The sequence below is a fragment of the Egbenema bharatensis FJBBOT/2019 genome, assembly GCF_048077055.1.
GTDB lineage: Bacteria > Cyanobacteriota > Cyanobacteriia > Elainellales > Elainellaceae > Egbenema > Egbenema bharatensis.
Genome location: NZ_CP182236.1, coordinates 5,270,284 through 5,384,704 on the forward strand (window position 1 = coordinate 5,270,284; position 114,421 = coordinate 5,384,704).

At 50.8% G+C, this 114,421-nt stretch carries 105 protein-coding genes, 1 tRNA gene and 5 pseudogenes (1 of these 111 cut by a window edge); 63 read left to right on the top strand and 48 right to left on the bottom strand.

From position 1 onward, the window contains the following. The first annotated feature begins 152 nt into the window (after positions 1-152). From ACM1PF_RS24440 to ACM1PF_RS24460, 5 genes and pseudogenes are all read left to right on the top strand, one after another. A complete protein-coding gene (locus ACM1PF_RS24440) occupies positions 153-971 on the top strand; it encodes an inositol monophosphatase family protein (protein ID WP_416668019.1) in 819 nt (272 codons plus the stop codon). A 92-nt stretch (positions 972-1,063) separates the two neighbouring features. Beyond that, positions 1,064-1,519: a DUF4168 domain-containing protein gene (locus ACM1PF_RS24445; RefSeq protein ID WP_416668022.1), complete on the top strand. Its 456-nt coding sequence runs from the start codon at positions 1,064-1,066 to the stop codon at positions 1,517-1,519. Between the two features lie 70 nt (positions 1,520-1,589). Next, complete coding sequence (locus ACM1PF_RS24450; protein WP_416668025.1) at positions 1,590-2,561, top strand: carbohydrate kinase family protein; 972 nt, start codon at positions 1,590-1,592, stop codon at positions 2,559-2,561. Positions 2,562-2,651: 90 nt separating this feature from the next. Then, positions 2,652-3,335: a Uma2 family endonuclease gene (locus ACM1PF_RS24455; protein WP_416668029.1), complete on the top strand. Its 684-nt coding sequence runs from the start codon at positions 2,652-2,654 to the stop codon at positions 3,333-3,335. Between the two features lie 160 nt (positions 3,336-3,495). Further along, positions 3,496-4,910: pseudogene (locus tag ACM1PF_RS24460) on the top strand (aldehyde dehydrogenase family protein). Between the two features lie 80 nt (positions 4,911-4,990). Here ACM1PF_RS24460 and ACM1PF_RS24465 read toward each other — a convergent pair. Together ACM1PF_RS24465 and ACM1PF_RS24470 are read right to left on the bottom strand one after the other, a co-directional pair. After that, positions 4,991-7,164, bottom strand: a pseudogene (locus ACM1PF_RS24465) (glutamine synthetase III). 197 nt (positions 7,165-7,361) lie between these two features. Further along, positions 7,362-7,610 (bottom strand): hypothetical protein, encoded by a 249-nt coding sequence (locus ACM1PF_RS24470; protein ID WP_416668032.1) that lies wholly within the window; start codon positions 7,608-7,610, stop codon positions 7,362-7,364. A 287-nt stretch (positions 7,611-7,897) separates the two neighbouring features. On the opposite strand from ACM1PF_RS24470, the gene ACM1PF_RS24475 reads away from it, so the two are divergent. Both ACM1PF_RS24475 and ACM1PF_RS24480 read left to right on the top strand, forming a co-directional pair. Next, entirely contained in the window at positions 7,898-8,059 is a 162-nt protein-coding gene (locus ACM1PF_RS24475; protein WP_416668035.1) for a hypothetical protein, read from the top strand. Between the two features lie 225 nt (positions 8,060-8,284). Beyond that, positions 8,285-8,731, top strand: a complete 447-nt coding sequence (locus tag ACM1PF_RS24480) for a DUF3598 family protein (protein WP_416668037.1) — start codon at positions 8,285-8,287, stop codon at positions 8,729-8,731. 14 nt (positions 8,732-8,745) lie between these two features. Here ACM1PF_RS24480 and ACM1PF_RS24485 read toward each other — a convergent pair whose 3' ends face one another. Together ACM1PF_RS24485 and ACM1PF_RS24490 are read right to left on the bottom strand one after the other, a co-directional pair. Then, on the bottom strand, positions 8,746-9,198 hold the full coding sequence (locus ACM1PF_RS24485; protein WP_416668039.1) for a DUF4437 domain-containing protein: 453 nt from the start codon (positions 9,196-9,198) through the stop codon (positions 8,746-8,748). Beyond that, positions 9,195-9,635: a DUF4437 domain-containing protein gene (locus ACM1PF_RS24490; protein WP_416668043.1), complete on the bottom strand. Its 441-nt coding sequence runs from the start codon at positions 9,633-9,635 to the stop codon at positions 9,195-9,197. Before ACM1PF_RS24490 ends, ACM1PF_RS24485 begins: the two co-directional genes overlap by 4 nt. 134 nt (positions 9,636-9,769) lie before the next feature. Between ACM1PF_RS24490 and ACM1PF_RS24495 the strand changes: the two genes are divergently transcribed. The 4 genes from ACM1PF_RS24495 (at position 9,770) to ACM1PF_RS24510 (ending at position 16,975) form a co-directional block, all read left to right on the top strand. Further along, positions 9,770-10,780, top strand: coding sequence for a zinc-binding dehydrogenase (locus tag ACM1PF_RS24495; RefSeq protein ID WP_416668045.1), 1,011 nt, complete (start codon positions 9,770-9,772; stop codon positions 10,778-10,780). 104 nt (positions 10,781-10,884) lie between these two features. After that, positions 10,885-13,299: a response regulator gene (locus ACM1PF_RS24500; RefSeq protein WP_416668048.1), complete on the top strand. Its 2,415-nt coding sequence runs from the start codon at positions 10,885-10,887 to the stop codon at positions 13,297-13,299. A gap of 39 nt (positions 13,300-13,338) precedes the next feature. After that, positions 13,339-16,626, top strand: coding sequence for a PAS domain S-box protein (locus tag ACM1PF_RS24505; RefSeq protein ID WP_416668050.1), 3,288 nt, complete (start codon positions 13,339-13,341; stop codon positions 16,624-16,626). Continuing rightward, on the top strand, positions 16,598-16,975 hold the full coding sequence (locus ACM1PF_RS24510; RefSeq protein ID WP_416668053.1) for a response regulator: 378 nt from the start codon (positions 16,598-16,600) through the stop codon (positions 16,973-16,975). The genes ACM1PF_RS24505 and ACM1PF_RS24510 overlap by 29 nt, the downstream gene beginning before the upstream one ends. On the opposite strand, the gene ACM1PF_RS24515 is transcribed toward ACM1PF_RS24510, so the two are convergent. Next, entirely contained in the window at positions 16,972-17,118 is a 147-nt protein-coding gene (locus ACM1PF_RS24515; protein ID WP_416668057.1) for a hypothetical protein, read from the bottom strand. The genes ACM1PF_RS24510 and ACM1PF_RS24515 overlap by 4 nt on opposite strands. Before the next feature lie 114 nt (positions 17,119-17,232). On the opposite strand from ACM1PF_RS24515, the gene ACM1PF_RS24520 reads away from it, so the two are divergent. Together ACM1PF_RS24520 and ACM1PF_RS24525 are read left to right on the top strand one after the other, a co-directional pair. Then, positions 17,233-17,550, top strand: coding sequence for a Mo-dependent nitrogenase C-terminal domain-containing protein (locus ACM1PF_RS24520; RefSeq protein WP_416668059.1), 318 nt, complete (start codon positions 17,233-17,235; stop codon positions 17,548-17,550). A gap of 151 nt (positions 17,551-17,701) precedes the next feature. After that, entirely contained in the window at positions 17,702-18,256 is a 555-nt protein-coding gene (locus tag ACM1PF_RS24525) for a LabA-like NYN domain-containing protein (RefSeq protein ID WP_416676785.1), read from the top strand. Positions 18,257-18,454: 198 nt separating this feature from the next. On the opposite strand, the gene ACM1PF_RS24530 is transcribed toward ACM1PF_RS24525, so the two are convergent. Then, positions 18,455-18,826, bottom strand: coding sequence for a hypothetical protein (locus ACM1PF_RS24530; RefSeq protein ID WP_416668061.1), 372 nt, complete (start codon positions 18,824-18,826; stop codon positions 18,455-18,457). A 49-nt stretch (positions 18,827-18,875) separates the two neighbouring features. Between ACM1PF_RS24530 and ACM1PF_RS24535 the strand changes: the two genes are divergently transcribed. Further along, a complete protein-coding gene (locus ACM1PF_RS24535) occupies positions 18,876-19,721 on the top strand; it encodes a class I SAM-dependent methyltransferase (RefSeq protein ID WP_416668062.1) in 846 nt (281 codons plus the stop codon). Between the two features lie 95 nt (positions 19,722-19,816). Here ACM1PF_RS24535 and infC (ACM1PF_RS24540) read toward each other — a convergent pair whose 3' ends face one another. Together infC (ACM1PF_RS24540) and infC (ACM1PF_RS24545) are read right to left on the bottom strand one after the other, a co-directional pair. Beyond that, a complete protein-coding gene (infC, locus tag ACM1PF_RS24540) occupies positions 19,817-20,338 on the bottom strand; it encodes a translation initiation factor IF-3 (protein ID WP_416668064.1) in 522 nt (173 codons plus the stop codon). Between the two features lie 71 nt (positions 20,339-20,409). Beyond that, on the bottom strand, positions 20,410-20,940 hold the full coding sequence (gene infC / locus ACM1PF_RS24545; protein WP_416668067.1) for a translation initiation factor IF-3: 531 nt from the start codon (positions 20,938-20,940) through the stop codon (positions 20,410-20,412). Positions 20,941-21,200: 260 nt separating this feature from the next. On the opposite strand from infC (ACM1PF_RS24545), the gene ACM1PF_RS24550 reads away from it, so the two are divergent. Continuing rightward, complete coding sequence (locus tag ACM1PF_RS24550) at positions 21,201-21,956, top strand: ComF family protein (protein ID WP_416668069.1); 756 nt, start codon at positions 21,201-21,203, stop codon at positions 21,954-21,956. On the opposite strand, the gene ribE is transcribed toward ACM1PF_RS24550, so the two are convergent. Beyond that, complete coding sequence (gene ribE / locus ACM1PF_RS24555) at positions 21,947-22,621, bottom strand: riboflavin synthase (RefSeq protein ID WP_416668071.1); 675 nt, start codon at positions 22,619-22,621, stop codon at positions 21,947-21,949. The genes ACM1PF_RS24550 and ribE overlap by 10 nt on opposite strands. Before the next feature lie 314 nt (positions 22,622-22,935). Here ribE and ACM1PF_RS24560 point away from each other — a divergent pair, with 314 nt between their 5' ends. Further along, positions 22,936-23,385, top strand: a complete 450-nt coding sequence (locus ACM1PF_RS24560) for a Fur family transcriptional regulator (protein WP_416668074.1) — start codon at positions 22,936-22,938, stop codon at positions 23,383-23,385. Positions 23,386-23,735: 350 nt separating this feature from the next. Here ACM1PF_RS24560 and ACM1PF_RS24565 read toward each other — a convergent pair whose 3' ends face one another. The 3 genes from ACM1PF_RS24565 to ACM1PF_RS24575 all read right to left on the bottom strand — a co-directional run bounded on the left by ACM1PF_RS24565 (position 23,736) and on the right by ACM1PF_RS24575 (position 26,575). Further along, the gene (locus tag ACM1PF_RS24565) at positions 23,736-24,542 is read right to left on the bottom strand and encodes a circadian clock KaiB family protein (protein WP_416668077.1); all 807 of its coding nucleotides are present in this window, start codon (positions 24,540-24,542) and stop codon (positions 23,736-23,738) included. Between the two features lie 105 nt (positions 24,543-24,647). Continuing rightward, the gene (locus ACM1PF_RS24570) at positions 24,648-26,006 is read right to left on the bottom strand and encodes a type IV pilus twitching motility protein PilT (RefSeq protein ID WP_416668079.1); all 1,359 of its coding nucleotides are present in this window, start codon (positions 26,004-26,006) and stop codon (positions 24,648-24,650) included. Between the two features lie 320 nt (positions 26,007-26,326). Beyond that, positions 26,327-26,575: a hypothetical protein gene (locus ACM1PF_RS24575; RefSeq protein WP_416668082.1), complete on the bottom strand. Its 249-nt coding sequence runs from the start codon at positions 26,573-26,575 to the stop codon at positions 26,327-26,329. Between the two features lie 384 nt (positions 26,576-26,959). On the opposite strand from ACM1PF_RS24575, the gene ACM1PF_RS24580 reads away from it, so the two are divergent. Then, on the top strand, positions 26,960-27,682 hold the full coding sequence (locus ACM1PF_RS24580; RefSeq protein ID WP_416668085.1) for a Uma2 family endonuclease: 723 nt from the start codon (positions 26,960-26,962) through the stop codon (positions 27,680-27,682). Between the two features lie 95 nt (positions 27,683-27,777). Here the strand turns inward: ACM1PF_RS24580 and ACM1PF_RS24585 are convergent, their stop codons facing one another. Next, a complete protein-coding gene (locus tag ACM1PF_RS24585; protein ID WP_416668088.1) occupies positions 27,778-29,700 on the bottom strand; it encodes an ABC transporter ATP-binding protein in 1,923 nt (640 codons plus the stop codon). Positions 29,701-29,753: 53 nt separating this feature from the next. Further along, complete coding sequence (locus ACM1PF_RS24590; RefSeq protein WP_416668091.1) at positions 29,754-30,134, bottom strand: hypothetical protein; 381 nt, start codon at positions 30,132-30,134, stop codon at positions 29,754-29,756. Positions 30,135-30,495: 361 nt separating this feature from the next. Here ACM1PF_RS24590 and ACM1PF_RS24595 point away from each other — a divergent pair, with 361 nt between their 5' ends. From ACM1PF_RS24595 to ACM1PF_RS24620, 6 genes are all read left to right on the top strand, one after another. Next, positions 30,496-30,633, top strand: a complete 138-nt coding sequence (locus ACM1PF_RS24595; protein WP_416668094.1) for a hypothetical protein — start codon at positions 30,496-30,498, stop codon at positions 30,631-30,633. 69 nt (positions 30,634-30,702) lie between these two features. After that, positions 30,703-31,686, top strand: a complete 984-nt coding sequence (locus tag ACM1PF_RS24600) for an acetyl-CoA carboxylase carboxyltransferase subunit alpha (protein ID WP_416668097.1) — start codon at positions 30,703-30,705, stop codon at positions 31,684-31,686. A gap of 605 nt (positions 31,687-32,291) precedes the next feature. Further along, the gene (locus tag ACM1PF_RS24605; protein ID WP_416668100.1) at positions 32,292-33,011 is read left to right on the top strand and encodes an SDR family oxidoreductase; all 720 of its coding nucleotides are present in this window, start codon (positions 32,292-32,294) and stop codon (positions 33,009-33,011) included. Between the two features lie 74 nt (positions 33,012-33,085). Then, positions 33,086-33,847 (top strand): GTP cyclohydrolase I FolE, encoded by a 762-nt coding sequence (gene folE, locus ACM1PF_RS24610; RefSeq protein ID WP_416668102.1) that lies wholly within the window; start codon positions 33,086-33,088, stop codon positions 33,845-33,847. A 400-nt stretch (positions 33,848-34,247) separates the two neighbouring features. Further along, the gene (locus ACM1PF_RS24615; protein WP_416668105.1) at positions 34,248-34,781 is read left to right on the top strand and encodes a hypothetical protein; all 534 of its coding nucleotides are present in this window, start codon (positions 34,248-34,250) and stop codon (positions 34,779-34,781) included. Between the two features lie 110 nt (positions 34,782-34,891). Next, the gene (locus ACM1PF_RS24620) at positions 34,892-36,703 is read left to right on the top strand and encodes a proline--tRNA ligase (protein WP_416668108.1); all 1,812 of its coding nucleotides are present in this window, start codon (positions 34,892-34,894) and stop codon (positions 36,701-36,703) included. Between the two features lie 252 nt (positions 36,704-36,955). Here ACM1PF_RS24620 and ACM1PF_RS24625 read toward each other — a convergent pair whose 3' ends face one another. Continuing rightward, positions 36,956-38,008, bottom strand: coding sequence for an iron ABC transporter substrate-binding protein (locus ACM1PF_RS24625; RefSeq protein ID WP_416668110.1), 1,053 nt, complete (start codon positions 38,006-38,008; stop codon positions 36,956-36,958). Between the two features lie 334 nt (positions 38,009-38,342). Further along, the gene (locus ACM1PF_RS24630) at positions 38,343-39,734 is read right to left on the bottom strand and encodes a malic enzyme-like NAD(P)-binding protein (protein ID WP_416668112.1); all 1,392 of its coding nucleotides are present in this window, start codon (positions 39,732-39,734) and stop codon (positions 38,343-38,345) included. Between the two features lie 317 nt (positions 39,735-40,051). Here ACM1PF_RS24630 and ACM1PF_RS24635 point away from each other — a divergent pair, with 317 nt between their 5' ends. Beyond that, positions 40,052-40,540, top strand: coding sequence for an SRPBCC domain-containing protein (locus ACM1PF_RS24635; protein ID WP_416668115.1), 489 nt, complete (start codon positions 40,052-40,054; stop codon positions 40,538-40,540). On the opposite strand, the gene ACM1PF_RS24640 is transcribed toward ACM1PF_RS24635, so the two are convergent. Beyond that, positions 40,541-40,792: a gas vesicle protein GvpG gene (locus ACM1PF_RS24640; RefSeq protein WP_416668117.1), complete on the bottom strand. Its 252-nt coding sequence runs from the start codon at positions 40,790-40,792 to the stop codon at positions 40,541-40,543. A gap of 17 nt (positions 40,793-40,809) precedes the next feature. Then, positions 40,810-41,484 carry a gas vesicle protein GvpF gene (locus ACM1PF_RS24645; RefSeq protein WP_416668120.1) on the bottom strand — a complete coding sequence of 225 codons (675 nt, stop codon included), beginning with the start codon at positions 41,482-41,484 and terminating at the stop codon, positions 40,810-40,812. Positions 41,485-41,768: 284 nt separating this feature from the next. Here ACM1PF_RS24645 and ACM1PF_RS24650 point away from each other — a divergent pair, with 284 nt between their 5' ends. After that, on the top strand, positions 41,769-42,722 hold the full coding sequence (locus ACM1PF_RS24650) for a YihY/virulence factor BrkB family protein (RefSeq protein ID WP_416668122.1): 954 nt from the start codon (positions 41,769-41,771) through the stop codon (positions 42,720-42,722). Between the two features lie 395 nt (positions 42,723-43,117). On the opposite strand, the gene ACM1PF_RS24655 is transcribed toward ACM1PF_RS24650, so the two are convergent. Continuing rightward, positions 43,118-43,909: an SDR family NAD(P)-dependent oxidoreductase gene (locus ACM1PF_RS24655; protein WP_416668125.1), complete on the bottom strand. Its 792-nt coding sequence runs from the start codon at positions 43,907-43,909 to the stop codon at positions 43,118-43,120. Positions 43,910-44,111: 202 nt separating this feature from the next. Between ACM1PF_RS24655 and ACM1PF_RS24660 the strand changes: the two genes are divergently transcribed. Then, the gene (locus ACM1PF_RS24660) at positions 44,112-46,502 is read left to right on the top strand and encodes a potassium channel family protein (RefSeq protein WP_416668127.1); all 2,391 of its coding nucleotides are present in this window, start codon (positions 44,112-44,114) and stop codon (positions 46,500-46,502) included. A 274-nt stretch (positions 46,503-46,776) separates the two neighbouring features. Continuing rightward, a pseudogene (locus tag ACM1PF_RS24665) lies at positions 46,777-47,166 on the top strand (DUF2996 domain-containing protein); the annotation flags it as partial. Here the strand turns inward: ACM1PF_RS24665 and ACM1PF_RS24670 are convergent. Next, entirely contained in the window at positions 47,163-47,303 is a 141-nt protein-coding gene (locus ACM1PF_RS24670; RefSeq protein WP_416668130.1) for a hypothetical protein, read from the bottom strand. The pseudogene ACM1PF_RS24665 and the gene ACM1PF_RS24670 overlap by 4 nt on opposite strands. A 182-nt stretch (positions 47,304-47,485) precedes the next feature. Then, on the bottom strand, positions 47,486-47,668 hold the full coding sequence (locus ACM1PF_RS24675; protein WP_416668132.1) for a hypothetical protein: 183 nt from the start codon (positions 47,666-47,668) through the stop codon (positions 47,486-47,488). A 435-nt stretch (positions 47,669-48,103) separates the two neighbouring features. Here ACM1PF_RS24675 and groES point away from each other — a divergent pair, with 435 nt between their 5' ends. The 4 genes from groES (at position 48,104) to ACM1PF_RS24695 (ending at position 55,028) form a co-directional block, all read left to right on the top strand. Further along, positions 48,104-48,415: a co-chaperone GroES gene (gene groES / locus ACM1PF_RS24680; RefSeq protein ID WP_416668135.1), complete on the top strand. Its 312-nt coding sequence runs from the start codon at positions 48,104-48,106 to the stop codon at positions 48,413-48,415. 139 nt (positions 48,416-48,554) lie between these two features. After that, positions 48,555-50,192: a chaperonin GroEL gene (gene groL / locus ACM1PF_RS24685; RefSeq protein WP_416668138.1), complete on the top strand. Its 1,638-nt coding sequence runs from the start codon at positions 48,555-48,557 to the stop codon at positions 50,190-50,192. A gap of 474 nt (positions 50,193-50,666) precedes the next feature. Further along, positions 50,667-54,374 (top strand): methionine synthase, encoded by a 3,708-nt coding sequence (gene metH, locus ACM1PF_RS24690; protein ID WP_416668140.1) that lies wholly within the window; start codon positions 50,667-50,669, stop codon positions 54,372-54,374. A 36-nt stretch (positions 54,375-54,410) separates the two neighbouring features. Next, on the top strand, positions 54,411-55,028 hold the full coding sequence (locus ACM1PF_RS24695) for a Uma2 family endonuclease (RefSeq protein ID WP_416668143.1): 618 nt from the start codon (positions 54,411-54,413) through the stop codon (positions 55,026-55,028). On the opposite strand, the gene ACM1PF_RS24700 is transcribed toward ACM1PF_RS24695, so the two are convergent. After that, positions 55,007-55,822, bottom strand: a complete 816-nt coding sequence (locus ACM1PF_RS24700; protein WP_416668146.1) for an MGMT family protein — start codon at positions 55,820-55,822, stop codon at positions 55,007-55,009. The two genes, ACM1PF_RS24695 and ACM1PF_RS24700, sit on opposite strands and share 22 nt — an antisense overlap. A 392-nt stretch (positions 55,823-56,214) precedes the next feature. Here ACM1PF_RS24700 and ACM1PF_RS24705 point away from each other — a divergent pair, with 392 nt between their 5' ends. Continuing rightward, positions 56,215-56,463 (top strand): hypothetical protein, encoded by a 249-nt coding sequence (locus tag ACM1PF_RS24705; RefSeq protein WP_416668148.1) that lies wholly within the window; start codon positions 56,215-56,217, stop codon positions 56,461-56,463. On the opposite strand, the gene ACM1PF_RS24710 is transcribed toward ACM1PF_RS24705, so the two are convergent. From ACM1PF_RS24710 to ACM1PF_RS24735, 6 genes are all read right to left on the bottom strand, one after another. After that, entirely contained in the window at positions 56,460-56,606 is a 147-nt protein-coding gene (locus ACM1PF_RS24710) for a hypothetical protein (RefSeq protein ID WP_416668149.1), read from the bottom strand. The two genes, ACM1PF_RS24705 and ACM1PF_RS24710, sit on opposite strands and share 4 nt — an antisense overlap. A gap of 117 nt (positions 56,607-56,723) precedes the next feature. Further along, on the bottom strand, positions 56,724-57,032 hold the full coding sequence (locus ACM1PF_RS24715) for a hypothetical protein (RefSeq protein WP_416668151.1): 309 nt from the start codon (positions 57,030-57,032) through the stop codon (positions 56,724-56,726). Position 57,033: 1 nt separating this feature from the next. Then, a complete protein-coding gene (locus ACM1PF_RS24720) occupies positions 57,034-58,848 on the bottom strand; it encodes a hypothetical protein (RefSeq protein WP_416668154.1) in 1,815 nt (604 codons plus the stop codon). Positions 58,849-58,850: 2 nt separating this feature from the next. Next, the gene (locus tag ACM1PF_RS24725; RefSeq protein ID WP_416668157.1) at positions 58,851-59,228 is read right to left on the bottom strand and encodes a calcium-binding protein; all 378 of its coding nucleotides are present in this window, start codon (positions 59,226-59,228) and stop codon (positions 58,851-58,853) included. A gap of 114 nt (positions 59,229-59,342) precedes the next feature. Further along, complete coding sequence (locus tag ACM1PF_RS24730) at positions 59,343-59,744, bottom strand: hypothetical protein (protein ID WP_416668159.1); 402 nt, start codon at positions 59,742-59,744, stop codon at positions 59,343-59,345. Beyond that, positions 59,704-59,787: transfer RNA gene (locus ACM1PF_RS24735), tRNA-Ser, on the bottom strand. Before ACM1PF_RS24735 ends, ACM1PF_RS24730 begins: the two co-directional genes overlap by 41 nt. A gap of 187 nt (positions 59,788-59,974) precedes the next feature. Here ACM1PF_RS24735 and ACM1PF_RS24740 point away from each other — a divergent pair. Then, a complete protein-coding gene (locus ACM1PF_RS24740; RefSeq protein WP_416668162.1) occupies positions 59,975-60,334 on the top strand; it encodes a hypothetical protein in 360 nt (119 codons plus the stop codon). A gap of 130 nt (positions 60,335-60,464) precedes the next feature. Here the strand turns inward: ACM1PF_RS24740 and coaE are convergent, their stop codons facing one another. The 3 genes and pseudogenes from coaE to ACM1PF_RS24755 form a co-directional block, all read right to left on the bottom strand. After that, complete coding sequence (gene coaE, locus ACM1PF_RS24745) at positions 60,465-61,145, bottom strand: dephospho-CoA kinase (protein WP_416668164.1); 681 nt, start codon at positions 61,143-61,145, stop codon at positions 60,465-60,467. A gap of 70 nt (positions 61,146-61,215) precedes the next feature. After that, positions 61,216-62,913: pseudogene (cobA, locus tag ACM1PF_RS24750) on the bottom strand (uroporphyrinogen-III C-methyltransferase). A 506-nt stretch (positions 62,914-63,419) separates the two neighbouring features. Continuing rightward, on the bottom strand, positions 63,420-64,004 hold the full coding sequence (locus ACM1PF_RS24755) for a pseudouridine synthase (protein ID WP_416676787.1): 585 nt from the start codon (positions 64,002-64,004) through the stop codon (positions 63,420-63,422). 191 nt (positions 64,005-64,195) lie between these two features. On the opposite strand from ACM1PF_RS24755, the gene ACM1PF_RS24760 reads away from it, so the two are divergent. After that, positions 64,196-64,504 carry a hypothetical protein gene (locus ACM1PF_RS24760; protein ID WP_416668167.1) on the top strand — a complete coding sequence of 103 codons (309 nt, stop codon included), beginning with the start codon at positions 64,196-64,198 and terminating at the stop codon, positions 64,502-64,504. 315 nt (positions 64,505-64,819) lie between these two features. Further along, complete coding sequence (locus ACM1PF_RS24765) at positions 64,820-65,461, top strand: DUF4126 domain-containing protein (protein ID WP_416668169.1); 642 nt, start codon at positions 64,820-64,822, stop codon at positions 65,459-65,461. Positions 65,462-65,541: 80 nt separating this feature from the next. Here ACM1PF_RS24765 and ACM1PF_RS24770 read toward each other — a convergent pair whose 3' ends face one another. From ACM1PF_RS24770 to ACM1PF_RS24785, 4 genes are all read right to left on the bottom strand, one after another. Further along, positions 65,542-65,901: a type II toxin-antitoxin system RelE/ParE family toxin gene (locus ACM1PF_RS24770; protein WP_416668170.1), complete on the bottom strand. Its 360-nt coding sequence runs from the start codon at positions 65,899-65,901 to the stop codon at positions 65,542-65,544. Beyond that, positions 65,891-66,154: a type II toxin-antitoxin system RelN family antitoxin gene (locus tag ACM1PF_RS24775; protein WP_416668172.1), complete on the bottom strand. Its 264-nt coding sequence runs from the start codon at positions 66,152-66,154 to the stop codon at positions 65,891-65,893. Before ACM1PF_RS24775 ends, ACM1PF_RS24770 begins: the two co-directional genes overlap by 11 nt. 95 nt (positions 66,155-66,249) lie before the next feature. Beyond that, positions 66,250-67,317 carry a WD40 repeat domain-containing protein gene (locus tag ACM1PF_RS24780; RefSeq protein WP_416668174.1) on the bottom strand — a complete coding sequence of 356 codons (1,068 nt, stop codon included), beginning with the start codon at positions 67,315-67,317 and terminating at the stop codon, positions 66,250-66,252. A 35-nt stretch (positions 67,318-67,352) separates the two neighbouring features. Continuing rightward, positions 67,353-68,324 (bottom strand): CobW family GTP-binding protein, encoded by a 972-nt coding sequence (locus ACM1PF_RS24785; RefSeq protein WP_416668177.1) that lies wholly within the window; start codon positions 68,322-68,324, stop codon positions 67,353-67,355. A 231-nt stretch (positions 68,325-68,555) separates the two neighbouring features. On the opposite strand from ACM1PF_RS24785, the gene ACM1PF_RS24790 reads away from it, so the two are divergent. From ACM1PF_RS24790 to trxB, 3 genes and pseudogenes are all read left to right on the top strand, one after another. After that, positions 68,556-69,419: a methylated-DNA--[protein]-cysteine S-methyltransferase gene (locus tag ACM1PF_RS24790; protein ID WP_416668180.1), complete on the top strand. Its 864-nt coding sequence runs from the start codon at positions 68,556-68,558 to the stop codon at positions 69,417-69,419. Between the two features lie 157 nt (positions 69,420-69,576). Next, on the top strand, positions 69,577-69,840 hold the full coding sequence (locus ACM1PF_RS24795; protein ID WP_416668182.1) for a hypothetical protein: 264 nt from the start codon (positions 69,577-69,579) through the stop codon (positions 69,838-69,840). After that, positions 69,822-71,200, top strand: a pseudogene (gene trxB, locus ACM1PF_RS24800) (thioredoxin-disulfide reductase). The gene ACM1PF_RS24795 and the pseudogene trxB overlap by 19 nt, the downstream one beginning before the upstream one ends. A 61-nt stretch (positions 71,201-71,261) precedes the next feature. On the opposite strand, the gene ACM1PF_RS24805 reads toward trxB, so the two are convergent. Next, positions 71,262-72,098 (bottom strand): 16S rRNA (uracil(1498)-N(3))-methyltransferase, encoded by an 837-nt coding sequence (locus ACM1PF_RS24805; RefSeq protein WP_416668185.1) that lies wholly within the window; start codon positions 72,096-72,098, stop codon positions 71,262-71,264. A gap of 312 nt (positions 72,099-72,410) precedes the next feature. Here ACM1PF_RS24805 and ACM1PF_RS24810 point away from each other — a divergent pair, with 312 nt between their 5' ends. Both ACM1PF_RS24810 and ACM1PF_RS24815 read left to right on the top strand, forming a co-directional pair. Further along, positions 72,411-72,644 (top strand): photosystem II protein, Psb35-related, encoded by a 234-nt coding sequence (locus tag ACM1PF_RS24810; RefSeq protein ID WP_416668187.1) that lies wholly within the window; start codon positions 72,411-72,413, stop codon positions 72,642-72,644. Positions 72,645-73,257: 613 nt separating this feature from the next. Next, positions 73,258-73,743, top strand: a complete 486-nt coding sequence (locus tag ACM1PF_RS24815) for an allophycocyanin (RefSeq protein ID WP_416668189.1) — start codon at positions 73,258-73,260, stop codon at positions 73,741-73,743. A gap of 119 nt (positions 73,744-73,862) precedes the next feature. On the opposite strand, the gene ACM1PF_RS24820 is transcribed toward ACM1PF_RS24815, so the two are convergent. Continuing rightward, positions 73,863-74,462 carry a methyltransferase domain-containing protein gene (locus ACM1PF_RS24820; protein WP_416668192.1) on the bottom strand — a complete coding sequence of 200 codons (600 nt, stop codon included), beginning with the start codon at positions 74,460-74,462 and terminating at the stop codon, positions 73,863-73,865. A gap of 671 nt (positions 74,463-75,133) precedes the next feature. Here ACM1PF_RS24820 and ACM1PF_RS24825 point away from each other — a divergent pair. Further along, positions 75,134-76,066, top strand: coding sequence for a pentapeptide repeat-containing protein (locus tag ACM1PF_RS24825; protein ID WP_416668195.1), 933 nt, complete (start codon positions 75,134-75,136; stop codon positions 76,064-76,066). A 388-nt stretch (positions 76,067-76,454) separates the two neighbouring features. On the opposite strand, the gene ACM1PF_RS24830 is transcribed toward ACM1PF_RS24825, so the two are convergent. Beyond that, entirely contained in the window at positions 76,455-77,258 is an 804-nt protein-coding gene (locus ACM1PF_RS24830) for a YebC/PmpR family DNA-binding transcriptional regulator (RefSeq protein WP_416668196.1), read from the bottom strand. Positions 77,259-77,570: 312 nt separating this feature from the next. Here ACM1PF_RS24830 and ACM1PF_RS24835 point away from each other — a divergent pair, with 312 nt between their 5' ends. Next, entirely contained in the window at positions 77,571-77,867 is a 297-nt protein-coding gene (locus ACM1PF_RS24835; RefSeq protein WP_416668198.1) for a WGxxGxxG family protein, read from the top strand. Positions 77,868-77,964: 97 nt separating this feature from the next. After that, a complete protein-coding gene (locus ACM1PF_RS24840) occupies positions 77,965-78,822 on the top strand; it encodes a PRC-barrel domain-containing protein (protein ID WP_416668200.1) in 858 nt (285 codons plus the stop codon). A 234-nt stretch (positions 78,823-79,056) separates the two neighbouring features. On the opposite strand, the gene ACM1PF_RS24845 is transcribed toward ACM1PF_RS24840, so the two are convergent. Next, entirely contained in the window at positions 79,057-79,308 is a 252-nt protein-coding gene (locus tag ACM1PF_RS24845) for a glutaredoxin family protein (RefSeq protein WP_416668202.1), read from the bottom strand. A gap of 107 nt (positions 79,309-79,415) precedes the next feature. Between ACM1PF_RS24845 and ruvC the strand changes: the two genes are divergently transcribed. The 8 genes from ruvC (at position 79,416) to ACM1PF_RS24885 (ending at position 90,567) form a co-directional block, all read left to right on the top strand. Continuing rightward, on the top strand, positions 79,416-79,898 hold the full coding sequence (ruvC, locus tag ACM1PF_RS24850; protein ID WP_416668205.1) for a crossover junction endodeoxyribonuclease RuvC: 483 nt from the start codon (positions 79,416-79,418) through the stop codon (positions 79,896-79,898). A 514-nt stretch (positions 79,899-80,412) separates the two neighbouring features. Then, entirely contained in the window at positions 80,413-81,606 is a 1,194-nt protein-coding gene (locus ACM1PF_RS24855; protein ID WP_416668208.1) for a response regulator, read from the top strand. 36 nt (positions 81,607-81,642) lie between these two features. Beyond that, the gene (locus ACM1PF_RS24860; RefSeq protein WP_416668210.1) at positions 81,643-82,008 is read left to right on the top strand and encodes a response regulator transcription factor; all 366 of its coding nucleotides are present in this window, start codon (positions 81,643-81,645) and stop codon (positions 82,006-82,008) included. 39 nt (positions 82,009-82,047) lie between these two features. Next, complete coding sequence (locus ACM1PF_RS24865; protein WP_416668213.1) at positions 82,048-82,605, top strand: chemotaxis protein CheW; 558 nt, start codon at positions 82,048-82,050, stop codon at positions 82,603-82,605. 49 nt (positions 82,606-82,654) lie between these two features. After that, positions 82,655-82,930, top strand: coding sequence for a hypothetical protein (locus ACM1PF_RS24870; RefSeq protein WP_416668216.1), 276 nt, complete (start codon positions 82,655-82,657; stop codon positions 82,928-82,930). A gap of 166 nt (positions 82,931-83,096) precedes the next feature. After that, positions 83,097-84,149 carry an ABC transporter substrate-binding protein gene (locus ACM1PF_RS24875; RefSeq protein ID WP_416668219.1) on the top strand — a complete coding sequence of 351 codons (1,053 nt, stop codon included), beginning with the start codon at positions 83,097-83,099 and terminating at the stop codon, positions 84,147-84,149. A 106-nt stretch (positions 84,150-84,255) separates the two neighbouring features. Next, positions 84,256-87,243 (top strand): methyl-accepting chemotaxis protein, encoded by a 2,988-nt coding sequence (locus tag ACM1PF_RS24880; RefSeq protein ID WP_416668221.1) that lies wholly within the window; start codon positions 84,256-84,258, stop codon positions 87,241-87,243. A gap of 51 nt (positions 87,244-87,294) precedes the next feature. Then, positions 87,295-90,567: a response regulator gene (locus ACM1PF_RS24885; protein WP_416668224.1), complete on the top strand. Its 3,273-nt coding sequence runs from the start codon at positions 87,295-87,297 to the stop codon at positions 90,565-90,567. A gap of 28 nt (positions 90,568-90,595) precedes the next feature. Here ACM1PF_RS24885 and ACM1PF_RS24890 read toward each other — a convergent pair whose 3' ends face one another. Both ACM1PF_RS24890 and ACM1PF_RS24895 read right to left on the bottom strand, forming a co-directional pair. Next, complete coding sequence (locus ACM1PF_RS24890; protein WP_416668226.1) at positions 90,596-90,781, bottom strand: hypothetical protein; 186 nt, start codon at positions 90,779-90,781, stop codon at positions 90,596-90,598. A 31-nt stretch (positions 90,782-90,812) separates the two neighbouring features. Further along, positions 90,813-91,895 carry a PIN/TRAM domain-containing protein gene (locus ACM1PF_RS24895; RefSeq protein ID WP_416668229.1) on the bottom strand — a complete coding sequence of 361 codons (1,083 nt, stop codon included), beginning with the start codon at positions 91,893-91,895 and terminating at the stop codon, positions 90,813-90,815. Positions 91,896-92,311: 416 nt separating this feature from the next. Between ACM1PF_RS24895 and hemW the strand changes: the two genes are divergently transcribed. After that, on the top strand, positions 92,312-93,574 hold the full coding sequence (gene hemW / locus ACM1PF_RS24900) for a radical SAM family heme chaperone HemW (RefSeq protein WP_416668232.1): 1,263 nt from the start codon (positions 92,312-92,314) through the stop codon (positions 93,572-93,574). A gap of 151 nt (positions 93,575-93,725) precedes the next feature. Here the strand turns inward: hemW and cutA are convergent, their stop codons facing one another. From cutA to ndhL, 4 genes are all read right to left on the bottom strand, one after another. After that, entirely contained in the window at positions 93,726-94,052 is a 327-nt protein-coding gene (cutA, locus tag ACM1PF_RS24905) for a divalent-cation tolerance protein CutA (RefSeq protein WP_416668235.1), read from the bottom strand. A 154-nt stretch (positions 94,053-94,206) separates the two neighbouring features. Then, entirely contained in the window at positions 94,207-95,019 is an 813-nt protein-coding gene (gene trpA / locus ACM1PF_RS24910) for a tryptophan synthase subunit alpha (RefSeq protein ID WP_416668236.1), read from the bottom strand. 37 nt (positions 95,020-95,056) lie between these two features. After that, entirely contained in the window at positions 95,057-95,383 is a 327-nt protein-coding gene (locus ACM1PF_RS24915) for a DUF3007 family protein (RefSeq protein ID WP_416668239.1), read from the bottom strand. Positions 95,384-95,413: 30 nt separating this feature from the next. Next, on the bottom strand, positions 95,414-95,644 hold the full coding sequence (ndhL, locus tag ACM1PF_RS24920; RefSeq protein ID WP_416668241.1) for an NAD(P)H-quinone oxidoreductase subunit L: 231 nt from the start codon (positions 95,642-95,644) through the stop codon (positions 95,414-95,416). Between the two features lie 729 nt (positions 95,645-96,373). On the opposite strand from ndhL, the gene psaA reads away from it, so the two are divergent. From psaA to ACM1PF_RS24950, 6 genes are all read left to right on the top strand, one after another. Continuing rightward, positions 96,374-98,641 carry a photosystem I core protein PsaA gene (gene psaA / locus ACM1PF_RS24925; protein ID WP_416668244.1) on the top strand — a complete coding sequence of 756 codons (2,268 nt, stop codon included), beginning with the start codon at positions 96,374-96,376 and terminating at the stop codon, positions 98,639-98,641. A 211-nt stretch (positions 98,642-98,852) separates the two neighbouring features. Beyond that, a complete protein-coding gene (psaB, locus tag ACM1PF_RS24930) occupies positions 98,853-101,081 on the top strand; it encodes a photosystem I core protein PsaB (RefSeq protein WP_416668246.1) in 2,229 nt (742 codons plus the stop codon). 142 nt (positions 101,082-101,223) lie between these two features. Beyond that, positions 101,224-101,499, top strand: coding sequence for a hypothetical protein (locus tag ACM1PF_RS24935; RefSeq protein ID WP_416668249.1), 276 nt, complete (start codon positions 101,224-101,226; stop codon positions 101,497-101,499). Next, positions 101,496-101,870, top strand: coding sequence for a clan AA aspartic protease (locus ACM1PF_RS24940; RefSeq protein ID WP_416668252.1), 375 nt, complete (start codon positions 101,496-101,498; stop codon positions 101,868-101,870). The genes ACM1PF_RS24935 and ACM1PF_RS24940 overlap by 4 nt, the downstream gene beginning before the upstream one ends. 57 nt (positions 101,871-101,927) lie before the next feature. Then, the gene (locus tag ACM1PF_RS24945) at positions 101,928-103,835 is read left to right on the top strand and encodes an ABC-ATPase domain-containing protein (RefSeq protein ID WP_416668253.1); all 1,908 of its coding nucleotides are present in this window, start codon (positions 101,928-101,930) and stop codon (positions 103,833-103,835) included. A gap of 164 nt (positions 103,836-103,999) precedes the next feature. After that, a complete protein-coding gene (locus tag ACM1PF_RS24950) occupies positions 104,000-106,150 on the top strand; it encodes an NACHT domain-containing protein (protein WP_416668256.1) in 2,151 nt (716 codons plus the stop codon). Between the two features lie 116 nt (positions 106,151-106,266). On the opposite strand, the gene bchI is transcribed toward ACM1PF_RS24950, so the two are convergent. After that, a complete protein-coding gene (gene bchI / locus ACM1PF_RS24955) occupies positions 106,267-107,394 on the bottom strand; it encodes a magnesium chelatase ATPase subunit I (RefSeq protein WP_416668259.1) in 1,128 nt (375 codons plus the stop codon). A gap of 129 nt (positions 107,395-107,523) precedes the next feature. Here bchI and ACM1PF_RS24960 point away from each other — a divergent pair, with 129 nt between their 5' ends. From ACM1PF_RS24960 to ACM1PF_RS24970, 3 genes are all read left to right on the top strand, one after another. Further along, on the top strand, positions 107,524-107,892 hold the full coding sequence (locus ACM1PF_RS24960) for a YccF domain-containing protein (protein ID WP_416668262.1): 369 nt from the start codon (positions 107,524-107,526) through the stop codon (positions 107,890-107,892). Between the two features lie 120 nt (positions 107,893-108,012). Then, positions 108,013-108,798, top strand: coding sequence for a superoxide dismutase (locus ACM1PF_RS24965; protein ID WP_416668264.1), 786 nt, complete (start codon positions 108,013-108,015; stop codon positions 108,796-108,798). Positions 108,799-108,987: 189 nt separating this feature from the next. Beyond that, a complete protein-coding gene (locus ACM1PF_RS24970) occupies positions 108,988-110,325 on the top strand; it encodes a PQQ-dependent sugar dehydrogenase (protein ID WP_416668267.1) in 1,338 nt (445 codons plus the stop codon). 469 nt (positions 110,326-110,794) lie between these two features. Here the strand turns inward: ACM1PF_RS24970 and ACM1PF_RS24975 are convergent, their stop codons facing one another. Then, complete coding sequence (locus ACM1PF_RS24975; protein ID WP_416668270.1) at positions 110,795-112,195, bottom strand: MFS transporter; 1,401 nt, start codon at positions 112,193-112,195, stop codon at positions 110,795-110,797. A gap of 307 nt (positions 112,196-112,502) precedes the next feature. On the opposite strand from ACM1PF_RS24975, the gene serS reads away from it, so the two are divergent. Continuing rightward, on the top strand, positions 112,503-113,783 hold the full coding sequence (serS, locus tag ACM1PF_RS24980) for a serine--tRNA ligase (protein ID WP_416668273.1): 1,281 nt from the start codon (positions 112,503-112,505) through the stop codon (positions 113,781-113,783). On the opposite strand, the gene ACM1PF_RS24985 is transcribed toward serS, so the two are convergent. Continuing rightward, positions 113,759-113,899 carry a hypothetical protein gene (locus ACM1PF_RS24985; protein ID WP_416668275.1) on the bottom strand — a complete coding sequence of 47 codons (141 nt, stop codon included), beginning with the start codon at positions 113,897-113,899 and terminating at the stop codon, positions 113,759-113,761. The two genes, serS and ACM1PF_RS24985, sit on opposite strands and share 25 nt — an antisense overlap. 174 nt (positions 113,900-114,073) lie before the next feature. Here ACM1PF_RS24985 and ACM1PF_RS24990 point away from each other — a divergent pair, with 174 nt between their 5' ends. Then, a protein-coding gene (locus tag ACM1PF_RS24990) for an alpha-ketoglutarate-dependent dioxygenase AlkB family protein (RefSeq protein ID WP_416668277.1) crosses the window boundary here: on the top strand, positions 114,074-114,421 show its 5' portion. The gene runs 237 nt beyond the window's last position; 348 of the gene's 585 nt are visible here — the first part of the coding sequence; it begins with the start codon at positions 114,074-114,076; the stop codon falls past the right edge of the window.

The following is a 114,421-nucleotide window of genomic DNA, read 5'->3' on the forward strand; positions in this document are numbered from 1 at the left end:
CTACGGACGAACTGCGGTGTAGCAAACCTGGAATGCAGATCAATAATTTGTCCTTATGCTTAAGCTGGCTGACAAAAATAAAGTTCTAATCAACTTCATAGAAAAACTATGATTGTCATGAAGTTGCTGATGGGGTCAGTGATCCCACGAGTATGGATTTTTGGACAGAAATTCTTAGTTTCGCCGAGGAAACGACCCACCGGGTTGGGGCGCAATTGCTGATTGACTTTGGACACACTCAGGAAACGCAGAAAGCGGACGGGACTCTCGTTACTCAATCCGATCGCTGGGCAGATCAGGAGATTCGAGAGGCGATCGCCCAGGCTTTCCCTGAACATGGAGTTCTGAGTGAAGAAGTCGAGCACATTTTTCCAGACACGGACTGGTGCTGGATTATTGACCCGATCGACGGCACAACGAACTTTACTCGCGGCATTCCCCTCTGGGGAATTTCCCTGGGGCTGCTGTATCGGGGAACTCCTGTGTTTGGCCATGTTTACATCCCACCGTTAAATCACTCATTTCACGGCTTCTGGTATGGCGATTCGGGTTTGACCGGGCCAACCGGAGCATTTTTGAACCATCAACCCATCCACACACGCCCGGATGATCCCTCTGGCAGCCAGTTTTTTAACCTCTGTGCCCGTAGCCTGGATGTCTTGCGCCGCAATGATCCCTTTCCCTGCAAGGTGCGAATGCTGGGGGTGGCGAGCTATAACTTGCTGACGATCGCCTCAGGAGCGGCTTTAGGCGGAGTAGAGGCAACTCCAAAAATTTGGGATATTGCCGCAGTCTGGGTGATTGTGCAGGCGGCTGGGGGAACCTGGCATTCCCTGGAGCCAGAGCCAATTTTTCCGCTTCAGGTGGGCAAAGACTACAGCCAGCAACCCTACTCAACCCTGGTGGTCAGCCGTGCGGAACTGGTGCCGTTCTTTTTACCCCTGGTGCAATCGGTGGTTTCATCAGCTTGATTTTCTTAAAGCTTCCGATTTTTTCCGCGATCCCTCTGCTACGGTAAAAGCGTTAAAGTTCCAAAAAGTTTCAAGTTACGATTTGGCCCACCATGCTAATTCGCTCGATCGATCCGGTGCTCTCCTGGCTTCAGCGACTGGTGCTGCTGGCAGTGAGTTTTGTCCTTTTATGGGTTTGCGTACCGCAACTGAGCGAGGCAGAGGAATTGCCCAATGTCGATCGCTCTAGTTCTTCCGAAGTGCAGTCGGTTGTTCCAAACCATTCTGGACTGGACGCGAATGCCATTTCAACGGAAAAAATTAGTCAATTTATTCAGGCCTACCTGAGTGTAGTGGGGTTGATTGAGCAACGAGAGAGCGATTTGCAAAGTGCGGAAACTGAATCGGAGTCTATGCAGATGCAGCAAGCAATCCGTACCGAGGCAGTGGAACTCATTCAAGATAAAGGGTTGACGTTGCAAGAATATCTTCAGCTTTTGAACCTGGCCAACGTAGATCCAGAATTTGGAGAGCGCGTAACGGCCCAGTTGCAGGAGTCTATGCAGTAATCTATGCCGACCATTCATGTAGCCATCTCGTGCCGCAGGGAGCTAGGGAGCAATTAGGGGATCGGAGCATATGGCAAAATCGCAGGTGCTTTGTTTGGGTGAGATATTGTGGGATTGTTTGGCAGATCAGCCAGCGATGTCAGTGGATGCGGTGCAGTCCTGGACTCATTACCCAGGCGGAGCACCCGCAAATGTGGCTTGTGCCCTGGTGAAGTTGGGAACGCTTTCGAGTTTTATCGGCTGTGTGGGAACGGATGCCCCAGGTCAATCTCTGGTTGATCTACTCCAAACGATCGGGGTTGAGATCTCTGGAGTTCAGCGTCATCCTGCTCCGACTCGTCACGTTGAAGTGCTGCGATCGATCAGCGGCGATCGTCAGTTTGCGGGGTTTGGCGGACGTTCGACAACGGAGTTTGCCGATACCCATTTACAAGCTAAAGCACTCCCAGAAGCCTTGTTCAATCAAGCAGAATATCTGGTGATGGGGACGCTGGCACTGGCTTACCCAGAGACACGACGGGCAATGGAACGGGCGATCGAACTGGCCAATCAGCAATACCTGAAGATTGTGATTGATGTAAACTGGCGACCCATGTTTTGGCCAGAGCCTGACCAGGCTAAGTCCACCATTTTGTCCTTGATTCAGCAGGCAGATTTCCTCAAACTGTCCTACGAGGAAGCAGAATGGCTCTATGGTACAGCCGATCCACGGGCGATCGTCCAGCAGCATGGTGATGCGGAAGGGGTACTGGTGACCAATGGCGATCAGGGGTGTGCCTATTGTCTGAGCGAACAGTCAGGTCAATTACCCGCATTCCCGATTCATCCTTTGGATACGACGGGGGCAGGAGATAGCTTTCTGGCGGGCTTTATTCATCAGCTCTGCAAACGGGGAATTCGCTCCCTCACCCATCCAGATACTGCAAAGCAAATTGTGACCTATGCCAGTGCAGTGGGTGCCCTCACCACACTCAAACCGGGGGCGATCGCAGCTCAACCTACTGCAATTGAGGTAGAGGCTTTTCTGGACAAGGAGTCATAAAGAAGCGAAACGAACCCCGTCGAATACCGCGTCGGAACACCCTGTTAAAATACGATTACTCGATCGGCAAGCCAGAATCCGTACCTTACCATGATCCCAGAACGGACGACCGAGCAACTGCTCCAACTACCTCCTTTAGAAAGCGGCGATCGGCTGACCCGCAGCGAATTTGAGCGTCGCTATGCTGCCATGCCCGCCCTCAAAAAAGCCGAACTGATTGAAGGAATCGTTTACGTGGCATCTCCTCTACGGGCCAAGGCTCATGGGAAACCGCATGGAGCAATCATGACCTGGATCGGGACTTACAGCGCGGCTACTCCAGGGGTAGACTTTTATGACAATCCCACTGTCCGTCTGGATACCGATAACGAACCCCAACCCGATGCAGTCTTGCGATGGGAACAGGGAGGGCGATCGTGGATTAGCGAGGATGACTACATTGAAGGTGCACCGGAACTGATCGTTGAAGTTGCCGCCAGCAGTGCCTCCTATGACCTGCATGACAAACTGCGCGTCTATCGACGGAATGGAGTACAAGAATACGTGGTCTGGCGTACCTACAGTCAGCAGATCGATTGGTTTTATTTGGACAAGGACGAGTACCAATCTTTAAGGGCGGATGCATCCGGCATTCTTCGCAGTGGGCAATTTCCGGGTTTATGGTTGGCGAAGGATGCCCTCCTCTCCGATGATCTGGCAGAAGTGCTGCACGTCCTTCAGCAGGGCATTGCCAGTGCAGAACACCAGGGGTTTGTAAAGTCTTTACGTGATTAGGCAGTCATTTTTAGGGCGATGAATTGTCGGTCAATCAAAAGCTAGAACCTCTTGTTGGAGTCGTAAATCGCCAATCGTTCAGCATCAAATAAACGCCTGTATTGCACCAGCTTGCCCAAGACTCTATTTCTTGATCTAAATTTCTTGCACGAATGATGTTATGACTCCATCGATCGCAGTCCGCAATCCCCGCTCCGGTGAGGTCGATTACTGGATCACACCCCCCACAGCTGACGACTTGACCAAACTGGGCGATCGCTTGCGTCAGGCCCAAGTCAACTGGCAGCAGGGCGGTTTACAGGGACGCATTGAGGCGTTGCAGCAGTGGAAACAGGCGGTTCAAGCAAACCGAGAGGCGTTGGTTCAGGCATTGGTGGCGGATACGGGTCGGCTGGATATTTCAGTATTGGAAGTGGATTCGTTTTTGGGTAGCCTCGATCGCTGGTGTCGCCTTGCCCCGGAGTTACTTCAGGGTGAAGAAAAGCAAACCGCCATTCCCTTTATCCGCATCCAGCAAACCGCCGTGCCCTACCCGCTGGTGGGAGTGATTAGCCCCTGGAATTTTCCCCTCCTGCTCTCGACGATCGACACGGTTCCGGCATTACTGGCGGCTGTGCGGTGGTGGTTAAGCCCAGTGAAATTGCGCCGCGTTTTGTGGAACCCCTGATGCAGACGATCGCAGCGGTTCCCTCCCTGCAAGCCATCCTGACCTACATCACCGGAGCTGGAGAAACCGGAGCGCAGTTAATTGAGCAGGTGGATTTAATTTGCTTTACGGGCAGTGTGGCAACAGGGCGTCAGGTGGCGGCGGCCGCAGCTCAACAGTTCATTCCAGCCTTTTTAGAATTAGGCGGTAAAGATCCTGCCATTGTCTTAGCGTCTGCGGATATCGAATTGGCCACCTCCGCGATTTTGTGGGGGGCAGTGGTCAACAGCGGGCAATCCTGTCTGTCGATCGAGCGGATTTATATAGCGGAGTCAATTTTTGAACGCTTTGTAGAGCAGCTCGTTACAAAAGCCAATGCCCTACAACTAGCCTATCCAACGGTTGAGGATGGACAAATTGGCCCCATCATTGCAGAACGGCAGGCAGTTATCATTGCGGAACATCTACAGGATGCATTCTCGAAAGGGGCGATCGCCCACTGTGGCGGCAAAGTTGAACGGTTAGGTGGCGGGTTGTGGTGTCGTCCCACCGTTCTGACGAAGGTGAATCACTCCATGCAGGTGATGGTGGAGGAGACGTTTGCCCCCATCCTGCCCGTCATGCCATTTTCCACTCAAGAAGAAGCAATTCATCTCGCCAATGACACGATTTATGGATTGAGTGCGGCGGTCTTTGCCGGAACCGAAGCGGAGGCGATCGCCATTGCTGAATCGATTGATGCGGGGGCGATTAGTATCAACGATGCGGCCCTGACAGCGATTATGCATGAGGGTGAGAAAAATGCCTTTAAGTTCTCTGGTATGGGGGGGTCCCGGATGGGAGCGGCCGCGTTAAAGCGGTTTATGCGGAAAAAAGCCTACCTGATCAAGGCAGGGGCGATCGCAGACTCCTGGTGGTTCCCATTTTAAGACTTGTAGGGGCAAAGCCTGGCGGAAAATGTTTGAATCAAAGCTCAAGGTTTTCCAGACCAATGCTTTGCCCCTACTTTCTATTTGATAAACAGCATTTCTTGATAGGTCGGCAACGGCCAGAAACTATCGGCAATGTTGCCTTCCAGTGCGTCTGCATATTTGCGAATTTCATCCATTAAAGGACGAATGGTTTTCGCACAATACTGCATCTTTTCTTCAGTCGTTGAGAAATCATGCTTGTTCATCGCGTTGCTCAACTCCGTCGTCCTTGCAACCATCGCGTTGGTCAGGTCTGCGATCGTCTTAGCAGTCTCCTGTTCAAAATCCACCCCCAGGCTGCTGAGGGACGAAAGGGTAGAAGCAAGCTTGGACAAATACTCAACGGCTGCCGGGTAGATCATCGTTTTGGCCATGCTAATCACCAGCTTGGCTTCAACTTCAATGGAAAGAATATACTGCTCTGCATAGACTTCAAAGCGGCTTTCCAGTTCAACCGGGGTCAGGACTCCCGTTTTTTCAAACAGGTCTTCGATATACTCCTCTTTGAGGACGGGCAGGGCATCGGCTGTAGTCCGTAAATTGGCTAAACCCCGCTCCTCTACTGCGATCTTGTGCCATTCTTCTGAGTAGCCGTTGCCCCCGAAGACGACTGCACCGTGTTCTTCCATCACTTCCTTGAGGATGGTGATGATTGCCGTATTCAGTTCCAGTCCTTTGGACAGTTCAGTTTCCAGACGATTGCCAATCCAGTCTAAAGAATCGGCCAGCATCGTGTTGAGGACAATCAACGGCCCAGAAACCGACTGGTTGGAACCCACCGCTCGGAATTCAAAGCGATTTCCGGTAAACGCGAAGGGGGAGGTGCGGTTGCGATCGCCAGCATCTTTGGTCAAATACGGCAACACATCCACCCCTAGATCCATCACGCCTTTCTGTTTAGACTCTGTTACCGTTCCGGTTTTGATCTGCTCAAAGACTTCTTCGAGCTGAGAGCCTAAATAGACCGACATAATCGCAGGCGGTGCTTCATTCGCCCCCAGTCTGTGATCATTGCTGGCCGTTGCAATGGCAGCCCGCATCAGGGGGCCATATTTATGCACCCCGCGAATCACAGCCCCGCAGAACACCAAAAACTGAGCATTATCGTGGGGAGAATCACCGGGATCAAGCAGGTTGCCTTGGGTGGCATTCCCTACTGACCAGTTGACGTGTTTACCCGATCCATTAATTCCGGCAAACGGCTTTTCATGGAGGAGACACATGAAGCCATGCTTTTTCGCCGTGTGCTTCAAAACCGTCATGATCAACTGCTGGTGATCGCTGGCTACGTTCGCGGCTTCAAAGAAGGGGGCAATTTCAAACTGTCCGGGAGCGACTTCATTGTGTCGGGTTTTGGCGGGAATTCCCAGTTTGTAGAGGGTTGCTTCCACGTCCTGCATGAAGACCTGCACCCGTTCTGGAATGGCACCGAAGTAGTGATCATCAAACTCTTGCCCCTTGGCGGGAAATTTGCCAAACAAGGTGCGGCCGGCTAAAAGCAAATCCGGACGCTGGCTGGCAAAGTTGGCATCCACCAGGAAATATTCTTGCTCCGCCCCACAGCTAGAGTTCACACAGGAAACTTCTGTGTTGCCCAACAGCGTCAACACCTTACGGGCGGCTTTGTCCATTGCGGCGATCGATCGCAAAAGCGGCACTTTCTTATCCAGTGCTTCGCCTGTCCAGGAGACGAAGACCGTCGGAATACACAGGGTTGAACCGTTGTCGGTTTCCATGATGTAGGCCGGGCTGGTCACATCCCAGCCGGTATATCCTCGCGCTTCAAAGGTGTCACGAATGCCACCGTTCGGAAACGAAGATCCATCTGGCTCACCCTGAACCAGGACTTTGCCCGAAAACTCTGAAATGACGTTGCCATCGCCCTGCACGGAAATGAAACCATCGTGTTTCTCGGCGGTCAGGTTCGTCATCGGGTAAAACACGTGGGCATAATAGAGGTCCCTTTGGCCATTGCCCAGTCCCGCATTGCCGTAGCAACTGCATCCGCAACGGAGGGATCCAGTTTCTCGCCGGTAACAATCGTCTTTTTAATAGATTTGAAGACGGCTTTGGGGAGACTCGCCTGCATTTTGCTGAGATTAAACACATTTTCTGCCCATATCTCTTCCAGGCGTTCTGGGGGTTTAGGAGGAATACACTCCCGATTAATAATTTGATGAATCGCTTGGATGCGGGCGGTATTTCCAGTCATAGGTCTTTCCATAAAAGCTGATTGTTTATAGTACCGAAAGCAGATTTTTCAGATCGCTAGCAGAGATACAGAAAAGGGCTTAAGTCCTCAGAATGGAGTGATCCCAGTTCCAAAAATTGGAACAACAAATTTCGTAGGGGCGTTTTGCAAAACGCCCTTACAGGGGGATTGATGTCTAGCCCTTCGGAGAATGGATATTAGAGGGTCATCGATCGCACGTAGATCCGCATAATTTCACCGGGTGCTTTGGTGGTTGCCTGCTGAATCTGCGAGAAGGGCAGGGGTCTTGACCAATCTTCCACGCGGCAAAAATCGCACTGATACAGTCGGGCAATGGTTAACTCCACATCGTCAGATTGCCCGATCATCAGTATTTTTACGGAGCGACGGGCAGGGGAAATCAGCCGATCGCCCTCTGGAGGCAGACCGAATCGTTTGTCGGACATGATTTGTGAATCTCCTTGTGTTCCAGGGTTTGAGGAAACCCTAGAGACTGGCTCCCAGCCTCAGACGGTGCGAGCCAAGGACTAAGAATGCTATCATGCACCCTAGCCCGGACTAGCGGGTTTAGTCTGTGGTGAGGAGGTTGAGCGTTTAGCTTGCTAGGCACGCTTGACCTCCGCTAGAGAATTTCGTCTCTAGGTGATCCAGCTACCCCCCAGGTCTGTGCAACCCAAAAGATAGCTATAGCTGAAGAGCGTAGCATTATTCGATCGAGCAAATCAAGTCAAAATTGTTACCGATCGATCGCCTGACCTGTGAAGTTTTGTACCTGAAGTTTGACTATCCCTACTCGACCCAGAAAGACTCTGCCCTCGATCCAATTAGTTTAACGAAAGTAAAAGATGCAATTCAGTGCGATCGGCGGTTAGGTCGCTTCCCTAAGGTGTGCTAAGCCCCCTGCATCAATGCGATCGGTTTTGGCGAGTTGGCCGCTGGCTTTGGCAAAGTCTCGTCCCTGGCATGATAGCTGCTCGAAACCGCCATGACTACATCCTGGAGGACTGAATTGACCGAGCCCTACCGCAAACTATAAGTCAGATTAAATCTTGTAACCAAGTTGCCAGCCCAACCCAGTTTGGAGCTATTCAGGAATTAAACCTGAATCAAAAACACAACCATGTCTAACATTCGAGAAGAAATGCCCGTTCTCGCCCGCCATGAAGGGGAATGGTTTGGCACCTATACCCTAATTGATCCAGCAGCGAAAATCCTGGATCAGCACGAAGCCCGCCTGTCCTGCCAGTTTCCCCAGGAGGGGGAATACGATTACTATCAAATCAATCGCTACACCTGGGCAGATGGCAGGCAGGAAGAACATCAGTTTCCGGGCTTCTATCGAGGCAAAAAACTGTGGTTTGACACCGAACGGATTCATGGTCACGCCTGGGAAGCCGATGATGCCACGATCCTCCTCTGGTTTTCCTACAAAACCATCCCAGACTTTTACCTCTATGAAATGATTCAAATCAGTCCTGACAACCACCATCGTACCCGCACCTGGCACTGGTTTAAGAACCATCAACTGTTTCAACGCACCCTGATTCAGGAAGAACGACAACATTAATGAGTGACTGCGAATTAAGAAGGAGCATAGGACAAGACCGTTCCCGATTGGGATAAATCTCGATCCACACGCACGAAAAACAAACTCCCCTCCTCTGAGATATGTCTGGGAAGGGTGCTGAAACTGGGACTATAGCCAAAATGATCCCTGGCAAATCGGTAATCTCCGATATCGCAACAACCGACTAAGCCGTACGCCTCTTCGTTGTAGGACTGAATCATCATTTGCTTCCCGTCATAGTGGGGCAGAAGCGCAAGGAGCCATACTCCACCACCATTAGAGGCTTTTCTCAACCATTTCTTGCTGGCTGAGATGAATTGCGTCGTGTCCGTTCTGCCCCAGGGCAACAATCTGCTGTCCAGTACGGGAATAAAATCATTCATTCTAGCAGTCGGGGAATTCGGTGCATCTTGATACTGGAAGCGGCTATTTTCCATCCATAAAATTTCTGCGGTTGCTCCATTCAAAACTTTCCAGGGCCCACTCGCACTCCGGCTGGAATAAACGAGTAGCTATGTTTGCGGAGTTGCCACTCTCCCAGTTGAATAGCTCCACTCAACACAAAAATTTCCAGATCTGCCGTGAATCTGCCCGCAGGAATTTCAAATTGAGGCGGCAACGAAACCTTTGCGGTGGAGGCTCCATTCTCGTGCCAGGAGAGCAAGCGACGGGTGGCAGGCATAGCCTTTTGGGTTAGCCCATGAATCAGCCATTCTTCTGCGGAGACAGTGTGAGTGTCAAAAAACTGGTACTGGCGCGGCAGATGTTCTGAAGCGATCGCAGTACATCGCCCCGATAAATTCATTCGGCTTTGACCGTTTCCCCCCCAATCTTCCGGGATAGGCGGGGTTTCTAAAAACTCCTCAGGGGAGATCGATGCCAAGGATGGATTGGGTTCACTCATGATCGGGCAGCCTCTAAACCGATGGGAAGCGTATCATCAAATTTAGAGGAAAATCCCGATCGGGGCACACTGCGCTGTGCGTTCTTACAGACAATCCTTTTGCCCACCCTCTCCCCCTGATTGAATGCGCTGCTATGCATCCCAAAACCTACAAAAAGCTCGTCGCCAAACAGTTTAGTGCGGATTTTCAGTCCGCGATCGCCATTGAAGCGGTGCCCCTTCCCAGCCCCACTGCCGATCAGATCCTGATTCGCAACAAATTTGCGGGAATTAATGCCGGATTTGATACCTTAATCTGTCGGGGGAAGATTCCCTATGTGGATCTCACTCCCCCCTTTGATTTAGGGGTTGAAGCCGTGGGTGAAGTGGTGGCGATCGGGGCAGCAGTGCAGGATTTTACGGTGGGAGATGCCGTTGCTACCACAGTCCGAGGCGGAGGCTACCGGGAGTATCAGGTGATTCCGGCCCAGCTTGCGGTCAAAGTTGCTGAGGCAATCCCAGAAATTCTCACCCTGATGCCGACGGGAATATCGGCCCTCGTTGCGCTGGAACAAGCAGGGGAGATGCAAACGCAAGAAACGGTATTAGTCACTGCCGCTGCCGGGGGAACTGGGCATATTGCGGTGCAGTTAGCCAAACTCGCCGGAAACCATGTGATTGGCACCTGTGGTTCTGCGGAAAAGGCTCAACTGTTGCAAGAACTGGGGTGCGATCGCATCGTCAACTACCGCCAGGAAAACCTGAACGCTGTGTTGGAACAGGAGTATCCCAACAGCATCAATCTGGTGTTTGATTGTGTGGGGGGGAGCGTGTTTGATACCTGCCTGGAGCATTTAGCCGTGCGGGGGCGGTTAGTCAGTATTGGTTTTATTTCGGAATATGCCAGTGTGCCGCAGGTCGTTTCCCAGCCCCGGATTTACCACAAGTTATTCTGGAAAGCGGCTTCCGTCCGCGCCTTCCTCATGCCCCACTATGCCGAACATATGGGATCAGCCCGCGATCGCCTGCTCGACTTGTTCTACAGCCAAAAAATTTCCGTTGCCATCAACCCCACCCCCTTTCACGGCATCGAATCGATCCCACTCGCCGTGCAATACCTCCTGAAGGGGCAAAATGTGGGTAAAGTTGTGGTTCAGTTTTATTAGTTTGACTTTCACCGATAGGCTGGGTTGAATCGAACCCCCGTTAACCAACCCGTTAATATTTCTTTGTTGAGCGGATAGCTCTTGGCTGGTCTACGCTACCGACCATGCCCAACAAATCTACAAACCATCAGGATTTAATTCAAGTTAGCCTTAACTTAAGGGTGTTGGAAAAGACAGGGTTTGTGTCCTGGTATTGCGGCTGGCAAGTGATGAAAATTCTGTTAATAGAGGACGATTCGCTAATAGCTGAACCACTGGTCAAAGCATTGATCGAGCAACATTATGCTGTAGATATTGCCACAGACGGGCAGGTTGGATGGGAACTTCTGGAATCTTTTACCTATGATCTGATTTTGCTGGATGTGGGATTGCCCAAACTGGATGGAATGACACTGTGTCGAAAACTGCGATCGCAGGGTAATCAGACTCCCGTTCTCCTGTTAACAGCCCAGGATGCCAGTACCAACACGGTAGTGGGGTTAGATGCAGGGGCAGATGATTATGTGGCAAAACCGTTTAATTTGCCAGAATTATTAGCCCGGATTCGCGCTTTGCTCCGTCGGGGTGGAGCCACCTTACCCCCCCTGTTAGAGTGGCGAAATTTGCAGCTTGATCCCAGCATTTGTGAAGTCACCTGTAACGATGAATTGGTGCGGTTAACCCCCAAGGAATATGGTTTGCTGGAGCTATTTCTACGGAATCCGCATCGCATCTTTAATACGGGTTCGCTGATTGATCACATCTGGTCGTTTGAAGAACCTCCCAGCGAAGACACAATTCGTTCCCACATCAAAGGATTACGACAAAAACTCAAGTCGGCTGGCATTCTAGATGATCCGATCGAAACGGTGTATGGGATTGGCTATCGACTGAGACCCGCAGAGTCAAAACGCAGAGAGGGAAAACCGCAACGGCATAAAGCAACCAAAAATCAAGATGAAGGTGTAGGGACGATCGCCCTGCAAACGGGCATCAATCACATCTGGCAGGAGGTGAAAGAAACCGTCGATCGGCGGGTTTCAGTGGTTGAACGAGCAGTCGCCCTGTTGCTACAAAATCAGTTAAGCGAAGAATTACGGCAGCAAGCAGAACAGGAAATTCACAAGTTAGCTGGAACGCTGGGCATGTTTGGTGTTGCCCAAGGCTCTCAGCTAGCCCAGGAAATTGAACCCCATTTCCAACAGGGGCGATCGTTAAACCGGCAGCAAATACAGCGGCTGGCTCAGTTGGTGACTGCGTTACGTCAGGAGTTACAACACTTGAATGATGGGGTGACTGCATTCAGTGAACTGCCGGATACAGCGGTGGATGAACGCCCCTGGCTGTTGGTAGTGAGTCCTGATCCAACCCTCATCGCTTCCCTGCAAAAGAATTCTTCCCGTTGGGGGTTGTGCATTCAGGTGACATCCAATCCGATTACCGCCAGAGAACAAATTTCTGAAGCGCGTCCAGATGCAGTGTTATTGGATTATACCGATGCCGATACTTCAGAAAATCACCTGATGTTGCTGTCTGAACTGAATGTTTGCAAGCCCCCGGTTCCGGCACTGGTACTGACTGGAGGCGATCGCTTAATCGATCGGGTGAAGGTCACGCGGCTGGGGGGACGACGGCTCCAACAGCCGATCACTGCGAATCAAATTTTGGAAGCAGTGAATCAAGTGCTGCAACAAGCTCGTCCATTGCAGGCAACGGTGATGGTGGTAGACGACGATATCCAGATATTGACCACCCTTCAGCAATTGCTGATTCCCTGGGGGCTTCACGTTTCTGTGCTCGACAATCCCCTTTTGTTTCTGGATACCCTGGAAGCGAATCCCCCCGATCTGCTGATCCTGGACATTGAAATGCCTCACATTAGCGGCATCGAACTGTGTCAGGAAGTGCGCAATGATCCCCGATGGAGTGAGCTGCCGGTTCTCTTTCTCACTGCCCATACGGATGCAGCAACAACGCAACAGGTCTTCACGGCGGGGGCCGATGATTATGTCAGTAAACCGATCGTCGGGCCAGAACTGGTGACGCGGATTTTCAATCGTCTGGAGCGCATTCACCTGCTTAAGAGCCTGGCGGAGACCGATGCCCTGACGGGGGTAGCCAATCGGCGCAAGTCTACCGAAGCATTGGCTCAGTTTCTTCAGTGGTGTGATCATTGTCAGCAGTCATTTTGCTTCATGCTGGTGGAGCCAGAACCCCTGCAACAAATTAACCAGCAGTATGGTCATGCAGCGGGCGATCAAGTATTGGCGCGGTTAGGGGAACTGTTGCGGCGATCGTTTCGGAATGAGGATATTGTGGGACGTTGGGGAGGCAGAGAATTTGTGATCGGCATGGCGGGGATGACCAAAGCAGATGCAATGCAACGCTTTCTGGAGCTACAGCAAGCCTGGCAGCAGTTTGAGTTTGCGGCAGAGGGGGCTGTGTTTCAGGTGAGCCTCAGGGCGGAAGTCGTGCAATATCCCCAGGATGGGGCGAATCTCCAACAGTTGTATCAGGCGGCCCGCGTTGGATTGAGCTAGGCTGGAGAGGGAACGCGATCGGGCTGAAGGGAATCTCAGATGAAAGCACCATTGCCAGACAATGAACCTGACAGACTCAATGCCCTCCAAAAATACAACATTCTGGACACGCTGCCTGAAGAAGCATTTGATGATTTGACCCGGATGGCGGCCTTCATCTGTGGCACACCCATTGCCCTGGTCAGCCTGATCGATGAGTGTCGCCAATGGTTCAAATCGAAGTTGGGCATAAATGCGGTAGAAACTCCCCGGGATCTGGCCTTCTGTGCTCACGCCATTTTGCAGCCTGATGATGTGATGATTGTTTCAGATACCCTGCACGACGATCGATTTGCCACCCATCCGTTAGTAACCGGAGATCCCCATATTCGGTTTTATGCTGGTGCCCCCTTAATCACCTCCGATGGCTATTCCCTGGGTACGCTTTGTGTGATCGATCGCAAACCTCGACAGCTAAATGCAGCTCAGGTTCAGGCACTACAAGCCTTGAGTCGCCAGGTAATTTCTCAACTGGAGCTACGGCAGAACCTCATTCAGGTGAGCCAAACGACCACCGAATTGCATCAAGCTGAGCAAGCCCGCATCCAGCTTCTCCTCCAGGAGCAAACCGCCCGTACCGAAGCAGAGGTTGCTCGGAATCAGATTACCAATATCTTGGAGAGCATCGCGGATGCCTTTTTTGCCCTGAACCAGGAGTGGCAGTTTACCTACCTGAATCAGCAAGCAGAGGAATTATTGCAGCGACGACGGGAGGATCTACTGGGTCGAGTTCTATGGGATGAGTTTCCAGAGGCGATCGATTCCCCGTTTTACCAGGAGTATCATCGTGCGGTGGCGGAACAGGTGACGGTTCGGTTTGAAGCCTTTTACCCACCCCTGAATCAATGGTTTGAAGTTCAGGCCTATCCTGCCAGAGAGGGGCTATCGGTCTACTTCCGCAACATTAACCAGCGAAAAGAGTCAGAGCGAACCCTACGCGACACCCTCTCCTTACAACGAGCAATGCTCAACAGTGCCAATTACAGCATTATCTCCACCAGTGTAGACGGCACAATTCGCACCTTTAACTCCACCGCCGAGGCATGGCTGGGCTATACGGCAGCAGAGGTCATTGGACAAACCACCCCCGTCTTGATTCACGACTGGCAGGAAATTGTGCAGCGATCGCAAGAACTGTCGCAGGAATTAGCAGAACCGATCGAGCCAGGATTTAACGCATTCGTCGCCAGGGCAGTGCGCGGAGAAGTTGATGAGCGTGAGTGGACGTACATTCGTAAGGATGGTTCCCGCTTCCCCGTGTTATTGTCCGTGACGGCCCTCCGAGATGGCGAGGATCAGATTACGGGATTTTTGGGAATTGGGAGTGACATTACCGATCGCAAGGCGGCTGCGGCGCAGCTTCAGAATCTCAGTAAAGCATTGGAAAGTGCAGTGGAAGGCATTGCGCAATTAAACCAGCAAGAACAGTATGTCCAGGTCAATCCTGCCTATGCCGAGATGTTGGGCTATCAACCAGACGAAATGCTGGGCATGAAATGGCAGCGGACGGTTTCCCAGGAGGATGCCGCCCGGCTGGAGGCTGCTTATCAGCAAATGCTTAAGGTGGGCAAAGTAGAAATCGAAGCCAGAGCGATTCGCAAAGATGGCACGATGTTCGACAAGCAAGTGGTGATGGTCAAAGCCTATGATCACCAGGGACAGTTCAATGGCAACTATTGTTTTGTCAAAGACATTAGTGAACGACGGGAAATTGAACGGATGAAGGATGAGTTTGTCTCGATCGTCAGCCATGAATTGAGAACGCCGCTGACCTCCATTTCTGCTGCGCTGGATCTTTTAGCGGAAGGAGTTTTGCAAAACCAGCCGGAAGAGGCCCAACAAATGCTGGGGATTGCCGCTAACAATACCGATCGCCTGGTGCGATTGATTAATGACATTCTAGACATCGAGCGGATCGAATCTGGCAAAATCATCATGACTAAGCAAGTCTGCAATGCTGCGGATTTGATCCATCAGGCGATCGAAGCAATTCAAGACATCGCCGAAAAAGCTGAAATCACCCTCTCTGTTTCTCCGCTGAACGTCCAACTCTGGGCCGATCCCGATCGGATCATTCAAGTCCTGACCAATCTAATCAGCAACGCCATCAAATTCTCCTCCTCCAACAGCACAATCTGGCTAACCGCTGAACTCATCCCCGACCCCGACCCTTTCCACCCCCTGCCCCCCTCCCTCCTGTTCAAAGTCATCGATCAGGGCCGCGGCATTCCCCCCGACAAACTCGAATCCATCTTTGAGCGATTTCAGCAGGTCGATGCCTCCGATTCCCGGCGAAAAGGCGGTACGGGACTGGGATTAGCCATCTGTCGCAGTATCCTTCAGCAGCATGATGGGCAAATCTGGGCGGAAAGTACCCTGGGAACGGGCAGCACTTTCTGTTTTACCTTGCCCACTTTTAATCCTGTGGAACGTATTGCACCATTGAGCTTGACTGAATTAGCCGCTCCCATCTCAGCTCCAGAACACAAACCGCAAGCTCCGCTGGTACTGCTTTGTGACGATGACGATTCAGTTCGTCAAGTAATACGAGCCATATTGGAACGTCAGGGCTACCAGGTGCTGACGGTTTCTTCAGGCCAGCAGGCGGTCGAGCAGGCAGGTGTCCATCATCCAGATGTGATTTTGCTGAATCTACTCATGCCCGGTATGAATGGCTGGGAGACCTTAGCTGTGCTCAAACAGCAACCTGAAACGCAAACCATTCCCGTGATCATTTTGAGCGGACTATTACCCGATGCCAGAGAAACTTCCTACACCGAGATTAGCGATTGGGTGGTGAAACCGCCGGATCCTAAAGTACTAAGGCAAGCATTGGAGCGGGCCCTCGCCAACCACAATCAACCGTTGAAGGTGTTGATCGTTGAAGATGATTTGGATTTAGCGCAAGTCCTCATCACCCTATTTTCTCGCCATCCGATTGAAACGTTTCACGCCCAAACTGGACGAGATGCCATTCAACTCAGTCAGCAGGTCATTCCTGATTTGCTGGTTCTTGACCTGGGATTGCCAGCCGATGATGGCTTTGCAGTTGTAGACTGGCTACGGCAGCATAATCGGCTCTACCGGGTACCACTGATTGTATACACCGCCCGCGATCTCAATGACCACGAACGCAACCGCTTAAAACTGGGACAAACGCTATTTTTGACCAAGGGACGCATTGCTCCCCAGGAATTTGAGCAACGGGTGATCAACTTACTGAACCGCATGATTCGAGGGAAGACAGGAGAGAGTCTGGATGATGACCAAACGAATTCTCATTATTGACGATGAATATGATATCCGGGCAGTCGCTCAACTCACACTGAAGACGATCGGCGGCTGGAATGTATTGAGTGCAGCTTCGGGGCATCAAGGACTGGATAAAGCAGCCGAGGAACAACCAGATGCCATTTTGCTGGATGTCATGATGCCGGATATGGATGGAATTGAAACCTTCCGGGCCCTGCAAGCAAACCCAACAACCCAATCTATTCCGGTGATCTTAATGACGGCAAAGGTGCAAGCGTCAGAACAGCGACGGTTCGCTGAACTCGCAGTCGCGGGAATTATTACGAAACCCTTTAAAGCCATCAAACTACCAGAGCAAATTGCCAAAATCCTGGGCTGGAGTTAGCGGTAAACCGATCGGAACTGCCAATGTCGCCCATTGGAGCGATCGGTTCTCTGAACCCGGTAGGGACATGGCACAGCTATCTCTACCTGTTGCGATATCCCGACTCGAATGGTGGGTCTGAACGGTGCATTCAGTCCAAACATACAAATTTTTGCTCTACACAAGTTCTGCATTTTTCAGGTCTAACTTAGAAGCCAGTCGAGAGTAGGAGTGAAATTTTCCCTTTTGCATCTATCCTTCGGCGGATTGTTTCCCTGATGGCTTTACAGCCTGCCTGTATTGTGAACTACCCAAAATCTTGTTCTCGCTGGCACCTGAGCACCCTGCTCCACCCCATTCGTCAACGGCTGGAATCGATCGAAATTTCTAATCCACGCACGGCGCGATCGCTATGCCGAATCATTCCAGCCCGCTGTCCCTTTGAACGACAAATCAAGCTGTTTGACTATACACTGATTCGCATTCCTCCCCTTTGCAAATTAAATCCTTTCTACGATCAAGTCGTGAGTCTTCGCTTTAAATCCTTAGTTTTTCTGGCTGATCAGTGCGGTGAAGACGTGTCGCTTTATTACTAAATAATCATCCATTTTTCTGGGGAAGTTTTCCCTAAACACTGAGGTACTTATGGCAACTACTTCTACCCACGCAGCCATTTCAGAAGGACTCCTCCAAAAGCCCCGCTGTCCAGAACATTTAACAAACGCCCATAAAAACAACCCAATTAACATGTTGCAAAATGATGAGTCGGAGAACGCTCCTGTAGATTCCGGTCGAACTGCCATTTTCATTGATGGCTCAAACCTGTTTTATGCCGCGTTGCAGCTTGGAATTGAGATTGACTACACCCGGTTGCTTTGTCAATTGACTGCAAATTCTCAGCTACTGCGGGCTTTTTTCTACACCGGAGTCGATCGCACCAATGAAAAGCAACAGGGCTTTTTGCTATGGATGCGTCGGAATGGCTATCGAGTGATTACAAAAGATTTGGTTCAGTTGCCAGATGGTTCTAAAAAAGCGAATTTAGATGTCGAAATTGCGGTCGATATGTTGACGTTGTCCAAATACGTTGACACGGTTGTTCTGCTTAGCGGCGATGGCGATTTAGCCTATGCAGTGAATGCGATCGCCTATCGGGGAGTTCGGATTTCGGTGGTCAGCTTGCGTTCCATGACCAGTGACAGCCTGATCAATGTGGCCGATCGGTATACCGATCTCGACTCCATCAAGCAAAACATTCAGAAGCCTGTGGGAGGCTATACGGGCTGCGTCACCGTATCCTGAGCGTGGATCAATGACCTGGATCACCAACCTGGATCACCAACCTGGATCACCGCCTCTTGGACTGGGCAGGCAAGATGCCCACCCCACAAGAATTTCAGGTTATTGAAATTTCAGGTTATTAATTTGGATTTCCAGGCAATCCGTAGCGCAGGCAGCATTCGACTGAGCACTCACGCCGAAGTCTTGCCTGCCAGGAATCTATTCCACCGATTGCTGATCGGGTTCCATCTCTGCTGAATTCAAAGCAAACAGTTCCACCAAACCGATCGTGCCGACAAAAAAGGTGTAAGTGCCATAAAGCAATGGGGATTTTTGTTTGCCCGGGGCGTAGATCGCTGCGATGATTCCCTCGATCAGGTGGGCAATCAGGGCAAACCGTCCAATCCAGAGGAGAGGAGCCAGGAAAGCGGGGATAGAACGGAGGGTGAATCCTGCATAGAGATGCCATAACTCCAGAAGAATCGCTCCTGTAATCAGGACGATCGAAATGCGCTTGATCGTAGTCATCAGTATGGGCGGTAGGGTCAGCAAACGGAGAATCATGGCATGGCTTAAAGGGCGATCGAGCAAAATGATATCATCCGACCAGTGCTCCGACGACCAGTGATCCGAAAGCGTTATGGTGGTTCCTCAGCAAGATTCGATTGGGCAAGATTCGCGGCATTCTTTGATCGGGCATTCTTTGATCGGGCAAACTTCGATCGGGCATCGGTTACTGCGATCGATTTTACGCAGGTTAATCGGTCGAGACAATCAGCAGTTTTATGAGGCGATCGACTGGCAGCAGGAGAGGGAACGGGTTCAGCAGCCCCTCACCTATCCCGACTATTACACCAGCCCTAATTTTCACGGCATTGAGCAAGGCTATCTCAACCCGATCGCCGCCATAACCTACGATGCAGTAACTGCCCTGGCATCTCCCCCGCAGGAAATGTGGGTGCGGCAGCATTTGATGGCAGCGATCCAGGGGCAACCCCAGCGAATTTTAGATTTGGGCTGTGGTACGGGAACGGCAACCCTGATGCTGAAGCAGGCATTTCCTACCGCAGTTGTGACGGGATTGGATTTATCCCCGTATATGCTCGTGGTGGCGGCAGAGAAGGCTCGTAAAGCGGGGATGGCGATCGAGTGGCGGCATGGGCTGGCAGAATCCACTGAGTTTGAGGCGGGGCAATTCGATCTGGTAACGGCTTCCTTTTTATTCCACGAAACTCCACCGCAGGTCGCTCTACTCATTCTGCAAGAGTGCTTTCGCCTCCTGAAACCAGGCGGACAGGTCTTGATTTTAGATGGCAATCAGCACATTTTACGTCATGCGGATTGGTTAATTCGATTATTCCAGGAACCCTACTCCAGGGTTTATGCTGCTGGGGATACGCAAGCCTGGATGAAGTCTGTGGGATTTCAGTCTACTGAAGCGATCGGCTTTGGATGGATTCATCAGCTCAATTCTGGCGTGAAATGATTTGCCAAACCAGATTTATTCAACGCAATAAGGGGCTGGCACTGCCAAACCCCTACAGATTCAATGATTCAGGTTACTTAGTCTATAACTCTAACCTACTTCTTGGGAGCCAGGAGCATCATCATCCGGTGCCCTTCCCGCTTCGGAGCCTGCTGAATATCTGCGGTTTCCTTCAGATCGCTCGCCATGCGCTTTAGCAAATCCTCCGCCAGATCTTCGTGCTGCCGCTCCCGTCCCCGGAACGTGATGGTGGCCTTCACCTTGTCCCCATCTTTGATGAACTTCTCAGCCCGATTGACGCGCACATTGTAGTCATGCTCTTCAATCTTGTACCGCATCTTCACTTCCTTCACCTTGGAAGTGTGTTGATTCTTGCGGGCTTTACGCTGCTTCTTCTGTTGTTCAAATTTAAATTTGCCGTAGTCCATGACTCGGCAGACAGGGGGATTGGCTTTGTCGCTGACTAAAACGAGATCCAACTCTCGCTCCTTCGCAATTTCCACAGCTTCTTTCGGAGCCATGATCCCCAATTCATCTCCCTCAGTATCAATGACGCGGATTTCAGGAAATCGAATTCGTTCGTTAATGGTCGGTAGGTTTTGGTTTCGTTTGATCATTCAGTTACATCTGTAAACAACAAAGTGGGGAATCCGGTCAACTCCCCAGGCTATCACCTCCAAAAGGAAAATTATTTCTTAGGAGCCAACAACATCATCATATTACGCCCCTCTTTCTTGGGCGCTTGCTGAACCTCGGCCAGTTCTTGCAGGTCTTTTGCCATGCGCTTGAGCAAGGTTTCAGCCAGGTCAACGTGCTGAATCTCCCGTCCCCGGAAGGTGATCGTTGCCTTCACCTTATCTCCAGCCTTCAGGAAACGTTCAGCCTGATTGACGCGAACGTTATAGTCATGTTCTTCAATTTTATAACGCATCTTCACTTCCTTGACATCGGAAGTGTGCTGCTTCTTACGAGCCTCTCGCGCTTTTTTCTCCTGCTCGAATTTGAACTTACCGTAGTCCATAATTCGGCAGACCGGCGGATCGGCTTTATCACTCACCAACACCAGATCCAGCTCTTTTTCCTCCGCCATTCTCAGCGCATCGCGGGGAGTCATGATACCTAATTGACCACCATCTGTATCAATTACCCTAATCTTCGGAAAGCGAATGCGTTCGTTAATGGTCGGTAAGTCCCGGTTTTGTCTAGTAACAGGCGGCATGGGCAGTTGATGTTCGGAAATTCCTTTGGGTTAGATTGTGTTCAGAACGATTACAAGACAACTTACAAGCAGCAATAACTCTAAGGATTACCTTAAAGATATTCAATTATGTTAAGCCCTACAGCAGAAAGTGGAACTATAGATTTGTTACGTGCTGCTATTCTAGCCGCATTGACCAGGGAGATGTCTACTCCCCTGGGAGGGAGGCGGCGAAAAAAAATTGCAGATAGGCGATCGTCAGTTGATCCATATCCAAAAATATGATTCAAAAATCAGGTGGGGAAGGGATGCAAAGGGGGGTGAGTCAATGGCTCAGGCGATTAGCAGGGTGGGGGGATATTATTTTTGCGGCTGAGTGTCCCCTCTGTCAACGATCGACGGCCCAGGAGTTATGTCAGGATTGCTGGACTCAGGTAGAACGATGTCGCTGGACTCACCCGGTAAGGGAAACGGAGTCACCCTCCATCTTCGCCTGGGGGCACTACAGAGGAGCCTTGAAGCAGACGATCGCCGCCCTCAAATATGACCAGCATCGCCAGCTTGCTCGACCGTTAGGACGATGGCTGGCCCAGAGTTGGTTGACCCAGACCCAGCACCCTCGAAATCTGATGGTTGTCCCGATTCCGCTCCACATCAGTAAGCAGAAAGAGCGGGGATTTAATCAGGCTGAGCTGGTAGGGCGACCGTTTTGTGAATTCACCCGACTCCCCCTCGAACCGCAGGGATTGATTCGGAGCCGAGCCACTGAAGCACAATTTCACCTTTCCCCTGAAGCCAGGGAACAGAACCTATCCGCAGCCTTTGAACTGGGGACGTTACGCGATCGAACCCAGCGGGCGGTGCTGTTGCTGGATGATATCTATACCACCGGAGCCACTACACGGGCCGCGATCCAGGTTTTGCAGCGATCGAACATTCCGGTATACGGCATTGTGGCGGTAGCCAGGGCAGGGGATCCAGGCAAGAATTTTCCGCCCAGTTCACCATTCCCGGTGAAACCTCCAGCCTACAAATAACCGTGTTCAACCAAAAAGCCAGGTGTAATCCTCTCTTCCAATTCAGTCACGGTGGACGAGTCAGGGCTTAAGCGCAAAAACTTCTCCACATATTTACCCAACACATCCCCCTCCAAATTCACTGGGCTTCCGGGTTGGAGAGATTGCAGATTGGTTTCCGCGTAGGTGAGGGGAATCACAGCAACTTTGAACCAGGTTCCCTCCCGGTTACAGTCTGCCACGGTGAGGCTCACCCCATTCACCGCAATACTGCCCTTGGGGACAATGTAGCGAGACACCCGCGAGTCAGGAACCTGGAAACTCATTTCCCAGGCACTCTCTGTCCGCTCTGAGGATTCTAAATAGCCCGTTCCATCAATATGCCCCGTGACAAAATGCCCACCGAGCTTACTGCCTACCTTGAGGGAAGGTTCCAGATTCACCGAATTTTCTCCTGTTCGACCGGACAGGGTGGTGCGGTTCAGGGTTTCGGGCGAGACGGTGGCAATAAATCCCGTTGGCAAAATATGGGTCACAGTCAGGCAAATACCGTCCACCGCAACGCTATCCCCCAGCTCCAGATCCGGCTGCAACTGAGCCAGCCCTGCGGCATCGCAGGTAATCTGAACTTGATTATTCTCCAGGGAGCGCAGTGTACCGATCGCCCGAATCAGTCCTGTAAACATAGTGTCTTTTCGATGGCATTGTCAGGTAATTGAAATTGTAGTTGCAAAACTTTTTATGAACGAAAGTGTCGGAAAACCCGCTAAATTGCGATCGATTCTCATCTAATTTGCCGCTTCAGAACTTTTAACAGCTTCTCTGCGATCGCTCAATAACTGACCTTAACCCACCTTTAAGCAAAATTAGAATTCCAAATCAAACACACAACCAGCTATTTTTAGCTATTATTCTCAATAAGTGCTTGCTCTTGCAAATGAGGGGATTAATTGTGTATCCTTCTCATCAAGACAGCTTTATTGAGAAAGGTGAGCCAGCAATGTACAGCGTAACTTCCCTCAAGGCTGAACTCAACGAAAGGGGCTGGCGGTTAACGCCTCAGCGTGAAACGATTCTTCAGGTTTTTCAAAATCTGCCAGAGGGTCAACATCTGAGTGCGGAAGATTTGCATAATTTGCTTCTGGAAGATGGCGAGGCAATCAGCCTGTCTACCATCTACCGCAATCTCAAGCTTATGGCCCGAATGGGCATTTTAAGAGAACTTGAGTTAGCAGAAGGGCATAAGCATTACGAAATTAATCAGCCTGCTCCGTACCACCATCACCACCTGATTTGCGTTCGTTGTAATAAGACGATCGAATTCAAGAACGATTCTATCCTCAAGACCGGGGCAAAAACGGCCCAAAAGGAAGGGTATCACCTATTGGATTGTCAGTTGATTATCCATGCCATCTGCCCAAGCTGCCAGCGATCGTTGATCCCGATGTAGCTTGGCGATAGCCCCTTTGTTTGTCAATTTGTCAATACTTCATTTCGTAGGCTGTTCGCCCATTGGCCGTTCAGCCTATTTCTGATTTCTATCCTCAGAGCTAAGTGTTAATTTTTGTGCCATGTTAACTTTAAGACTCAGTTAGCTAGAGGTCATTAACCTTCCTCCCGATGGTTCTGCTCATGATTTAAGCCAAGACGATCAAATGTATCAGTTCAATCAACACTGGAAAGATTTGGGAGGACTTCAGGGGTTTCAACGGCACTTGACTGAAATTCTAATTTCAATTGCCTAAAAAATATCAAACTCCTCGGAAAGATTGACCGAATGAAAACTTGTTAGAAGGTGCCCTACCCGCCATCCAGTAGATTGAAACTCTCTGGGAGAGCCAGGGCTTGCGATACCTTGTGAACATCTTCCAGATCGCCCACAATTCGCTTAATTGGATGCGGCCACACCTTGACCAGCGTGGGGGTAGCAGCCACCTGATCGGCTTCGGCTAGCTCTGGGTGTTTGTGAATGTCAATCACTTTCAGTGTGTAGGGTTGCTGGAGTGATTGTTCTAGGAGGCGATGCAGATTTGCCAGGATATTCGCTGTGGTCGTGCTATTGCCTGCAACAAAGAGCCGCAGCACATACCCTTGCGTTGCCTGGGTTGAGTGAACGGGTGACCAGGCTAGCATCGAGCTTTCCTGCGGCTGACGTATGGGAGACTGTAGTGCCGCCCGTTCATAGCGCACCACCAGGTCATGATCTTGCCATAGCTGGGGGAATTGCTGCTGATAGGAACTGAGCACGATCGGGTCACAAATCCCTTCTGGGCAAGGCGAAGCTTTCCAGACTAATTCTCCTACACCAAAGATGACATTCAGGAGGGGCTGATAGCGCAAAACGAGGGGATGGGCTTCTGCGTAGGTTTGGATGGTTTGGGTGCGGGCATCCAGACAGCGATCGATGGTTGCGGTGTAGCAGGGCACCAGGAAGTGGGGCGGTTCAGGCAAGTTCAGCATTTCTTGGAGGACGGCACAAAGCTGCAAGTGCCATCGGCTCTGTTTCTCTGGGTCAATACAGTAAACCAAATCTCCTCCTGGGGTAAACAAAGCAATCCCCTTGAAAAGATTTTGGTGCTGAGTGTTCAGGTTTGAATTCGCGCTCATCGTTGCAGTATCCCCCCTAATGAGCCTAGCGAAGAACCTCTCGATTGGGTAGCGATGCAAAAAAATACCTCCCCGCTGGGAGGTGTAGGAAACTTCAAAATTGCCTTAAACCCGGCCCCGCAAGATTTGCGCCATTTCATTGGGCTTGGGAGAATGTTCCAGAGCCGTTTCTTCAGTGATGCGTCCAGCTTCGTAGAGCTTGTAGAGGGACTGGTTCATGGTACACATGCCGTCAAAGGTGCATCGGGGAATGATGGCTTCGATTTCGTCAATCTCGCCGCGCCGAATGTAGTCTTTGATGGCATCGGTGTTAATCATGATGTCGTGGAAAGCGGCTCGTTTGCCGTCTGTTGTTCGACACAATCCCTGAGCAATGACGGACACTAGCGATTCGGCAATTGCCACCCGCATGGGAGCTTGCTGATCCGGTTCGTACAGGTTAAGAATCCGCTCGATCGTCTTTACTGCACTGTTGGTGTGCAGGGTTCCCATCACTAAGTGACCCGTTTGCGCTGCTTTGAGAGCCGTATTCACCGTTTCCTTGTCCCGCATTTCCCCAACCAGAATCAAGTCAGGGTCTTCCCGCAGGGCCGCTTTCAGGGCGTTATCAAACTTTCTGGTGTGGATTCCCACTTCCCGCTGTTTGATCAGCGACTTTTTACTCTGATGCACAAATTCGATCGGGTCTTCGATGGTGATGATATTCTTCGGCATCTCATTATTGATGTAGTCAATCATCGCTGCCATCGTAGTGGATTTACCGGAACCCGTTGGGCCGGTCACCAGAATCAGACCTTTGTGGTAGTGGCAAATATCTTTGAAGACCGTCGGTAAATTTAACTGTTCAATGGTGAGAATCTTCAGCGGAATCAAGCGCATCACCATTGCGGGGCCGCGCAAAGAGTCGAAGATGTTAATCCGCACCCGGGCAAATTCGTACTGAGTCGCGCCATCATAGTCGAGCGTATCTTTGAAGCGATCGATGTCTTCATCGCTCAGGACTTCCTTCAACCAACTAAAAAAGGTGTCGGTGTCGGTGGTGGGATAGTCGGTTGTATCGATTTCACCCCGGTTCCGGAAGCGTGGTGTTTCCCCTACGCCGACGTGAACATCGGAAAATCCCTTATCGAATGCTTCCCGAATCAGTTGCTCCAGGGTAGGTTGTCCAGGGCTGGGTTTTGCTGCCCTTGCCTGCCCTCGCATTGCCGCAGGGGGTGGAGGGGGTGGAGCGGGACGTTGCCCTGGCGGAGGAGCCGCAGATGCAGGGGGGGGCATCGGTGCGGGTCGATTTCCGGAGCTAGATAGATTTGGATTCATGGCAGGTGCGGGGGGCATCGGTAACGTCTGGGAGGGCATCGCTTGGGTCGCTCCTCCGGCAGCAGGGGGGCTGGGTGTGGGTCGGGGAGGCGGAGGCGGAACACGGGGAAGAGGCGGAGGAGTAGGCGGGTGTTGTGCTTCTGTCATAGACCACCGATCGGCAAGCGAGTTTGGATGTGCAGTAGGGTAATTCCCACTGCTGTCCTTAAGGTTGCCCAAAACCTCAGGATCTCTTATCAGATGAATCTACCATACTGAATTCGATCGCAAAATTCTGCTGATTTTCTTACCATTCCGAAAGCGGTGTGTGAGGACTGGGCGGGATCGCAAAATTCTGCTGATTTTCTTACCGTTTACCTTTCAAACCATGCTGCTGCGGGGACTGGGCGGGCAGGATGCCCACCCCACAAGAGATTAATTCTGGTAAGGACGCACAGCAGTGCGCCCCTACGGTTGTGTGCCCTTGCTTAGAGGGTCATCGATCGCACGTAGATTCGCATGATTTCACCGGGTTCTTTGATTGTCGCCTGCTGGATTTGCGAGAAGGGTAGGGGTCTTGACCAGTCTTCCACTCGGCAAAAATCGCATTGATACAGACGGGCGATCGTGATTTCTACATCATTGGGTTGCCCAATCATCAGGATTTTTACGGAGCGACGAGCAGGGGAAATCAGCCGATCGCCACTGGGGGGCAGACCGAACAGTTTGTCGGACATGATTTGTGAATCTCCTTGTGTTCCAGGGTTTGAAGAAACCCTAGAGACTAGCCCTCGTTCAGACAGGGCAAGCGGCAGACATCGGGTGTTATCATACACCCTAGCCTGGACTAGCTTGAGTAGTCTGGGTCAGGAGGTCAGGCGTATAGCTTGTCAGGGCACGCTTGATCTCCGCTAGAGAATTCGCCTCTAGGTAGAGCCGCTATCCCCAGGTCTGTGCAACCCAAAAGACAGCTATAGCTGATGAGCGTAGCATTAATCGATCGAGCAAATCAAGTTAGAAATGTTACCGTTCGATCGAGTTTTTTTACAAAATCTTTCCCACCTTTTACCCTTCCCCCAATCTCGCTACACTAAAAACACCGTTCTCCCTTGCCGATCGCCATGTCTCTCGCCAATACCCCTACCACTCCCCCACCTGCTGGGGCAGAAGTTGTCTTTCCCCCTGGAGATCTCTACAGCAACGAACCGCCCTTGGAAAGCTACCTCCACCTACAACAAATCCTCCTGTTGATGAAATGCCTCGACTGGCTCTGGAAAGACCGCAATGACTACTTTGCAGCAGGCAATCTCACCGTTTACTACAGCCCCCGTCAGCGCAAGTCAGAAGACTTTCGAGGCCCTGATTTTTTTGTGGTGCTGGGCACAGAACGCAAGCCGCGCAAAAGCTGGGTCGTGTGGGAAGAGGACGGAAAGTATCCCAATGTGATTATTGAACTGCTCTCAGACTCGACGGCAAAAACAGACAGAGGGTTGAAAAAGCAAATCTATCAAGACATCTTCCGCACCCCCGACTACTTCTGGTTTGATCCAGACTCACTGGAGTTTCAGGGATTTCATCTCGTCGATGGGCAATATCACGACCTGCAACCGAATCAGCAGGGCTGGTTATGGAGTCAGCAGTTGGGGCTATACCTGGGCGTACAGGAGCAACAACTCCGCTATTTCACGGCAGAGGCACACCGAGTTCCCACCCCTGAGGAATCGGCGGAACAGGCAGAGGCAAGGGCAGAAGCCGAACGACAGCGGGCAGAAGCCGAACGGCAACGCAACGATCGCCTGGCGGCCAAATTACGCGAACTCGGAGTTGACCCGGACGAAGCTTGAACTTTTACCTTCTGGAATCTGTCCAGGGACACCCTTTAACTGGGCAGGCAAAATGCCCATCCCACAAGAATTTTAGATGATTCAATTCCTGTTCCTCAGGTGATTCTTTCTGCCAACTCCATCCAGCGTTCCGTGGAAGAATCGATCGCCTGGGTCAGTTCCGCCAGTCGCTCGGTGAGTTGCTGCATTTCCGTGAAATCTGCTGACGGTTGATTGTAAAGCTGTTTCTCCAGTGCTTCCTTCTCCGCTTCCATTTCGGGAATTTGGGTTTCCAGGGTTTCGTATTCCCGCTTTTCTTTAAAAGACAGTTTCCGGGGCTTGTCGGACTGAGGAGAAGTCGAAGCGGGCTGACTGGTCTTTTCTTTCTGCTCTGCTTTCGCCGCCCGACTTTGTTCCAGAGTTTCCGACTCCTGCTGCTTCCGGTACTCCAGATACACCGAATAGTTCCCCGGATACTGCCGCAGATTCCCGGCAGATTCAAAGGCAAAGATCGTATCCACCACCCGATCGAGAAAATAGCGATCGTGGGACACTACAATCACACAGCCGTTGAAGTCCTCCAAATAATCCTCCAGCACTGCCAGGGTTTGCACATCCAGATCGTTGGTCGGTTCGTCCAGAATCAACACATTCGGCGCACTCAGCAGGACTTGCAGCAAAAATAACCGCCGCTTTTCACCCCCCGACAGTTTGTGAATCGGGGCGTACTGCTGATTGGGGGGAAACAAAAATCGCTCCAGCATTTGCGAAGCGGTAATCACACTACCATCAGCGGTTTTGACTAACTCTGCCACGTTCTTGAGATAATCAATCACCCGCTCGTTGGGATGTTGGGCCAAATCATCGGAGTGCTGATCAAAATAGCCAATGTGAATGGTCGAACCAATCTCCACCGTTCCCGCATCCGGCTGAATTCGCTCGGTAATAATATCCATCAGGGTCGATTTACCCACCCCATTGCCGCCAATAATCCCCACCCGATCCTCTGGGGAAAAGGTATAGGTGAAATCCTGAATCAGAGTTCGATCGCCGTATCCCTTACCCACCTGATGCAGTTCAATCACCTTCTTGCCAATCCGTCGTCCCGCCGTGGCAATCTCCACCTTACCCTGGGCTTGCTTAAACTCCTGGGCTTGCATATCGGTGATGCGATCGATCCGCGCCTTTTGCTTGGTGCTGCGAGCCTTCGGGCCCCGCTTCAGCCATTCCAACTCTCGCCGTAACACCCCTGCGTGTTTACGTTGGGAACTTTGCTCAGACTCCTCCGCTTCGGCTTTTTTCTCCAGGTAATAGCTATAGTTGCCGGAATAGGTGTACAGATCCCCGCGATCGATTTCTAGAATTTGATTTGTAACCCGATCCAGAAAGTAGCGATCGTGGGTAATTAACAACAATGCACCGCGATAGCGATTCAGATAATCCTGCAACCACTCCACCGACAGAGCATCCAGGTGGTTCGTCGGCTCATCCATCAGCAGCACATCCGGTTCCGACAGCAGAGCCGCGGCCAGGGCAATCCGCTTCCGGTATCCGCCCGACAGACCCCCAACCCTGGCGTGAAAATCCTGAATCCCAAGCTGAGTCAAAATAATTTTGGCACTCGTTTCCAGATCCCAGGCTCCCAACGCCTCAATTTGCTGCGTCACGTTAGCAAGCTGGTTCATCACCGCATCCGCATTCCCCTGTCCATGGGCCAGTTGATCCGACAGATCCTCATACTGACGCACCAGAGCCATTTGCTCACCGCTATCCGCAAAAACCTGCTCCAATACAGTGCGATCGTCATCCAGATCGGGCTGCTGCGGCAGGTAGACAATTTTGGCACTGGCATTCACCCACTTCTCACCCCCATCGATCGGTTCCAGTCCCGCAATCATTTTCAGCAGCGTGGACTTCCCCGACCCGTTCGTGCCAATCAGTCCAACCTTATCGCCTTCCTCCAGGCTAAAGCTAGCATCCTTGAGGATTTCTTTAATGCCAAAGTCTTTGCGAAGGGATTTGAGCGTCAGCAGCGTCATGGGTCATTGGAAAGCTACAGTAACCAGTCTAATGAGATTGAACAAACTTGGGACTAGCGATCGCCCTCCAGATTCAGCGCAGCCAAAACCGAGTCAGGAATTTCCAGCACATGAAAATAGACCAACGCCACGATCGCCACCGTATACAGCGTCGATGTGCCAAACCCGATCGCCAGTTCCCGCCTGAGATTCTTTTCTCGCTGCTCGTACAGCATATCCAACGCCCCCACCTGCATCAGCACAATGCCCAGGACATTAGAGAGCCAGTACCCTGCGATCGTCGCCGGAACGAACCAACCCGGAACCGCCCAACTTACGACATAGCCAAACCCATAGGCGATCGGCAGGTTAAAAAACAAATCATTCCACCAGGACAACGGCGACAGCATATAGCCCAGCCCAAAGATCAGCCCGTTCCACAGTTTTTTCAACATTGCTCCTTAAAAATAAAAATTGAATCACCTGAGAGTCTTACTAGAATTAAATACTCTAAAACTCTTGTGGGGTGGGCATCCTGCCCGCCCAGTCAACCAGGCAAAATGAACAAGCTATTGATAATCCACGATCCTAATTGTTCCGCGTTTGCTACCGATGAGCCAGAACCCGGTCCGCCGGAATATTAATTGAGATGGATCAGCCCCAATCGATCAACCCGAATCAATCCAATTCGATCGATCAACCCAAATCAACCCAATTCGATCGACCAACCCAGGTTAATTTTACCGTTTGCAGGAATTTTACCGTTTGCAGGCAAGATGCCTGCGCTACAGAACCCTTCCCTCGTTTGCAGGCAAGATGCCCGCGCTACAGAACCCTTCCTTCGTTTGCAGGCAAGATGCCCGCGCTACAGAACCCTTCTCTGCTCCCCACTCCCCACTCCCCACTCCTCACTCCTCACTCCTCACTCCTCACTCCTCACCCAAGGTTCGGTAATCGGTAACTCCTATGGGTTACAACCGTGCGATAAGATACTCTTTGGCAGGCTCACATTCAACGATCGCCATGGCAACTCCAGAGCGCAGACCGATTCTTTTGGATTTTGAAAAGCCCCTTTCTGAGCTAGATGCTCGAATCACCCAGATTCGAGAACTGGCAGAAGAAAATGAGGTAGATGTCTCGACCCAAATTCGGCAGCTAGAAGCCAGGGCGGTTCAATTGCGGCAAGAAATTTTTAGCAGCCTAACCCCCTCCCAGCGCATTCAAGTCGCTCGTCATCCCCGTCGCCCCAGCACGTTGGATTATGTGCAGGCCATGATGGATGAGTGGATTGAGCTGCATGGCGATCGCAGTACAGGAGTTGATGATCTGGCTCTGGTGGGAGGAATTGCCCGATTGGAAGGTCGTCCAGTCGTCGTGCTGGGTCACCAGAAGGGGCGAGACACCAAGGATAATGTGGTGCGGAATTTTGGCATGGCTTCTCCTGGCGGCTATCGTAAAGCAATGCGTTTGATGGATCATGCCGATCGCTTTGGCATGCCGATTCTGACCTTTATTGACACACCAGGAGCCTGGGCTGGGCTGGATGCGGAACGGCTGGGACAGGGGGAAGCCATTGCCTACAACTTGCGGGAAATGTTTCGCCTGAATGTACCGATCATCTGTACGGTGATTGGGGAAGGGGGATCGGGCGGAGCGTTGGGGATTGGAGTGGGCGATCGGCTGCTGATGTTTGAACATTCGGTGTATACCGTAGCCAGTCCTGAAGCCTGTGCTGCCATCCTCTGGAAAGATGCTGCTAAAGCTCCCCAGGCTGCTGAAGCCCTGAAAATTACATCTACCGATTTAAAGAATCTAGGAATTTTAGATCAAATTTTGCCAGAACCCGTTGGTGGAGCACATTCTGCTCCCCTGGAAGCCGCTGCGTCCCTGAAGCAAGCCCTCTTGCAAAACCTGAATGAACTCTCTACCATGACCCACCAACAGCGTCGTAACCTGCGCTATCAGAAGTTTCGCAATATCGGCATTTTTGCGGAGGTTCCCGCCTAGTAGAAGCGAACGTGAATTGAGCAACCGTAGAGCGGGCATCTTGCCCGCGCAGGCTGGAAGCCTGCACGACAAAAGGTGGGCATATTGCTGCCGAGGTCTACTAGTTAGTTCCACGGCATTGGATCTGAAACGTTATCCACTGGACTCGATCGCTCTAACCATTGAAATTTGTTTGGGATTTGCCTTCACCATCACAATGGACTTGTTTTCTGCAAAATTTCAGTATGGTGAGAGCCAGTGTTATAATCCAGAGAGTGAGTTTTGTTAATTTTTCTTAAGGCTTCTCTCATTTTTAACTATTTTTCACGGTGTTGGCTTTGTTTTTTGCATTGCATCAGGGAATGGTATGGGGATTCGCCATCCTCCTGGATTCCAAATATCATCCGAGCTGAAGTTTGTAATTTAAGCTGTCAGAGTTCCAGTTCAGTAAAAGTTTGGATGGGTTGTTCAATGAGTTTATTCGATTCAGCGCAGTTACTTGAATGGGTTGTGCTGGGGATGAGCTGGACTGAGATTTGGATGAAAAGTCGATGCAGTGAAACAGGTGCTGGCAATTCAATTGATTGCGATTGCAGCTTACATCTGGCAGGAATTTGGAAGACTTCATGACATCTTCAGACCGATATGCTCTGATCACGGGAGCAAGTAGTGGAATTGGTAAGGCAACAGCCCTGGCATTTGCCAAATCAGGGTTTAACCTTGTTCTATCTGGCCGTTCTCATTCCCGGTTAGCAGCCGTTATTGATGAGGTGAGTCAAATTGGAACGATTGCCAAGCCTTTAGTGTTGGATCTGTCTGATGTAAAGCAGGTTCAGGTGTCCATCCAACAAGCTATCGACGGTCTGCCCATTAGTGTTTTGGTAAACAATGCCGGAATGGGTTACACCGGAGAGCTGGCTTCAACACCGTTGGTAGAGTGGCAGCGGGTGATGGATCTGAATTTAACTAGTGTATTGCAGTGTATTCAAGCTGTTTTACCCGGAATGCGCGATCGCCAGCAGGGAACGATTATTAACGTAGCCTCGATCGCAGCCCACAATGCCTTTGCGGGATGGGGAGCATACAGCGTCAGTAAGGCGGGATTGGTTTCCCTGTCTAAGATATTGGCGGCAGAAGAGCGAACCCACGGAATTCGAGTTACTGTTGTCACGCCTGGTTCGGTGAACACACCCATTTGGGATACAGACACCGTTCACGCGGATTTCGATCGGACTCGAATGTTAACCCCAGAGATCGTTGCCCAGTCTATTTTGCATACCGCACTGCTGCCGCCGCAGGCAGTCATTGATGAATTGATTGTGATGCCTAGTGCTGGGGCACTTTAAACCGCAGACCCACAGTCAATTTGAGCGAATTTGGTTTTTTCATTGTTTGTTCTGGAGAGTTTACTTAACTGACTATGACTATTGCTTCTTCTAATGGTTTGAATGGCAGCAATACTGCTCCAATTAATTCTGCTGCAATGGATGCTGAAACGACCAGCGATGAAGTTTCAACCTCTGTATCGCAGCCTCAATCTAACAAGGTGATTGCTCGCCCCGATCGCAACACAGCCCATGGTCGCACTTCTCAACCGCATCTTCCAGAGGTTTCCTATGAGGAAATGACAGATGCAGTGCGCACCATGCTGCTGGGAGTTGGGGAAGATCCAGAGCGGGAAGGCTTGCTGAAAACCCCAAAACGGGTGGCTGAAGCGATGCGCTTTCTGACCAGTGGCTACAATCAATCCCTTGAGGAACTCGTGAATGGAGCCATTTTCGATGAAGGCCACAACGAGATGGTTTTGGTGCGAGACATTGATGTGTTTAGCCTCTGCGAACACCATATGCTGCCATTTATGGGTAGAGCACATGTTGCCTATATTCCAAATCAAAAGGTGGTGGGCTTGAGTAAGCTGGCTCGGATTGTGGAAATGTATTCTCGCCGTTTGCAGGTGCAGGAACGCCTGACGCGCCAAATTGCGGAGGCAGTCCAGGCAATTTTGGATCCGCAAGGGGTGGCCGTAGTCATTGAAGCAACCCATATGTGCATGGTCATGCGGGGGGTGCAGAAACCTGGTTCCTGGACGGTAACGAGTGCGATGATCGGCGGTTTCCAGGAAGATCAGCGCACCCGCGAGGAGTTCCTCAGCTTGATTCGCCATCAGCCTTCTTTTCACTAGTAGACCTTGGCAGCAATATGCCCACCTTTCGTCGTGCAGGCTTCCAGCCTGCGCGGGCAAGATGCCCGCTCTACGGTTGCTCAATTCACGCTCGCTTCTACTAGGTTTTTCACCAGAATTTCACCAGGATTTCACCAGAAATGGATGAGTTGGTGAATGGACAATTCATTCAGGAATGAACTAAGGAGGGGGTGCGGTTGGTGAGTCAATTGCGCCCTCTCTGAGCAAGCAATCTTTTACCAAGGGTGAACCTGATTGGTGAATCGGAACCACTATTGTTCGTGTTGCGAGTCACTATGCTTTATGTTGCGATCGCTACTTTTCGCAACAATATTTCATACCTGTCAGAGGGAAGACTCGTTAAGCTCGAAATATAGCGCATTAATACTAACCATTCATCATGACAGTCATTCCCAATACGGAGGCCCAATCCTCCAAATGGCGTACGATCATCCTCATTACCCTGGCATTCTGGGTCAGTGGCAGCCTGCTATTAGACCTGATAGTTATGCCCACGCTTTATGCAACGGGCATGATGGCGGCTTCTGATTTTGCCACGACCGGATATTCTGTGTTTTGGATTTTTAATCGCATTGAACTACTGTGTGCTGCCCTTGCGTTGACGGGGGTTCTGGTTGTACGGCGCACCGATCTAAACGCCAGCTTGCCACGGTGGGTCGTACCGCTCTCAGTCACCCTCTTAGCATTAACCCTGCTCTATACCTATGCACTCACTCCTGAAATGAGTTCTCTGGGTCTACAGCTCAATGCCTTTGAGTCCTCAACGGAAGTTCCAGCCGCAATGAATCAGATGCATATGGGCTACTGGCTGCTGGAGCTATTCAAGTTTGGTGCAGCCGGAGCGTTGCTGGGAACCTATTACAACAGCATGAAGCGAGAAGCATCAAGCAGCATAAAGGATCTCAGCCTTTGAGTTCAGGTTTCTGGTGTTTCCTCATTCTGAAGTGCGATCGAATGCTGCTGAAGGCAACAAATCCTTTAGACTGGGATAGCGAACTACCAGAGTGAAAAAGGAACCAAGCAATGCGACTGTCTCAAATGCTGTTTGTCACCTTGCGCGAAGATCCGGCAGAGGCAGAGATTCCCAGCCACAAGCTCCTCGTGCGGGCGGGTTACATCCGGCGGATCGGGAGTGGGGTGTATGCTTACCTGCCGTTAATGTGGCGCGTATTGCAAAAAGTTTCTCAGATTGTCCGGCAAGAGATGAATGCGGCAGGGGCAGAGGAGTGCCTGTTGCCGCAGGTGCAACCCTCGGAACTGTGGAAAGAGTCCGGGCGGTGGGATACCTATACTCAGGCAGAGGGCATTATGTTTGCCCTACAAGATCGTCAGGGACGGGAACTGGGTTTGGAACCGACCCATGAAGAGGTGATTACCACGATCGCCCGTGAGATGATCCGCTCCTATCGGCAATTGCCCCGAAACCTGTACCAAATTCAAACCAAATTTCGGGATGAAATTCGTCCCCGGTTTGGCTTAATGCGCGGACGGGAATTCATCATGAAGGATGCCTACTCCTTTGACATGGACGAGGCAGGGATGAGGGAGTCCTACCGCAAGATGCGGGATGCCTACTACAACATCATGCAGCGAACTGGGCTGGCGTTCCGAGCGGTGGATGCAGATTCTGGGGCGATCGGCGGTTCGGGTTCCCAGGAGTTTATGGTGCTGGCGGATGCGGGGGAGGATGAAGTCCTGTATACCGAGGATGGGCAGTACGCTGCAAATGTTGAGAAAGCCATTTCCCTCCCGGCGGATGCCAAACCATCTAGCTTCAAGAAATACGAAAAGCTGGATACGCCCAACACACCGACGATCGAGAGTCTCTGCAAGCTGCTCAAATGTTCTGCGGCTCACATCCTGAAAAATGTTCTGTATCAGGTGGTGTATGACAACAGCATGACGGTACTGGTGCTGGTCAGCATTCGGGGCGATCAGGATGTCAACGAGGTGAAGTTGCAGAATGAACTGGTGAAGTTGGCGGGAGACTATGGCGGTCGAGCGGTGATTGGGTTAAGCGTTCCCGATGTCGAGGCGCAGGCGAAGTGGGCGGCTAAGGCTCTGCCCCTGGGATACATCGCGCCTGATCTGAGGGATGACTACATTCAGCCAGGAGGTAAAAATCTAGCCCCTAAGTTTCTGCGTCTGGTGGATCAGACCGCCGTTGAAATGAAAAACTTTGCGACGGGCTCCAATGAAACCGATCGCCACGTCGTGGGGGCGAACTGGGGCAAAGAATTTCAGTTACCCAAGTTAGTGGTGGATGTGCGGACGGCTCAGGTGGGCGATCGGGCGATTCATGATCCATCGCAAACCCTCAAAAGTGCCAGAGGGATTGAAATTGGCCACATTTTCCAACTGGGCACCAAGTATTCTAAGGCGATGAATGCCACCTACACCAGTGAGCAAGGGGAGGAGATGCCTCTGGTAATGGGTTGTTATGGGATTGGCGTATCTCGTCTGGCTCAGGCTGCCGTGGAACAATCCTACGACAAAGATGGGATTATCTGGCCTGTTGCCATTGCCCCCTACCATGCGATCGTGATTGTCCCAAACATTAACGACACGGCCCAAAAGGAAACCGCAGAAAAACTGTATGCCGAGCTGAATGCGGCTGGAATCGAAACCTTGCTGGACGATCGAGATGAACGGGCCGGGGTGAAGTTTAAAGATGCCGATCTGGTGGGCATTCCCTATCGAATTGTCACGGGACGATCGCTGAAGGAGGGGAAGGTGGAAGTCGTCAAGCGGGCCAACCATGAGTCCCAGGAAGTGGCGATCGAGCAGGTGGTTGCAACCTTGCAGGATTGGGTGAGTCAGGCAGTAGCCCGATAATTGCTGTCGTAGCGCAGGCATCTGGCCTACCTGGGTGATACCTGCGCTAGAGATTTAATCTGGGAGAGATTTAATTTAGGATGGGTTTGGTGGAATCAGACATTGTCACCCACCCCTGCCCCTCCCAAGAGGGGAAACGCTGGAGAACCCCTGCTCAACCAGAAGAATGTCCATAAAATCCCCTCCTGGGAGGGGTTAGGGGTGGGTTAATCTTCATCCTGTTACAAAAGTGGATGCTACGTTTGATTGGGCTTACAGGACTTCTGCCTGTTCCAGCAGGGCCAGGGTTCCCTCCAAATCTTCCAAATTACTCAAGTCAATTTCAGGGGACTGGATCTGCTGTAGGGGAATCTGATCCTCCGGCGGAGCAACCCCATCCACCAGGGCATACTCGCTGGTTTCCTGGGTGAAATAGGTCTGGGATTCGGGGGTGAGCAGGTATTCGATCAATGCGATCGCCTGTGCTTCCTGATCCGTACTGTCAAGGATGGCCACTCCAGCCACGTTCACCATCGACCCGGCATCATCCTGAGTGTAGTGATGCGCCACGGGAAAATTGGGATTATCGGCCCTGAAGCGACCCAGGTAATAGTTGTTGACTAATCCAATTTCCGCTTCTCCCCGTCCCAGGGCTTCAACGATCGCCGTATTGTTGTTATAAACCTGAGCGTCATTCTCCCTCATTGCCTGTAACCATTCCAGCGTCCGCTCCTCACCTTCCGTCAGCCGCAGGGCCGTGACAAAGGACTGAAATGAGCCATTCGTGGGGGCCCAGGCAACCCGACCGCGCCATTGTTCTTCCGTCAATTTCCAGATGGAATCCGGCAGCTCATTGGCTTGCACCAGTTCTGTGTTGTAATCCAGAACCCTGGCTCGCCCGGAGATGCCAATCCACTGCCCTTCCGGGGAACGGAAGCGGGAATCCACCTGATTCAGCAGATTATCCGGGATCGATCGGGTACGGTTTGCCTCTTGCAGGGATCCCAGTGCGCCAGCATCCTGACCAAAGAAAACATCTGCCGGAGAATTTTCACCTTCCTCTAGAATGGCCGCTGCCAGTTCTGCGGTATCACCGTAGCGCACATTGACCGTGATGCCTGTTTCAGCTTCAAACCGTTCCAGCAGGGGGCCAATCAATTGTTCATTGCGCCCAGAGTAAATGGTCAGTTCTCCAGAGGTGGGAGCAGTGGCCGTATCCGTACCGTTGGGAGATGCATCGGTTGTCGGTGTTCCATTACAGGCAATCGCCAGACTCCCTGCGATCGTCGCTGTACCCAAATAAGCAAAAAATTTCCGACGCTTCATTCGTAATGCTCCATTCTGCCAATGCAGCTAAACATTTTTGCTAAAAAATCTCAAAAGCTAAAGACAAATACGGTTCAGATGCTTGCTAAAATGCACTCCGTCAACCCATGAATGCCACGCCTCATTACCGCCAACTTTTGCCAGGCCCGATTCACCATACGGCTGGTCTACGGAAAACTGAACCAAAAGATTGGCCCTAAAAATTAGCCAAAACAACCTGCTCTGGCAGCAACATCAACGGAGTCAGCACCGTCTACCTGCTTCAGCTAATGAAATTGATTCTCAATATACCACTGTTTGGTATCCGAGACTACTTTTTGCTTTTTGTCATTGATTACGAACTAGCCACTCCATCGGCCCGGGCAGCATGTTGAACTGCTGCCGCCACTGTAGGAACCACTCGCTCATCAAACACCGAGGGGATAATATGCTCCCGATCCAGGTCAGACGGTTTGACCAGGGACGCGATCGCTGCGGCCGCCTCCAGATACATTGAAGTCGTCATGGCTTTGGCGCGGCAGTCGAGGGCTCCCCGGAAAATGCCAGGAAAGGCCAGCACATTATTGATCTGGTTCGGATAATCGCTGCGCCCCGTGGCCATTACTGCCACATCGCCCCCGATTAGCTCTGGCTGAATTTCAGGAATTGGATTGGCCATGGCAAAGACGATCGGATCCGTTGCCATTGATTTCACCATCTCCGGCGTTACCACCCCTGGAACACTGACCCCCATAAACACATCTGCCCCCATCAGAGCATCAGCCAGTAAGCCGCTCTGCGTCATGGCAAACTCTTTTTTCTGCTCGTTCAAATCCGATCGACTGGTGGATAAAATGCCGCGAGAATCACACATCAAAATTGTTCCAGCCCCAGCTTTCCGCAGCAATCGGGCAATGGCGACCCCCGCCGCTCCTGCCCCGTTGATTACAATCCGCGTTTCCTCCAGGGATTTCTTGACCAGCTTCAAGGCATTGAACAGGGCCGCCAGGGAGACGATCGCTGTACCGTGCTGATCATCATGAAAAATCGGGATATCCAGCTCTTTCTGCAACCGGGCTTCAATTTCAAAGCAGCGAGGAGCACTAATATCTTCCAGGTTGATGCCACCGAAGACAGGCGCGATATTCTTCACCGTTTCGACAATTTGATCGGTGTCCTGAGTCGCCAGGCAAATCGGGAAGGCATCCACATCGGCAAAATTCTTAAACAGCATCGCCTTCCCCTCCATCACGGGCAAAGCCCCCTCAGCTCCCAGGTTGCCCAATCCCAGCACGGCACTGCCATCCGTCACGATCGCCACCGTGTTGCTCTTAATCGTCAGCGCATACACTTCATCCGGGTTTTCAGCGATCGCCGTACAGACGCGCCCCACCCCAGGCGTATAGGCCATCGCCAGATCCCCCTGATTCTTAAGAGAAATCTTACCCTGGACACTGATTTTGCCGCCCCGATGCAGATTAAATGTGCGATCGTACACATCCAGTACCTTGATCTCAGCCAGAGCTTTGACTGCATTCACGATAGTCTCAGCATGTTCGGTGCTGGATGCATCCACCGTAATGTCCCGCAGCACTAATTTGCGATTCTGCTCAATTAAGTCAATCTGACCAATATTGCCTCCAGCAGCGGCGATCGCCTGAATCACGGGAGCCAGTGTTCCTGCCGTATTGGGAAGTTGAATGCGGATCGTGAGGCTAAAGCTAGGGTTGGGTGTCAGGTTGACCATAGGGTTGATGTAACGCTCCTTTGGGAGAAATCTGTTTCACATTCACAAATTAGGCTACGATTTTAGCGTTTGTTTCTGACTCAGTATAGGGAAACCCGAAATTTTCAAATGTACTCCGCAGTACGGAACGGGGAACAATTGAAACACTTGACTTCCTGGAACGCCGGTACAGAAACCCAATCTGGCCGGCCAGATAGACTGCCCTGCGATATCGCAATCCCTGGAGCGCCGACCCGTAGCGCAGGCTTCCAGCCTGCATCTAAAAATCTTCCAGCCTGCATCTAGAAATCTTCCAGCCTGCATCCAGAACTGGGCTGATGTCATACTCGCCTTCCAACTCTTTACCCATGCCCTCCCTCTACACCGCCATCGAAATCAACGCCCCCAAGTCTGCAATCTGGCAGGCATTGATTCGCAAAGAGGACTGGCTGAAGTGGAATACCTTTTTGTACGATCGCAATCCTGCCCTGCCCTTTAGACAGGGGCAAATCGTCCAGCTTTCCCTGCGGCGGATGCGGGAAGAAACGGAGACGGAGTTTGAGCCTCGTATTCTCTTGCTACAACCCAATGTTTGTCTACGTTGGATTTACACAGCTCCAGGATTTCGGAGCGAGCACTGTTTTGAACTGCAAGAGATCGGACGCAACCGCACCCAATACATCCATCAGGAAACGGTGACAGGGGCAGTGACAGCTCTCTTTGCCCCATTTCTGAAGCGGGATGAACAGCAGGGAATGCGACGAATGGCGAGGGAAATCAAGCAGTATGTAGAAAACCAGCGAGAATACCAGCGATCGCCCGGTTAGTTAAGGGTCTGATTCCTCAGCATCGGCATCTTCCAATGCCTGAATCGCCAGCAGCAAATCTTCTTCCTGTTCTTCAAATTCCTCTTCAGAAAGATCGCCCATATCAAAGGCAAGCTGGAGTGCCAGTAATCGCTTACCTAACACTTCTTTTTGATCGAGTTCAGGGCTGGCTTGTTCCAGGATCTTGTCGCCAATCCAGGCGAGTCCGTTGAGGGGCAGAGCAACCGGGGCGAGGAGAAGGTCAAAAAACATAGGTTTAACCGGGTGAATTAACTGAGTTGGGCAAAGTTGAAGGGAGCGGTGAGGTGGTTATAGCGGATGCGGAGGCGGCTATCAAATTGACGATCGAGGGCTTCTACCTGCTCGCTGAAGTGGGGTTCTGTATCCCAGGGAATCAGGTAAGCGGTGTTATAAATCATGTCTTCACCGAGGGGATCATTTTCGATAACTTCGATCGCCAACGGATTGAGCGTTTCCTGAATTGCCCCGATGATTGCTTGTTTTCGGGCTGCAATGGCCCGTTCGATCGCCTGCCCAATTTTGACGATTTGATCCATGCTGAGATTTTTTCCTTCCAGCCGATCGCGTTCTGCTTGCAAAGCGGCATTTTCCTGCATTAACTGCTCCAGCTCACTGGACTGATCCCACAGGACTTTGACACTGACTTCCCGGTATCCCTCCAACTTGGCAAACAATTGCTTCAGATCATTTTCCTTGGGGACAGTAAGCTGTTCTCTAACGGATTCCCAATCATGAATCACCAGACCAAATTGCAGCGGTAACAGGGTGCGATAACCCGATTCCATCGCCTGTTCCAGAACCCGTTCATGGCCCAGGAGATTTTTCCGACTGGACAGGTAGCGTTTCTGCTGCGCCTCTGAGTAGAGAAACACAAACCCGTCAATATTGTGGGCTTGCACCGGCTGTTCGTCTAACCCTTGCATACCGAGTTCCTGCGGCCCAGGGCCGGAAAGATGCCGTATAGATAAAGTCCAGTTGCCATAATGCCTTGAGGTTCCAGGGGGCGATCGACTCCCTGAGAGTACCCAGTTTAGGCAGCGATCGAACGTTTCCCTTTACACAGAGTCATGAAGAGTCATGAAGACCGAAGGGGAGTGGGGTGAAGTCCTCCCTGGAGGCTTCATTGCCAGGTTTGTTAGCATTCGAGTACATCGCTTTTAGAGAGATGCTCTATGCTTGTAGCGAAAGAATTTGCGCTGAGTGAACAATGAGCGGGCAACCTGTTGTTGAATTTGTCAAACACCGATTAGTCAGGGTCAGTCGATCGAGGTTAGGACAGTTAATTATCCAGGCTTCTTTGAAATGGCAGAAGGATAACTGTGCAGACATGGGAGCCGCCCTGGCCTACTATGCAATCTTTTCGCTGCCGCCAACGATTTTGGTGATTTTAAGTATCTTTGGGTTTATCGTTGGCCCAAATACGGCAGTTTATAACCAGATTTTATTGTTTGCTCAGGAAGGTTTGCCGCCCATTGCCAGTCAGACGGTTGAAACCGTTTTGTTTCAGTTGAATCAGGATCGGATTGGAGTGGGATTGATTGGGTTTGTCCTGCTGTTGATTGCAGCGAGCGGATTTTTCTCAGCCCTCGATCGAGCTTTTGATGTCATTTGGCAGGTGCACCATGCTCAACCGGGCAGCCCAACCATGCGTCACGTTGCCAAGAATTTCATTCGGCGCAGAATTTTCTCCTTCGCACTGGTCTTTGGGGCAGGATTGTTGCTGATTGTTACGTTGTTGGCCAATATTATTATTCGGGTGATTTTGAGGCTGATTCGTGAATTTAGCGGTTTAGTTGAATTTGTGCAGCTTGATACGATCGTCACCGTTAACTCCCTGCAATTGATTTCATCTTTTCTGATTTTGCTGCTGGTACTCATGGTTCTATTCAAAACTTTGCCCACCGTGAGAATTGCCTGGGCAGACGTTTGGTTAGGGGCTGGAATTACGGCGATCTTGCTCTTAATGCTGCAAAATTTAGTCAGCCGTAGTGTCATCAGTATTGGGAGTCAGTTTCAATCCTACGGTGTGGTCGGTGGGGTAATGGTGTTGATGCTGTGGATTTTCCTGACCAGTCAGATTTTCTTCTGGGGCGGAGAGTTTACCTACGTATACACTCAAATGTTGGGTAGCCGTCGGCAACTGCGTCAACCACCTCGATAAGCCTCCTATCTCTACCGGCATTCATCATGCATTTAAACAAGATTGAATGATTTCATCAAGGCTTTACGGATTATCGTCTTAATCCTACCGAGGTGAATGTTATTGTGGCTAGAAAGGTGGAATTTACGCAAAGCTCCATTAGAGTGAACCGCATCCTACCGATGTACTTTTACTGTTAAATTGTCTTGTTCTAATGAAAGCAGATCACCTACTGGTTATTCTTGTTGCTCTGGGTCTAATTTTTGTCGTTAGCCATGCTCAGTCTCGACTTGATATTTGTCGTCGGCAAGGACAAAAAACGTTTGCCTGCGTCCTCCATTTTTAATTCGCTTTTTAATTTTTTGTTGTCCACTTTAATTTCACTTTTAATTTCACTTTATAGTCCCATAAGCTGTTTACCAGGGTAATTGTCTACCATCCCAGGAAAAGAACTGACCACTATCCCGTAGAGTCAAGGACTGAAGTACCGTCAGAAGTTGAGTTACCGTCCGATCAACCGGAAACAACTTTTCTGGCGGTACATTTCTTTGGAAGGGCTTCGAGAGGTCGGTGTCGGTTGTACCGGGATGGAGCGTCACCACGATCGTCTTAGGACTGCTTCTGCCGTATTCGATCGCCACAGTTCGCATCAGCATATTTAAAGCAGCTTTAGATGCACGGTAGCCGTACCATCCCCCCAGGTGATTGTCGCCAATGCTGCCCACCTTAGCGGAAATACTGGCAAAAATACTGCGATCGGGGTGTTTGAGCAGAGGTAGTAAATGCTTGGCCAGCAACACTGAACCAATGCTATTGATCTGGAAATATCGCAACAGGCGATCGGCATCAATCTGGCGCAGGCTTTTTTCTGGCTGCAAGTCCTGATCGTGCAACACCCCCACGCAGTTAATCACTAACTGGAGGCGATCGCTCTGTTCTCGAATCTGCTGTACACCCTGAATGATCTGCGCTTCGTCGGTGATATCCATTGGCATGCAGTGCAGGCGATCGGGTTGCCCTTGCTCCAGGGCTAACAGTCCGGCGGCTGAGGCTGGGCTGCGATAGGTGGCATAGAGTTTGGTGATCCCTTGAGTTTGCAAAAGCCAATTCACAAAGCCCAGTCCAATTCCCCGACTGGCCCCCACAATCAAGACATTGCCATTTAAAGCATGACCATTCACAGCTTCTGCATTCCCCATTTCAGCCATCACCACTCTGCTTTTTAATCAGCCAGATTATATTCTGGTTATATTTTGGCGCAATTCAAATCTTCCGGCTCAAATCTTCCGGCACAGTGCGATCGAAAATCACTTCCAGGGGGAAAAGTAGGGGATAAAATTAGGGCAGCAAAATCAGGGATCGTTCTCTGCGAGCCTGAGAGAACGTCCATACTTTTTCGCCTGAGCCGCCATGTCCCAAACCAATCTCACAGAACTCGCCAGCCGAGGGGATCCAGGGGCGATCGCCCAGCTTCTCGCTCGATCGCTCAAGATCGCAGACGTGGGCATTAAGGTGGATTGGCATGGGGAACAGCTCAATATTCGCCTATTTGCAGATCAGGTTTTAGAGTCAACCTCGCTTCTGGCTTCACTTCAGGAACAGCTTCAAACGTTCCAGATTGAGGCCGTTACCTCTGTCCGGGTTTTTGCCTACCAGAGTAAGCAACCTGCGCCCATCTGGAGCGATTCGATTCCAGTGATGTTTGCTCCACCTGCCGCCCCTGCCACCATCCTTTCAACTCCCGCTACGGTGCTTTCCACACCCCATACCCTGTTGATGCCTTCCGATTCAGTCGATCGCTTCCTGGTTTGCGGGCTGGGTAGTTTAGGGCAATACTCGGTACTGAACTTGAAGCGGTTTGCCATGCGGGCTTCAGAAATCCGGGTCACGGCGATCGAGCAGATGCCGTTTGATGACTGGGAAGTGCAGGACTTACCGAGCTTACTGGAAGCTCCACCGATTATTGGCGATTGTCGTAACGATGATATTTTGCTTCAGGCAGGCATTCAGCAGTGTCGAGCCATTTTGATCGTCACCAGTAATGACAGCGTGAATGTTGAGGCAGCCATTGTGGCGCGGCGGCTCAACCCCCAGATTCGGATTGTGATGCGATCGTCTCGCCATAATCTGAACCAGTTATTGAAGCATCAGTTAGGGGATTTTATTGCCCTGGAACCAACGGAACTTCCAGCTCCAGCCTTTGCCCTGGCAGGATTGCAGCAGGAAATTTTAGGATTTTTCAACATTGGCGATTTTCGCTTTCAGGTGGTAGAGCAAACGGTGCAGCCCAAGGATTATCGTTTTGACGGTGCTCCGGCGATCGCCCTCCATAAAAAGAATTTTCGCCTGTTGAGCTACCATGCAGCCGCCAGTCCTGGCCCATCAAACCGGGCTTTCTACCAGTGGCAAGCCGACACGAAAGTCAAACCTGGAGACACGATCGCCTTTGTGGAGGTGGTGGGACGGGAACCGCAGAAAACGGGGCATCTCACCCGTCAGGCCAGAAACATGCAGCAATTCTGGGATGACATTGGCGACACCCTGAACCGGGGCTGGCGCGGTAACTGGGCGGAAATTGGCGGCTGGATGCAGGCTCAAAGGACAAGGCCGGTGATTGCGATCGGCTTAACCTTTGCTCTGGTTCTCTGGCTGTTTGGGGCCATCCTGCTGCGATCGACCCTTGATATACCCTGGAAAACCGCCCTCTCTGCTGCCTTTATTCTGCTGATTGGTGGCTACGGGGATGTATTTGAAGGACTGGAACCCAGTGATGCCCCTGGCTGGCTGAAGCTAATTTGCGCCCTGATTACCCTGACCAGCATTGCCTCTGTCCTGGGAGTGTTGGGACTGATTGCCGATAATTTGATCAGTTCCCGATTTGACTTTCTTAGAAAACGGTTTCCTATTCCCAGGGAAAACCATGTGGTGATCGTGGGGTTGGGGCGGATTGGTCAACAGATCGCGGCTATTTTGCAAGAGTTCAGACAGCCCGTAGTGGCGATTACTGAGCAGGTTGAACACGTTTCAACCGAATCTAAGTTTCCTATCCTGACGGGCGACATCATTAGGGAATTGCCGAAGCTGAATCTGGCCACGGCAAAAAGTGTGGTGGTGGTGACGGACGATCAAATGCTCAACCTGGAAGTGGCATTGATGGCGCGCAATGCTGCCCAGCAAATCGAACGAGACATCGGGCTGGTGATTCGCACCTACGACCAACGCTTTCGAGATAATCTCAACGATCTCCTCCCGGATGCCAAAGCATTAGCTGCTTATGAACTTTCGGCAGAAGCCTTTGCAGGGGCAGCTTTTGGAGAAAATATTCTGGGATTATTCCGGCTAAACAACCAGACGATTCTAGTCACGGAGTACAACATTACAGCGGATGATACGCTAGTCGGCAAATCCCTGTTTATGATTGCCTATGGCTATGGGGTCGTGCCGATCGTCCATCATCGGGCTACTCAAACCATTCATGATCCCCTCCCGGAAGTCCTGCTACCGTCCGATGAACATATCTTAGCTGTGGGCGATCGGCTGGTTGTGTTGGCTTCCATCAACGGTTTGCGACGGATTGAGCATGAAGAACTGGTGCCCCCCCGACGCTGGCGATTGGAGGTTGGAAAGCCGTTAAATCGAGGATTTTTACACGATTGCGGCAGTGATTTGGCCGAATCGCTGGCTATAACCTGCATGAAGCCCGAACGTTTATGGAAAATCTCCCTGGTGCGATCGAGCTATCGTTATACGATTACCAGGCCCATCGCCTGGAGCAAGAACTCAGTCGTCAGCTTCCCCTGACCCTGATTCCCCTACCCTAGCCCCGGCTGCGGGACTCCCCTATGCTTCCCGCGATCGAATATGATGTGGAACGATGATGCTTGATATGATAAGGCTTGTAACGATCGCGGATAGTGACCTTTGGAGTAAGCGAAGCGATGTCAGACGAACAGAACCCCAACACGCCTGAAACTGAAGCAAAATCTTCTGAAACCGAAGCAAAATCCGAATCAGCACCCGCCAAGGCTCCCAAGGAAAAGCCAGCCGCAGGGGGTGATAAGCCTGCCCGCCCACCGAAAAGGAAAAGCCGCCCGCCCTTGAGGATAAGCCGTTCCCCGAATTTATTGATCAGCACTTCATGCCTGGACTGAAGGAAATGTTGGGCAAACAGGGTATCAACGACCTGGATCTGAAATTTGCCAAACAGCCCCTTCCTATTCCTGGGCTGGGAGACTCCGACTGCTGGCAGGTCATTGGCCACTGGCAAAATGGCCAACGCCAGTTCAATATCATCTTCTCGAAGGAAGATATTGCAGCTCCCAAATTTTTCTGCTATGCCGACAATGGCGCGAAACCCAGCACCCTGGAGTCCTTCATGATTGATGAACGGAAGGTGAGCCTGGATCTATTGTTGCTGTACACAGTGCAACGGCTCAACGGGCAGAAGTGGCTGGTGCGAAACTAGAAGCCCTCTGTCGATTCAATCGTAAAACCTCTTGTGGGATGAGCATCTTGCCCGTCCTTTGGTTCGATCGCATTCTTGTGGGATGAGCATCTTGCCCGTCCTTTGGTTCGATCGCAGGCTTCTTGTGGGATGGGCATCTTGCCCGTCCTTCCCCTCGATCGAAAAACTTCTTGTGGGATGAGCATCTTGCCCGTCCTTCCCCTCGATCGAAAAACTTCTTGTGGGATGGGCATCTTGCCCGTCCTTAACCCTTGATGGGAGTTTCGGTTGGGTTCTAAATTGATGAACCCTGAAACAACCTGAAAGGGGAAATGGGTTCCTAACGCAATTCCCGAGAAACGATCGCCACTTTCCGAATCATTTCCAACGTAATCTGCTGCGAATCAGATGAGTTGGTCAGGTTTGTAGTGGAATTGGCTTCAGGAGCGATCGTAGCGGCAATCGCAAACACAGCCAGGATAGCAGTCATCAGGGTTTTGAGGTGGCGGCTGGGGGAAATCATAGGTCGGTCTACTCTCAGAAGTCGGTGTGGGGCAGTCAAGTTATCCTTGAATCTTTCAGTATCGTGGCATGGCTGGCGGAGTCCTGCTACCTTAAACGCTGACTCTTTACCAGGTCATCAATTTCACCAAGTAAAAAATAAAGCTTGGGTTAAATTGCCCGTAGCCCATGTGATTTGGGTCGCTTCAAGACAGTGAGTTCGGGAACCCGTACCCGAAAAGGGGGTGAAGATCGGTTGCGATCGCCCCCTAGATTTCGCTAAATTAGCACTCAGGAGCGGAGAGTGCTAAATTGATTCTCTGACTCAAACTGTGTCTCGAATGTGCGACTTCAGTATTCCGTAAAAAGCAGAAAATCTACCAGTTCCACCGTGGGACTGGCGTTCTGTCGATAACTTTAACTCGATCGATTCTAATAGTTCTGGAGAGTTTAGACTATGGCAGCAGTATCTCTGAGCGTTTCTACCGTAAAGCCGCTAGGTGAACGGGTATTCGTGAAAGTGAGCGCGTCTGAAGAACAAACCCCTGGCGGTATTTTCCTCCCCGATACAGCAAAGGAAAAGCCTCAAGTGGGTGAAGTAGTGCAAGTGGGCCCTGGTAAGCGCAACGATGACGGCTCTCGCCAGGAGATGGAAGTCAAAGTTGGGGACAAGGTTCTCTATTCCAAGTATGCCGGAACGGACATCAAACTCGGTTCTGAAGAATACATTCTGTTGTCTGAGAAAGACATTCTGGCGATCGTCTCCTAGTTTGGGATTTTGAATCGGTAATGGGTCGTGGGTGATCGCTAATGGATACCCGATGAATGACCCACTACCCATCACCCATTACCCATCCTCCTCAAGCATTGTCCAAATACTCTCACTATTTACAAGAAGCGAAATCACTATGGCAAAGCGCATCATTTACAACGAAAACGCTCGTCGTGCCCTGGAAAAAGGAATCGATATTCTGGCTGAAGCCGTTGCTGTCACCCTTGGGCCCAAAGGTCGCAATGTGGTGTTGGAGAAGAAGTTTGGCGCACCTCAAATTGTTAATGACGGTGTGACGATCGCCAAGGAAATCGAACTGGAAGATCACATCGAAAACACAGGTGTGTCCCTGATTCGTCAGGCGGCTTCCAAAACCAACGATGCAGCCGGTGACGGTACGACCACTGCAACCGTTCTGGCCCACGCCATTGTCAAGGAAGGTCTGCGGAACGTGGCGGCTGGAGCCAATGCCATCTCCCTCAAGCGCGGCATCGATAAGGCGACGGGCTTCCTGGTAGACAAAATTGCGGAACACGCTCGTCCTGTAGAAGATTCCAAGGCGATCGCTCAGGTGGGTTCCATCTCCGCTGGAAACGATGAAGAAGTCGGTTCCATGATCGCTGAAGCAATGGAGAAAGTGGGTCGTGAGGGCGTAATCTCTCTGGAAGAGGGTAAGTCCATGACCACTGAACTGGAAGTCACCGAAGGGATGCGCTTCGACAAGGGCTATATCTCTCCCTACTTCGCTACGGACACTGAGCGGATGGAAGCGGTTCTGGATGAGCCTTTCCTGTTGCTGACCGACAAGAAAATCACCCTGGTACAGGATCTGGTTCCCGTTCTGGAGCAAGTGGCTCGTTCCGGTCGTCCCCTGCTGATCATTGCCGAAGACATTGAGAAAGAAGCTCTGGCAACCCTGGTGGTGAACCGTCTGCGCGGCGTGCTGAACGTAGCGGCTGTGAAGGCTCCTGGCTTTGGCGATCGTCGTAAGTCCATGCTGGAAGACATCGCAGTGCTGACGGGTGGTCAGGTGATCACTGAAGATGCGGGTCTGAAGCTCGATAACGTCAAGCTCGATATGCTGGGCAAGGCGCGTCGTGTCACTATCACCAAAGACAACACGACGATCGTGGCAGAAGGCAATGAAGCAGGCGTGAAGGCTCGTTGTGAGCAGATTCGTCGTCAAATGGAAGAAACTGAGTCTTCCTACGACAAGGAAAAACTGCAAGAGCGGTTGGCCAAGCTGTCCGGCGGTGTGGCAGTGGTGAAGGTCGGTGCTGCAACTGAAACTGAAATGAAGGATCGGAAGCTGCGCCTGGAAGATGCCATCAACGCCACCAAGGCAGCCGTTGAAGAAGGGATTGTCCCTGGCGGTGGTACGACCCTGGCACACCTGTCTCCCAGCCTGGAAGAGTGGGCCCAAGGCAACCTCTCCGGCGAAGAGTTGATCGGTGCGATGATCGTGGCGCGGGCGCTGGCGGCTCCCCTGAAGCGGATCGCTGAGAACGCTGGTCAAAACGGTGCTGTGATCGCAGAACGTGTGAAGGAAAAAGAATTCAACGTGGGCTATGATGCTGCCAATGGTGAGTTCGTAGATATGTTCAGCGCAGGTATTGTTGACCCTGCCAAAGTGACTCGTTCCGCCATGCAAAACGCAGCTTCGATCGCCGGTATGGTGTTGACGACTGAGTGCATCGTGGTAGACAAGCCTGAACCGAAGGATGCAGCGGGTGCTGGCGCGGGTGCTGGCATGGGCGGCGACTTCGACTACTAATCGAAACAGGCAGGCGATCGGGGGTTCGCCTCCGATCGTTCTCCTACTTCAAATTAAAGATTGCGAGGGTAAATTAACCTTTACCCTCTTTTTGTTTGACCGATTTGTTTCACTGAAGCGATCGATTAAGAACTCTGAATTAAGAGATTTTTTCGACTATTCTTCAAATTTAATGTATTAAATTACACAATTTTGAAAGCAAAGGCTCGCGGTTTTCCTGATTACGACTAAACAGTTTAGTTCATGGGCGGAGTCCTATTGTTTTCTAGCAATGCACCAGTTGCAATTCACCCTGATCGTTGATGGTAAACGGCTACCCTCAGCGATCGCTCTAGTATTGAGTCAATGTCATATTAGCTAGAGAGTAAAGCTAGCAATAAGGTTAGCCCATGCTGTTTCCAGATCGGGATTGAGATTGATAAGCTAGAAGCTAGCGAAAACTCAGTCTGGCATTGACTTAAGGCAAATCTCGATATGACTCACCCGTTTCTGTCCCGGCTCCACAGCCCCGATCGCCCCGTCATCGTCTTTGATGGCGCAATGGGCACCAACCTTCAGGTGCAGAACCTGACCGCAGAGGATTTTGGTGGAGCTGCATATGAAGGCTGTAATGAATATCTGATTATTACCAAGCCAGAGGCAGTGGCAACCGTCCATCGAGACTTTTTGGCAGCCGGAGCAGATGTGATCGAAACAGACACCTTTGGTGCAGCGTCGATCGTCCTGGCAGAATACGATTTAGCCGATCGAGCTTACGAACTCAACAAGAAAGCGGCTGAGTTGGCGAAACAATGTACCGCTGAGTTTTCCACTCCGGAAAAACCCCGTTTTGTGGCCGGGTCGATGGGCCCCACCACGAAGCTTCCGACCCTGGGACATATTGACTTTGATACTTTGAAAACTGCCTTCATTGAGCAAGCCGAAGGGCTGTTTGATGGCGGAGTCGATCTATTTTTGGTGGAAACCTGTCAGGATGTGCTGCAAATTAAAGCGGCGTTGAATGCGATCGAAACGGTGTTTGCCCAGAAGGGAGAACGTCGTCCCCTCATGGTGTCCGTCACGATGGAAACCACCGGAACCATGCTGGTTGGTTCCGATGCCGCTGCCATGTTAGCCATTCTGGAACCCTACCCGATCGACATTTTGGGGCTGAACTGCGCCACAGGACCCGATCGTATGGCAGAGCACATCCGCTACCTTTCCGCCAATTCCCCCTTCGTCATTTCCTGCATCCCCAACGCCGGTATCCCTGAAAACGTCGGCGGTCATGCCCACTACAAGCTGACCCCGATGGAGTTACGAATGGCTCTAATGCATTTCGTCGAAGATCTCGGCGTTCAAGTCATTGGCGGCTGCTGCGGCACGCGCCCCGATCACATCCAGCAACTCGCAGAACTCGCTCCCACCCTCACTCCCAAAGCGCGTCCTGTAAGGGTGACCGGGGGGCAGCCCACTGCTTCGCCGAAGCAAGCTACAATCCTCAGTCCTCAGTCCTCAGTCCTCAGTCCTCAGTCCTCAGTCCCCACTCCCCGTCCTGCCTTCCAATACACCCCTGCCGCTGCCTCCATCTATTCCGCTCAACCCTACGAGCAGGATAATTCCTTCCTGATTGTGGGAGAGCGGCTCAACGCCAGTGGTTCCAAGAAGTGTCGGGAAATGCTGAATGCAGAGGATTGGGATGGGTTAGTGTCCCTGGCTCGATCGCAGGTAAAGGAAGGGGCGCACATCCTGGATGTGAACGTGGATTACGTTGGGCGGGATGGCGTGAAGGATATGCATGAGCTGGTGTCACGGTTGGTGACGAACGTGAACTTACCGTTGATGCTGGATTCCACCGAATGGCAAAAGATGGAAGCTGGATTGAAGGTGGCAGGGGGTAAGTGTATCCTGAACTCCACCAACTATGAAGATGGGGATGAACGATTTTTTAAGGTGGTTGAGCTTGCCAAGCAGTACGGTGCGGGGATTGTAGTCGGAACGATCGATGAAGAGGGAATGGCGCGATCGGCGGAACGAAAATTTGCCATTGCTCAACGAGCCTATCGAGATATTTTAGAATACGGCATTCCAGCTCACGAGATTTTCTATGATCCGCTAGCTCTACCGATTTCCACGGGGATTGAAGAAGATCGGGTAAATGGGAAAGAAACGATCGAAGCGATTCGCTTAATTCGGGAAAATCTACCGGGAGTCCATGTTCTATTAGGGGTTTCTAATATCTCCTTTGGTTTGAGTCCGGCGGCGCGGATTGTGCTCAACTCTATGTTCCTGCATGAGTCGATGGCGGTAGGACTGGATGCGGCGATCGTCAGTGCAGCGAAGATTCTGCCGATTGCCAAAATTGAACCGCAGCATCAGGAAGTTTGTCGGCAGCTCATCTATGATCAGCGCAGGTTTGAAGGGGATGTCTGCGTTTATGATCCCCTGACGGAATTAACCACTTTGTTTGAAGGGGTTTCTGCCAAGGAAGCGCGGGGTTCCAGGGAGTCCCTCAAAGATTTGCCGATCGAGGAGCGATTAAAGCGGCACATTATTGATGGGGAGCGGATTGGACTGGATGAAGCTTTGACGGAAGCTCTGACGCAGTACGCCCCGCTAGACATCATCAACACATTCCTGCTGGATGGTATGAAGGTGGTGGGTGAGCTATTCGGTTCCGGGCAAATGCAGCTTCCCTTTGTATTGCAGTCGGCGGAAACGATGAAGTCCGCAGTGGCGCATCTGGAACCGTTCATGGAGAAGGAAGATTCCAGTCAGGCGAAGGGGATTGTGGTGATCGCCACCGTGAAGGGAGACGTTCACGATATTGGTAAAAACCTGGTGGATATTATTCTCACCAACAATGGCTATCGGGTGATCAATTTAGGGATTAAACAACCCGTTGATAATATTATTGATGCCTATTTTGAACACAACGCCGACTGTATCGCCATGAGCGGTCTACTTGTGAAATCAACCGCCTTCATGAAGGAAAACCTGGAGGTGTTTAATGAGCGGGGGATTACCGTTCCCGTGATTCTGGGAGGGGCTGCCCTCACGCCCAAGTTTGTCCATGAGGATTGCCAGAACGCCTACAAGGGCAAAGTGATCTACGGCAAGGATGCTTTCTCCGATCTGCATTTCATGGATAAGCTGATGCCCGCCAAGGCGGCTGAGAATTGGGACGACCTGAAGGGCTTTTTGGATGAGGCTGGGGCAGCGGATGGGGCAACGGATGGGGCAGCAGTTGTTGGCTCAAATGAGTCGAAAGAAACGGATACGGAGGGTGGAGAGGCTGATCGGGCGGTGGCGGTAGCGGCTGCGGTAGAGGAACCCAACGAGGAACGATCGACAGCGGTTGCCATTGCCATCGATCGCCCGACTCCGCCTTTCTGGGGGACAAAGATTCTGAATCCAGCGGATATTCCTTTAGAGGAAGTGCTGGGGTATCTGGATTTGCAGGCTTTGATCGCCGGACAGTGGCAGTTCCGCAAGCCCAAGGAGCAGTCGCGGGAAGAGTATGATGCCTTCCTTCAGGAGAAGGTGTATCCGGTGTTGGAGCAGTGGAAGCAGCGCGTTGTGGAGGAGAATTTGCTGCATCCCCAGGTGGTATATGGCTATTTTCCCTGTCTGGCGGAGGGTAATGCGTTGCACCTTTATGATCCGATCGCTGTCCAGGAAGGACAGGCTCCAACTGAGCCAATTGCGACATTCCAATTCCCGCGCCAGAAATCGCTGCGTCGCCTGTGCATTGCCGATTTCTTCCAGCCGAAGTCTGAGGCTCCAACCGCCTACGATGTCTTTCCGATGCAGGCGGTGACGGTGGGTGAGATTGCCACTACTTTTGCGAAACAGCTATTCGAGTCGGATCAATACACGGACTACCTCTACTATCACGGTCTGGCGGTTCAGGTGGCGGAGGCACTGGCGGAATGGACTCACGCCCGAATTCGCCGGGAACTGGGATTTGGCGCGAATGATCCAGCTAACATCCGGGATGTCTTAGCCCAACGCTATCAAGGTTCTCGCTATAGTTTTGGCTACCCGGCTTGCCCGAACATTCAGGATCAGTACATATTGCTGGATCTGCTTCAGGCGGAACGGGTTGGACTCCATATGGATGAAAGTGAACAGCTTTATCCAGAACAGTCCACCACGGCGATCGTGGCGTATCATCCGACTGCAAAGTATTTCAGTGCGTAGAGGTCTTTATTGAATCGCAAGATGAGGTCAACCTCAATGATCCAGGCACTCCAGCAACCGACTTCCTTTGACGACTTTGTTAAGTGGCTTCCGGCAACCTCTGAAGGTCATTACGAGTTACATCGAGAGGTAATTGTCGAAATGCCCAAACCGCGAGGAAAACACTCTGAAGTGGCTGGATTTGTGGCGGCTGAACTCAACTTTGCCATTCGTCAGCAACAATTGCCCTATTTCATTCCTAAAGAGTGTATCGTTCGATCGCGGGATGGCACCTCTGGCTATGAACCGGATGTGATTGTGGTAGACCGCACTGCTTTAGCCAATGAGCCACGCTGGGAGAGAGAATCAGTCCTGACCTCTGGAGAAACGATCAAGCTGATTGTGGAGGTGGTTTCGACGAACTGGCAGGATGATTACTCCCTGAAGCTGACGGATTACGAAGCCCTGGGCATTCCGGAATATTGGGCGGTAGACTATGCAGGACTGGGTGGACGGCTCTACATTGGCTATCCCAAGCGTCCAACCCTTTCCATCTACAACCTGACGGATGAGGGAGAATACGAGGTTCAGCAGTTTCGGGAAAGCGATCGCCTGTGCTCTTCCACCTTTCCCAACCTCAATCTGGTAGCAGATCAGGTGTTTGCTGCGGAATAACTGGCGGTTGAATCCTGGTGTTCATCCCTCTGATGTCCACCGTGGAAAGTAATCCAGCGGGCTTGCCAAAGATAATCCTCCAGCAATACGCTTCCCGTTTCCTGAACCCGAACGCCCTCAGCTTCTAGCCGCTGTTTCTGATCCCGCACATGGGCTGTGATCTCACCGCTTGTGTTTAAAACGCGATGGGCTGGATAGCCTGAATGATCCGCCTTCTGGAGGTATTTTGGCAGCGCGCGGAAATAGCCGTTTGCAACTCCGATACTCGTAATCACCTCCCGATAGGTCACGACCTGACCGACTGGAATCTGGGTCAAAAAATTCAGGAAGCGATCGAAAGGCTTTTCAGGTAAGGCAGGAAAGGCATCGGGATGAATCACAAACCGATCGCCTACTGTCAGCGTCCCCCCGGCAACCACTACCCCTAAGATGCCGCGTTTTCCGGCTAAATCCTTTAAAGATTTGACTAGATGGGATACCGTTTTGCAAGGTTCACAGTATAGGGTTAAACCGATGGCAACTTGATTACTAAATTCCAGGATGGAACCCGGTTTGAAGGATCGATCGCTGCCATGAATCACAATGTTTTCCCGCAGGTCTCCGGGTTGAAGTGAGAGATCCAGTAAATCCTGTTCCTGGACAATTAGCACCTGTCTGGGACTGAGCGGATCCGCATTCACATCGCCCGCAATTCCTCGTCCTCGTTCAAGCTGTAGCGTGGTCTGCTCCACCATCGGCGCAGTGTGCTGGAGCTTAGAAAAAAGATGCAGGATAGAACCGCTCGAAACTGACATAGCGTTACGCCAGAAATGAGATGAGGCGATCGAGGTTTATCATTCTACTGCGAATTTTACCTGGATCATTCGCAACAAAGTATGAAGCACCGCAGCGATCGTATCGATTTTAACTTGATTTAGAAAATCATTGATGGTAGTCTCGTCAACAGTCATCTTTGGGGTTGCAAAACTGGAAAGGTGATGGACGACCTGGAGACGAATTCTTCAGCGGAGGCCAAGCGTTGCCTGGCAAGCGAATACGCTCAACCTCCTAACCTCAGACTACCGAAGCTAGTCCTTGGCTAGGGTGTATGATAACACCCGACGCTCTTAGCTTGTGCTGTCTGAAAAGCTGGGAGCTAGTCTCTGGGGTTTCTTCAAACCCTGGAATACAAGGAGATTCACAAAATATGTCTGATAAACTGTTCGGTCAGCCTCCCAGTGGCGATCGGCTGATTTCTCCTGCCCGTCGTTCCGTAAAAATTCTGATGATCGGTCAACCCGATGATGTAGAAATCACGATCGCGCGTTTGTACCATTGTGGATTCTGCCGCGTCGAAGATTGGTCACGTCCTTTACCCTACGTGCAGATTCAGGAAGCCACCGTCAGAGAACCCGGCGAAATCATGCGAATCTATAAGCGATCGATGAGTCTCTAACTGATCCGGTTTGCATTCTCAAATCCGATCGTTTCTGGAGTTTCTGGAAGCGATCGGACTTGGGTGATGGGTAGGGGGTGATGGGAAGGAACGATCGTTGCTCTTGCACCAGAACACTTGCGGTGACAGGCGTTATCCCACACGTTCAGCGCACCGATGATTACCGATTTTGATGCGTTCTCATCCTCGTGATTGGGTCACGGCTCTACGGGCACAATGCACGATCGCTTGAAATGTGCAATGCTGATATTCGCTCATTGTCAGTTTCCCCTTGCTGATTTAGAAAATGAAACACTCATCGCTTGGTAGCCTTTCAGATCAAAAGTCCAAAAGTTAAACTCGCTCCAAATCTCATCAATGACTTTATACTGAGCTGTTGTTTTCATGGTGAATTCGGTGATCAAAGAAATGCATTCGCGCGATGTTTTTGTAAGAGAATCGCCTGTTTGAGTCGCTTGCACAGTGATACTCTTTGGATGATTTGTTAGCGTGGATGCTGCCATTCTCAAACTATCAAGATCTTTTTCTTCAGGTGGAATATCAACTTCAATGATGACTTTTACATTCATATCAGCTTAACCCCGCTTGTTTCATCGCTTTCCATAGGTTACTGCGTCGCTGGTGAACATCACGCCACTCAGCTAAAAGCATTTCATAGTTTTGGGGAGATAGTTCCTTCAAGGCAACCATCCACCTGACATGATTGGTATAGTCAGATTTAGCAGCAGCCTCTGGTTTGGGAACAAAATTCTGTAGATGGGTTTTCCAGTAATTTATAACCTGCTCTAACAAATCAGCAGCAGCATGTTGTTTGAGATAGTCTTGTCGTGATTGATCGTTCTCCGTCAAACGATCTTGAGGATATATAACGACCTGATAAAACTGAGGATATTCAGATTTTCCGTTATTCCGAATATCAGTCAAATCTTTTGTCAGCAATCGCAGCAGATCATAGTTCTCACCGAGTTGCTGTTGCTTTGCAGGGAGGTGAGTGAGCCATTGCGTCATTTGCTGCTGAAACCAGGGTGCTCCTTTTTGTGAGTCAGCAACACTATCAATTAGCCAGGGAACCCACCAGCTATCAACGGGTTTAGCTCTCCCGTATTCTCTCCAAGTTTGCGGTTTCGTTCGACGATCGACTAAATCTCGCCACGATGTGAACAGGGCTTGACGAGCGGGTTCAGCTAGGGGAGTCTCAGCAAAGGCTTTAAACATAGCAGACCAATCAGCCCATTGAGCCATTGCAATTTGCTGGATTTCCAGGGCATGGGCGCGATCGGTTTGATTTAGTCCCTGTGCCGTTTGCTGATAGTAGCGCAGCAATTGACCTGCACTGATTTGTTCACCTTCGTAATAGAAGCCTGAGGTTGCAATCAGGAGCGTGGCTTCAGGTGCCCAGTTTGCTTGGGCGCGATGAGATTTCAATCGGGAATGGATTGTTTCTTGAATCACCGTCAAACTCTCTGAGTAGTTCTGTTCCGCCAACAAAGCTTTGATAATCGGCAAGCCATTCTCCCACTGCTGCGGGATTGTTGTTCGCAGATTGTCCAGATAGCGATCGGGTGCGTATTGCTCAACTAGGTGCAGATAAAGCTGATGCCAGTGAGAGTTTGTATCGCTCAGTATGTGTTTCCAGAAGGCTGCCTCACGTTCAGTTGTCAATCCTGTCAGAATGCACTGTTGATCGGCTTCAGACAACTGAGTGAAGAAGTTAAACAGAGTATCACTGTCCAGTTCTATTTCCTGAAATTGCAGTTCACATTCTCGAATGTGGTGAGCAAATTGAAATGCATTCCGTTCCTGCGCCTGAGCCACGAACCATTCCCATTGCAATAAACAATCGGTTAAATGATTCTCTAAATACAGCCCATCGGTCAATTCCATCCAGTCTTCTAACCCTTCTGAAATAGCTGATTCTGCTTCCAGGAGAACGGGAACGAAGCCTTGATTGGGGGTAAACTCATGCTCAAATGCCGTTTGGAGCAGCGATCGCATTTGTGCCGCAACTCTTTCTAAATCTTCGCTAAAGGTGGTTGCATCAAAATAAGGCGGTTCCCAGTGAACCTCCTGAAGGATATATTTTCCACTTTCCTCTAAAGCTTCTGAAACAATGTCATCCCATTCTTGCCAGAGTTCAGACCAGATCTGCGCCTGTTTTGCCAGAGAAACGATTTGCGTGGCAGATGCTTCTTCAGTTGACTTAGGATCAGTTGACTCCGGAACAGACGATGGCAGCAGAATTTGCCTGACGGCTTGCTGGGTGTTTTCAGGAATTTGGGCGATCGCCTTTTCCTGCAACTCAGGTGACAGCACCGTGAATAGTGCATCTAGCAGTTGACCTAATTCCGGTTGGGTTAACGCATTCAGCAGACGATCGGATTTCATACTCACCCCAGTTGATATCCCTGCTCCATCCAATAGTGCCAATCTGCGATCGCTTCTTCCGTTTCGTCATCTACATCAACGCCTTCGATTTGAACCAGGGGCACTGCCAGTTCTCGCTCCATCCAGCGGATAACGACAAACATTTCTTGCTCACAATCATCGGTAGGAGCCATTTCGATCACATCTACCACTTCTTTGAGCTTTAGAGGAGAAATTTTGCGTTCTAGAATACACTTGCCTTGAAATGGAAAGCCGATCTTATCTTGGAGGTAATAGTACCATCCCATTGCCTGCTCTTCCGGATCATAAGCATCGACGATCGCCTCCATTGCGATTCGTTCTTCCCGCTCTTCATCCTTTTGACCTTTTCTTTTTGGCATATTGCAACCTCTGACTGGGATACCGCATTATAGTAAGGTCTGCAATGGGGTGCAATTCGATCGACTGAGAGAATTAACAGTTCTTACGAGCATTACGAGCATTCCCTCCCTGCTTCAAGTCAAGTCTCGCTGTTGCAGCATTGAAACTAGCTTGCGCTTACGGGTATGGGTTTGGAGCAGCATGGTGCGATACCGTTTCCATTCCTCCTGTTGCCCCAACTGAAGATAGGCAGCCCGGACTCGACGCAGCCAGTTAATTGCATGATAGTAATACTGGGCTTTACCGTCATTCATAATCGACTCGGCACGACGACGGGCGTTTTCAATCACCCAGTCAGGACGATGGGGAACGAGCGCATTATGTCCGTCACCCTGCTCAAGAAATTTGTCTGCTTTTTGAATAATCTCTCGAATTTCATCCAGCGCAGGCTCATCATCCCACTGCCCTACAGACTGATCGATAATTCGCTCAACACGGAGAGGGTGGGATTCGAACCCACGGTCCTCATCGGACACTCGATTTCAAGTCGAGCGCATTCGACCACTCTGCCACCTCTCCAGGGTGCGATTAAAATTCTAGCCTAAATTCTTCCCCTGAGCCAATCGAACCGAAAGGCATAGGCTAAAATATTTTTCCTCCTATCTACAGACTTGCAGGTTCTCTCAGGTGATAGAGGCTTTTTGCTCAGTAAATTTTTATGATCTAGGTAAGTTAAGAAACCACATAGCTTGGATCGAGGACTTATATGAATAGCGACTCAAGGCATAAAGAGAACCAGGAAATTAAGCAGCCGATGGCGGCTGATGAGGTTGATCCTAAACAAAAGCAGGAACAGAAAGAAGAATTAGAAAGAGCAGGGAATAGCCTGACCATTAACCCTGGCGATCGCATTGATGAAAGTAAATCGCTAGAGGAAAAAGCGAAGCAGGTAGCGGTGGATGCGCCGGACATTACGGGCGATCACATTGTAGTCCCCACCTATTTCGTAGTGGATACCCCGGAAGGTGAGCAGAAAGCTCTCCACCACGTCAAAGATGCTGAAGAAATTTCAGATGTGATCCGGCAGGCTCGAATGGATGAAGATGGAAACCGGAAATGGTCGTAATAGAGGTTTTGATGCGTTTTGATTTTTACTGATGCATCGACTGTCACTATCGGTTCCCACAGTATAGACAAGTGATCATCGACTGACATCAATCAATCATCAACCTTGCATAAATTACCTACCGATCGGTTTACTCCAGGGAATCGATCGGTTTTGCATCGTCCCATGATCGCATCGGTTGAGGGGAGCTGAGAGCCCGATCGACCTGCTGATATAGCTTTGCCAAACCAGAAGAATTATCAATCACTACATCCGCCTGCTCCACCTTTTTTTCGATCGCCATTTGGCTATCAATGCGCAGTTGAATTTGCTCTAGGTTAAGGCGATCGCGGTGCATGAGGCGTTCTCTCTGCTGATCGGCTTGCGATCGAACCACCCAGATTTCTGTAACCAGATCCGTCATACGGGCTTCAAATAACAGGGGAATCACTAATACCACGGTCGAGTAGGATGGAGCTAAACGATTCAGTTCAGTCAGCATTCGATCGCGGACAAAGGGATGAACCTGCTGTTCTAACCAAATTCGCTCTGCTGAAGAATTAAAAACAATATCTCCTAACCGACGGCGATCGAGGGTGCCATCGGACAACAGCAGGGTGGAACCATACCGATCTACGATTTCCGATAACACTGCCGAACCTGGCTCAACCGCTTCCCGAGCATAGAGATCTGCATCCAAAACTGGCAAATGATGCACCGTTGCCAGATAATCTGAAACTGTGGTTTTGCCCATCCCCACCCCACCCGTAATCCCAATAATGCGCTGAGGATGGGATCGATTGACTCCCTGATGATTGGATTGACGTACCAAGCTGCCTCCACCTCACGTAACTTGTTTCCTGATTGAACCACCCGTTCAACCCTGATCGAACCCACCCGACCTAACCCACTGTGGCCCACTTCACAATAGCCTGAGTTAACCCTTCCAGGGTGTAATCCTCGGCTTCGATGTCCACTCGTCCCAGTAATTCTCGACAGGTGATAGAGGTTTGTGGCCCGATGGAAGCAATTGCAGGCAAAGCCTCCAGAAACGGCAACGCGAAGCTCTCGTCCGGCTCCTGACCTCTACTGCCCAATCTTCGCCCTCCAATCATGTGACAAAAACACCGAACAGTTTTAGAACTTGCAAAGGTGAGAACATCGATCGCCCCTTGATGTAAAGACTGCCACACATCCGTGGGGACGGTTTTAGCACAGCCCGACTCATAGGCCGGAACTTCAACCACTGCTGCGCCTCTATCCGTAAATTCTTTGACCAGCACCGTTCTCCCGCCCGTTTCTACCCTGGGGAATAATAACTTCAGCTCAGCCAGACGATCGTTCTCTGGAAAGCCCTCCACCAGGGCATCCGCCACAAAATTAGGGGGAATGTAATCTGGATAAAGTCCGCGCTTGCGAAGGCTTACAGCCGTCTTCTGTCCCACAACTGCAATTTTGATCTTGGATAAATCGTGAGCACTATAGCCCAGCGTGGTAAGGCGATCGAAAAAAGCATCCACACCATTCGCAGAGGTTAGTATCAACCAATCAAATTTGTGCAAACTGCCGATCGCCTGATCCAACGGTTCCCAGGTGGATGGGGGAGTAATTTCCAGGGTGGGCATTTCTAAGACTGAAGCTCCCTGCTCCTGGAGTAAGACGGTAAACTGGCTGGATTGACCTGCCGATCGGGTCACGAGAATTGTTTTTTGGTTGAGGGGCAGCATGACGATAGGGGCGGGATGAAGTTAACGGGGGTTTACCAAATGAATCGTATCTGAATCGGAACCACGATGGAAAGTACAAATTAAACACTATGGTCTGAATTTGCAGGCGGTGAATTTGAACTAGCTTTCCCCCTCTCCCTCCGATTCTTGCACCCCCAACAAAAACGGACGCAACCGCACCACTTCACCAATGACAATGACGCACGGCGAAAGGCTCTGACGGCTGGTTTGCTGCCCGATCGTTTCTAAGGTGCCAACCCAAACCTGCTGCTGCGGTTGTCCAGCCCACCGAATGATGGCGATCGGCGTTTGGGGCGATCGACCATGCCGTTGGAGTTGCTCAATGATCTCCGCTAGCGGTTTTGCTCCCATCAAGATGACGAGGGTATCAATTCCTGCCAGACTCTCCCAATTCAACTGATCGGGAGCATGGGCACTCAACACCACAAAGCATCGACTCAAGGCGGGATCCGTGAGCGGAATACTGGACAGGAGGGGAGCAGCCAGGGCCGAGGAAAGTCCAGGAATCACCTCAAAGGCGCAGTCTGCCTGAATCAAGGTTTCAATTTCAGCCGTCGATCGCCCAAAAATAAATGGATCACCGCTTTTCAGGCGCACCACCTGTCGCCCCATCTGACACTGCTCAACCAGTAGTCGATTAATCTCTGCTTGAGAAATACTGGGTTGTCCACCCCGCTTCCCCACTTCTAGCTTCAGGCAATTCTCTGGGACGACTTGCAGCAGGGTTTCATCTACCAGGGCATCGTAAACCAGGACTTCAGCTTCCTTGAGCAGGTGGTAACCCCGCACGGTCAAATAATCCACACTTCCAGGGCCCGCCCCCACCAGATACACCTTGCCCCTGCCACTCATATTCCCTCCCCTCCTCTCCACGATCGTCGGTTGAAGCAGCACCAGAAATTATAATGATGAGTGCGCATCGGAATATAGCCGGTCAGGCGAAAAATTTTGTGGTTCGTCAGAAAATTATCCTGATTTCAACTGGATCGCTGGATATAAAGAAATGGTAGATGCACCCTGATTCATTCCCTCTGGGCACTCAGTCCAGAGGGTTTTTTGAACCCTAGTATGCTTCTAGAACTATGATCATCTAAGTTCAGCTCGATTTATCGATTGGATTCAATTCAGCAACGATCGCCTCAGTCTTTTCTGGATACAGATCAGCATACCCTGGAGTAACTTACTCTAGATATCTCCCATTACTTCTGCCATTCAAACTCGATTCTCAGTACCATACCCGATGCAGGGATTAGATACTTCACCCGCAGCATCTGCACGATCAGGGTTCTGCCCCTCATGATTCCCGACAACGAACGCAGGTGGCTGAGTGGCATCCCTTAGTGATTGTTGCCCCAGACTCACCCCATCCGCAACAATGGAGCTAACTCTACATCGGTTAAATCCCGCCACTGTCCCGGAGCCAGCGCCTCCAACCGCAGGTGGGCGATCCCCACTCGAACCAGACGCAGCGTTGGGAAACCAATAGCAGCGGTCATGCGGCGTACCTGACGATTGCGCCCTTCCGTCAGAGTTAGTTCTAACCATGACGTGGGAACAGACTTCCGATAGCGAATCGGAGGATTGCGGGGAGGCAGATCCGGTTCAGCCAGGAGCCGATGAACTTTAGCCGGGCGGGTGCAGTAGTTTTGAATCTTGACTCCCTGACGCAGGGGTTCCAGGTCTGCTTCCGTGGGACTTCGTTCCACCTGTGCCCAATAGGTACGAGCATGAGCAAAGCGAGGATCCGTGAGCCAATGCTGAACTCGCCCATTGCTGGTCAGCAACATCAATCCTTCGCTGTCTCGATCGAGCCGTCCGACGGGATACACTTCTGGCACCGCAATAAAATCCTTGAGGGTGAGGCGATCGACTGCCGTTTTTTCATCAGTAAACTGGGAGAGAACGTCGTAGGGCTTGTAAAATAAGAGGTAGCGATCGGACACCATCAGAGTCAGGGCAGGAAAAAGGATATCGACTAGCTTAATGGTTTTTAACAAAAACTTCTATTTTTGCTGCTGATAAAACAAGTTTAATGAAGAAACATTTCAACCCTTTAAAAAGGTTTAGATAATGTACCAATCGATCGCATTCCCCTTTAATCTAACTTTAATAAGCATATTGCTGGGGTAACGATATGGACATGAAAAATTATCGGGTAATTTGTACCCTTACCTTTGGCGACGTTTACGGTCAGGTTATCGTTTGGCTGGGAGTCATTTTTGTGAGCCTGGCTTCTGCCCTGGCACTCATGGGAGCAAGTCGCCCGGTGTATGCCCTGGCTACGGTCGGGCTAATTCTGGTGCTCTCCCTGCCGTTTCTGCTGTTTGCCTTTGTGACCACCTTAATTAACCATATTGAGCTGGCAGCGGTTGATCCGGCAAAGCAAGCACGGTCTAAGTCTGCCCCTAAGTCGACTCAAAAAACGGCTCAGGCGGCTGGATAATCAGGCTGCTAGATAAAACGATCGCGTTTTAAGAAAACTTCGTTAGTTTGCTCAGGCAGGGTGCATTACTGTACCCTGATTTTTTGCACCTGGATTTTAGTGGTCGCAACCAAAATATTCTATTTTTTCCATCGCTCCATCCCCTGCGGCCCTGCCTAGAATAGAGGTAAGTAGATGCACTGCTCCTGAGCCATCATCACTCCTGAACCGTTATTACTCCGGAGCAACTTGAGTTCCCCAGATCATGTCATTTTCTCTTCTCAGTTTTCTCTTCTCAGAAGTGTGGGTTCAGATATAAATGTCCGATAAATTGCATTGAAGACCAATGCGGAGGTGCGAGTGGAAACTTTGAATCAACTGGTTGGGTTAGAGCCGTTCCTGGAGATCTTACTAGCCATTAGCTTAAGTGTCGCGACAGGCTTCAGAATATTTATTCCCCTCCTGGTTCTCAGTGCCGCCGCCGTGCTTGGGCATTTTGATTATCCTGCTGAACTAGATTGGTTAGAATCTTCGCCAGCCCTCATCGTCCTATCGATCGCCTGTCTTCTGGAAATTGCTGGATACTATGTTCCCTGGTTTGATAACGCACTGGATATCCTGGCAACTCCATCTGCCATTATTGCCGGTACGATCGTCGCAGCTTCCGTTATGCCGGATCTCGATCCGATCGCCCAATGGACATTCGCTCTGGTGGCTGGTGGAGGGGCTGCCGGGCTGACGAAGGGGTTAATGACGACGGTGCGAAGTATTTTCACCGCTGCTTCTGGTGGATTCGCCAATCCCATCTTTTCGACTCTGGAGCTGGTAGTTGCAACAACCCTGGCCCTGCTGGCGGTTCTGGTGCCTGCCCTGGCGATACTACTGGTCTTCGGGATTCTGGTGGTTGCGGTACTGCAACTGCGACAATTGTTTGCTAAACCGTCTTCTCCCCGCTCCGACCAAGCCCCTTCAACCTAGTACTTGGCAGCAATACCCCTTAAGTTAAACGCAATGAATCAGTCAGGGGTTATACCCTTCATTTCATTCCTTTCAAACGATTATTCACCTAATTCCGCTTCCGCACGAGCTAAAATTTCTCGAATCTCCGTTGCGCTGATATCTGAGCGATCGGATTTGGAATAAATCGTGATGAGCAAAACTTGTGTTGCAGTTTTAAGGTAGTAGAGCACCCGATAGCCGCCACTTTTACCTTTTTGTACATCGCTGTTTCTGACTCTAACTTTGAAGACAGCGTAATCTAAATCAGGAATTTGATCGCCTAAAACTTCACCCGCTTCCAGTTGTGTGATCATTGGCTGAATGTCCAACCGAATCCGACGGTAGCGTTTGGCAAGGCGGCTAATGTCTCTTCTGAAACGCTCAGTAAAGCGAACTTGAACAGATGGACTATTCGACATCTAATCCATCCCAAAGCTGGGAGACAGGGTAAGTTTTTCCAGTCAGGGCTTGTTGCCAACCTTCACGAATCCCTTCGACGACCCTATCAATTGGCTCGTCATCTGGATCGCTTTCCAGCTTTTCATCCATTTCTCCCTCTTCAGGAACTAGAACAATAATACGGACACGACGATGGGGAATTAAGTTCAGGGGAAGATCGAGATCCAGTTGACCTTTATCGTTAATAGTAGCTGTAGTTTCAATCGCTTTCATGGAGCTTGTCGGGGTTTGTCGGCAATTCGATCATGGCACCAATCAGTACAACATTAAAGAAATAGGACATCAATCATCACAGATATTGCGACTCGCTAACGACCAAACCCTCGACCGCGACTCATCAGCTTCCAGATCAACAGTTCCCCCTGTTGCCCTCCTGCCGCCAGCATCTTGCCCTGTGGCTGCCACTGCACGCAGGAAAATCCCCTGGGCGCACCTTCCAAAATTTGTACGGCCTGCCCCCGTTGCCAGAGACACAGCCACCCATCACTTGCCGCCGAAGCCAGCAGCAATGAATTCGGCTGAAAACCGATCGCCTGTACCGTTGCACTGTGCAAATCTAGAACGGTTGCCTCCCAGCCGAGCTGATCATCTTCTGCCTTATCCCAGAGGATCACCGCTTCACCGCTAATCGCCGCCAGTTGGGGAGCATTATTCTGGTGGGGCATATCTGACCAGGCAAGCTGCCGCACCTTTCCCGGAAATCCCTGCATCTGCCAGGGGTAGGGATTACTCCAATCCCAGACAATCAGCGTTCGATCGAGGTTGCCCGCAGCGAGATATTGCCCATCCCTCGACCAGGCGATCGCTACACTTGCCGTTGGTAGTTCCCGCACTTCCGGTTCCGCATCCCAGTCCCGACAATTCCAGGCTTTGACTCCGCTTTGACCACTGACCGCCAGGCAGGTTCCCTGGGGATGCCATGCCAGGTCTAAAACCGAAGATTGTTCAAAGTGGAGGGTTGCCACCACTGCCTGAGTTTTTGCCTCCCAGACCTGCGCGTATCGTCCCAGGCTAAAGGCTAATTCAGGGCGTTGGGGATGCCAGCAAAGGCGATCGACCCAAACGCGAGGCTGTTCTAAGGTTGCAATGGGTTGAAAGCTCTCTGGTGCGTCCATCTGCCAGATATGCACCGTCCCCGATTGCCCCCCCGCCGCCAAAAATTGATCATCCGCCGAAAAAGCCAGACCATCGATCGAGGCAGCTTGCCCGGTTTGAAACTGAAGCACCACCTGCCACGAGGCAGTAGACCATACCATCAGCTCACCCGCTGCCGAAGCCGCCGCCACGTATTTTCCTGTGGTAGACCAGGCAAGGTTCGTTACGTAATCCTTCAGTTCTGCCTGCCAGCACGATTCCAAAAGGTTTTGCTTAATCATAATCCGTAGCGCAGATAGCTCGCCTGCCAGTCACCCTACCGTAAACAGCTCCGAAAACTTTCTCGTAAGGATGCCTCATCCAAATTCCGACCGATGAACACCAGTTCATTTTTCCGTTCCTCATTTGCTCTCCAGGGTCGATCGCTAATGCCGCTAAACAACATATGCACTCCCTGAAACACATATCGTGTTTCTTCCCCAGCAATATTCAGAATCCCCTTCATCCGGAAGATATCTGTCCCCTGATTCCGGAGTAAATTGGCAATCCAGGTATTGAGTTTTTCCAGGTCTAATTCGCCCCGTTCCACCAGCGCGATCGAATACACCGTTTCATCATGTTCATGGGCTGTTTCATTGAGAAATTCAGGATCAATTGATAATGCCCGATTTAGATCAAAAGCACTCACCCCCAGAATCGCATCCATTTCCACCTGGGCATCCTGAGTCCGGTAAATTTTTGCCATCACATTCATCGATCGAATCCGGCGTTCCAGTTCATCCAATTCTTCGGGTTTGACCAGATCCGTTTTGTTGAGGAGAATGACATCAGCAAAGGCAATTTGCTCCTGAGCTTCATCCGCCTCCCAGTGCTGCCAGATGTGCTTGGCATCAACAACGGTAATGACGGCATCCAGCATTGTCTGAGACTGCATCTCATCATCGACAAAAAAGGTTTGGATCACCGGGGCCGGATCGGCCAGTCCAGTGGTTTCAATCACCAAATGATCAAATTTATCTCGGCGGTGCATCAGGTTGCCAATAATCCGAATCAAATCTCCCCGCACCGTGCAGCAAATGCAGCCGTTGTTCATTTCAAAAATTTCTTCATCTGCATCCACCACTAGCTGATTATCAATCCCGACTTCACCAAACTCGTTGACGATCACCGCAACCTTCTTGCCGTGTTCGTGGGTCAGAATCCGATTGAGCAGCGTTGTTTTGCCTGCTCCCAGATAGCCAGTGAGTACCGTAATGGGAACCATATCGGTCAGTTCAGTTGCGACCATAAACCTTTTCCCTCTGTAAAATAACTAAAATTGTAAACCGATTAAAACGATAATCATTATTGGCGCGATCGATGTCCCTACTTTACCAAATGCATCCCCGTTAGGATCGCATCTTTAGTTTTTGTGAGGGTATCTCATACTGCAAGAAATACCGCAAGAAACGGGTGGCATTGCCTTCGGGCGATCGATACAGTGAAGGGGATAGGACTGACATGGAAATCGGTGCATTGCATGAAACCCTTGATAGAAGCCACGACCTACAATAGCGAAACCTACGGGCAGATTGCCAGAGCGATCGCGTTCATGCGTCAAACTTATCTGGATCAGCCTGACCTGGCAACGGTGGCCCAGCAGGTTCACCTCAGTGAATCTCACTTTCAGCGCCTCTTCACCCAATGGGCCGGGATCAGCCCCAAGCGGTTCTGGCAATATCTCACCGTAGAATATGCCAAATCAAAAATTGCTGAAACAAAAAGCCTGTTGGATCTGACGGTCGATATAGGATTATCCAGCCCCGGACGGCTCCATGATTTGTTTGTCAAGCTAGAAGCCATGTCGCCAGGTGAATTCAAGGCAGGGGGAGCGGGATTACAGATTCAGTATGGACTGCATCCTTCCCCGTTTGGTGAATGTTTGATTGCAACCACCGCTCGCGGCATCTGTAACCTTCAGTTTTTGGATTCCTTTGACCCCAACACGGTGGAATCACTGCTGCGATCGGAGTGGCCCAACGCTGAGATTGTGCGGAATCAGTCCGCAATTCAGGCGATCGGCGATCGAATTTTTCTACCCACCGTCCCACCCAGTCAACCCTTAAATCTTTTCGTCAAAGGCACCAACTTTCAGATTCAGGTGTGGCGGGCCCTGCTGAACCTTCCCCCTGGCGGAATCACCACCTATCAAGGGTTAGCCCATGCGATCGGTCGGCCAACGGCAGCTCGGGCGATCGGTAATGCGATCGGACGTAACCCCGTAGGATATCTGATTCCCTGCCATCGGGTGATTCGAGAATCTGGGGAACTGGGGGGCTACCGCTGGGGATTGGATCGTAAAACTGTCCTACTAGGGTGGGAAGCCAGTCGTTGTGAGCAGTGAAGGAACTATAGCCGTAATACCTCTTTTCTCCCAGGCAAGATGCGCTACCTTTCCCAAACAAGATGCGCCACCTCTTACAGGCAGACAAGCCTTTCTCAGGCAGGCAAGATGCCTGCGCTACCTCTTCTGGGCAAACAAGCTTTCTCAGGCAGGCAAGATGCCTGCGCTACAGCATTCCCTCCTGACCCCCGACTCCCGACTCCCGATTTCCCACTCCCCACTCCCCACTCTCCACTCCTCACTCCTCACTCCTCACTCCTCACTCCTCACTCCTCACTCCCCACTCCTCACTCCTCACTCCCCACTCTCCACTCCTCACTCCTCACTCCCCACTCCTCACCCCATTCCCCTCAGCCGCAAAATAGGCTATACTATCCGTAGTCGTTATGAGTTCATATATTTATGTCAAACCCAACGGTAGAAAATGTCGTCATTATTGGTTCTGGGCCAGCCGGCTATACGGCTGCAATTTATGCAGCGCGGGCAAACTTAAAGCCGTTTGTCTTTGAAGGATTCCAAGCGGGAGGACTACCGGGTGGGCAATTGATGACCACAACCGAGGTGGAAAACTTTCCTGGCTTCCCAGAGGGCATCACGGGGCCAAATCTGATGGATCAAATGAAAGCTCAGGCAGAGCGATGGGGAGCTGAACTGGTGACTGAAGATGTCACCTATGTGGATTTCAACCAGCGTCCGTTTGTGATTCGCTCTGAGGAACGCGAGGTTCGGGCTCACAGTGTTGTGATTGCCACAGGAGCCACTGCAAAGCGGTTAGGTTTGCCCAGCGAGCAAGTTTACTGGAGTCATGGCATTTCCGCCTGTGCGATCTGCGATGGAGCCACGCCAATTTTCCGCAATGTCGATCTGGCGGTGATTGGTGGGGGTGACTCGGCGGCGGAAGAGGCGATCTACCTGACCAAGTATGGCTCCCATGTCCATATGCTGGTGCGGGGCGATGCGATGCGGGCCAGTAAAGCGATGCAAGACCGGGTTCTGAGAAACCCCAAAATTACGGTGCATTGGAATACTGAGGCGATCGATGTCTATGGGGAAGCGGGTCGAATGACCGGACTCAAAGTTCGCAATACTCAGGATCAAACTGAAAGCGAACTCCCAGCCAAGGGCTTATTCTACGCGATCGGCCATACTCCCAATACCTCCCTCTTCATTGGTCAAATAGAACTGGATGAGGTAGGCTATGTTGTCACTCGCAACCACGTAGAAACCAGCCTGGAAGGGGTATTTGCCGCAGGTGATGTCCAGGATCACGAATTCCGTCAGGCGATCACGGCAGCAGGAACGGGTTGTATGGCGGCGATGCTGGCCGAACGCTGGCTCTCTGCAAACAACTTGCTGCAAGAATTCCATCAAACGGAAGCCTCCGAGCGTCCCAGGGAAGCAGCAGCGCATAAAACGGAAGCTGAACAGGCCGCAGAATTCGATCTGACCGAACCCACCATCAAGGCGGCTATGCCCTACGGAAGCTCTACCACGAAAGCGATCGGCTGATCATGGTGAAGTATGCTTCTCCCACCTGCGGACCCTGCCATACCCTGAAGCCGATTCTGGGCAAACTTGTGGATGAGTTTGATGGACAAATCCACTACGTCGAAATCGACATTCAGGACGATCCAGATATCGCTGAATCGGCTGGGGTAACGGGCACTCCAACGGTGCAGTTCTTCAAAGACAAAGCGATGGTCGGCGAACTCAAAGGCGTGAAGCAAAAGAGCCAGTATCGACAGTTTATTCAGGAACAGATCGCAGTTCCAGTGGCTTAGGGATGCGAGCTAAATCAGCTGAAATGTTTGTGGGGTAGGCATCTTGCCTGCCCTCTTCTTTTTACCCCTCTTCCCCCAACCGATCGCCCAATTTTAGGAAAGGGGTAGACGCAATCAGCGACATCGCCACGATCGGAGCCGTCACCGATCGCAAAATTTGCCGTCCCAACGAAACGGGCTGATACCCTACCTCGATCGCTGCATTCACCTCTGCTTCAGTCCAACCACCTTCGGGGCCAATGGCAACCGTGAGGGTGGAAGGGAGCGAGGAAGCGTTTGAGGCAGAGTGGCTGAATTCAAAGGATTCTCCAGGGTTAGATAGTATTGCTCTGGATTCCATTAAGCACTGCAACAGGTGAGGATAGTCCCCTCGCGCTTCACACAGGTAGCAAGGAGAGCAGGTCGCGTTCCAATTTGCCAGAACCTCTGTCCAGGTGTGGGGGGCAATAATTTCAGGAATGATCTGCCGCTCCGATTGTTCAGAGGCTTCCTGGGCAATGCGCTGCCAGCGATCGAGTTTGTGGGGACTGGGTTTCAAAACGGTTCGTTGGCTGATAACGGGAATAATCTGGCTGACCCCCAGTTCAGTCGTCTGTCGCACAATGTCTTCCATACCGGATTTGGGCATGGCGATCACCAGATTGACTACCACGGGAAGTTCGGTTGGAGCAGCGATTGGTTCTAAAACATTCGCCTGAGTTGGATCAGGGGTCAAAACCGCTAGCCACCAGTCCTGTCCATCCATCGCAATAAATCGATCGCCAGCTTGCAAGCGTAAGACTCGCCCAAGGTAGTGCTGCTGTTGGGGAGTAAGGGCAATTTTTGAGCCAGAAAACTGACTGGAAAACTGACTGGAAAACTGACTGGGGGCAATGACAAGACGCTGAAGTTGAGGCATAGTAGGTTAGATCAGCCGCAGGTTCGGTTAGCCGTAGATTGAGCAAGTAGCAGGTTCGGTCAGCACTACTTCTAATTCCTCGCAACCCATATTGCGGTTTTGTAACAGAATTGTTATATTTATTTACATAAAGTTGCAGAAAGTTACAGAGAAGTTCTTAAGAAACGATCAGTACAGGTTTTGGCAAGGTTTGAGGATTTTGACGGATGGAGTCTTTAGATATTGGGAGTATCGGGTGCCCTGTTCCAGCCAAACCATCGATCCAGCCATTTGATTCAAACAATATTCGAGCAGCACAGGAGGAAAACTATCATGATCACGATTTTAATTGCGCTATTCGCTCTGGGTTGGGTTGCAGCGGCTGTAATTGGAACCCAAGCCTACTTCCGGGGTGAACAAACCAAGCCCATCCACGAACGGAACTGGCGATCGGCATCCTTTGAGCAGTTGGCAGAATCCTTCACCGGGGTAGAGACAGACTACAACAATCGGGTGCCTGCCTACCGGATGGATGCCTATAGCAGCCAGATGCTTCCAGACGCATAAGCACAGCGATTAACTCAAGTTTCAACGCGAACCTCATTTTTCTAAACCTCATCCCGTCCCTGGTGTCTCACTGGGGATTTTTTGACTTCCATGACTAAGGGACGCAAATTAAATAACTCCGATTTTTTCTGTACGGGCGTACTGCTGTGCGCCCCTTCTGAAGACTAAATTTTCGATTTTATTTAATCCGCGTTCCTAAGGACTAAGCCCCCCAGCATAGCTGCCAGGAGGCTGCTCCCCTATCCGAAAGGGATTAAGGTAAGTATGCCCTGATTTACCTGGATGTCAACAGCATCCAGGGTAGGAGAGTCGAGTTAGAAAACTGGAAAGAGAAGCCTCCCCTTTTGCCGCAAAGTGAAGCTTAACCTACCCCGAACCGCTTCCAGGTGGAAGGAAAAGGGCTGCAAATTTGGGCTTAGAGCAGCCAGATAAGAACTTTTCACATTTCTTAATATGAGACTCAGAACGCAGGATAAGCAATTTCTCGACTTTTTGCTCCTCTGTTTTGTCCCTTATCCCGCATGCTTCTACCCCTCTTCCCTTCCCTTCAGTCCCCGAATCTGGATAAAATACGACCGATAGCTGAATCACTGCAATAGTCAACCCCTTAATTATGAGTGTAGTTAGTCAAGTCATTCTCAACGCCGACGAAGAACTCCGCTACCCTAGCAGTGGCGAACTAAAGAGTATTCAACAGTTTTTACAAACGGGTGAACAGCGGATGCGAATTGCGGCAACGCTGTCTGAAAATGAGAAAAAGATTGTTCAGGAAGCCAGTCGTCAACTGTGGCGGAAGCGTCCAGACTTCATCGCTCCGGGTGGTAATGCCTATGGCGATAAGCAGCGTGCCCTCTGCCTGCGGGACTATGGCTGGTACCTGCGCCTGATTACCTACGGGGTGATTTCAGGCAGCAAAGAGCCGATCGAGAAGATCGGTTTGATCGGGGTGCGGGAGATGTATAACTCTCTGGGTGTACCGGTTCCTGGCATGGTCGAGTCCATTCGCTGCCTCAAGCAGGCTTCGTTATCTCTCCTGAGTGAGGAAGATGCAGTTGAAGCAGCTCCCTACTTCGATTACATCATCCAGTCAATGTCGTAATTCAAGCGATGCCCCAAGGTAGATCCTTGTCTGAGGCAGTTTCATTCTGAGACAGTTTCATTAGGACTGAAGGCTGAGGATTGAGGACTAGTAGTATGCTGGTTCCTGATCTTCAGGTTTCAGTCCTTTGTTAATTTGAGTTGAAACCACACCAGATATTCTTCATCTTTACGGCTGTCTACTGAATTGGTCGGCTGTTCAAACAAAATGGGATCGAAGGTGGCAAACATCTGCTTGATTTCATCCGGCGTTGTGCCAAAGGGTGGTCCCCCTGGTTTGGAATGGGCCCAAAAAAGCCCGATGAACGAGCCTCCCGGACGCAAAATGGTTTGAATAACTTGCCCATACTCCGATCGCTGGGAGGGATCGATCGCACAGTAGCAGGTATGTTCCAAAACATAGTCAAAGCTGCCAGCAAATTCACGACCCAACTCAAAAATATCCCGCTGGAGAAACTGGGCGGACTGGTGCGGTTGAATCGCCGCAGTGGCTTCAGAAACGGCAGAAGGGGCAAAGTCAAACCCCACAACATCAAATCCGCGATCGGCAAACAGGAGGGCATCGTGTCCTCGTCCTGCTCCCAAAACAGCCATCCGTCCTGGTTTTGGAGCCTCAGGCGAGTTGAGTAAGGAGACAAAGGGCGGCGCAGGCTGTCCTAAGTCCCAGCGGGCTGTGCCATCCTGATAGCGACCTTCCCAGAAGTCGGCAGTCAAAGTCATGCTGAATACCAAACCCAACTACATACAACGGGTAAAAATATTTACCAAAGATGTCCGGGCCAGCGTCAGCCTGAACAGAATATTAAATTTATAGACACGAAGTGCCTATCCGAACACTCACTAGAGTTTTTGGCATCCAAAACCCCTGACGGGATTTTCGGATAAATTCCAATCACAATTGTAAATCTAAGCAGAAGAGTTGCAGATCCGGGTGGAAAAAGTAAAAAAATTACAGTAGTCTGTGAAGAAGATATAAACAGGGTGAAGTGGATCGTTACTCGACCCCAGAGCGCATCACGGCTTGGCAACATCACGTTTCAACTGTACAAATTCTCGGCTATCCAGAGTCTCAGACAAACCAGAGACTTGGAAAAAAGTCTCACAAATAGACTGACTTTAGCTTTCGCCAGTGTTCCCTCAGTTCCCCATGTCATACGCCTTGCACGGGTGGAACTCCTTTCAGCAATCATTAGTCTACGTAACCAGTCTGCGTGACCGTGTTATTTTGGCTACGAATACTGATGTCATTGATCTAGGTGTCATTGACAGTAATCCAGGTTTCGTTGTTCTGGGTTCAGTTCAATGATGCTGCCGCAAAATGAGTCACAGGGTATCTACCACAGAGTGAATCTTAATCCTCGCTAAAGCAATCGTTTGATGAGGTAGGTGCCATGAAAAATACGCGAAAAGAAGAAGTCGTGTGGCTTTACGAATTGGGTGAGCGCAATTTCAAACGTCAAAATCTACGCGGAAAATGCTTCAGAGGAGAAGATTTGTCGGAGGCAGATTTTAGCGGAAGTGATATTCGGGGAGCTGATTTCTCCCATGCCATTTTGACCGGAGCAAACTTTACCAATGTCACTGCGGGGCTGATGAGACGGCAGGCAATCACATTGTTGATTATTCTCCTGGTTGCAGCGACTCTTTTGGGACTGATCGCAGGGGCGATCGGTGCGTTAGCAGAAGCCCAGTTTCTCCCAGTCAATGCCTCAGAAAGTGCTACCTTCAATTGGGTTACGCCAGTTATCATTATCGCCTTTACCTTTGTCTCTTTGACCCGGAGTATGGCGGCGGGCTTCAGCATTTTCGTGGGGGCGTTTGCCTTAGCAACCCTCGGAGCATTGATTAGTTCAGAGGCAATTCCCATTGCGGGGAGCATTGCAGCGGTGATTGCCGTGAACGCGGCCGTAGCAGCGGCAACAGCAGCAGTTAGTTCTCTGATGGCGGCAGCCGTTTTGTCCTTCCGGATTACGATCGGACTGGCGGTTGCAGCGTTTTTTGTGATTGGCTTCAGCCTGGCCATTACCCTGACCAAAGCATTGGTGCCTGCCAGTAGCATTGCGTCGGCGATTACGGTGGCCTCCATTGTGCTTCCCCTGAGTGGCTATATTGGCTGGCGAACCATCAAGGGCGATCGCAAGAATACAATTACTGCGATCGTGGCTCATTTTCTGGCCACAAAGTGGGGAACCAATTTTCGAGGAGCTGACTTAACTCAGGTTGATTTTAGCCGAGCGGTGCTTAAAAGCACTGATTTCAGCCGCGCCAACTTGACCAATACCCGCTGGGAACGAAATGTCTGGGATGGAAATTCGCTGGATTGATCCCGGAATGAACCCAGAATTCATCTGCCAGAATTCATCTGCCAGAATTTATCTCAATGAATTAATTCTTGCTCACTGAGCGGAATGGTTGATTTTTGCAGGAGTGAGTCTGCACTGATTGACTGACAAAACTCCTGAAACAATGATTCTGTCGTAGGTTGGGTTAGCGATAGCGTAACCCAACGAAATGCAGACGGGTGTTGGGTTTCACGCTGTTCAACCCAACCTACCAAAAAGATTTGTCAGTCAACCAGGAGTCTGCAACAATACTTTGACTGCTTGATTTTTTCTTTTCTACTCAAGGTAAGGGGGATGCGGAACAAGAACGTACCCAGCAGGGGCGCATAGCAGTGTGCCCTGACAAGCGTTTTCCTGTCCGCAGGACTTCCTATGCCATACTCAGCGACATCAACTCCTCAGCCATCTCAAAGTTAGCTGTTACCGTCTGAACATCATCTAACTCTTCCAGCGCATCCATGAGCTTGAGTAACGATCGCGCCTGATCGGGATCAGTGACTTCCAGGTTGTTGTTGGGAATCCAGCGTAATTCCGAGCGGACGATCGCGTAGTCCGCTGTTTTCAACGCCTGGGCCAGGGCTTCCAGATTGGCTGGATCGGTAAACACCTCAGCTCCTGGCGTGTCCTCATCCACCTCAGTCAGTTCGTAGGATTCGGCTCCTCCTTCCAGAGAAGCCTCCAGTAACTCATCTTCATCCAGATCAAATACTTCTCGCCGACCTTGCAGTTTTGGTTTCCCCTTCACTGCCACAATACCCTTTTGGTCAAACATCCAGCCTACGCAACCCGTTTCTCCCAGATTGCCACCACTTTTCCCAAACGCAGCTCGCAGATCCGCCGCTGTGCGGTTACGATTGTCCGTTAGCGCTTCAATCAAAATTGCTACACCTCCAGGCCCATACCCCTCGTAGCGAATTTCCTCCAGGTTGCTGTCATCTGCTCCGAAGGTGCCTGCTCCCTTCGCAATGGCGCGTTCAATATTGTCGTTCGGGATGCCTGCCGCTTTGGCCTTGTCGATCGCTGTCCGAAGCTGAAAGTTGGCATTGGGATCCGCCCCACCAGTGCGAGCAGCCACAATGATTGCCCGTGAAACTTTGGCAAACGTTTTTCCCTTTACAGCATCTACCCGGGCCTTTTGCCGCTTGATGTTTGCCCACTTACTATGTCCTGCCATGCCTCAATCGATCGTATAAGTTGACCTGTAAAACCAGGATAAACAAAAGTCTGCGTGGTTTTGCCTATCCGTTTCTATCTCTTCAGCGAGAGTGGCGTCTATTACAGTTTACTGCTGAAGGTTGATCCAAGTTCGATCGAATTTCAATACCTTAATGGTAGAGCGGCACTTTTTGTTGAATAACAGCGTTAAGTAACAGGCTCGTTAATTACAAAAGGCTGTCTCTAGCCTGACTGGAGAAATCCAGTCAAAAACTAGATTTACGTATAGTTTAGCTGTCAATAAATCGAGCAGATTGGAGGAAAACTACTAATGAATAGTTCAAAGTTAATCAAGTTTGCCAGCATTGGCTTTCTGTCGTTAGGGCTTACCGTATTGCCTTTCTCAGCTCCCGTTTCCGCTCAAGAAACAGCGGAGGACAATAACCCCATCGCTGCTTTAAACGACACTGATTTTGATTGGGGTCTTCTCGGTTTGTTAGGTTTACTCGGACTGTTTGGATTGGCAGGTAGGGGACAATCCAAGCAGGTTGATTCTCCTCCTCTTTACCGGGATCCTAATGTAAATCCCAACGCTACACCTTCTCCAACGGATTATCGTAAGCCGTAAAACTTTTCTGGTCGTTCTGAACTACAGGGAATGAGTCTGCGAATAATGACCTGTGAATGAACCACTTTTAATTAACCTATTTGGAGGTTTACCTATCATGCCACTTCTAAAGATTAAGGATTTTGACCCCGATTATAAAGAAGCATTTGGCGGCTACGATATCAAGGGCTTAAGCGTTTATTCTGAGATCAACGGTGAAAAAATTGGCAGCGTCCATGATCTTCTAGTTGATGAGCAAGGGCGTTTCCGCTACTTCATTGTTGACCTGGGTTTTTGGGGCTTTGGCAAAAAAGTATTGCTACCCGTTGGCCGATCGCAGATTGATAGTGAAGGGAAGCATATCCACGCTTTAGGCTTCACAAAAGATCAGGCTGAAAACCTGCCGGAATTTAGCGATCGTCTCAAGATCGACAACGATTACGAAGATCGAGTTAGAGGAGCATACCATCCTCAAGGTTCTGCGCCCCCTCTCCAAACAATGCCCCCTGCCAGTGCTCCTGAAAATATACCCATGGCAGGACAGGTTCCCCCTCCCCCCTCCCCTCATGGGTATGCCGATCCCCGTACTCCGGTACCCAGCCAGCGGGATTATCCGCAGGATCGAGGCTATGGTCAAATGGGTCAACCTCCGGTTCCGCCATCCCCGTCGCCGATGCATTCCCCCCAGTCGATCAACCACAGCGTTCAACCGCCGGTGCAATCGTCCCAGCCTTCGATCTACCAGCAACAGCCTCAACAACAGCCTCAACAACAGCCTCAGCAACAGCCTCCGCAACAATGGCAGCCCCAGCAGCCTCCCCAAGAGGTTTATTATGCAAGTTCGGCTCCTAGCTCGGACCGTCCCTATGACTATCGGCAAGAGCCTGAATTGTACGAGATGGATGATCAGCGTCATTCTATCCTCCGCCGGTTTGAGCAACGGTTACAGGAAAAGCGGATGTCGGGTCGGCGTTAATAGGTAATGGACAACCGATCGATCGGCGATGTTGAGGGCAGTTCACAAATTGCCCCGACCACATCAAACATCTGATCACTCTTGTGGGGTGGGCATCTTGCCTGCCCTTTCCATCATTAAGGGCAGTTCACGCATTGCCCCTACTCTTGTGGGGTGGGCATCTTGCCCGCCCTTCGACCACATTCCCCTACCTTTTAATCATCGCATCCAGGACAAAACCTGCATCCACTTTACCTAAGACACATACCGTTGAAGGAACTGCTCCAGTTGTTTCACTGAAGCGCGGGGAGAAGGGCGCGGAATGGGCGTATCGGAATCAGCCAGGCAAAGCACTGGGACTTCGTACTGGTACGCTTGAAACCAATTATCGCGTGTTGTAATATCCCGCACTTCTAGCTCCAGCGGCAGGGAGTCAATTTGCTCTAGTTTTTCCTGTAAACCTTCGCAGAGGTGGCATCCAGGTTTGCTGTAGAGAATGAGTTTCATTGCAAGGTATGGAATAAGTCAGTGGTTTAATAGTAGTACTTCTGTCCGGTTCTGGTACAGTGTAGGGGCATCCCTACGGGGATACCTTTTGCTGGGTTGGGGCTGGAATGGAAAAACGCATCCTGGGGATTGATCCTGGACTGGCTACATTAGGATTTGGGGCAATTTGCTGCCCGTCAGACTGCCGATCGGTTGAACCGATCGACTTTGGCATTATTCGCACCCCGGCTCATACGGAAACGGGCGATCGCCTCTGCATGATCTATGATGATCTCCACAGTCTACTGGATCAGCTTCAACCCGATCTGGTGGCGATCGAAAAGCTCTTTTTCTACCGCATGGGCAATACGATCGCAGTCGCGCAGGCCCGTGGCGTAATTATGCTGGTTCTAGCTCAGCATGGTGTACCGCTGGTGGAGTTTACCCCGGCTCAAGTGAAACAAGCCCTGACCGGGTATGGCAATGCTGAAAAGTATGATGTGCAGCAAGCCGTCGCGCGCGAACTCCAGCTCAGTGTTATTCCCAAGCCTGATGATTGTGCGGATGCTCTAGCCCTGTCCCTGACTGCCTGGTTCCAGAGGGTGCAATAGTGAAGTTTCTATTAATTCCATTGATTATAGTTGCTAAATTCTTATCAAGTGCTAAAAAAGAATAGTTACTATAAAGATCATCATGCCCTGCGATCGAATCGTATAAAGCCGCTTGGATACGTCGTGTCGAGGAGTCATCTCCTGCAGAGATGTCTAAAGAGTGCAACGAACCCCACTTTTTCAGTAAGGACTTTCACACAGGGGTTTGCAAAAATCTACCGCATCACATTGATTATTTCTTTCATTCTGCACTCCAGCGTTCACGTTCTTCTGGACGTTGCTTAACGTTGCCTGGGTGGGGCGAATATTAAGGGTACGTATTAAAAACCGATCTGAACACCCTATCAGGGGGTTTAGATGCCAAAAACTCCAGTAAGTTTTCGGATAGTCGCTCAGTATGTTGGATATTCAAGTACAACAGACTATTTTTATGCCGTTCTAGTTCCTCTGAGGCACACGCTCCTACGTAGAAAGCTGTATTTCTGAGCCTTTTTCCTGCTACGAGGTTAAAACATTGAAACATTTTGAGTTTCTCAGGAACCTACGAAATCTACAATTTAGCGGTCAACTACTCCGAACCAACGCTCAAGGACAACAATGGTTGTTCTATTTTGTTCGAGGTGCCCTGGTTCATGCAACAGGGGGGATACATCCGGTTCGACGGTGGCGGCGAAACCTGGCAATATGCTGTCCTCAAAAGGTAGATGACTATTCCACATGGGCTGATCAGATCAGCCGCTTCAACCATCAAGAATTGTCCTTAGGATGGGATTATGCTCTGTTGAGTGAATGGGTGTCCCATCAAGAAATTACGCCCGAACAGGCAAGTAATATCATTCATACAAATATTTCTGATTTGTTGTTTGATTTAGCCTATGCGGGTTCAACGACTGATCAAATCCAACAAAATAGCACGCTCTTACCTTACCTGGGTTCAGTGCGGTTGGAGAAAGTGACCGCCCAAACCCATTCCCGTTGGCAAACCTGGCAGCGGGCAAATCTGGAAGCCTATTCCCCCAACTCCATCCCCGTGCTAAAGCAACCCTATCTTTTGCGCCAGATGGGTTCTGAACAGTCTTACCAAAATCTTGTTGCTTTGCTCAATGGTCAACACACGCTATACGAATTGGCTGTACAGCGGCAACGATCGATTGTTGAAGTGACGACTTCTTTAGTGCCACTCATCCGACCGGGTATCGTTGAGCTGATTCAGGGTTCTGATCTTCCCTCTCCGTTACCGCAGACCGCTTCTCCCTTCCTGGCATTACCTCCCTCTCGTAAGGCGTTGATTGCCTGCGTTGATGACAGTTTCCTGGTACGCCATATGATGGAACGGTTGCTGACTTCAGCTGGTCACGAGTTTTTAGGCATTGAAGATGCCGTGCGGGCGATCGGCATTTTACTAGCACGAAAACCGGATCTAATTTTTTTAGATTTAGTAATGCCAAAAGCAAATGGTCATGAAGTTTGTGAACAATTGCGGAAAATGTCCTGTTTTCGCCATACGCCAATTGTAATTCTTACGGGAAGCGATGGATTTGCGAATCGCCTCCGATCTAACGTTGTGGGGGCATCTGACTTTTTGAGCAAACCACTGGATGCAGAAGCAGTGCTAAACGTGATTCATAAACATTTGGATCAACCATCTCAATCCAGTGCACTAGTTCCTTCCAGCAGCTTCTCCTCCTCATTCCCTCCTGGTCGCTAGTTTTATCTATATTCATTCAGCTTGAGGTTGATTTACATGGGAACGGTACTCGTTGTTGAGGATTCGTTAACGGACATGCAAATTCTGATTCAGTGTTTGCAGCAGGGTGGCATTAATGTTCTGGTTGCCCAAAGTGGAGAAGAAGCCATCAATGCCGTTACACAGCAAAAACCAGATGTTGTCATTTTAGATGTTGTTTTGCCTGGCCGCAGTGGGTTTGAAGTGTGTCGTCAGCTTAAGGCAGAGGCTAGCACTAGCAATATTCCCATCGTCATTTGCTCCACCAAAGGCAGCGAGATGGATCGGTTTTGGGGCATGAAGCAAGGGGCAGATGCTTACCTGGCTAAACCGATCGATCAGGATGAGCTGGTGCGCACCGTCAGGCAACTGATTCCCCACTAACGCGATCGCTTTTTTCCACACCACGCATTTAAGCCAAGCATGTCTGATATCCCATCTATTCCAGACGCACTCGAATCCTTTGTCGCTCAGGATTCCGCTCTTGTTTCGGTTCCTGAAGGAATTGAACAGTTTTTACGGCTGTCTCTGCCAAACATGGAAGTGCTATTGCCGGTTCGGCAATTAACAGAAGTTTTAAACATCCCTCTGGGTCAAATTGTGCCGATTCCCCATATGCCAGCCTGGGTCATGGGAGTATACAACTGGCGGGGAGAGATTCTGTGGATGGTGGACTTGGGACATTTATGTGGACTCACCCCCTGGTATCAGCAACCCACCTATGGTTCATCCCACGCTGCGGCTGTTTTACAGGTACGTTTCCCCCAAGCCCTCTCAGCGTCCAAACATAAAACGATCGGATTAGTGGTACGCCACATTGGTGAGATTGAGCAATGTCACTCAGACATGATTCAATCCTTGCCACCGGGTAGTACCCCACCCGCATTAGCTCCCTTGTTACGAGGATATTGGTGGCAGCCAGAGGGCGAAATGCTGGCTGTTTTAGACGGTGAAGCCATGCTCCAGGCTATGCCGGCTTAGTTTTGCTCTTTTTTTGATCCTGTCCCTAGTTCAATCTGGCTGATCCTTCATGCGTCAATTTTCTTCTGATCGTACCCATCGTCAAACCCTATGGTTTCTGGCTGGAGCCATAGGTAGCCCAGACTTACCCGAACTCACCCCATCCTCTAAAGCAGAAACATCTGGATCTGCAAACTGTGTGCCTGCAACGATCGCACCCCGTACAGGGATGGGCAATTCTCCCCCAATTGCATCAAACGTAGTTTCACTGTTTCTAGCAGGAGAAATCAAATCGAATCAAAACCTGATAGGGCATTCATTGCTCCTCAGTTTGTCCGATCGCTGAGGGCAAGTTTATTAATCTATCTACTCAGGTTTTCGTCTCAGTTTTCCCTTAGTTTTCCCTTAGATTTCCCTTCCGGTTGACATCTCATGACCAGCGTGCATCACCACCGATGGATTCGTGTCCGCGTTTATTGCTTTGAAGCTGTTATTGATGTGGTGAATTGCCTATGTCTCGGTACGTATCTCCCCGTGTTACCCGTCGTCAAACCCTGGGATTTCTGGCAGGGGCCGCAGGGGGTCTAGCCTTACATGGATGTGCTCGATCGTCTAATGTTGAAACTTTAGCATCCGCTACCGATCTTGTTCCGGCTACGATGGCAACCACTGCCTGGATCGGCAATTCCGCCCTTTATGTTGCTGATGAAAAGAACTTCTTTCGCAATGCTGGCTTGGATTTAACAATTCGTACCTACAGCACTGTAGCAGAAAGCTTCCCAGCTCTGTCGATCGGGCAGGTACAAGCGGTCAGTCCGGTAGCTTCAGAAGCGGTTTTGCTCGCATCTGAGGGCATCGACTATCGAATTGTGGCAGTCATGGATACTTCCTCTGGCGCAGATGCAATCCTCGCCCGAAACAGCGTTACCGATATTGCCGATTTTAGGGGCAGACGGGTTGCGGTGCAGCGAGGTGGAGTGGGGCACTTTTTCCTGTTGCAGGTTCTGGCAGAAGCGGGATTAACCGAACAAGATATCACGATCGTTGATACGACTCCTGAGGCGGGAGTTGCGGCCTATGAGGCTGGAAATGTCGAAATTGCCTATTCCTATCCTCCTTATATTGACAGTGCATTAGTGGCTCAAAGAGATGGACGAGTCATTTATGACACCTCACAAATGCCAACTGCAATTCTAGATTTTTACGCCTTCACAACAAATTTTATTGAAACCCAGCCGGATGCTGTTCGGGCATTTGTCAGCAGTATTTTTAGAGCTGTAGATTTAATCAAAACCAACGATAATTCTGCTCTATCGATCGCAGCTAAACGGCTGGATGTGACAGCAAGTGACTTGAAGACACAACTGGAAGGCATCGATTTACCCGATCTTCAGACCAATCAGGACATGTTGGCCAATCCTGACAGTGATTTGTATTTGGTAGAACCTCTGACGGCTCTGGCAGAGTTCCTGGTGGAGCAAAATCAAATCACAGAGGTGCCAAACATGGCTAACTTTATTGATCCGCAATTTGTTCAAAACCTCAGTGCAGAAGCATCCACCTGAAGGGTTGTTTCCTGTACCTTGCTAACCGTTTATCTGCGAACTCCCCATGTACCAAAACTCCTCAAACTCCAGATCTGAATCTTCCGATCAAAATCATCTTTCTACTTTGATACGGGCATCAGAAGAAGAAGGGCAAACGGTTTCGCAGCCTTCTTCCCCTTCATTTTCGTCAGAACAGATTCAGCCCTTTGACAAGCCAACGCCTGCCAGGGATAAAAAACCTCGTTCTTTAATCGGTTGGTGGCAATCGCTCAGTGTAAAAACGAAGGCAACGGGAATTGCCGTCGCGCTGGGGGTATTGCCTGTATTGATTGTGGGAGGGATCGCCACCTACATCGCAAATGAAATCATCGTCCGGGAAACCGTAGAGGAAAGACAGCGACTGGCGGTCAACATTAGCTTACAGCTCAATGGAGTGGTACGTTCTCGCATCCAGGACACGCAGACGATCGCCAGCACCCCTGCGATTGTTGATGAAGAGATTCGAGAGATCGTACCTGTTGAGGAAATTATTGATTACTTTAATAGCTTTACCCAACGTGATTCCGGTTACGAACAAATTCTGACCGTGACACCAGAAGGGGGAATTGATACTTCAGGCGAAAATAACACCCCCTTAAGAACTACCCGAACGGAGCTGCCTGCGGAATTTCTGGCTGCTAATGCCAGACCCTTTACAGAACTGAATGCTGCCTATCAGTTGCAAACCAGAGGCAATTTACGGCCAGCCGCTATTTTGAAAACGGCCTTGCCGACCAGCGATATACCCTCTCTGTATATTGCATCACCCGTTCTCAATCCTGATTCTAGCCTGAGAAACATTGTTTATAGTCAAACGCCCCTCAGCAGTCTAGCAGACGTGGTTCGGGAAAACCTGATTAACTTGATTCACCAGGGGGGAGCGGGTGGAACCAGAGCGCTGCCTGCCTTCCATGTGGTGGATCACAGCGTAACCTATGTCGAGCAAACGGCGGAAGGGCAAGTTCAGGAAATTTCACCGACTCGGATTAATGCCACTGGAAATACGATCGAAATTGATGGACAGTTGTTTCAGTCTGGCGGGCCCTTTGCCACTCAAGAAAACCGCGTTGTGGTGTCCAGCGATGAAGCAGCAGGGACAGAACTTCAGAGCATCTTTCCCAGATATCCAGAACTACGAAATCGGGGTATTGCCACAACGGTAACGGATGTGTCAGCCATCGACGGTCAGGAGTATATCATTAGCTACGCTCCGATCGCCCGAATTGAAGGACTATTTCTGGATTGGGGGGTACTGATTTATGAACCGACTGCAACCGCTTTTGCTGCCCAACGAACCCTGCTTTTAACCCTGTCCATTGGAACGATCGTAACGGCATTGACCTTGGGTGTGATTGCAGCGGTGCTGACGAACCGGGCCACACGCCCGCTGTTGGCTGCTGTAAAAGCTGTGGATGAAATTGGGCAGGGAGAACTGTCCACTCGCATTCCAGTACAGGGGCAGGATGAGTTGGGGCTTTTAGGCACAAACATCAACCGCATGGCTAGCCAGATTCAGTCTTATCTGGATACTCAGGCATTAGAAGCAGAGCGGGAGCGATTACTGGCAACGGCGAAAGGATCGGGAACCTTACGAACCTCTGATCTGGCCTCAATGTTTGAGCAGGTTGTGGATGGAACACGGGAATTCCTGAGAACCGATCGCATCATGCTCTACTTCATCAATGCGGATCGTGGGGGAACCGTTCTTTTAGAATCCCCTGAACTAGAAACAACCCACGAAGAAAACAAGGTTTCAGAACCATTCCTATTCTCAGAATCCCTGATCCAGGACTTTGAGGAAGGTCAGATTCTGACAATCCAGAACTGGAAAGAAACCGATACGCACTTTGAACTGCTGACTGCATTAGAACAGCGATCGATTCAGTCCAGTATTCTGGCTCCCATCATGAGTGGCGATCGATTGTTTGGCATACTGATGGTACACAATGCTGCTCCATATCAATGGAATGAGCTTGAGATTGAATTCTTACGTCAGTTAACCACGGAATTAGGTCTGTCGATTTATCGAGTAGAACTCCTGGAACAGACAGAGCGACTGGCGGAGGAACAGCGAAAACTGAAGGAAGGACTACAGCTACGGGCGCTGGAACTGCTGCAAGAAGTTGATCCGATCAGTAAAGGAGATCTGACGACGCGAGCCAAGGTAACAGCGGATGAAATTGGCACGATCGCGGACTCTTACAACGCTACTGTTGATAACTTGAAGCGCATCGTCCTGCAAGTGCAAAATGCTGCCAATCAAGTAGTAGAAACCACCAGCACCAGTGAGACTGCAGTACAAGCTCTGTCAGCGGAAGCCCTCCAACAGGCCACTGAACTGGCGCAAGCCCTCAACGTGGTGCAAAATCTGACCGGAGCCGTGCAGGAAGTGGCCCATAATGCCCAACAGGCGGAGCTAGCCGTACGGGAAGCGGCACAAACGGTGGAAGAAGGGGATCTGGCCATGAACCGAACCGTTGATGGAATTCAGGTGATTCGATCGACGGTAGCAGACACGGCGAAAAAGGTGAAACACCTGGGTGAATCCTCTCAAAAGATTTCTAAGGTGGTGGAACTGATCAGTGCCTTTACAGCCCAAACCAATATGCTGGCGTTGAATGCTTCCATTGAGGCTTCACGGGCTGGGGAAGAAGGCAGAGGGTTTGCGGTGGTCGCCAGTGAGGTGCGGGCCCTGGCGCGACAGTCCGCAGAAGCAACCGAAGAAATTCGCAAACTGATTGCCAGTATTCAGGCTGAAACCAGTGAAGTAGTGACTGCAATGGAGTCTGGGATTGAGCAGGTGGTGATTGGAACCAAATTAGTAGACGACACTCGCCAGAGCTTGAACAACATTACCGCCGCCAGTAACCGCATCGGTAATCTGGTCAGTTCGATCGCGCAACTCACGGTTTCTCAAACCACCGCTTCATCTGCCCTGACCCAAACCATGAAAGAAGTGGCAGACATTGCAAACAAAACATCGGAAGAAGCCCGCTATGTGGCCCTGTCTTTTGAACAACTGCGGCAGGTTGCCCAAACCCTGCAAGACGGCATCGGACAGTTTAAGGTTTGAGGACTGAGGACGCACGCATTCTCTCTCGTTTTTTGATGAACTGGATGAACTATGGCAATTAACCCTGAAATCCGCGACCAAGCCTACCAGTTTTTTATTGAAGAGGCTCCCGACCTTTTGCAAACCTTAGAGGCCGGGTTACTGACCCTGAGCCAGGATCGCAGCACCGCAAAAATTCATAACTTGATGCGATCGGCCCATTCCATCAAAGGAGGGGCGGCCAGTGTTGGGTTAGATGCCATTGCAACGCTGTCCCATCGTCTGGAAAATATTTTTAAGGCTCTATATAACGAAGCCCTGGAGATTGATACAGAACTGGAAAACCAACTACTGGGAGCGTTTGATTGTTTGCGATTACCGCTCATGGAACAGATCACCACAGGGTTTTTCAATGCTGAACAAGCACTGCATCAGGCTGAACCGATCCTGGCACAAATTGAAGAGCGATGTGGAGATGCTCTATTGCAAGAGAGCTATATTCCCAGTTCTTCTGAGCTTGGCATTGACATTGTTGCTTCTATTTTTGAAGTGGATGTAGCTCAGGGGTTAGAACGTCTGGCCGTGGTGGTTGCCGAACCTCACAACTATGAAGTGATGGGGGAGTTGCAGGCCCAGGTTGAGGTGTTTGCTGGATTTGCTGAATTTTTGAACATACCCCGGTTTAGTGCGACGGCTGAAGCGGTACGTCAGGCCATGCAAAATTATCCCCATCAAGCTTTAGAAATTACTCAACTGGCCATATCTGAATTTGAGCAGTGTCGGCAGGCAGTGCTGGCAGGCGATCGCGCTGGCGAACCCAATCTTTCAGTGGAGCTACTGTCCCTCAGCAACCCGTCCGTCGATGAATTCGCTTCCACCGACCCGGTAGACCCACCCGATCCAACTGATAGTAATCCAGTTCTGAATGAATTGAATCAAGCTTTTCCCTTTTTAGAAACCATTTTTGGAGATCCTACGGTCACGCAAACTGAATCGCATGATCCTGCTTTTATAGATGCTGAAGCTTCAATTATTGAAACTGATTTTTATGAAACCAGTGATGAAATAGTGGAGGAATTTGAGAATTACATCGGGTCAGTTAGCGAGGCTGAATTAGAAGACAATTCATTTTCCCAGGCTTATCCATCTGATCCTTATTTTTCTCAGCATCGAGATCAGCTGATAGACTACGGAACTGAATATGAACAAAATTTTTCTACCTCCAAGATTGTGCCACTGCATCAACTCAGAGAACTTTCCTCCGCCTCTGAATCCACTCACCGATCGGAACCCTTTTATACTCAAAAAGTTGAATCCCCTGTTACTCCCAACCTGACCATTCGAGTCGATTCCGATCGCCTGGAGCGAATGAATAACCTGGTGGGAGAATTAATGATCAATCGGGACGGACTGTCCTTACAGAATGAACAACTGCATGGTGTGTTGAAAGGACTGGTCGATCGCTTCGATCGCTTCCGGATGCTGATCGATCGCTTTCAAGAGCTAGCGAATCAAACTTTGATATCTCCCACGGCACGTCAAGCACTTTCCAGCCTGAACCCGAATGCTGCAGAGGCGCTAAATGCCACCCTACCGTTTCCAGGAAAGTCTGCGATCGAAGATTTCTCCGCTACTCCCACCTACCCCGTTGATGCAACTGCTCTGGTGGAATTTGATGCACTGGAAATGGATAGCTACGGCGCGCTGTATCTGCAAATGCAGGAGATTCAGGAGAACCTGGTGCAGTTGGAAGAATCGATCGAAGATATCACGCTGTTCACGCGCCAATCCAACCGAACCCTGGATCAGCAACGCCAATCGCTGACTTATTTACAGGATGAGCTAAAGTGGGCCCGGATGTTGCCCCTGGGAGAATTGCTCAATCGATTCCCGCGAGTCTTGCGTGATTTGTCTACAACCTACAGCAAGCCCGTCCGCCTCACCCTGGCAGGAACCGATACCCTGGTGGACAAGGCCATGCTGGAGAAACTGTACGACCCCCTGCTGCATCTCCTCCGCAACGCTTTTGATCATGGGATTGAACCCCCTTTTCTGCGGCGGCAGCGCGGCAAACCGGAACAGGGTCACATCGAAATTCGGGCCTACCACAAGGGCAATCAAACCATTATTGAAATTAAGGACGATGGGCAGGGACTCAACGTCGATCGAATTCGCAGTCGGGCCTTTGAAATGGGTTGGCTGGCGGCCGATCAACTCCTGATGACGACTCCAGATCAGTTGTTTGAACTGATTTTTGAACCAGGATTTTCCACCGCAACCCAGGTGAGTGAACTGTCTGGACGAGGGGTGGGACTGGATGTGGTTCGTTCCCAATTAGCGGCGATTAAAGGTTCTGTGTCTGTTACTTCAACGCTGGGTAAAGAGACGACGTTTACCTTATATTTGCCGCTGACTCTGACGATCGCTCGTTTGATGATCGGCTTGGTGGGATCCAGTGCCTTTGCGATTCCGGCAGAAGGAATTGAGGAAATCCTGACTCCCCAACCCAATCAACTGAAGCAGTCAGGCAACCAGCAATTTCTATATTGGCGAGAACAAATTATTCCAGCCTATAGCCTCACCAATTTACTGGACTATAGCTGTCCGCTCCCCGAAATCCCCATGAGTAAAGCCCTGATCTCGGTATCCTCCCCGGAGGAATGGGCAGCCCCCATCCTGATCATGCGGCAGGATCAGCGGTTTATTGCACTGCAGGTCGATCGCCTGGTGAATGAACAGGAACTGGTCGTGAAACCGTTCAGCCCGACGATCGCTCCACCCAGCTACACCTACGGCTGTACCATTTTGGGGGATGGCAGCCTTGTCCCTGTCCTGGATATTCTGGCCCTACTGGAGTTCAAACAATCCCAGGGAGCCTCACCACCGCAAACCATCTCCGCCTCAAACAAACCTGAATCGTGGAACCATCGCGCCCTCCTCACGGGCAAAACCATTCAGGCCCCGACAATTCTGGTGGTTGATGATGCCGTCACCCTGCGCCGAACGCTGGCCCTCTCTTTGGAACGCCAGGGTTTTCGGATTCTGCAAGCCCGTGATGGTTGGGAGGCGATCGATCAGCTCAAGCAAAGTTCATCCATTAAGCTGATTATTTGCGATGTGGAAATGCCCAATATGAATGGCTTTGAGTTTCTCAGCTACCGTCGCCAGAATCCGCAATTCTCCGACATTCCCGTTGTGATGTTAACTTCGCGCAGCAATGATAAACACCGCTGGTTAGCGACTCAGCTTGGAGCAACGGCCTACTTTACGAAACCCTATCTAGAACAGGATTTTTTGAACGCAATTAAAACTATCCTGCAATCGGACAACGATGCAGAAGCCTGACGGGGGCGTACTCTTGAATCCATGCTCCTTATCGCCGCTTTCGAGCCTTCCAGGTGCCGCCGTAAACATAGTCAGGATTATTCTCACGAAGCTTCAACAGACAAGCCTCACAGACAAACCGCCATTGCCCCGATCCATCCGACTGAATCCGGTACAGCACGGGAAAGGACTGAGTACAGCGATCGCACTGTTTAACGCGCTGTTTCACCCGCATCGATCGGAGCCAAACCTCAACCTGTCACCCCTCACCCGGTCACCATCGAAGCCCCCGGACGGGCAAAAATCATCCGTCCCGCTGAAGTTTGCAGTGCGCCTGTCACGACCACAGAGAGTTCATCCCCAATGTAGCTGCCGCCATCTTCCACAACGACCATCGTGCCATCTTCTAAATAACCAACTCCCTGGGCAGGTTCCTTGCCCTGCTTGAGAATTTTCAGATCCAGCAAATCTCCAGGCAGATAGGCCGGACGCATCGCCTGGGCCAGATCATTAATGTTCAGCACATTCACCCGTTGCAGGCTGGCTACTTTGTTCAGGTTATAGTCATTGGTTAAGAGAGTGGCATTGATTTCCTGAGCCAGGCGAACCAGCTTGGCATCCACTGTGGCAATGTCGTCATAGTCTGCCGAGTGAATCACGATTCGTTCGGGATAGGCTTCCTGAAGCAGTTTCAGGATATCCAAACCGCGCCGACCTCGGGTGCGCTTTTGCTCATTAGAGGCATCGGCCACGGTCTGTAGCTCTTGCAGGACGAATTGAGGGATCAAAATTTGTCCCTCCAGAAACCCCGTACCCAGCAGGTCTTCAATGCGGCCATCAATAATGCAGCTAGTATCCAAAACTTTGGACGCAGCAGGCTTCAACGTGCCCTCCGCCACCAGCATACTTTCCACACTATTTGGGTTGATTAATCGCAGTAGGGTTCGACCGTGGATATCAGCTAGATTGACCCCCGAAAAGGCAAACATAACGCTGCCCAAAATCGCTGCCAGGGGCTTGATAAAGGCAAATTCTCGGGGAATTGGCAAGAGGAAAATCGGTGCCAGCAACAGGTTTGCCACCAGCAACCCCAGTACTAGACCGACCGATCGACTGAGGAGGACATCGACGGGCATCTCTCGAACTTGACGCTCGACGCGACGATAGCCGGTTTGAGCCACTAACCCGAACGCCAGGCCGATCAAGGCTCCAAAACCGCCCGTTACAAAACTTAGCCCCTCCAGGCTGGAAACCTGCGCCAAAGTGTCACTTGGCAACAGATCCACGCCATAGAAGCCAATCCCTGCCCCTGCCAGGATGAATGATAGGATGATAATTGCATCAAGCATGATAACTATCTATGATTGAGTGAGGGTGCAGATTGAGTTGCACAAGTCCAGGTGCCAGGCGAGTTTTCTGGACAGATTTCTCTGAGGAAAGATAGGATAGAATCCCGATCGCCCAGAGTGCCCATCAATCGCCCAAATTTGCCCAGGATTGCCCAGAGCAACACCCGATGAGCGAATGCTCTGTGAGCAATTTCCCGCTTGTGAGTCACCATTAACGCTTAACTCTTATCTTAAGAATCAACGGTTGTGTTGGCTGGGCGGGAAGATGAGAATAAACTTAACACACAGGCTTGCACAGCCTCATTATATCGCCCGATCCAGGAAGGGTTTTGTCGTTGTTGAGCGATCAGTTTAGTTCGGTTTTTAACCATCGGAAAAACGATGAGTTTACGTTTAGCGGATCTGGGGTTGGCGAAATGGAGGCCAATCAGCCGGGGGATGCGTTGAGCTTCGATCGCCCTACTGCGGCCTATATTCATATTCCCTTTTGCCGTCGTCGCTGCTTCTACTGTGACTTTCCGATTTCGGTTGTGGGAGATAAACCGCCCCGATCTCGTCAGGTTGGTCAATCTGACACAGGTTTTGGCACGATCGCAGAATACGTCGATCTCCTCTGTCAGGAAATCCATACCACGCCCGTTTTGAGTCGATCGCTGGCGACAGTATTTTTGGGAGGCGGAACCCCTTCGTTACTGACCGTTTCCCAACTAGAGCAAATTCTGGAAACAGTTGATCAACGGTTTGGGATTGATGCAAGCGCAGAACTTTCGATGGAGATTGATCCTGATACAGTGGATCTCGATCGACTTCGGGGCTACCGGGCGGCTGGAATCAATCGCCTGAGCCTGGGAGTCCAGGCTTTTCAGCCCGAACTTCTGATTGCCTGCGGTCGTACCCATACCCCTGCGGATATCTATGCTGCGGTTGAAGCCATTCATCGAGTGGGAGTGACCAATTTCAGCCTGGACTTAATCTCCGGGCTGCCGCACCTGACCCTGGATCACTGGCAGGACTCTTTATCACAGGCGATCGACCTGAATCCAACCCATCTCTCGGTGTATGACCTGACGGTGGAACCGGGTACTGCCTTCGATCGCTGGTATACCCCTGGTGCAGATCCGCTCCCCAGTGATGAAGCCACGGCGCAGATGTACCGGATCGCCCAGAAAACCTTGACCCAGGCAGGGTATCACCATTACGAAATTTCCAACTATGCGCGATCGGGGTATGCCTGTCAGCATAATTGCATCTATTGGGAGAACCGATCGTATTACGGATTTGGGATGGCTGCTGCCAGCTACACCAACGGACAGCGATTCACCCGTCCCCGCAAACGCCGAGAATACTATCAGTGGATCCAAACTTTAGTCAAGCAAAATGGCACGATCGACTGTCCGATCGTCTCCCAGAATGAGCGGCTACTCGATACCCTGATGTTAGGACTACGGCTGGCAGCGGGATTGTCCGTTCCTGGATTAATCGCACAATTTGGCGAAGCGATCGTCTCTCAGGTTCTCGACTGCTTGCAGCCCTATCAGCGACAGGGTTGGGTGGTTCTGGAGGGTGAGCAATCACAACGCCTGCATCTGACTGACCCGGAAGGCTTTCTGTTTTCTAACGTCGTACTAACTTCCCTGTTCGAGCGGTTTGCTGCCCAGGATGCGGAACTGCTGGCGTAGCTGGCGTAGCTGGCGAAACTGGCGTAATTGCGATCATTCTGCCTGGTTGACTGGGCGGGCATCTTTCCCACCCCATAAGAATTTCAGACTATTCGATTTACATTCCTTTTACATTCCTTTTACATTCCTTCGGATTGATCAAGTTAATTGTTCATCCCCTCACCTGTTCCGTGATCCAATCCAGATAGGGCTGAGAACCATTCACCAGGGGCAGGGCGATCACCTCCGGGACTTCGTAGGAATGGATCGATCGCACCTTTGTCTCCAGGTCTGAAAATCGGCTCAGGTCGGTTTTAATCACCAACTGCCACTCTTGATCCCGATGCACCTCTCCCTGCCAGGTATAGACCGATCGAATCGGCATCAGGCTCACACAAGCAGCCAGCTTCTCCTGTACGAGGGTTTCCGCTATCGACTCTGCCTCAGCCTGGGAAGCAGCCGTGACCAGAACAATCCCATACTGGGGCGAATTTGTCATGGGTTCTAGATCCTGAGGAATGCGAATTAAATAAACTGAAATTCTTGTGGGGTGGGCAGCGTTTCGACTGGGCTCAAGCCGAGGTCTTGCCCGCCCAGTCAACAAAGTAAAACGCTTTACAGGTTATTTAATCCATGATCCTCAGCTCCTGCTCCTACTCAGAAATGGCAGCCTTCAAACTGCGGCAAAAGGTTTCGATCGCCTGTAGTCCCTGGTCTGGGGAACCATCCGCCAGCCGCTTCACAAAGGCACTCCCAACAATGACTGCATCTGCCCCCCATTCCATCACCTGCTTGGCCTGACTGGCTTGGGAAATGCCGAACCCAACCCCGATCGGCTTATCGGTAATTCCGTGCAGATCGGTCAACAGGGTTTGAACGCGGGACTCAATGGCAGTGCGCATCCCCGTCACTCCAGTGACGCTGACCAGATAGATAAATCCTTGAGAATGTTCAGCAATTGCCGCGATCCGTTCCTTGGGAGTTGTGGGAGCAACTAAGAGAATGACTTCCACGCCCACAGCCTTTGCCGCTTCCAGAACGGCACCCACTTCTTCGAGGGGCAAATCAGGTACCACTAATCCCTTTGCGCCTGCCTCAGCAATTTGCTGAAAGAAGGTTTTAATGCCTCGATTCAAAATGGGGTTGTAGTAAGTAAACAAAATTACCGGAGCCTTCAGAGCAGGGCTGATTGTCTTCAGCATCTCCAGCACTTGCTCTAGCCGAATGCCCTTCTGTAAAGCTCGCGTTGCAGCAGCCTGAATCACCGGGCCATCCGCAAGGGGATCAGAATAGGGAACGCCCAATTCAATTAAATCCGCCCCATTGCGATCGAGAATCTGTAATGCCTTTGCCGTGGTTTCCAGATCCGGATCACCTGCCGTAATAAAAGGCACTAAAGCACATTGCCCCCGATCGCGCAGGGCATCCATACAACCAGAAACAGAAACCTCAGAAACAGAAACCATATCGCTACTCTCTCTCAACCCCTTACCTCTATTCCCTCTATTCCCCTTCCTTCTGCCTCGATCGCGCCTTCTCCTCTTCCACTTCCCGTTGCAGGGCTTCGAGTTCTTCTGGGGACATTTCTTCCAGGCGTTTTTTTATGTAGGCTTCTTCGTAGTCTTCGAGTTGGCGGTTGTAGGTCATATTTTTAGACAGGACGCGCGTCAGGTAGGTAACCACCCAACCCACCAGTCCTCCCAGGAAAATCACCTGACTCCACAACCCAGCACTGAGACTGTCCATGCCAGCCAGCTTCAGGATGAGATAGATCACCCCTCCGGCTGCAAACACTCCCAGTCCAATTCCAATGACATCAATCCGCCGCATGTGTTTACCTAAAGAATTTGCACCCAGCCGCTAGTCAACCTGGCGCGGCTGCGGCCGGAAATTAAGAAACGGACTGAGCAGCAGGAGACCGGGGAAAAGGAAAAATACCATGAAGTACATGATCACCCGCTCTAACGATTGGGCTGTATACCAGCGTTCTTTCAGGTAGAGAAAGGTCAAGGCGGGAAGAACCACCAGATAGGCTCCACCTAAGACGACGTACACCAAGACTGGAAGTAAAGGAATTGATGCTATGTCCACAGCTATATCCATATATGTTGTCAGCGTTCGCTCAATCCATCAGCACGGCGATTTGCCTGATCTATCTTACCGTTTGATGGGGAAAGGAGATCCAGCAGACCCTCCCGCAACAACTGCACCGCAGAAAATCGCTAATTTCAACAAATAATTCAAAGTATTTACATTCCTAAATGTTACTTGCATAAATGTTTATCTAGTGCTCAGAAAGTATTTATCGTTTCCTATGTAATCAATAAGAAATCGTTGACAGAACCGGAAAGCAAAATTGAACATTAAGGGTTCGTTACATTCCGGCAAAGCCAGGCGATGACTCAATCCCTGGAATTTATCTATGGAAAACATTAAATGTTTCGATTTATGAATAATATTCAACAGAAAGCCTGTTTTTTGCTGATAGCTTGTCTAGAATCCTGATGGATCAAGGATTTGGTAATTTGAAATATTGTTAACCTGCTTAATGAGCGTCGAAATACAGTTTTATAATGCTCGTCAGTACCTCCCAAGCTGTGAACGCCTTTTGGCGGTGCTGCGGATTAGAAATAGTCTAAAGCGAACACTTCAGGTACGTCCCTTGGTAGAGCAGGTCAGAGTCTAGATCCTTTTTTAGACGCTCCCATCTGGTCTCATATACCTCATCATGCTGATTACCAGTTCTTCTGGTGACTTCAACAAGGGAATTACTGCTTGGGCAGGCATTCGTTCCTTGTCTAGAGAGAGGAGAGTTCTCGAATGACAACTACCCCACGGGAGCGAGAGCAGAAGGTCAAAGTCGTGGTCGATAAAGACCCAGTGGCTACTTCCTTTGAGAAGTGGTCTAAACCCGGTCACTTCGATCGCACCCTTGCGAAGGGCCCTAAGACAACGACTTGGATTTGGAACCTTCACGCCGACGCTCACGATTTTGATAGCCATACCAGTGACCTAGAAGATATATCTCGTAAGATCTTCAGCGCCCACTTTGGTCACCTTGCCGTTGTGTTTATCTGGCTCAGCGGTATGTACTTCCACGGCGCGAAGTTCTCCAATTATTCAGCATGGCTGGCTGACCCCCTGAACATCAAACCTAGTGCACAGGTGGTTTGGCCGATCGTTGGTCAAGAAATTTTGAATGCAGATGTTGGTGGCGGATTCCAGGGAATTCAAATTACCTCTGGATTCTTCCAACTGTGGCGTGCGTCCGGTATCACTAACGAGTTTCAGCTTTACTGCACCGCGATCGGCGGTTTGGTGATGGCTGGCTTGATGCTGTTCGCGGGCTGGTTCCACTACCACAAGAGTGCTCCGAAGCTGGAGTGGTTCCAGAACGCAGAGTCCATGATGAACCACCACCTGGCAGGTCTGCTGGGCTTGGGCTGTTTATCCTGGGCTGGGCATCAGATCCACGTATCGCTGCCGATTAATAAACTCCTGGATGCTGGGGTTCCGGTTCGGGACATTCCTTTGCCCCATGAGTTCATCCTCAATCCTGGCTTAATGAAGGATCTCTATCCCAGTGTGGACTGGGGTATCCCTAGCGGGGTGATTCCTTTCTTCACCCTCAACTGGGGAGCCTATGCAGACTTCCTCACCTTCAAGGGTGGTTTGAACCCGGTAACAGGCGGTCTCTGGCTGTCTGATACAGCTCACCATCACCTGGCTCTGGCAGTGCTCTTCATCGTGGCAGGTCATATGTACCGCACGAACTGGGGCATTGGTCACAGCATGAAGCAAATCCTGGAGGCTCACAAAGGGCCGTTCACGGGTGAAGGACATAAAGGTCTGTATGAAATCCTGACCACCTCCTGGCATGCTCAGTTGGCAGTGAACCTGGCAGTATTGGGTTCTCTGACCATCCTGGTGGCTCACCATATGTACTCCATGCCGCCCTATCCGTACATTGCGACGGACTATCCCACTCAGCTATCCATCTTCACGCACCATATGTGGATTGGTGGCTTCCTGATTGTGGGTGCTGGGGCACACGCGGCGATCTTCATGGTGCGGGACTACGATCCAGCCAAGAATGTCAATAACTTGCTCGATCGCGTCATCCGTCACCGGGATGCCATCATCTCTCACTTGAACTGGGTTTGTATTTTCCTGGGCTTCCACAGCTTTGGTCTATACATTCACAACGACACAATGCGGGCGTTGGGTCGTCCTCAGGACATGTTCTCTGACACCGCCATTCAACTTCAGCCTGTGTTTGCTCAGTGGGTGCAAAACCTGCACCTGATGGCTCCAGGCAACACTGCACCCAACGCTTTGGCTCCTGTGAGCTATGCCTTTGGCGGCGATGTGGTAGCAGTGGGCGGTAAGGTTGCCATGATGCCGATCGCCCTCGGTACGGCAGACTTCATGGTGCACCATATCCACGCCTTCACGATTCACGTTACGGTTCTGATCCTGCTCAAGGGTGTGCTGTTTGCCCGTAGCTCTCGTCTGATTCCAGACAAGATGAACCTGGGCTTCCGCTTCCCTTGCGATGGTCCCGGTCGGGGTGGTACTTGCCAGGTTTCTGGTTGGGATCACGTCTTCCTGGGTCTGTTCTGGATGTACAACTCCTTATCGATTGTGATTTTCCACTTCAGTTGGAAGATGCAGTCGGATGTGTGGGGCACAGTTTCACCAGACGGGACGGTCTCTCACATTACGGGTGGTAACTTTGCCCAGAGTGCCATCACCATCAACGGTTGGCTCCGCGACTTCCTGTGGGCACAAGCGGCTCAGGTGATTGGTTCCTACGGTTCAGCTCTGTCTGCCTATGGCTTGCTGTTCCTGGGTGCTCACTTTGTCTGGGCGTTCAGCCTGATGTTCCTGTTCAGTGGTCGTGGCTACTGGCAAGAACTGATTGAGTCGATCGTTTGGGCTCACAACAAGCTCAACGTTGCCCCTGCGATTCAGCCTCGCGCTCTGAGCATTATTCAGGGTCGTGCTGTTGGGGTGGCTCATTATCTGCTGGGTGGAATCGTCACCACTTGGGCATTCTTCCTGGCACGGATCATTTCGGTAGGCTAGTGCTCGCTGACGGTTAGGTTTCTCTCTAGACTGGGCTATCCAAGCGTAGTAAACCTATGCTTGACCCACGGACAAGGGGCTAAGTTATCGGTGGCATTGAATTCTTCAATAATATTGGATGGCTTCAGTCCCCCGTCCCTTCCCGTAGTTCAGTAAACTAGAGGCGCATAGCTAAACAGCGATCGCTAATTGAGTTCATCAATTAGGACTTATGGCAACAAAATTCCCAAAATTTAGCCAAGACCTGGCCCAAGACCCGACCACCCGTCGGATCTGGTATGGGATTGCCACTGCCCATGATTTCGAGAGCCACGATGGCATGACGGAAGAAAATCTTTACCAAAAGATTTTCGCGTCCCACTTTGGTCATCTGGCAATCATCTTCCTCTGGACTTCTGGTAATCTCTTCCATGTCGCTTGGCAAGGAAACTTCGAACAGTGGGTGAAAGATCCCCTGAACGTCCGTCCCATCGCCCATGCGATCTGGGATCCTCACTTCGGTCAAGCTGCGGTGGATGCCTTCACTCGTGCAGGTGCTTCCAACCCGGTTAACATCACTTACTCCGGTATCTATCACTGGTGGTATACCCAGGGGATGCGGACCAATGGTGACCTCTACTCTGGTTCCATCTTCCTGCTCTTCCTGGCGGCGATCTTCCTGTTCGCAGGTTGGCTCCACCTCCAGCCCAAGTTCCGTCCTTCTCTGTCCTGGTTTAAGAATGCAGAGTCTCGCTTGAACCACCACCTGGCGGGTCTGTTCGGCGTTAGCTCTCTGGCTTGGGCGGGTCACTTGATTCACGTGGCTATCCCTGAATCTCGTGGTCAGCATGTGGGTTGGGACAATTTCCTCTCTACCCCACCACACCCCGCAGGTTTGCTGCCCTTCTTTACGGGTAACTGGGGTGTGTACGCGGAAAATCCGGATACGGCTGCCCATGTCTTTGGGACTTCCCAAGGGGCTGGAACCGCAATCCTGACTTTCCTGGGTGGTTTCCATCCTCAGACAGAATCCCTCTGGCTGACGGACATGGCGCACCACCACCTGGCGATCGCAGTGATCTTCATCATTGCCGGTCACATGTATCGCACCAACTTTGGAATCGGTCACAGCATCAAAGAAATGCTGGATTCCAAGAAGGGTCTCCTCAGTCCCAAGAGTGAAGGTCAGTTCAACCTGCCTCACCAAGGGCTGTACGACACCATGAACAATTCGCTGCACTTCCAGTTGGCGTTTGCTCTGGCTGCCCTGGGTGTGATCACTTCCCTGGTGGCGCAGCATATGTACTCGTTGCCTCCCTATGCCTTCATGGCGCGGGATTATACGACTCAGGCTGCCCTCTATACTCATCACCAGTACATTGCTGGCTTCATCATGGTGGGTGCCTTTGCTCACGGCGCGATCTTCCTCGTCCGTGACTATGATCCGGTTCAGAATAAGGGCAATGTGCTCGATCGCGTTTTGAACCATAAGGAAGCGATCATCTCTCACCTGAGCTGGGTGTCCCTCTTCCTGGGCTTCCACACTCTGGGAATCTACGTCCACAACGACGTAATGCAAGCCTTCGGCACTCCTGAAAAGCAAATCTTGATTGAACCGGTGTTTGCCCAGTTCATCCAGGCTTCTCACGGTAAGGTGCTGTACGGTTTTGATACCCTGCTGTCGAACCCTGACAGTATTGCCTCCACCGCTTGGCCAAATCACGGTAACGTGTGGCTGGGTGGCTGGCTGGATGCCATCAACAGCGGCAGTAACTCTCTGTTCCTGACGATTGGCCCTGGTGACTTCTTAATCCACCATGCGATCGCTCTGGGACTGCACACCACCACTCTGATCTTGGTCAAGGGTGCGTTGGATGCTCGCGGTTCCAAGCTGATGCCCGACAAGAAAGACTTCGGTTATGCCTTCCCTTGTGATGGACCAGGTCGTGGCGGTACTTGCGATATTTCCGGTTGGGATTCCTTCTACCTCGCCATGTTCTGGATGCTGAATACGATCGGTTGGGTTACGTTCTACTGGCACTGGAAGCACCTTGGGGTGTGGAGCGGCAACGTTGCTCAGTTCAATGAAGCATCTCCAACGATCATGGGCTGGCTACGGGATTACCTCTGGCTGAACTCGGCTCAGTTAATCAACGGGTACAACCCCTATGGCATGAACAATCTGGCGGTCTGGGCTTGGATGTTCCTCTTCGGACACCTGGTTTGGGCGACGGGCTTCATGTTCCTGATTAGCTGGCGCGGTTACTGGCAAGAGCTAATTGAAACGCTGGTTTGGGCCCATGAGCGCACTCCTCTGGCGAACCTGGTTCGTTGGAAGGACAAGCCGGTAGCAATGTCGATTGTTCAAGGTCGTTTGGTGGGTCTGGCTCACTTTACGGTTGGCTATATCCTGACCTACGCTGCCTTCTTGATTGCCTCGACTGCGAGTCGGTACGGTTAACGGCGATCGAGTGTAAATAGGTAAATTAATCCCCTGCCTTCGGGTGGGGGATTTTTGTTTTGTGGAGCTAGCTCAGGAGACTATGTTTGATTGGGTTCGGAAAAATCACTAAGATGAAAGGATAAGTGGGAGGGACAAACCAATGTCTGTTCGGCATCCTCGATATGAAAAAGAAGAATTTGCTCGACGTGGTGACAGACTCTATGAATCTCAAGTGCGTTCCAAAGTTGAAGCAGACCACTACGGCAGAATAGTAGCGATCGACATTGAAACCGGAGCTTTTGAGGTTGCGGATGATATCCTCTCTGCTACAGGCAAACTGTTTAAGCGGTTACCCGATGCACAACCCTGGATTGTTCGTATTGGACATCGAGCCGTACACCGTTTCGGAGCGCGGAGCCTCAGAGAATCCGTATGATGCTGGGGGTGGTCAATGCAAATTGTGAGGCGACGATTCGGCTTGTAATTGGCAACGCAAATGCCCAGAGGCAAGTCATTGATGCAGTTATTGACACTGGTTTTACAGGCTTTTTGAGCTTGCCAAGTCATCTTATTTCTGCCTTGACTTTACCCTGGATCGGAATTGATAGGGGGACTTTGGGAGATGGCAGTGAAGCGACGTTCAACGTCTATGAAGCGAACATCATTTGGGATGGGCAGAGCCAAAACATTCCCATCAATGCAGCCGAAACCGATCCTTTAGTTGGAATGAGTTTACTCTACGGTTATAATCTGCAAATTCAAGCGATCGAAGGTGGCATGGTAAAGATTGAGGTTTTAAGTCCATGAATTAGTGCCCTGATTCTGTACAGCTTTTTGTTGAGCCAGTTTTTTTGAACTTGTACCATGTCTACTTCCCGCAGCCTTTACGACCTTTTGCTTGATCTGGATCAGAGAAGTTATAAGGCATACAAAGACATTCAGGGGAGCTATCAGTTTCCTGATTTTTTGCTGATCATTGACCATGTGCAGGGTGATCCCTTTGCAGCGCCGAGTCGATTGCGGGTGCAGGTGCCCCAAAGTAAAGCAGGCTTTCCCCAGGAGCTTTATGCCACACCCAGCCGAGAAATTGCCCTGCGGGATTACTTGAATCGCCAGTTCGATCGCAGTGCCAACAACCTATCGGGAAAGCGGGGGAGCGGGAAGAGTGGTTTGATTGCCATTGCCCGACCCAAACAGCAGGTGTTAGAACGCACTGCGATTTTAATTGACGATCGCACGGTCGAAGCTCGCTTTGCCGTGGGGCTTCCGGCACGGGGACGATCGATTTTGGGGCGGCAGGCGGCTGAGTTGCTGTGTGAGGATTTGCCGGAAATTGTGGATCGATCGCTTAAGTTTGCCGCACTCAACGCCAAAGCAATTCAACAGCAGATTGAAACCGTGGAAGATGCGGATTGGTTGAGGGCACAGTTAGCCGATCGCGGATTGGTCGCCTTCATTCCCGATGGCGCGATTTTGCCTCGCCGGAGCGGAGTAGACGATCGACCTTTGGCTTCGGCTTCTGCTCAGTCCGCAAAACCTCAGCCCACTGCCAAACCTGCCTCGCCCTTTGCCAGAGCCACGCCCGCCAAAGCACTGCAAAAACCGCCTCAGGTAGCTACCCCGGATGAGGAAACCCCTGTTCCCTTTGAGTCGCCGGACTCTCTGCGCGTAGAATTCGATCGCCCGAATCAGGGCAAGATTACGGGGATGGGCATTCCCAGGGGAGTGACATTAATTGTGGGTGGTGGCTATCACGGGAAGTCTACTTTGCTGAAGGCGATCGCGTTGGGGGTGTACAACCACATTCCGGGGGATGGACGCGAGCAAATTGTTACCGATCCGGGAGCTGTAAAAATTCGGGCGGAAGACGGGCGCAGCATTGTGGGCGTAAACATTTCACCTTTTATTAATCGCTTGCCCCAGGGACGATCGACGGCTCACTTTTCCAGTGAGAATGCCAGCGGCAGCACCTCCCAGGCGGCAAACATTATGGAAGCTCTGGAGGTGGGGGCAACGGTTTTACTGGTGGATGAAGATACCTCCGCCACGAACTTTATGATCCGCGATCGACGGATGCAGGCGTTGATTGCTAAGGATAAGGAACCCATTACTCCGTTTATCGACAAAATTCGCCAGCTTTACGATGATTGCGGGGTATCGACGATTCTGGTGATGGGCGGTAGTGGGGATTACTTTGATGTGGCCAATACCGTGATTGCCATGACGGATTATGAGCCGTCGGAAGTGACAGAGCGGGCGAAGCAAATTGCCCAGGACTATGCCACCGATCGCGCCCCAGAAGGAGGAGAAGCGTTTGGTCAGATTACCCCCAGAATTCCTGTGCCGAAACGGTTGGATTCACCGAAGGAAAAATGGAGTCGCGGCGATCGGGGCGATCGAGGTCGAGGTCGGGGAGGACGATGGGGAGATGAAGGAGAACCGGAAGAAAAACGGGAATTGCGGGATCCAAAGCTGAAGGTCAGGGATGTGGATGAGCTGGTGTTTGGCACCGAAGAAGTTGATCTGGCGGCTGTCGAACAGGTGGTGGATGTGGGGCAACTACGGGCGATCGGCGCGGCGATGACCTATATTCAACAGCACTATTTGGATGGCAAACAGGCCCTTCCCGATATTGTGGAACGGGTGATGCAGGATATTGCTAAGGGTGAATTGGATATTCTTACCCCTTACCCCCAGGGCGATCTGATGATGTTTCGATCCTTTGAACTGGCTGCGGTGATGAATCGGCTGCGATCGTTGGAGGTCAAGTAGGGGCAAAGCATCTGTGTCAAGATTGTTGTCTTGAGCAGTCCATCTCACCACGACTGCTGCGTGGAAGACACACGCTACGCGAACGTCCCTCCGATTGAATTTATAATCCCAAAGATCCTTTATCTTTAACGTAATGCTTCATCCTATTCAGTTTTTCTATTCCTATGACTGGATTTGAACCTCTAATCGGTTGGGCTACGGGAGCGGCGGTAACAGGTTTAGCCAATTTGGTGACAGGTATTGTCCAGGAAAAAGGTGGAGGACTCCTGGGATGGGGTGGGCGGACGCTGAGTGAGTCCACTCGACAAGCAATTTTCAATGCTTCTCAGCAGTATGTAAAGAATTACAGCGATCGCCATTGCTTACTCAAAGTTTTGGGAATGCGAGAGCCAGTTTCGCTGGAGTCGATTTATACAACAGTACGGCTAGGCAACGAAGACCTGCAACCCTTTGTTTCGATCGCTGATTTGGAGGCAGCTTATCGCAACAGTAGAAAACAACGGTTGCGACGACAGAATTCAGGTGAAAAGCATAAAGGAATTGATGTTGCCAATACTGAACAGTTTTTGATGGTGTTGGGTGCACCGGGAGGGGGTAAATCAACCTTTCTCCGTAAGATAGGCTTGGAGGCATTGAAGGGTAATGAAGGGACATTTAAACATGCTTGTATTCCTGTTTTTATTGAACTGAAGGGACTCACTAGCGATGAGATCAATCTAGAGCAAATCATTGTAACTGAGTTCCAGACGTGCGGATTTCCCAACGCCAAGGGATTCACAGCTAAAGCCTTGCAGCAAGGGAAATTGCTGATCTTGTTAGATGGATTGGACGAAGTTCCTACCGATAACGTTAACCGGGCCGTAAAAGCAATTCAGAATTTTGTCGATCGCTATGCTCGCAACCGATACATTTCCTCTTGTCGTATTGCTGCTTACAAAACAGGGGGATTCCGTCGGTTTCGAGATGTAACGATCGCTGAGTTTGATGATGAGCAAATTCAGCAGTTTATTCAGAATTGGTTTGTTTCCGGACTTGACCGACAAACAAAAACCGCCGATCGCTGTTGGGAAGTATTGCAGCGATCGGAAAATGCAGGGGCAAAGGAGCTTGCCCATACGCCCCTGCTGCTAACCTTTCTCTGTTTGGTGTATGACCGATCGCAGAATTTCCCCAATAACCGCAGCGTTTTGTATCGCAAAGCTCTTCGGATTTTGTTGGAAGAATGGGCAGCCGAGAAACGGTTGGAAAACCAACAGCAGATTTATGAGGGCTTGAGTATTGAGCTAGAAGAAATTTTGCTTTCAGACATTGCCACATACGGGTTTGCCAAAGATCAACTTTTCTTTTCAAAGCGGGAACTGGTTGGACGGATCAGAGCTTTTCTGGAAAGCAATTTAAACGCTCCTAAATCTTTGGATGGAGAAGCTGTTCTAGATGCCGTTGCTCGACAGCAAGGGATTTTGGTGGAACGCGCCGAAGATGCCTATTCCTTCTCGCATCTGACCCTTCAGGAGTATTTGACGGCTCAATATATTGTTGACAATCCGAAGTTCATCAAGCAGATTGTTTTCAGGTATTTGCCCGATGAACGATGGCGAGAAATCTTTTTGCTGATTGCCGGACTGATGACGGGCAACCGAGGGGCCGATGGTCTGCTACTGATAATAGAACAGAAGGCAAAGACGTATATCAATACTCCAAAACTCAATGCTTTGCTGCAATGGGCAGATCGATCGACTACAGGTTCAAAAGGTAACTACAGTTCAGCGGCTAAACGAGCTGTAGCTATTTATCTTACCCTCTTCGACCTTGCCCACATTCGTGCATCTACTCGCGCGCTCGCTTATGCTCTTGGCGTTGATACTAACATCAACCTCGCCCTTGATCTCGTGCGAGCTTTTGACCTTGTCCGTGCTCTTGATCTTGACCGCTCCCTAGCTATTATCATTGATCTCGTTTCTCAAGAAATGAATTTTTTCAACTTAGTTGATGTGGCTGGCTTAACTGTAAATCTAAATACGCTTAGATCCCAAGCCCCAGATGTTTATCAACCACGCAAGGTACGACTAGCCTTTGCCGATCGAATTTCACAACTGTGGTTTGATGCACTTCAACTTAATCCAGAACTTGTAAATCTATCAAGAGATGAAGTCGAGAGTTTATCCAAATACCTTTATGCCAATGAATTGATGGTGAAGTGTAAGGAAGCTGCGGTGCGGGTGACACCTGGAACGTGGGCAAAAATTGAGGCGCGGATGTTGAAGAGTAGAGAGCTGAAAGAAGGGGGAAGCGGGACGGCTTTGCCACCCACCTAGGATCGTGAATTAAACAACTGTGAATGATTCTGTGTGGTTGACTGGGCGGGCAGGATGCCCACCCCACAAGAGTTTCAAGTTGTTTGATTTAGTTTTTATTCAATTTGGCTGTCTGTCTACCGCACTCCGGCGGGTTGACCTGCCCCGTTCTGCATTGCCTCTTCTGGATCCGCCAGTCCGAAGACCTGACTGAAGACCTTTTGGACTTTGTACCCGGAGTCGATCGACTCAAGAGGATCCTTCCGCAGCCGGTGGCGCAGAGCCATCACAATGACGCGACGAATATCATCTACTGTGACTTCATTCCGTCCCTCCAGGGCTGCCAGAGCCTTTGCTGTGCGGTTGGTGACAATATCACCCCGCAGCCCGTCCACATCCAGCTCAGAACACACCTGGGAGATCTTAATCTTCAGATCATGATCGATCGTTACAGAGGGCAGAAGATTTTGGGCTGAAATCAGCTTTTGCTGAAGTTCATCCTGTTGAGTCTTGTAGCTGGTTAAGAAGCTATCGGGGTCTTGATCAAAGGCCGATCGCTGCTCTACGATTTCCACCCGCAACGTTGGATCTTTCACGGTGCGAATTTCGGCATGGAGTCCGAAGCGATCGAGCAATTGCGGACGGAGTTCTCCTTCTTCGGGGTTGCCGGAACCCACCAGGACAAACCGAGCTGGGTGACGAATCGAAATCCCTTCCCGCTCTACCGTGTTCCAGCCAGAGGCCGCTGAGTCCAGCAATACGTCCACCAGATGGTCATCCAGCAGGTTCACCTCATCCACATAGAGGATGCCCCGGTTGGCCTGCGCTAACAGCCCTGGCTCAAAGGCCTTCACCCCTTCAGACAGGGCGCGTTCAATGTCGATCGTGCCGCAGACTCGATCTTCAGTGGCTCCCAGGGGTAAATCAATCATGGCCACTTTTTTGTGGGATGTTTCGACGGCTTCCCCAGATTCCACCCGTTGCTTCACCTCATCGCCCATCAGGCTGAGATCAGTGGGATGGCTATTGAAGGGATCACCCGCGACCACTTCAATTTCAGGTAACACGTCAGCAAGGGCGCGAATGGTCGTGGATTTGCCCGTCCCACGATCGCCCATAATCATGACACCACCGATCTTGGGATCGATCACATTGAGCAACAACGCCAGCTTCATTTCCTCCTGACCGACGATCGCGGTAAAGGGGAAAACGGCACGGCGCGTGGAATGTTTACTAGAGGAGGATGCTATAGCCGTAGAACTCACGGGATTGTAAACTAACGAAACTTAAGGACTGCTACTCATTCTGACATATTGAGAGAACCTAAAGATAAGGAATGCTCCGATTCTATCGGCAAAAGCGAATAAATATTGAGTTGTGTAAAGGAGTTGGCGATGAGTCTACTGGGAAATATTATCTGGCTGATCTTCGGGGGATTTATTAGTGGAGTGGGCTACATCCTGGGCGGATTGGTGCTTTGCCTGACGATCGTGGGGATTCCATTTGGCGTGCAGGCGATCAAAATGGGGTTTGCCACCTTTACTCCCTTTGGGCGGGAGATTGTAACGCTGGAAAATGCCGATAGTCCCCTGCGGATCATCTTCAATATCATCTGGATCGTTTTGTTTGGCTGGGAAATTGCCATCTCTCACCTGCTGCACGGGGTCATCCTGGCAATCACAATTATCGGCATTCCCTTTGCACAACAGCATTTCAAGCTGCTGACGATCGCCCTGCTCCCCTTTGGACGAGACTTGCGCTGATGTCTTTCGCTACCGTGCGCGACTGATTTTTGCTGCGGACTGTACCAAACTTGCTGCGGACTGCTTCCTTCCCAGGGATTTGACATACCCTAAGTAGAGTCATTTCACTGAAGAGAAGTTATGCAATCCCGAACTGGATCCTGGCGACGGCACATCAAGTTGCTGATTTTGGGCAGTGTGTTTACTATTCTGCTGGTTGCCTGTCAAGGAATCACCCAATCTCAAGCCCCTGATGCTTCGCCTGTTTCAGAGGAACAAACTGAAACCGCTGATGAATCCCCTGAAGCGGCTGGAAGACTGGAATTGCCGCCCTTACCCTATGCCTATGATGCGCTGGAACCCTACATTGATGCAGAAACAATGGAACTGCACCACGATCGCCACCATGCCACCTATGTAAATAACTATAATGATGCGGTCGCCGACGCTCCTGAGCTGCGGGATCAGGGTGTAGAGAATCTTTTACGTAATCTTGATGCGATTCCAGAAGATGTTCGCATTACTATTCGCAATAACGGTGGAGGTCACATCAACCATAGTATGTTCTGGCAAATCATGAGTCCAGACGGAGGGGGCGAACCTGAGGGTGAACTGGCAGAGCGAATTAATCAAACCTTCGGGAGCTTTGCAGAATTTCAAGCCGCCTTTGAAGAAGCTGGAACCCGTCAATTTGGCAGCGGTTGGGTCTGGTTGGTTGCCAACAATGGTGATTTACAAATTACCACGACCCTGAATCAAGACAATCCCATCATGACGGGTGCTTTCCCAATTATGGGCAACGATGTTTGGGAACACGCCTATTATCTCAACTACCGCAATCGGCGGGCTGAATATCTAAATGCCTGGTGGAATGTGGTGAACTGGGATGCTGTCGCGCAACGGTACGAACAGTCTCAGCAGGGATAGGAAGGGATCATCCCCACACCTCAACCCCAACTCCTGTAGGGTGGGCACTGCCCACCGTTTTGCACTGCCCACGATCTTTGTAGGTCGTATTCCTGTCACCTGAATCCTTCAGCCGCACCCTGCCATTCGTTTCAGTCTTGTAAGTTGCAAGCCACAATAGTAAATGGGTTGTTATTCAGAGACCGTCAGATGAAACAAACCACAACACCAAAATCGAATCGACCAACCGGCCAATCAACCAGTCGATCGATTCGCAGGACATTAGTTCGCAGGACACTAGTGGGACTCAGTGCGTTGGGAATCGTGGCCTGTGCTGGAGGAACTCCCAATGGCACCACCGCTGATAGCCCTGCCACACCTGCACCACCCACCACAGAGGAACCGACGGCTCAAGCCCCTGAACCCGATCCAACTCAGGATACAGTTTCCCTGGCAAATCGGGGGACGGGGGAAGCCTGTCAGTTTGTGGAAAGTGGGTTTGGCCCAACGGGGCAGGTAGAAGTGCGGGCGGAGGAAGTCGTTAGCGGATTGGATGTACCCTGGGGAATTGTCTTTCTGGAGAATGGCGATCTGCTGGTGAGTGAGCGTCCCGGACAAATTCGGCTGGTGCAGAATGGTCAACTTCAACCCAATCCGGTGGCCACGGTTAATGTGACTGCCTCAGGAGAAGGGGGATTGCTGGACATTGAAGCCCATCCTGACTTTGCCAACAATCGCCTGTTCTACGTCTACTACACCACCGATCGCAATGGTGTGCCGATGAACCTGGTGGAACGCTGGCAGCTTTCAGAGGATGGACAAACGGCGACAGCCGATCGCGTGATTATTGACGATATTCCGGTGGCCCGTTTCCACAACGGCGGCCGCCTCAGGTTTGGCCCGGATGGAATGCTGTACATCGGCACAGGGGATGCCAGTGCGCCAGATATTTCTCAAGACCCGAATAGCCTGGGCGGAAAAATTCTGCGCGTCACTCCCGATGGTGAGATTCCAGGGGATAATCCATTTGGCAATAACCCTGTTTTCATTACCGGATTACGCAACACGCAGGGCTTTGACTGGTTTAATGACACTACTCTATGGGTCACGGATCATGGCCCCAGCGGCGACCTTGGACGACGGGGACAGGATAAGGTCAGCGTGGCTACGGCTGGCGATAATTTAGGCTGGCCAGTCTTACAGGACTGCGAGTCAGGAGAAGGCTTCATCAGTCCAGCGTTAATCTGGCGAGATGCAGTCCCCCCCGGAGGAGCCGCCATTTACACGGGCAATGCGATTCCCGAATGGCAGGGAGATTTAATCATTGGCACCCTCGGCTCAGAACATCTCCATCGCGTTTCGTTTGATCCAGAAGCTCCCTACCGGGTTCAAACCCACGAAGTCTACTTTAGTGGCGCAAGCGGACTGGGTCGGATTCGGGAAGTGATCATGGGGCCCGATAACGAACTGTATGTCACCACGAGTAATTGCGATGGCCGGGGAGCTTGTCCGGCAGAGGGCGATCGGATTTTGCGAATCACTCGATGAGGGGGAAGTGAGGAGTGAGGAGTGAGGAGTGAGGAGTCGGGAGTCGGGAGTCAGGAGTCGGGAGATAAGTTTTGGGTGCATCCCAGTTTTGCCGCCTTTACCCTGAATTCCTTTCTCCCTCAGGATTACTGTGTATGCCAAAGTTCAATACCAGTAGGAACCGGAACCCACCCCTGCCCCTCCCAAGAGGGGAAACCTGGAGAAACAAACCCTCGACTCAAACAGAGATACTCCCATAAATCCCCTCCTGGGAGGGGCTGCTACCGTGTACACACAAATCTTCATTTGCTTCCCAATAGCGGTTTGATCCCCCCTAACCCCCCTTAAAAAAGGGGGAACCGGATCGGAAGTCCCCCTTTTCAAGGGGGATTTAGGGGGATCTTGCAGGGTTTTATGGGGTAAATCCAGATCTGTGTACACGGTAGGGGAGGGGCTGGGGGTGGGTTCATCTTTGCCAGAGGGACTATCCTCAACCCGAATTACTATTAGAAGCCGTTGCCCGACGCAATTGGGGCACTCGATTCCAGCCGATCGCCTTTGAGTCGTACAGGCTCATCAGCAACAGACTGGTTAAAAGGGAGATGACTGGAATCACGACGGTAATGGCCCGAATCATGGTGAGCGCCGATCGCGGTTGCAGTAGTTGAACGGGGCCGGGGATGGCTTCTTGAAATCCAGATCCCGCCAGGAGTTGCCCCACGATGAACAAACCCAGAGCCAGGGCAATTTTTTGCAAAAACACCAGAATGCTGTAGAGCAGTCCTTCCCGCCGTTGTCCTGAAACTTGTTCATCCAGATCGGCTACTTCCGGCAGTAGGGAGAGGGGGACTAAATACACCGTAGACATCCCCAGTCCCATTAAAATGGCTAACTCGTACAGCAGCGGCAGTTGCCCTGGTTGCAGATCGATTAAGCCCAGGGTTGCCAGAATCCACAGACTGGTTCCCAAACCAAAAACGACCTTTTTACCCAGTTGCCGACTCAACCATTCCCACAGAATTAGGGACAGCAGGGCCGTTCCCTGAACCAGGACGACGATCGTTGGAATCGCTGAGGTCTGTAAGTTCAGGCAGTTCACAATGAAGTAGGGCAGGACGGTGGGCGTAATTTGCAACGCCATCCAGGAGAAGGCATAGATACCTGATAGCAGGATCAGCGGACGATTGTTGAGTAATGCATTTAAATTCAGCGGTGTGGTTTTGGGCTGGGATAGATTCGTGCTGGGTTGTTCTGCGGTGCCCCAACAGCAGCAAAGGATTGAACCGACAATTACGATCGCCCCAATACTGCCCAGAATCATCATCTGCTGCTGCGGTTGACTGCTCCAGTGGTTAATTGCCTGGGCTAGAAGCAGAGAGCCTAGACAGCCACTCAGGGAAAAGCCAAACCGAAAGCCATTTAGGCGGAGATGCTCTTCCTGATCATTCGTTAGCTCAGTCAGTAAGGCTCCGTAGGGAATGGTAAAGGCGTTCCCAGCCGTCTGAAACAGGAGGGCAACCCCCAGAAAGTAAACAAACTGCATTCCCGTTTGCCAGGGGGGAATCCACCAGTGCAGCAGAAAGGAGGTCGCCAGCAACGGCGCACTACCCACCAGCCAAATTCGTCTTCTCCCCCAACGGCTCTGGGTGCGATCGCTCAAAATCCCGATCAGGAGGGTACTAATCGCGCTCCAGCCATTACTGAGACAAAGAATAATTCCGGCGAGGGCAGGCGACAGCCCGGCCTGGGTGGTTAAAAAAAAGCAGAAGAAGACCATTAAGGTATTCCCTGCCATTGACGGGCCGAAATCTCCCACTCCGTAAGCAATACGGGCGAAAATGCCCCGTTCTTGGGAATCTTCGAGATCTAAATCACGCTGCCTTATTTGCATGAAAATCTGCAACACTCCGTTGTTTATCTTAAAAATGGGTCAATATTTGTCTTAAAAATTAGTCAACCCTGTTTTCGCAAAAAAACTTCCTACCTAGAGGAAGATTCTGCCGTTGAAAAAGGGGCTGAACAATCTGAGGCTGAATCATTTTTCGACCCCCGATCGCGGTTCAAACCGACTTAACGTACCCATCCACCCAGATAAACCTGGCATTTTGAAATTTTTCAGGGGCAAACCTCAAATCTAAAATCCAAAATTGGTAGCATTGTTTATTGGCAACCGATCGCGCCAAACATGAGGAATTGTTGTGATTGATCTGAAGCAACTCCGGGAAAATCCAGACGCATTTCAAGCAAGTCTGAGTAAACGAGGCGAATTTGACCTGTCGCCCATATTGGAACTGGATCGTCAGCAGCGCGAGTTGGAGGTGGAACGATCGCAGCTTCAAGCGCGCAGTAACGAAATTGGTAAACAGGTTGGACAAAAGATGAAATCGGGGGCGAAACCAGATGACCCGGAGATTCAAGCCTTGCGTGATGAAGGAAATCAGGTTAAATCTCAACTGAGTGAACTGGAGCCGAAGGAGAAGGAAATTAAGGCGGAATTGGAATCGATCCTTCTGACCATTCCTAATCTACCCAATGAAACGACTCCTGTGGGCAAAAGTGAGGATGAAAATGTGGAGGTGAAGCGATGGGGTGAAGCCTATCTGCCGAAAGACTCTGAAGCCATTTTGCCCCACTGGGAGATTGGTGAGAAATTAGGAATTTTAAACTTCGAGCGATCGGCACGAATTGCCCAAAGTCGCTTTGTTACTCTAATTGGGGCAGGAGCGGCTCTGGAACGGGCATTAATTCAATTTATGCTCGATCGCCAAACGGCTGCGGGATACACGGAAGTCCTACCGCCGATTTTGATCAACACCCAATCCCTGACGGCTTCTGGGCAACTGCCGAAGTTTGCGGAGGAGAGCTTTAAGTGCGCCAATGACGATTTGTGGCTCACGCCTACGGCGGAAGTGCCGATTACCAGTCTGCACCGGGATGAAATTTTGGCGGCTGAAGAACTCCCCAAATACTACTGCGCCTACACACCCTGTTTCCGACGCGAGGCGGGTAGCTACGGACGAGACACCCGTGGGCTGATTCGGCTGCACCAGTTCAATAAAGTGGAACTCTATATGTTCGTGCGTCCTGAGGATTCGGAGACGGCTCACCAGAAGATCCTGACCGATGCGGAAGCGATTCTCCAGGCGTTGAAGTTGCCCTATCGGGCGATCGAACTCTGTACGGGTGATTTGGGCTTTTCTGCCACGAAAACCTATGACCTGGAGGTGTGGTTGCCTTCCTCTGGTAAATACCGCGAGATTTCAAGCTGCTCTAACTGTAAGGATTTTCAGGCCCGACGCGGCAATATTCGCTTTAAGGAAGCGGGTAAGAAAGGAACGCAGTTTGTCCATACGCTCAACGGCTCTGGGCTAGCGGTGGGACGCACTATGTCGGCGATTCTGGAGAACTATCAGCAGCCGGACGGAACGGTGAAGATTCCAGAGGCGTTGCAGCCTTATTTGGGACGGGAGGTTTTGTAGGAGTGAGGAGTGAGGAGTGAGGAGTGAGGAGTGGGGGGTGAGGAGTGTTCGCGGAGCGTGGGCGTTCGTTTGACGTTGCCGAAGGCAGTAAGCCCGTAGGAGTCGGGAGCGTTCAATCTGTGACTAAACAGGACATTGGCAATTTAGGCAAACAGCAAATGGTATCGTTCGGTCAACGCTTATGCCCTGGTGAATGGATTAACCTATCCCTTGTGCAAAATCTTCTGCATCCCGGAATCTTGGATGCGGCAAACTAAAAAGTCATCTCACTGCTCCTCTAATCGTGTCTGATGCTCACCGTTTCCTTGCCCTTGCCTGATGCAGAGATTATTCTTTACCCATCGCTGTTGAATGGGCCAGTATCCGATCGCCTGCTCAAAGACTTGATGCAGACCATTCAGTGGCAGCAGGACTGGATTACCCTCTACGGGCGATCGCTACCGCAACCTCGATTAACTGCCTGGTACGGTGATCCCGGCAAGTCTTACACCTATTCTGGTATCACCATGAATCCGCATCCCTGGACACCAACGCTACTTGACTTGAAGCAGAAAGTAGATCCGCTTTCAGGGGTAGTGTTTAACAGTGTGTTGCTCAATTTGTACCGAGATGGAACCGACAGTATGGGATGGCACAGT

Excerpts from the sequence above, each read along its gene's own strand:
- ACM1PF_RS24440 (WP_416668019.1), top strand. The coding sequence starts at position 153 with ATGGATTTTTGGACAGAAATTCTTAGTTTCGCCGAGGAAACGACCCAC.
- ACM1PF_RS24445 (WP_416668022.1), top strand. The coding sequence starts at position 1,064 with ATGCTAATTCGCTCGATCGATCCGGTGCTCTCCTGGCTTCAGCGACTG.
- ACM1PF_RS24450 (WP_416668025.1), top strand. The coding sequence starts at position 1,590 with ATGGCAAAATCGCAGGTGCTTTGTTTGGGTGAGATATTGTGGGATTGT.
- ACM1PF_RS24455 (WP_416668029.1), top strand. The coding sequence starts at position 2,652 with ATGATCCCAGAACGGACGACCGAGCAACTGCTCCAACTACCTCCTTTA.
- ACM1PF_RS24470 (WP_416668032.1), bottom strand. The coding sequence starts at position 7,610 with ATGTCCGACAAACGATTCGGTCTGCCTCCAGAGGGCGATCGGCTGATT.
- ACM1PF_RS24480 (WP_416668037.1), top strand. The coding sequence starts at position 8,285 with ATGTCTAACATTCGAGAAGAAATGCCCGTTCTCGCCCGCCATGAAGGG.
- ACM1PF_RS24490 (WP_416668043.1), bottom strand. The coding sequence starts at position 9,635 with ATGAGTGAACCCAATCCATCCTTGGCATCGATCTCCCCTGAGGAGTTT.
- ACM1PF_RS24495 (WP_416668045.1), top strand. The coding sequence starts at position 9,770 with ATGCATCCCAAAACCTACAAAAAGCTCGTCGCCAAACAGTTTAGTGCG.
- ACM1PF_RS24500 (WP_416668048.1), top strand. The coding sequence starts at position 10,885 with ATGCCCAACAAATCTACAAACCATCAGGATTTAATTCAAGTTAGCCTT.
- ACM1PF_RS24505 (WP_416668050.1), top strand. The coding sequence starts at position 13,339 with ATGAAAGCACCATTGCCAGACAATGAACCTGACAGACTCAATGCCCTC.
- ACM1PF_RS24510 (WP_416668053.1), top strand. The coding sequence starts at position 16,598 with ATGATGACCAAACGAATTCTCATTATTGACGATGAATATGATATCCGG.
- ACM1PF_RS24515 (WP_416668057.1), bottom strand. The coding sequence starts at position 17,118 with ATGTTTGGACTGAATGCACCGTTCAGACCCACCATTCGAGTCGGGATA.
- ACM1PF_RS24520 (WP_416668059.1), top strand. The coding sequence starts at position 17,233 with ATGGCTTTACAGCCTGCCTGTATTGTGAACTACCCAAAATCTTGTTCT.
- ACM1PF_RS24525 (WP_416676785.1), top strand. The coding sequence starts at position 17,702 with ATGTTGCAAAATGATGAGTCGGAGAACGCTCCTGTAGATTCCGGTCGA.
- ACM1PF_RS24535 (WP_416668062.1), top strand. The coding sequence starts at position 18,876 with ATGGTGGTTCCTCAGCAAGATTCGATTGGGCAAGATTCGCGGCATTCT.
- infC (WP_416668064.1), bottom strand. The coding sequence starts at position 20,338 with ATGATCAAACGAAACCAAAACCTACCGACCATTAACGAACGAATTCGA.
- infC (WP_416668067.1), bottom strand. The coding sequence starts at position 20,940 with ATGCCGCCTGTTACTAGACAAAACCGGGACTTACCGACCATTAACGAA.
- ACM1PF_RS24550 (WP_416668069.1), top strand. The coding sequence starts at position 21,201 with ATGATTCAAAAATCAGGTGGGGAAGGGATGCAAAGGGGGGTGAGTCAA.
- ribE (WP_416668071.1), bottom strand. The coding sequence starts at position 22,621 with ATGTTTACAGGACTGATTCGGGCGATCGGTACACTGCGCTCCCTGGAG.
- ACM1PF_RS24560 (WP_416668074.1), top strand. The coding sequence starts at position 22,936 with ATGTACAGCGTAACTTCCCTCAAGGCTGAACTCAACGAAAGGGGCTGG.
- ACM1PF_RS24565 (WP_416668077.1), bottom strand. The coding sequence starts at position 24,542 with ATGAGCGCGAATTCAAACCTGAACACTCAGCACCAAAATCTTTTCAAG.
- ACM1PF_RS24570 (WP_416668079.1), bottom strand. The coding sequence starts at position 26,006 with ATGACAGAAGCACAACACCCGCCTACTCCTCCGCCTCTTCCCCGTGTT.
- ACM1PF_RS24575 (WP_416668082.1), bottom strand. The coding sequence starts at position 26,575 with ATGTCCGACAAACTGTTCGGTCTGCCCCCCAGTGGCGATCGGCTGATT.
- ACM1PF_RS24580 (WP_416668085.1), top strand. The coding sequence starts at position 26,960 with ATGTCTCTCGCCAATACCCCTACCACTCCCCCACCTGCTGGGGCAGAA.
- ACM1PF_RS24585 (WP_416668088.1), bottom strand. The coding sequence starts at position 29,700 with ATGACGCTGCTGACGCTCAAATCCCTTCGCAAAGACTTTGGCATTAAA.
- ACM1PF_RS24590 (WP_416668091.1), bottom strand. The coding sequence starts at position 30,134 with ATGTTGAAAAAACTGTGGAACGGGCTGATCTTTGGGCTGGGCTATATG.
- ACM1PF_RS24595 (WP_416668094.1), top strand. The coding sequence starts at position 30,496 with ATGCCCGCGCTACAGAACCCTTCCTTCGTTTGCAGGCAAGATGCCCGC.
- ACM1PF_RS24600 (WP_416668097.1), top strand. The coding sequence starts at position 30,703 with ATGGCAACTCCAGAGCGCAGACCGATTCTTTTGGATTTTGAAAAGCCC.
- ACM1PF_RS24605 (WP_416668100.1), top strand. The coding sequence starts at position 32,292 with ATGACATCTTCAGACCGATATGCTCTGATCACGGGAGCAAGTAGTGGA.
- folE (WP_416668102.1), top strand. The coding sequence starts at position 33,086 with ATGACTATTGCTTCTTCTAATGGTTTGAATGGCAGCAATACTGCTCCA.
- ACM1PF_RS24615 (WP_416668105.1), top strand. The coding sequence starts at position 34,248 with ATGACAGTCATTCCCAATACGGAGGCCCAATCCTCCAAATGGCGTACG.
- ACM1PF_RS24620 (WP_416668108.1), top strand. The coding sequence starts at position 34,892 with ATGCGACTGTCTCAAATGCTGTTTGTCACCTTGCGCGAAGATCCGGCA.
- ACM1PF_RS24625 (WP_416668110.1), bottom strand. The coding sequence starts at position 38,008 with ATGAAGCGTCGGAAATTTTTTGCTTATTTGGGTACAGCGACGATCGCA.
- ACM1PF_RS24630 (WP_416668112.1), bottom strand. The coding sequence starts at position 39,734 with ATGGTCAACCTGACACCCAACCCTAGCTTTAGCCTCACGATCCGCATT.
- ACM1PF_RS24635 (WP_416668115.1), top strand. The coding sequence starts at position 40,052 with ATGTCATACTCGCCTTCCAACTCTTTACCCATGCCCTCCCTCTACACC.
- ACM1PF_RS24640 (WP_416668117.1), bottom strand. The coding sequence starts at position 40,792 with ATGTTTTTTGACCTTCTCCTCGCCCCGGTTGCTCTGCCCCTCAACGGA.
- ACM1PF_RS24645 (WP_416668120.1), bottom strand. The coding sequence starts at position 41,484 with ATGCAAGGGTTAGACGAACAGCCGGTGCAAGCCCACAATATTGACGGG.
- ACM1PF_RS24650 (WP_416668122.1), top strand. The coding sequence starts at position 41,769 with ATGAGCGGGCAACCTGTTGTTGAATTTGTCAAACACCGATTAGTCAGG.
- ACM1PF_RS24655 (WP_416668125.1), bottom strand. The coding sequence starts at position 43,909 with ATGGCTGAAATGGGGAATGCAGAAGCTGTGAATGGTCATGCTTTAAAT.
- ACM1PF_RS24660 (WP_416668127.1), top strand. The coding sequence starts at position 44,112 with ATGTCCCAAACCAATCTCACAGAACTCGCCAGCCGAGGGGATCCAGGG.
- ACM1PF_RS24670 (WP_416668130.1), bottom strand. The coding sequence starts at position 47,303 with ATGCCCATCCCACAAGAAGCCTGCGATCGAACCAAAGGACGGGCAAGA.
- ACM1PF_RS24675 (WP_416668132.1), bottom strand. The coding sequence starts at position 47,668 with ATGATTTCCCCCAGCCGCCACCTCAAAACCCTGATGACTGCTATCCTG.
- groES (WP_416668135.1), top strand. The coding sequence starts at position 48,104 with ATGGCAGCAGTATCTCTGAGCGTTTCTACCGTAAAGCCGCTAGGTGAA.
- groL (WP_416668138.1), top strand. The coding sequence starts at position 48,555 with ATGGCAAAGCGCATCATTTACAACGAAAACGCTCGTCGTGCCCTGGAA.
- metH (WP_416668140.1), top strand. The coding sequence starts at position 50,667 with ATGACTCACCCGTTTCTGTCCCGGCTCCACAGCCCCGATCGCCCCGTC.
- ACM1PF_RS24695 (WP_416668143.1), top strand. The coding sequence starts at position 54,411 with ATGATCCAGGCACTCCAGCAACCGACTTCCTTTGACGACTTTGTTAAG.
- ACM1PF_RS24700 (WP_416668146.1), bottom strand. The coding sequence starts at position 55,822 with ATGTCAGTTTCGAGCGGTTCTATCCTGCATCTTTTTTCTAAGCTCCAG.
- ACM1PF_RS24705 (WP_416668148.1), top strand. The coding sequence starts at position 56,215 with ATGTCTGATAAACTGTTCGGTCAGCCTCCCAGTGGCGATCGGCTGATT.
- ACM1PF_RS24715 (WP_416668151.1), bottom strand. The coding sequence starts at position 57,032 with ATGAATGTAAAAGTCATCATTGAAGTTGATATTCCACCTGAAGAAAAA.
- ACM1PF_RS24720 (WP_416668154.1), bottom strand. The coding sequence starts at position 58,848 with ATGAAATCCGATCGTCTGCTGAATGCGTTAACCCAACCGGAATTAGGT.
- ACM1PF_RS24725 (WP_416668157.1), bottom strand. The coding sequence starts at position 59,228 with ATGCCAAAAAGAAAAGGTCAAAAGGATGAAGAGCGGGAAGAACGAATC.
- ACM1PF_RS24740 (WP_416668162.1), top strand. The coding sequence starts at position 59,975 with ATGAATAGCGACTCAAGGCATAAAGAGAACCAGGAAATTAAGCAGCCG.
- ACM1PF_RS24760 (WP_416668167.1), top strand. The coding sequence starts at position 64,196 with ATGGACATGAAAAATTATCGGGTAATTTGTACCCTTACCTTTGGCGAC.
- ACM1PF_RS24770 (WP_416668170.1), bottom strand. The coding sequence starts at position 65,901 with ATGTCGAATAGTCCATCTGTTCAAGTTCGCTTTACTGAGCGTTTCAGA.
- ACM1PF_RS24775 (WP_416668172.1), bottom strand. The coding sequence starts at position 66,154 with ATGAAAGCGATTGAAACTACAGCTACTATTAACGATAAAGGTCAACTG.
- ACM1PF_RS24780 (WP_416668174.1), bottom strand. The coding sequence starts at position 67,317 with ATGATTAAGCAAAACCTTTTGGAATCGTGCTGGCAGGCAGAACTGAAG.
- ACM1PF_RS24785 (WP_416668177.1), bottom strand. The coding sequence starts at position 68,324 with ATGGTCGCAACTGAACTGACCGATATGGTTCCCATTACGGTACTCACT.
- ACM1PF_RS24790 (WP_416668180.1), top strand. The coding sequence starts at position 68,556 with ATGAAACCCTTGATAGAAGCCACGACCTACAATAGCGAAACCTACGGG.
- ACM1PF_RS24795 (WP_416668182.1), top strand. The coding sequence starts at position 69,577 with ATGCCTGCGCTACAGCATTCCCTCCTGACCCCCGACTCCCGACTCCCG.
- ACM1PF_RS24805 (WP_416668185.1), bottom strand. The coding sequence starts at position 72,098 with ATGCCTCAACTTCAGCGTCTTGTCATTGCCCCCAGTCAGTTTTCCAGT.
- ACM1PF_RS24810 (WP_416668187.1), top strand. The coding sequence starts at position 72,411 with ATGATCACGATTTTAATTGCGCTATTCGCTCTGGGTTGGGTTGCAGCG.
- ACM1PF_RS24815 (WP_416668189.1), top strand. The coding sequence starts at position 73,258 with ATGAGTGTAGTTAGTCAAGTCATTCTCAACGCCGACGAAGAACTCCGC.
- ACM1PF_RS24820 (WP_416668192.1), bottom strand. The coding sequence starts at position 74,462 with ATGACTTTGACTGCCGACTTCTGGGAAGGTCGCTATCAGGATGGCACA.
- ACM1PF_RS24825 (WP_416668195.1), top strand. The coding sequence starts at position 75,134 with ATGAAAAATACGCGAAAAGAAGAAGTCGTGTGGCTTTACGAATTGGGT.
- ACM1PF_RS24830 (WP_416668196.1), bottom strand. The coding sequence starts at position 77,258 with ATGGCAGGACATAGTAAGTGGGCAAACATCAAGCGGCAAAAGGCCCGG.
- ACM1PF_RS24835 (WP_416668198.1), top strand. The coding sequence starts at position 77,571 with ATGAATAGTTCAAAGTTAATCAAGTTTGCCAGCATTGGCTTTCTGTCG.
- ACM1PF_RS24840 (WP_416668200.1), top strand. The coding sequence starts at position 77,965 with ATGCCACTTCTAAAGATTAAGGATTTTGACCCCGATTATAAAGAAGCA.
- ACM1PF_RS24845 (WP_416668202.1), bottom strand. The coding sequence starts at position 79,308 with ATGAAACTCATTCTCTACAGCAAACCTGGATGCCACCTCTGCGAAGGT.
- ruvC (WP_416668205.1), top strand. The coding sequence starts at position 79,416 with ATGGAAAAACGCATCCTGGGGATTGATCCTGGACTGGCTACATTAGGA.
- ACM1PF_RS24860 (WP_416668210.1), top strand. The coding sequence starts at position 81,643 with ATGGGAACGGTACTCGTTGTTGAGGATTCGTTAACGGACATGCAAATT.
- ACM1PF_RS24865 (WP_416668213.1), top strand. The coding sequence starts at position 82,048 with ATGTCTGATATCCCATCTATTCCAGACGCACTCGAATCCTTTGTCGCT.
- ACM1PF_RS24870 (WP_416668216.1), top strand. The coding sequence starts at position 82,655 with ATGCGTCAATTTTCTTCTGATCGTACCCATCGTCAAACCCTATGGTTT.
- ACM1PF_RS24875 (WP_416668219.1), top strand. The coding sequence starts at position 83,097 with ATGTCTCGGTACGTATCTCCCCGTGTTACCCGTCGTCAAACCCTGGGA.
- ACM1PF_RS24885 (WP_416668224.1), top strand. The coding sequence starts at position 87,295 with ATGGCAATTAACCCTGAAATCCGCGACCAAGCCTACCAGTTTTTTATT.
- ACM1PF_RS24890 (WP_416668226.1), bottom strand. The coding sequence starts at position 90,781 with ATGCGGGTGAAACAGCGCGTTAAACAGTGCGATCGCTGTACTCAGTCC.
- ACM1PF_RS24895 (WP_416668229.1), bottom strand. The coding sequence starts at position 91,895 with ATGCTTGATGCAATTATCATCCTATCATTCATCCTGGCAGGGGCAGGG.
- hemW (WP_416668232.1), top strand. The coding sequence starts at position 92,312 with ATGGAGGCCAATCAGCCGGGGGATGCGTTGAGCTTCGATCGCCCTACT.
- cutA (WP_416668235.1), bottom strand. The coding sequence starts at position 94,052 with ATGACAAATTCGCCCCAGTATGGGATTGTTCTGGTCACGGCTGCTTCC.
- trpA (WP_416668236.1), bottom strand. The coding sequence starts at position 95,019 with ATGGTTTCTGTTTCTGAGGTTTCTGTTTCTGGTTGTATGGATGCCCTG.
- ACM1PF_RS24915 (WP_416668239.1), bottom strand. The coding sequence starts at position 95,383 with ATGCGGCGGATTGATGTCATTGGAATTGGACTGGGAGTGTTTGCAGCC.
- psaA (WP_416668244.1), top strand. The coding sequence starts at position 96,374 with ATGACAACTACCCCACGGGAGCGAGAGCAGAAGGTCAAAGTCGTGGTC.
- psaB (WP_416668246.1), top strand. The coding sequence starts at position 98,853 with ATGGCAACAAAATTCCCAAAATTTAGCCAAGACCTGGCCCAAGACCCG.
- ACM1PF_RS24935 (WP_416668249.1), top strand. The coding sequence starts at position 101,224 with ATGTCTGTTCGGCATCCTCGATATGAAAAAGAAGAATTTGCTCGACGT.
- ACM1PF_RS24940 (WP_416668252.1), top strand. The coding sequence starts at position 101,496 with ATGATGCTGGGGGTGGTCAATGCAAATTGTGAGGCGACGATTCGGCTT.
- ACM1PF_RS24945 (WP_416668253.1), top strand. The coding sequence starts at position 101,928 with ATGTCTACTTCCCGCAGCCTTTACGACCTTTTGCTTGATCTGGATCAG.
- ACM1PF_RS24950 (WP_416668256.1), top strand. The coding sequence starts at position 104,000 with ATGACTGGATTTGAACCTCTAATCGGTTGGGCTACGGGAGCGGCGGTA.
- ACM1PF_RS24960 (WP_416668262.1), top strand. The coding sequence starts at position 107,524 with ATGAGTCTACTGGGAAATATTATCTGGCTGATCTTCGGGGGATTTATT.
- ACM1PF_RS24965 (WP_416668264.1), top strand. The coding sequence starts at position 108,013 with ATGCAATCCCGAACTGGATCCTGGCGACGGCACATCAAGTTGCTGATT.
- ACM1PF_RS24970 (WP_416668267.1), top strand. The coding sequence starts at position 108,988 with ATGAAACAAACCACAACACCAAAATCGAATCGACCAACCGGCCAATCA.
- ACM1PF_RS24975 (WP_416668270.1), bottom strand. The coding sequence starts at position 112,195 with ATGCAAATAAGGCAGCGTGATTTAGATCTCGAAGATTCCCAAGAACGG.